Genomic DNA, 112,805 nt, shown 5'->3' with positions numbered 1-112,805 from the left:
CACGTTCATCAAAGTGCTCACCGCCCGCGAGCCATCGGTAATCATCGAACCGCGTGCCTTCCTCACCACACTCGCCAAGCGCGTTCTGTTCAATCACTACCGCCGTCAGGATCTGGAGCGCGCCTATCTCGACACCCTCGCGCAGATACCGGAAATGGTCGCGCCGTCGGAAGAAGACAAAGCGATCATCCTGCAAACCCTGATGGAGCTGGACGAGTTGCTCGACGGTTTGCCGCGTCAGGTCAAACGCGCCTTTTTGCTGGCGCAGGTCGATGGCCTGACTTATCCACAGATTGCCGCCGAACTGGGCATTTCCGTGGCCACGGTTAAACGGCATTTGAACAAAGCAGCGATGCGCTGCTACTTCGCCCTATGAACCGAGCGCCGGATTTTTCCTCCCAGGTTGCCGAGCAGGCGGTGCACTGGCTGATGGAAATGCAGCAGGGCGCACTGTCGCCACGCCAGCAATTGGCAATGCAACAGTGGCTGGACGCGCACAGCGAGCACCGGCGGGCGTGGGAGCATATTCAGCGGGTCAACCAGCGCTTGCGCGGTGTGTCTTCGCCGCTGGTACACGCGGCGTTGAACGGACCGAAGTCCGGCAGTCGTCGTCAGGCACTCAAGCTGCTGCTGATTCTCGGCGCCGGCTCGGCTGTCACTTGGGGCATGCGCGAGCACAATCCGCTACCGTCGCTGCTTGCCGACTACCGCAGCCCGATCGGGCAACGGCGCAAGGTCGCGCTTGGTGCCGGCGATCAGTTGCAGCTCAACACAGCCAGTGCCGCCGATGTGGATGTCTCGGCGCGTCTGATCCGTTTGCTCGAAGGCGAAATCCTCCTGACTGCCGCGCAATCTTTCGAAGTGCGCACGGCCCAAGGCACTCTGAAAACTCACAGCGCACGTCTCAATGTGCGCCAATTTGCCGATCGCACGCAGGTTGCGCTGTTTGAAGGCCGCGTCGAACTGAGCAGCAATGGACGCGCGCCGATGCTGCTGCCGCGTGCACGGCAACTGAGTTTCACCTCGACCTCCGTCAGCGAAGCCAAACCGCTGGATGCCAACAGCGGCGCTTGGGCTGACGGCATGCTGGTGGCCGCGCATATGTGCCTGAGCGACTTCCTCGATGAACTCGGCCGCTATCGTCGCGGCCAACTCAATTGCGCCAAGAACGTCGCCGACCTGCTGATCTCCGGGACTTACCCGCTGGACGACAGCGAGCGGATTCTCGATCTGCTGGAAATCAGTTTGCCGGTGAAGGTGAAGCGCTTTACCCGTTACTGGGTGAGCGTCGAAGCGCGGGTTTAAGGAGCAAGATCAGAAGATCGCAGCCTTCGGCAGCTCCTACAGAAGATATGCATTCCAAATGTAGGAGCTGCCGAAGGCTGCGATCTTTTGATTTTGAAAAATAAATGAGCCGTTTTTCAGATCTGGCGTGACAGAGAAGGAAAGCCCCCTTGATTCAACCTTCTCAGGATCATCCGACATGCACTCCACCCGCCTCACGCCACTGGCTCGTACCCTGCGCAATCTTGTCCTCGGCGCCAGCCTGAGTTTCAGTGCCCTGCCCGCCGCGCTGGCCGCTGATGCCAAGGCTTATCACATCGCGCCGTCGTCGCTGGAGAACGCCCTCAACCAGTTTGGTCGTGAAGCAGGCGTGCTGATTTCGTTTGGTTCGCAACTCACCAGCGGCGTGCAAAGCCGTGGCCTGGAAGGCAGCTACACGCCCGAGCAAGGTTTGAATGCGCTTCTTGAAGGCTCCGGTCTGCAAGCGCGCGCCGAGGGCAACAATGCGTTCAGCCTGCAACCGGTGGCGGATGCCGCGCTGGAACTGGATACCTCGACAGTCGTCGGCGACTGGCTCGGCGATGCTGCGCAAATCAATGTCTTCGAACATCCAGGTGCCCGTGATGTGATCCGTCGCGAAGAGTTCGAACGCCAGGGCGCCACTCAGGCGCGGGATGTACTCAATCGCATCCCCGGCGTCAACGCTCCGGAAAACAACGGCACCGGTAGCCACGACATGGCGTTGAATTTCGGAATCCGTGGCTTGAACCCGCGACTGGCCGCGCGCTCGACCGTGTTGATGGACGGCATTCCGGTGCCGTTCGCGCCCTATGGCCAGCCGCAGTTATCGTTCGCGCCGATCAGCATGGGCAACATGGATGCCGTGGACGTGGTGCGTGGCGGTGGCGCAGTGCGGTATGGCCCGCAGAACGTCGGTGGCGTGGTCAACTTCGTGACCCGGGCGATCCCCGACGAGCCAACGGTCAAGGGCGGCTTCCAGACTGAAACCAGCCCATCGTCGAGCCACGACGGCTTCAAGACCAGCGCCAACCTGCTGGCCGGCGGCACGAACGAAAATGGTCTGGGCGGCGCGTTGCTCTACTCCGGGACGCGCGGCGGCGACTGGCGTGAGCACAGCGACACCGAGATCGACGACCTGATCCTCAAGGGCAAATACCAGCTCGACGAAGCCAACAGCTTCAACGCCATGGCCCAGTATTACGAAGGCAAAGCCGACATGCCCGGCGGTTTGAACGTCGCGGATTACGACGCCGATCCTTATCAATCGACCCGCCCGAAAGACCAGTTCTGGGGCCGGCGCACGATGTTCAATTTCGGCTATCGCTATCAGGAAGATCGCCGCGAATTCACCGCCAACACCTTCTTCACCAAGACCCTGCGCAGCGGTTATCTCGATCAGGGCACGTTCCTTTCGCTGTCGCCGCGCGAGTATTGGGTGCGCGGTCTGGAAACCCGTTTCGCTCAAGGCTTCGACCTCGGCCCGACCAGCCATGAAGTCGGCGTCGGCTACCGCTACATCAACGAGGCTGGTCACGAACTGCGCTATCGCACGCCGATCAGCAGCAACGAATACCCGACCACCAGCAGCCGCAATGACCGCGACACCCGTGGCGGCACCGAGGCCAATGCGTTCTTCGTCGACGACCGCATCGACATCGGTAAATGGACGATCACCCCGGGCGTGCGCTACGAGATGATCGAATCGCAGCAGACCAACAACCTGACCAACGTCAAATACAAAGGCGACTACAACACCGCACTGCCGGCGTTGAACGTGCTTTATCACCTGACTGACAGCTGGAACCTCTACGCCAACACCGAAGGCTCGTTCGGCAGCGTGCAATACAGCCAGATGCCCAACCGCGTAACCAGCGGCGAAGTGAAACCGGAAAAGGCGCGCACCTGGGAACTCGGCACGCGCTATGACAACGGTGCGTTGCGTGCAGAGATCGGCGCATTCCTGATCAACTTCGATAACCAGTACGAAAGTAATCAGACCAACGATTCGGTGATCGCCCGTGGCGAAACCCGCCATCAAGGGATCGAGACTAGCGTCAACTACGCGCTGGATGACTTGAGCCCGGCGCTCGCCGGTTTCGATATCTACGCCACTTACGCTTATGTCGACGCGACCATCCGCGAAGACGGACCGAACAAGGGTAATCGCGTACCGTTCTCGTCGAAACACAAAGGCACGATTGGCGTCGGCTACACCGAAGGCCCGTGGAAGTTGAATCTGGACAGCAGCTTCCAGAGCGACCAGTTCGCCGATAACGCCAACACTTCGAAGGAAAGCGCCGATGGCAGCACCGGCAAGATCCCCGGCTACATGCTGTTCAGCAGTCGTGCGGGGTATGACTTTGGGCCACAGTTATCGGATCTGAATGTGGCGGTGGGCGTAAAGAACATTTTCAACACGCAGTACTTCACGCGTTCGTTTGATGACAACAACAAGGGCAAGTATGTCGGGGAACCGCGCACGGTTTATGTGCAGACTTCTGTAGCGTTCTGAGGATTGAGAAGCCCCTCACCCTAGCCCTCTCCCAAAGGGAGAGGGGACTGATTGCGGGATGCTTGCGAGGTATGCCGACTTGGTTCTGCTTTGCCGAATCCATAATCGACTCGGTATTTCAGGTCGATGTATCACGTATCACAACTCGGTCGGCCCCCTCTCCCTCTGGGAGAGGGCTGGGGTGAGGGTCCGCGGGTCATGGTCTAAAGTAAAACTTCAAACCAACTTCACAAGGATCGTGAAGCATGCAAACCCGCCCCACCATCGCCCAATTCGCCCGCCAGCTCCGCGTCAATCAAACCGACTGCGAACACCTGCTCTGGCAAAAACTCCGCTCACGCCAAGTCGCCAATCTGAAATTTCGTCGGCAGTTTCCCTGTCCGCCTTACGTGCTGGATTTTTACTGTGCGGAGCTGAAATTGGCGATTGAGCTGGACGGTGGGCAGCATTTTGAAACAGCGGGATTGATTCATGACCAGCGCCGGACACGCTATCTCCATCAAAAAGGCATTGAAGTCGTGCGTTTCACTAATCTGGAGGTGATGCAGCAGATGGACGATGTGCTAGAGCAGATCATAAGAATTGCGGCGAATCGAAAAATGCCCTCACCCTAACCCTCCCGAAACGTCGGACCGCCCAGAGGGAGAGGGGACTGATTGGGGGATGCTTCAGAAATACATCGACCTGAAATTATTGGGCTGAATCCATAACCGACTCGGTCTCTCAGGTTGATGTACCTCGCAAGACACCTCGGTCGGCTCCCTCTCCCTCCAGGAGAGGGCTGGGGTGAGGGGCTTTTCTGCTACAAACAAAAACGGGCCTGCATTCGCAGGCCCGTTTTCATTGGGTGGCTTATAAAATCAGCGCATCAACTGTTGATCGCTGCCTGTTCGTTCTCAAGAAATTCTTCCTCCAGCAGAGCGTCATTCGCCTTGCTAAATGGAACCACCGCGGCACGGGGTTTACCTCGCAGTTTGCCGAAAAGGTGCTCCAGTGCATGCTCGAGTTTTTCGGCAGCGCCGTCGATCGCTAGCTCCAGCGAATCGGCCTTATGAGTCACGGAAATCGGTTGATGGCCTTTTGGCCGCGCTTCCAGTTGGCAGCGCATGTCATGGGGACCTGGTTTGTCACCGTTCTCATCGGCCAGATGGACTTCGACACGGGTCAGGTCTTCTTCATAACGTTCGAGCGTGCTCTCAATGGTTGTACGTACCCACTCCTCCAGTCGTTGACTACTTTGAATATGGTTATCGCTGTTGACTTGGATTTGCATAGTTCATCCCTTATTTCAGCTAGCTCGTGAGAGGTCTTGAGTTGAATTTCCTGACCTCCTGGTTACAACAATCGGCCCGACCGGCGAACATTTCAACCCCTGAAAAAAGATAAATATTCATTCGCAAAAAAAGCCGGACAACCGAGCAAAGCACTGGTAAGGTCGGGAGTTGGGTCGCCTCGCAACCCTGCAAAATTTGCTCACAACTGCCCGTCGTTCAACGGGTGCAAGCTACGAAATATCCCCGCCTCCTCGACCAGCCAATCATGTACAGCCCGTACGCCCGGATGGCTCAAGGCCCCCGGCGCATACAGCAACACGTAGCGCTTGTGATTGGGCACCGACAGGCCAAATGGCACAATCAACGTCCCCCGCTCCAGCTCATCGTTAAGCAAGGTGCGGCGGGCAATCGCCACACCCATGCCGGCAATCGCCGCTTCGATGGTCAGGTGATTGCGGTTGAAGGTATGTCCACGCCGTACGTCGGCGCCTTCAAAGCCGATCGCGTTTAAATAGAACTCCCACTCCGCGTATTCATAACTGCCACGCCAGGCGGTGATGTCGTGCAGCAACGGAAAATGCACCAGATCCGCCGGGCCATGCAGTGGCGGCCGCCCACGCAACAGGCTCGGCGCACACACCGGGAAAATCTGCTCGTCGAGCAAGGCTGTGGATAACAATCCCGGGTAACTGCCGTCGTTCAGATCGATTGCCAGATCAAAGTCGCCTTCGTGCAAAGGCACGCTGCTGTCCTCGGCGACCAATCGTAACTGAATGTCCGGATAGCGCTGCTGCAGGCGTGGCAAGCGCGGCGTCAGCCACTTGCTGAGGAACGACGGAATCGAGCGCACGCGCAAAATCCCGCTTATCATTCCGGCATCGAGTCGACGCAATTCCGCATCGATGCTGCCATACGCCTCATTGACGGTAATGGCCAGCCGCTGCCCTTCTGCACTCAATTCCACACCGCGCGCGCGCCGATGAAACAGGCGAAACCCGAGGCGTTCCTCCAACTGGCGGATCTGCTGGCTAACAGCTCCCGGGGTGATGTGCAGTTCCTCGGCACAACGGGTGAACGACAGGTGCCGCGCGGCACAGGAAAACACCTGCAGCCAGACATAGGTCTGAGCATGCAATTGACGACTCATCGTTTAGTCCTGCTAAAGGCTTACTTAGGAAGTTTCGTTAGTCACGTAGGACCGAGGTAGGCAGTATCGCCGACATTGCGCTTGTCCTACAAAAAATGGCAGCGATTCCTACTCCATTGCCTGTAAGGGTTTAGCATGGCTATCAGTGTTTTCGATCTATTCAAAGTCGGCATCGGCCCGTCCAGTTCCCACACCGTCGGCCCGATGCGTGCGGCGGCAACCTTCGCTCAGGCGCTGATCGATGAGCATCTGTTGAACGATGTGCGCCGTGTGGAAATCCATTTATACGGTTCGCTGTCCGCGACGGGCGTCGGTCATGCCACTGACCGCGCCACCGTCATGGGCCTGATGGGTGAATGGCCGGACAGCATTGATCCGTCGACCATCGATCCACGCATCCAGCAACTGCGCGAGACAGGCCAACTGTGCCTCGCCGGGCAAAGAGAAATTGCCTTCGACTGGCAGCGTGATCTCCTGCTGCTGGACGAGAGCCTGCCCTACCATCCCAACGCCATGTCGCTGACAGCCTTTGGCGAAAATGCCGAGCTGTTCATGCAGACGTACTACTCGGTGGGCGGCGGTTTCATCATCGAAGCGGCGGAAGCCGAGTCCGGTGTGGCGCCGGCCGGTGATGTGGTGTTGCCATATGATTTCTCCAGCGCAGCCGAACTGTTGTCGCTGTGCAAACAGCACAACCTGCGCGTGTCCGAACTGATGATGGCCAACGAGCGCGCCTGGCGCACTGACGCCGAAATCCGTCAGGGCCTGCTGCACATCTGGTCGGTGATGCGTGAATGCGTCGAACAAGGCCTGCGCCACGAAGGCATTCTGCCCGGTGGTCTGAATGTGCCACGTCGTGCAGCGAAACTGCATCGCAGCCTGTTGGAAATCGGCAAGCCGAACGTGATCAGTTCGACGCTGTCGGCAATGGAGTGGGTCAACCTGTTCGCCCTCGCCGTCAATGAAGAAAACGCCGCTGGCGGGCGCATGGTCACCGCGCCGACCAACGGTGCTGCGGGGATCATCCCGGCCGTTCTGCACTACTACATGAAATTCAACCCGGACGCGTCTGACGATGATGTCGTCGCTTTCTTCCTCGGTGCGGCCGCCGTCGGCATTCTGTGTAAGAAAAATGCCTCGATCTCCGGCGCTGAAGTTGGCTGCCAAGGTGAAGTCGGTTCGGCCTGCGCGATGGCCGCTGCCGGCCTGGCCGACGTACTCGGCGCCACTCCGGAGCAACTGGAGAACGCTGCCGAGATCGGCCTGGAACACAACCTCGGCCTGACCTGTGACCCGGTCGGCGGCCTCGTACAGGTGCCGTGCATCGAGCGCAATGCCATCGCCGCCGTGAAAGCGATCAACGCCACGCAAATGGCCCTGCGCGGCGACGGCAAACACTTCATTTCCCTCGACCGGGTGATCCGCACCATGCGCGATACCGGCGCCGACATGCACGACAAATACAAAGAGACTTCACGGGGTGGCCTGGCTGTGAGCTGGGTGGAGTGCTGACGCGCATTCCCTGACCGCCCCGGCAGACCGCACCCGATGGTCTGCCAACCGTGAGCCCGAGCAAAAATAATAACGAGGCGATACCGATGACCGATGTACGTACACCTGCTGCCGAAAATCCCGCTGTAGATCGCACATGCAATGCAGAAACGGCCCACAAGGGCTGGAGTAAATTCGACACCACCTGGATGCTCGGCCTGTACGGCACCGCTATTGGTGCCGGCACGTTATTTTTGCCGATCAACGCCGGCGTGGGCGGTTTCTGGCCGTTGTTGATTCTCGCCGTGCTGGCGTTTCCGATGACCTTCTTCGCCCACCGAGGCCTGACCCGCTTCGTACTGTCTGGTCGCTCCGGGGACATCACCGAAGTGGTCGAAGAACACTTCGGCATCGGCGCCGGCAAGCTGATCACGCTGCTGTATTTCTTTGCGATCTTCCCGATCCTGCTGGTGTACAGCGTGGCGCTGACCAACACCCTGAGCAGCTTTCTCGAGCACCAATTGCACATCGCCCCGCCACCACGGGCGATTCTCTCGCTGGTGCTGATCCTCGGTTTGATGGCGATTGTGCGCTGTGGGCAGAGCGTGATCGTCAAAGCCATGAGCGTGTTGGTGTATCCATTCGTCGCCGCGTTGCTGCTGCTGGCGCTCAGCCTGATTCCGAACTGGAACGGCGCGTTTTTCGCCAGCGCTCAAGAAGCGATGCCGATGTCAGTGTTCCTCAAGACATTGTGGCTGGCGATCCCGGTGATGGTGTTCTCGTTCAACCATTCGCCGATCATCTCCGCGTTTGCGGTTGATCAAAAACAACGCTACGGCGAGCAGGCCGAACGCAAAAGCAGCGGCATCCTCGCCATGGCCCACGGCATGATGGTCGTCACGGTAATGTTCTTCTGCTTCAGCTGCGTGTTGGCATTGTCGCCGGCGGATCTGGCAGCGGCGAAGGCGCAGAACATTTCGATCCTGTCGTACCTGGCCAACCACTTCCAGACGCCGGTCATCGCTTACGCCGCGCCGCTGATTGCACTGGTGGCGATCACCAAATCCTTCCTCGGCCACTACATCGGCGCTAGCGAAGGCTTTCAGGGCATGATCGTGAAAAGCCTGCGCAGCCGTGGCCGGGTGATGTCGGCGAGCTGGCTGAACCGCACAACCGCCGTGTTCATGATTCTCAGCTGCTGGGCCGTGGCAACATTCAACCCGAGCATCCTCGGGATGATCGAGGCTTTCGGTGGGCCAGTGATTGCCTGTCTGCTGTTCTTGATGCCGATGTACGCCATCCGCCGCGTGCCAGCCTTGCGCCAGTATTCGGGCCAGGTGTCCAACGTGTTTGTGGTGCTGATCGGCCTGATTGCACTGTCAGCGATCATCTACTCGGTTCTGCCCTGAAAACGCGCCATTAAAAAAGGCGAGCCGAGCGGCTCGCCTTTTTTATGCCCGTGTTCATTGTTCGACAATTTTCCCGGCACAGCCCTTGCTATATACCTGCAGGAGCTGCTGCAGGCTGCGATCTTTTGATCTTCGTGACCGAAATCAAAACATTGAAGAGCAAAAGATCGCAGCCTGCGGCAGCTCCTACACGAAGCAACAACACAGACCACGGAATGGCCAGTGATCAGGTTTGGCGAACCAACCCGATCACAGCCGGTCAACAACTGCACGTTCAATCAGGCGGTGACGCATCATGGACAATCCTTTTCAGATCATTACCGATGCCTTCGCGCCGGACTACCAGATCAATCTGAGCATTCAGGGCCTGGACGGCAGCATCATGCTGACCCTGTCCAACAGCGGCCGGATCGTGGCCAAACGCATGATCAGCGCCGAGCAGCGCAACGACCCCGCGCGTCTCAAGCGACTGGTGCAAAGCATCCAGTTCGGCATCGCCATCGAACAGGGCCACAGCGCCATGGCGATTCTCGAAGCCATGACCAGCGGCAGCGGGCTGACCCCGCCACCGCCACGCGTCATCGGTCAGCCACGACCAGCGGCCGGGCTTTAAAGCTCACCCTTCTCGACTTCAGGATGTTCGCTGGAACCGGTGCCCAGTGTGCGCTGCGGTTTCTCGATCTTCACCGAGGGAAATTGTGACGAGGCGTAACGCACCACCAGAATCGCCAGCGCCAGCAACAGAATCCCGCCGCACAGATAGATGATGCCCATGTCCGGCGGGTTGTGGTGCGAGACATTGGAGATCAGCAGACGGGTCAGCGCAGTGATCGCCACGTAGATCAGGAAGCGCACCGGCATGTGGTTGGTCTTGAAATAAATCCCGACCATCGCTCCCAGTTCGAGATAGATGAACAGCAGCAGAATGTCATCGATCTTGATGTGGCCTTCCTCGAGCATCCCGAGAAACTCCATCACCGCCGCGTATGCCGTCACCGCACCGATGGCAAACAGCGCCAGATAGTGGAAGGTCTCGACAAACAGGTTGCCCAGGGACTCGGCCAGTTGATGCACGTTTTGCCGCAGTTTCTCGGCCCAGTTGATTTTCACGATGATGTTCCTTAGCCCGATTCGAGCGGATGATGCGTGTTGGACGTGACGGTTTTCTGCACGTAACGGTTTTCATGCAGAAAAGAGGCCACGCCATCATGGCGAGCCGCCGCCAAAGCCGCGCCGTGGCGTTTGGTCGCACCGCTGTGCTTTTGTGGGAGCGAGCCTGCTCGCGAATGCAGCGACACGGTCTTCCTGACAAACCCGAAATCCGGTCTACATTGAAAAGCCACTACCCATGGCGCAGGGATTCGCTTATCCTTTTCGCTGTATATGGATACAGTAGTCGTCAAGACAACTTAATGTGAAGGCATGTGAGGTGGTGAATGGCCGTCGAAGTGGTATACCGCAGCAGCCGAGATCTGGAGCGCTTGTTCATGGATAAAGCCGAAGCTGACCGTCATGACAAAATGCTCGAACTGGCCGAATATCTGGCCGATGTGCTGCAAAAAGCCGTTCCGTCCCTGACTGAACAGCAAGTGGAAGAAGCCGGGATCTACATGGCGAAGAATCGCGATGTGTTCGCCCGGGCGTTCAAGAGCCAGCCGGATGCACTGTCCGAACTGCTCAATGCACCGGCAGAACCAGTTGAACAAGCTGAGGCGGCGGAACCTGCTGAAGCACCGGCCAAGCCAACCAAAGCGGCGAAGGCTGCGAAGTAATCCAGCCCGAATTGAATAGGCCCTGAGTCGAATGGCTCAGGGCCTTTTTCATGCCTGTGAAACTCAGCGATACAAAACTTTCTCCGCCAACTCATCCGCCACCCGCGCCGGCGAACGCTTCTCCGCCTGCGCATGGGCGAACACCTCGGTCAGCCGAGAACTGATTTTCGACAAATGCGCAGTAATCGTCGGCAATTCCTCGCCACGATGTTTCAGCGAGACGTAAATCAGCCCACCCGCATTGATCACATAATCCGGCGCATACAGAATTCCGCGTCGCTCCAGTTGATCGGCGACATCCAGGTGCGTCAGTTGATTGTTTGCCGAACCGGCCACGGCCGAACACCGCAGTTGGGTGACCGTGTGACTGTTCAGCACACCACCCAGACCGCACGGCGCGAGGATGTCGCACGGCGTGCTGAGCAATGCATCGTTGGCGATCGGATGGGCGTTGAGTTGCTCCATCGCCAGTTGCACCTTACCGTGGTCGATATCGCTGACCAGCAACTCAGCCCCGGCGGCGTGCAGTTGCTCGGCCAAGGCAAAACCGACATTGCCCAGGCCCTGAATCGCAATGCGCAAGCCTTCGAGATTATCGCTGCCCAGCCGGGCCATCGCCGTTGCGCGAATGCCGGTGAACACACCCATTGCTGCGTGTGGCGCCGGGTCGCCGGCCGAGGTGGTGCTAGTGACATGCTGGGTCTGTTGAGCGATGCAATCCATGTCCGCCACCGACGTACCGCTGTCGATCGCGGTGATGTAGCGGCCGTCGAGCTGATTGATGCAGCGGCCAAACGCTTCAAACAGTGCGCCGCGGTTTTCCACATGCACCGGACGCACGATCACCGCAACCCCGCCGCCCTGCTGCAGACCCGCCAGCGCGGCTTTGTAGCTCATGCCCTGAGCGAGGCGAATGGCATCCTCAACGGCAGATTCGTCATTGGGATAGGCAAGATAACGACATCCGCCCAAGGCTGGCCCGAGGCGACTGTTATGGATGGCAATGACCGCCTTCAACCCGGAGACCGGGTCAACGCTAAGGTGCAGCGATTCCAGGCGAGTGCTTTGCATGAGCGCAAACATCGTTGGGCTCCCGAATCACTTCTTGTAGAACGCCAGTATAGGCCTGCGCCTGAAAATTGCTGGAGCGCACCGGAATAAGCGCCTGCGCAGACCACGGCTTTGCGGCATAACCGTAAACCTGCGCAGCGGGGGTACTGGACGAATGGCACGGACCGGGCTAAAACGAGGCATTCCCCGGAGATTTCGATGAGTGCGCGTCAACGTTTTTTCGAATGCCTGCACCGTTCACCGCCCGCGCTGTTCGAAGCCGCGCTGTGGATGGCGGCCGAGCACGAAAAAGCGGTGGATCCCGACGCGCTGCTGCACGAATTCAAAGAACTGCAACAGCGGATCAGTTACGGTTTGCCAATGCTGCCGGTAAGCGAGCTGGCGCAACCGTTGTTACGCCGCATGACCGATCTGGGTTTTGCACAGGACGACTTTCTGCCGTTGCGCCCACAGGCTGCGTTGCTGCACAAAGTGTTGCACACCCGTCGCGGACAACCGCTGGCATTGGCGCTGATTGCTCTGGAGTTGGCGCGAGGGCTGGAGATCCCGCTGGTCGGGGTCAATTTCCCCGGGCACTTCCTGTTGCGGGTGCCCGGTGCCGATCACTTGCTCGATCCGTGTGGCGGCCGGCGTCTGTACCCCAATGATTGTCGGGAGCTGTTGCAGCGCCAGTACGGACCGAACATGAAGCTCAACGCCGAGCATCTGCTGACCGCCACACCGCAGCAGATGCTCCAGCGCCTGTCGCGCAACCTGCGCCAGTTGCACCTGACCCATGATGACTTTATTGCTGCGCTGATCGACGCCGAGCGCGTTCTCGAACTGGGTGACGCTGGCGCCGCCGATTATCTGGCCCGTGCCAGTCTGTATCAGCGGCTCGACTGCCCGAATGCCGAGCGCTTCGATCTGGAGCACGCCTTGCTGCTCAGCGACGATCCGATCCAGCGACTGCGCCTGACCGAACGACTCGGCCACCTGCCGCCCAATTCCGTCGTCCACTGAAAAACGCTCGCGATAGCGGTGTGTCAGGTAACGAATGTACTGACAGAAACACCGCCTTCGCGAGCAAGCTCGCTCCCACAGGTTTGGTGTGGACCTAAATTATCGGCTCGGCACACATCACTGTGGGAGCGAGCTTGCTCGCGAAGCAGACGGCGCGATCTTTCAATTAAACCGCGTTATCGTTCTTCGCGAGCAGGCTCGCTCCCACATTGGATAGGCGTGTGTCATTGGGTGAACGCACCTGAATGATCAGCAGCGCAGCGATCACCGCCGGAATCGCGCAAAAAAAGAAAATCTGCGCCACCGGAATGTGCATCGCCAGCAGCAGGCTGCCGAACAGCGGCCCGAGAATCGAACCGAACCGCCCCACACCCAATGCCCATCCGGTGCCGGTCGCACGTACATGCGCCGGGTAGAAATTACTGGCGAACGCATTTAACGTCAGTTGCCCGCCGATGATGCAGAAGCCGGCGGCGAAAACGCAGGCCACCAGATAGCGTGGGTTGTCGTGATTGAGCCCGAGCAAAATCGTGCACAGCGCTGCGCCCGCCAGCACTGCTGACAACAGACGCACCTTGCGCTTCAAGCGGTCGGCAAACCAGGCCATGCAAATCGCGCCCAAAGTACCGGCGAAGAGGAACATCGACGTCACCAGATTGGCTTCGTTGAGTTTCAGGCCGCTTTCCAGCAGCAGCGTCGGCAGCCAGCTGATCATGAAATACAGCAGAATCAGGCTGACGAAGAACGTCGCCCAGATCAGCAAGGTCGGCCGTGCGTAACCGTTGCGGAACAACTCGACCACGGTCAGTTTGCTGCCCTGCTCACGTTCGTTCTGCTCGACAGTCGCCACCGGCGGTTGCCAGTCAGGCAGCATGCGCGCGGTGACTTTGCGCAGTCGTGCATACGGCGGCGCATCACGCAGCAGGCGTGGCAGCGATTCAGGCAGCATCCACCACAGAAACGGAAACAACAGCAACGGTGTAACGCCACCCGCAAGGAACACCGCTTGCCAGCCGAATTGGTCGATGAACCCGGCGGCGACGAAACCACCCGCTGCCCCGCCGAACGAGAAGCCACAGGCCGCCAGCGTCACCATCAAGGTGCGCAAACGCGGTGGCGAGTATTCCGACATCAACGCCATGGCGCTGGGCATCGCCCCGCCCATGCCGATGCCGCAGATGAAGCGCGCGATCATCAGCGTATTGAGCGAGTCGGCGAAGACCATCAGCACGGTCAGCGTGGCGTAGATCAGTACGCAAGCGAGCAAAATCCGTCGCACGCCAAAGCGGTCAGCCAGCGGCGTGACCGCCAGTGAACCAAGGGTAAGACCGAGCAGATTGGCGCTGAAAACAGGTCCGAACGCAGCCTTTTCCAGCCCCCAATCCTGCGCCAAAGCAGGCACCACGTAACCGAGCACCTGGGCGTCGTAGCCGTCGGTGACCAGCAACAGCGCGAGCAGGATCAACAGTAACCACTGATATCGGGACACAGGACGGGCGTCGAGTGCCGCCCGGAAGCTGGCAATCTGGTTGTGCATCGCAAGGTACCTGTTTTGTTTTTATGATTTTTAGGGGGCTCAACGCAGAACCTTGTGGGAGCGAGCCTGCTCGCGAATGCGCTGTGTCAGCTAAATGAACGGTGGCTGACACTCAGCCTTCGCGAGCAGGCTCGCTCCCACAGGGGGTATTACGGTGTGTCTGGCTGGTTGGCGGGATGAGCCTTGATGAACGCTGGATGTTCGGCCGCCAACGCGGCGACCCGACGAATTTTCGGATACGCCTCAAGGCTGACGCTGAACCGCTCTGCCGCATACAACTGCGGAATCAGATACACATCAGCCACGCACGGCCATTCGCCGAAACAAAAACCCTCGTCGCCAATCAACTGCTCCACTGTCGCCAGCCCCTGGCTGATCCAGTGGCTGATCCACTCGACCACCTGCGGCTCGTCGTGCCCTAGCTGGCGCAGGCGATTGAGCACGCTGACGTTGTGCAGCGGATGCACATCGCAACCAATCACTGCCGCCACACCGCGCACATGGGTACGGGCGACAAGGTCCTCCGGCAACAGTGGCCGCTGTGGATAACGTTCCTCCAGGTACTCGATGATCGCTGGCGACTGAATCAACAACTCACCTTCGTCAGTGCGCAAGGCCGGCACCCGACCTTGCGGATTGATCGCCAGATACGCCGCTTGCCGATGCTCGCCACCCGGCGGTGCAATCAGGTTGACCGGCAACGCCTGATAGTCGAGGCCTTTCAACGCCAGTGCGATCCGTACTCGATACGATGAGGTCGAACGGTAATAGGTATAAAGATCCATAACCCGCTCCTGTCAGCGCGCCGCCAGCACTTTGCCGCGGCACTCGCCGAAGCCGATCGAAGCAAAACCATCACGGGCGCAGCGAGCGCGCAGGATGATTTCATCGCCATCCTCAAGGAATTTACGCACCTCGCCAGAGGCCAGTTCGATCGGTTTTTTACCGCCCTCGGTGATTTCCAGCAGGCTGCCGAACTGACCGTTTTCCGGGCCGGACAAGGTGCCCGAACCGAACAGGTCACCGGCCTGCAACTGGCAACCGTTGACGCTGTGGTGCGCGACCATTTGCGCGACGGTCCAGTACATGTAACGGGTGTTGCTCAGTGTCAGGCGATGGGCCGGCAGGTTCTGCTCGCGCATGGTTTCGGTGAGCAGCAGCACTTCCAGTTCGATGTCGAAAGCCCCGCCGTCCTGATCACGCTTGTCGAACAGATACGGCAACGGTTGCGGATCACCTTCAGGACGCTTCGGCTGCGCGGTACGGAATGGCTCCAGCGCCTCTGCGGTAACCACCCACGGGGAGACGCTGGTGATAAAACTTTTCGACAGGAACGGCCCCAGCGGCTGGTATTCCCAAGCCTGGATATCACGCGCCGACCAATCGTTGAGCAGGCAGAAACCGGCGATGTGATCCGCGGCGTCACCGATGGCGATTGAATCGCCCATCTCATTGCCCTGACCGATCCAGATGCCCAGTTCCAGCTCATAGTCCAGGCGTGCGCACGGACCAAAAGTGGGTTCGGTCTGACCGGCCGGCAAGGTCTGGCCTTTCGGCCGACGCACGTCGGTGCCGGAGGCGCGCACGGTGGAGGCGCGACCGTGATAACCGATCGGCACGTGCTTGTAGTTCGGCAGCAGCGGGTTATCCGGACGGAACAGTTTGCCGACGTTTTGCGCGTGTTCAATGCCGACATAGAAGTCGGTGTAATCGCTGATGCGAGCCGGCAGATGCAACTGGCAATCGGCGGCCAGTGGCAGCAGTTTCGCGCCTTGGGCTTCGATGTTGCCGCGATGCGTGCTGCCTTCGCTGAACAGTTCCAGCAGACGCTCTCGCAAAGCGACACGTGCCTCGCGGCCCAGTTCGAAGAACGCGTTCAACTGGCCGCCATGCATGGCTTCCACTGCACTGCGCGCGACGCCGTCAAACAGCCCGGCCTCCAACGCTACTTGCAGATCGAAGATGTGTTCACCAATCGCCACGCCAGCGCGCGGCGCCGAACCGTTGCTGCTGAACACACCCAGCGGCAGGTTCTGCAGCGGGAAATCAGCGTGGCCGTTGGCCGAAGCGACCCAACTGCGGGTGATGGAATTCTGCGTCATGGGTTATCTCCGGGTCGGGTCGAACGTGGCGGGCAACGTGGCCCAGCAAGCGTCGTAAGTGGATTGCAGTTGCGGGCAGTCGAGGGCGAAGCGGCTTGGGCGCAGCACTTGGCTGGTCTCGAACATGAAGGCCATGGTGTTGTCGATTTTCGCTGGTTTGAGCTCGGCGTTGATCGCTCTGGTGCAGGTCTCGCCATCCGGGCCGTGAGCGCTCATGCAGCTGTGCAGCGAAGCACCGCCGGGCACGAAGCCTTCGGCCTTGGCGTCGTATTCGCCCTGGACCAGGCCCATGAATTCGTTCATCAGGTTGCGATGAAACCACGGCGGACGGAAGGTGTTTTCGGCGACCATCCAGCGCGGCGGGAAGATCACGAAATCGAGATTGGCCAGACCGTGCACGCTGGTCGGCGAGGTCAGCACGGTGAAGATCGACGGATCCGGATGATCGAAACTCACCGTGCCGATGGTGTTGAAACGGCGCAGATCGTATTTGTACGGCACGTTGTTGCCGTGCCAGGCGACCACGTTGAGCGGCGAGTGATTGAGTTCGGTAGCCCACAACTGGCCGAGGAATTTCTGCACCAGCGTGGTCGGCTGTTGCAGGTTTTCGTAGGCGGCGACCGGGGTCAGGAAGTCGCGCGGATTGGCCAGACCGTTACTGCCGATCGGCCCCAGATCCGGCAGTCGTAATGGCGCGCCGTGGTTCTCGGCAACATAGCCGCGCGCTTGCGGGTCGAGCAATTCGACACGGAATTTCAGGCCGCGCGGCAGCACGGCGATTTCCAGCGGCGCCACTTCCAGCACACCCAATTCAGTGGCGATGCGCAGACGGCCGAGTTGCGGCACCAGCAGCAATTCGCCGTCGGCGTTGAAGAATACGCGCTCCATCGAGCGATTGGCGACGTAGTTGTAGATGCTGATGCCGGACGGCTTTTCCGCGCCAGCGTTGGCGACCATGCTCACCAGACCGTCGATGAAATCGGTCGGTTCGGCGGGAATCTCCAGCGGGTTCCAGCGCAGGCGATTGGGCGTCACTTCACCCAACGGTCCACCGGCCAGTTGTCGTTCCAGTTTGACGAAGGCCGGGTGATTGGCCGACGGCTGAATCCGATACATCCAGGTGCGCCGCGCTTCACTGCGGGACATGGTGAACGCAGTGCCGGAAAACAATTCGGTGTAGAGACCGTACGGCGCTTTTTGCGGGGAGTTCTGGCCGACGGGCAGCGCGCCGGGCAACGCTTCAGTGCTGAATTCGTTGCCGAAACCGGACTGATACGCCAGCGCCTGAGCGGTTGAATCGAGGTTCATGGAGCCTCCTGAACAGGGAGTCGGCAGTGGCCCATCGCTCTGGCTCAGAGGTTTCGGCACGCCGGGGTTGTTATTATCGTAATTCAATTACGCATAACGTAATTTGCTCGCTATCCAGCGTCAAGCTATAAAGACGCCCATTCGTTTCGGAACCCGGCCGCACCATGGAAAAAACCAGCGACAGCAACGGCAAACAGAAAGTCCGCTCCGCCGAAGTCGGCACCGACATCCTCAAGGCCTTGGCCGAGTTGTCGCCGTCCACTTCGTTGTCGCGACTGGCCGAACATGTGCAAATGCCGGCGAGCAAGGTTCACCGCTATCTGCAGGCGTTGATCGCCTCGGGTTTCGCCGAGCAGAACACCGCGACCAACCATTACGGCCTCGGCCGGGAAGCACTGCGCGTGGGCCTGGCCGCACTCAACAGTATGGACGTGCTGAAAGTCGCCGCCTTGCCCTTGGCCGAACTGCGCGACGAACTCAACGAAACCTGCTTTTTGGCGGTGTGGGGCAATCAGGGCGCGACCGTGGTGCACATCGAACCGGCGGTGCGTGCGGTGACGGTGGTGACGCAACTGGGTTCAGTGTTGCCGCTGCTCAGTTCATCGACGGGTCTGGTGTTCAGTGCCTACTTGCCGCATCGGGAAACCGGTGAGTTGCGCGAGCAGGAAATTGCCGCTGTGGATCATCCGCTGAAGGATGAAAAGACTTACGCAACGCTGTGCGAACAGATCCGCGAACGCGGTCTGCATCATGTGCATGGTTTGCTGATGCCGGGTGTGGATGCGTTGTCCGCCCCGGTGTTCAACGCCGTTGGCCAGGTCGCCGCCGTGTTGACCATTGTGGGCCCGACCTCGCTGTTCCACGCCGACGAAAACGGCCCGGCGGCGCAGCGGTTGCTGGCGGCGACGCAGGCCGTGAGTTGGCGAATGGGTTATGAACGATAAATCTGCGGACTAAGAGCGCTCGAAACGGCTCAACGAACCGTGGTCTTGCTCAATGCAGAGTCAGCATCTTCCATCAGTGAATTGAAGAAACCAATCAGTTCATCTTTGGGGTCTTCATGGCCGGTGTAATACGTAACGAGTTCGGCGACTGTCCGAGCGTCTTCAAACAAACTGAGGAACGAGCGTTGCGCGCGAGTCAGTTCTTTAGCCGGTGCGTGCGCCGCAGCAGCCTGCCCCAATGTCAGCAGCCCGGTCAATACATCCCGAACATGTCCCAGCGCGGCGGAATAATCACCCCGTCGGTCCGACTGCGACGCATCGTAGATGCTTTTCATCATCTGCACAGCCACCACGACAGTGCCCACGGGAGGCACCAGCAGACTTACGATGTTCGCCGCCTTCAACAGGTTGTCGTAAACAAGACCGGCGATTATTTCATTGAGACTGGTGGTGCGTTCGTCGATATCACTCAATACACGGCGCACTCGCTCGTCATGGAAAGTGAACAGATCAGACAGTAGCGAACGCTGCTGCGTGCGAATGGCCGGTTTGACATCGACGGTTGCGACCAGATTGTCGAAATAGTCGTTGATCGCCTTTTGGTCGACCAGCAGTATCCGCTCGCTGTAGTAGCTTCTGAACGGGCCGAATCGGAAACGAATAGAAGGGATGAACTCAGCGATCGGCCGGAAGCTCACCAGGTCCGGTGCATCAGGCGTATAGAGCAAATCGACGAACCCTGAAGACAACTTCAGTCGGAAAATATAAACACCACCCACCGAGCGGTCCCGATCAGCCGTCAATAACAACTTGCCGATATTGAATTTATACAGCCCAACGTCACCTTCGGTGACGCTATCCACAACTGACTGATAGCCGCCGCTTTCTTTCAGATTATCGATAATTCGCTGGATAGCAGTGAAAGACTCTGTCGTTAATCTGCCATTGGTATAGTCGGCAAAGGCACTGCAGTACATTTCACAGCGAATTCTTCGGGCGTGTACTGCGCGCTTGAATGCGTAATCAGGATGAGCCTTGTTCTGATATTGCGCTTTCAGCATCGCGGCATATCTGTCGCCGGGACGGAAAGTTTTCGACAGCGAGGACAGGTCTCGGATATCCAGTTTTTCAACACTGCGATGGCCATTCACCAAATAATATTTTGGGCTGAATTTGGTTTCGTAAGCCGGATGCACCGCTTCAAAGGCGAGCCCCTCGAGCAAAACATCAGTAACGCTCTTACGAAAATCTTCGGTTTGCACAATGATATGGTCGGGGTTGACCGATACGTTGCTGCCACGCTGACGCAAAATGTCTTCTATCTGAACTTTCACAGCATCATAAGTGAACTGCTCGAATGTCGGAAAACCATTGTCTCGTCCATCAACCGTACACAGTGCCTTGAGTTCGGTTGTCAGACGCGAGTAGCGCTTGCGGCCTTCGACGCCAAGCGCCCGATAACCTACCGGAGCAATCGCCTTGTGCAGAGCAACTTCGGCTCGGTAAGCGATATTTACATAGTCCGCCAACGGTACCGCGGGATTCAGGCCAAGATTGACCGGCCGGCTGTCGAGTTCGTAGCGGTACTCCAGCTGTGTGCGAACACTGCCGAGCAACTTGCCTGATTCGTACAGGTAGTCTGGATGAATCATCCGTGCAGCGTATTCACGATCTGATGACAATGCCGTCGCCAGCCAGCGTAGCGCCGCCCGAACATCGGAAAACTTTATCAGTTCAAATTGCCCGACAGGCGTTTTGACCAACATCAGCGTCGGAACATATTCTCTGGCCGAAATCATCAGAACATCTTTCAATGCGGGTAATTGATAACTGATTTTCAATCCCTGAAAAGTCACCGTAGGGTCATTGGCCATGGCTCGCGCAATGATATTCGCATCGGTGGAGTCCAGCTTTCCGGAGTGGCGAGCAACAAAAACTGCAAACTCTATCTGGCTGAATAGATAGTTGCGGTAAGCCTCTTGGTAATCAACCGAGGGCGAGGATGCAAGGCCGCCGGTAAATGCCAGTCGCAGGTTACGATTTTCCAGCCACTGCTCAAGCGCCATACTCGTCAGCCGACTTCCCTCGGGAGCGCCAATGATAGTCAGGGTGGCTTTATAACCATTGTCATGCAGTCCAAAAACGAGAAATTCCGTCAGCGTTCGGGTGTCTTCCTGTTCGACAGTACGTCCGGCAATTTGCAGGGTGTACGAGCTATGGACACTTATTGTTTCTGGATCAAGGTGTTCCCCGAGCGTCCTGTCCGCCCATTCGGCGAACGTACGCACCACATAATCCTTAAACGAAAAGTACGCATCGAAGACGGTTGAATAAGCAGCCTGGTATTCATCCCTGGATTCCTCAAGCTCCTTGTATCGCTGTTGAATATCGCTACCGGCGGCATGGAGCCAAAGCGGCCAGTCGGTGCGTTTCAATGCAGCCCAAAGCAGATAGAAGCGAGTGTTGATACCGTAGCGCAGCACGTGCAAGCCTTGATTCTCCTGCAGCACGGAGGTGAGCGGACTTTCCAGTTGTTCCCGGCCACCGAGCAAGGATGACACGCTTTCCAGCTGGCCCTTGAGGTGCGTCTCTACGCAGAAGGCGTGAGAACTTTGTGTGGCTTTCAGGTATCGGATCTGGTGGCTACCCAAAGACAGCCGCTGCTGTAGTTTGCTGTGCAGCTCGGTATTCTTTTCAAAAAACTCAAAGCCGCATTCCGGCGTGTGCATCAGATAGGAAGTCGACTCGTTGACCAGCGGCATTTCTGCATTCTGACGCTCAGCGTTGTCCAGAACGAAACAGGGCTGACGCGACAGAAGGTAATCCTGCGACGGTTGCAGGTTGACTTCAAACGCTGCGCGACCGGTGTCTGCGTCGAGCAAACGAGCGAATCTCTCACCCAACACGGCATCAAAATTGTTAGCCATGACCGACAGAGACAGTTCTGCACTTGTGACCTCGGCGTACGCTTCGATGAAAGCCTGCTTGTTCGACAGCGGTGCAGTGTTCGGGCGAATGAGTTTCGCGGGTGCCGCCCAGAACTTTGCGATCTCGGTTCGCAGCGTTTTTCCCAGTCCGGCAGCTACAGCAGCGATCAGATCTTCGACAATATGGGTATTCAGAACATTGACTTTGAATTGTTCACTGAACGTGCCTGGCAAGAAAAAAATACCATCGCCACCCGCTATATAAGTGGGACTGACATTGTTATTCAGACAATGAACAGTCACGTCCCAAAGAGTGCCCGAAGGCCGATTTTCGTTGGCCGGAAAAGCAGGATCCGTATTGATATAGACTTTGTCGATATCGACTGTTTTACCCAAACGCTTTAATTCACTTTCAAGCATGTTGCGAAGAATATCCAGCACGCTCGGCATGGCGCCGATGATCTTGAAAAGACCTACTTTGGCCTGATCTGCCTTTCCCCACTCTTCAGCCCAGGAAACTTGCTCACCCACAGAACCACGCATCAAACTTTTAAATAACTTGACCATCATACTTCCTTACTTGACCATCCAGAGCTGCGAGTGCAGCCCTATAGATAGTCGCAAGGTAATTTCTTTTTCAATCAACCTGAAGTCCGAACAATTTACAAAACATGCCGATAACCAACCAGAATCATTTGCACTCGCAAAAAATCACAACACTAAACCAATATCCCCATAAACTTTGCTTTCGCCACAGCCTGAGTTCTGCGCTCCACACCCAACTTTCCGTTAATCCGTCTCGCATGTGTTTTTACTGTATGCAACGAAATAAAAAGTTGTTCTGCAACTTGCTGATTCGAAGCACCTTGAGCAATCAACATCAGCACTTCACGCTCACGCCGACTGAGGCCCGACGTCAGATCACGGTTATCGCATTGCCTGGCAGGAAACTGCTTGGAAGACACCGTTCCGAGACTGCCTCGGCGTAATTCCCACTCCCGCATGGCGTGCTGCAATTGGCAGCGTTCCACCAGCATTCCGGCACGCTGGAAAGCTTGCTGCGCCGCCTCCGTGTCACCGTTCGACTCGGCCAACTGGGCGAAGGCCAGCAGCAACTCTGTTTCCGCCGTCAACATGCCTCTGGCCTGGGCCTGATTCAGCAATCGTTCAATGGTTGGCAGGCAGTTTTCATCAGGATTCAATTGCGCCTGCGCGCAGGCCAGCAGGTATTCAATGCGGATAATCAGCTCGAACGTCGCGGGCGGCGCCTGGAGTGCAGAGGGGCCACGGTAATGCCGTAACAGCCGGCCCAACGCCTCTTGCACCAATTGCGGTCGCCCCTGCTGCAACCAGAACTGGCTGCTGACCTGAAGCACGACACCGCGATAGACCGTATCGGGAATCTGCCGCTGCTGCATGACCCTTTCGGCCTCGCGCAGGCGCTCGAAAGCGCAGGCATAATCGCCTCGATTGCCGGCCAGTTGAGCCTGCCCGAGGTAGCCATACAAGACCCGCTTGTCTGCACTGCGCAAGCAATCTTCAAGGCCTCGGCTGAACAGATCCGCAGCCTGCTCTTCAAGCCCCATGCACAGCGCCAGCCGTCCTCGTCGCAGGGCAATTCGGCCCAGCAGCGGCGTGGGCACCAGGGTGCGCTGGCGCAGCAAATGCTCAATGTCCACCAGCAGACTTTCGGCACGCACGGGCGCTCCTCGCTGCTCGAGCCATTGCGCATGATCAAGCTCGAGCAACCCTTCGAACAACAAGGAGCCATGCGCGCGCGCCAGGCACAGCGCCTCGCGGTTGAGGGCATGGGCCTGATCGAGTTCACCGCACAGTAACGCCTGCTGCGTCAGTCCCGACAGACACATCAGACGGGCCTGCCAGGCATCGTCGGTCAGGGCTGACAATGCCTCCTGAAAACAGACGCGCGCCGGCTCCATTTGCCCCTGCAAGTGGCAGAGCCAACCTTGTTGCGCCTGCCAACGTGCCAGCAGTTGCTGCTCCAGATGCCCCGTCGGCTGTGGCATGAAGCGGACGAGATGGGCCATGCATTGCGCGGCCTGTTCGAATCGGCCGGCGAACAGTAATGCCCCCGTGACCAGCCCGATCAATTGCGGTGTCATCAAGGTCAACTCGCGGCTTTGCTGCTCATGCAAGCGCAACAGCAGGACGACCGTCTGGTCCTCCAGTAAATCCTCGAAGCTCAAATGCTGCAACAGGCTTACGGCCGTTTCGTACTCTTCGGCCAACAACGCTTGCTCGAACGCAGCTCGCCAATCCTGCACCGCAGTGAACCACTGACAGGCACGTCGGTGCCACGAACGCGCACACGGCCAATGCGACTCCTGCATGATTCGCGACAGCGGGCGAAAGACCTGCAGCCAATCGGCGGACTCCTGCCAAGGCTCGATAAAGCAGCCCAGCACTTGCAGATCATGCAACAGCTGTGCGCCTTCGCCGGGGCCAAACAAATGCTCGCATAATGGCGCGTTGAACCGTGGCAGGTGAGCCAGAACACGCCATGCCTCATTCTGCTCTGGGGTCAGGTTGCTGAAGAGTTCGTGATGCAGATAATCGAGCAGGGTGTCGACACGCTGTTGTGGCTGCAGGTTTTGCGACCAGTCGCATTTTTGCAGGAGCGCCATGCGCACACCCGCGCACCAGCCGCCGGTACGCTGGATGATACGGGCAGCGACGCGGTCCGCCTGGTCTGGCGGCAAATGGCGCAACACCGGTACAACCTCATCGTGGGTCAGTGCCAGGCTGACGCGCTCGGATTCGTAGAGTTCGTCATCGAGCAACAGGCGCGGCCAGTTGCACTGCGGCCGGCGACGAGTGCTGATCCACCAGGTGAGCGCCGGGCTGCTGACCGCCAACAAACGATCCAGTAAAGCATCCAGAGCCGGATCCGGCAGACGACTGTAATCGTCGATAAACAGCGAAGTCGTCCTGGACCAACGTGCCAGCTGCGCCATCAGTTGCGTAACGTCAAGGTCTTCGACCAGCCCGAGCGCCCGAGTCAGACGCAGGCAAAACTCCTCGCGGCTGAGCGCTGCTCCCGCCAGCGGCAGCCAAATCGTCTCGCAGTCTGCACGCACCTGCAGAAAACATTCGCTGAGCAGTGCGGTTTTGCCACTGCCAGCGGGTGCGCACAACAGCCTGACCCGTGCGTTCGAAGCCAGAAGAGGCGCACTCAAGCGACTGCGAGGCTGATGATGTGAAGAAAGTCTGGGTAAAAATCCGGGTCGATCCAGGCACGGGGTCATGGCAGTCATCGAGTGAGCCTTCTTATCGTTGTGCGCTCACCCTAGCCCTCTCCCGCGCGCTTGTTGACGAGTATTCAGCGCGCTGATTGGCGCCCATAAAAAAGGCGACCGAGCGGTCGCCTTTTGCGCAACTGATGTATCAGAACCGTTACCGCACACCCTCTGCACGCAATGCCGCTGGCGTGTAGTCGGCAGCCTTGGCTTCAAAGCCGAATTCGTAACTGTGCTTCTCTTCGTTCTTCATTCCCAAGGCAATGTAGCGTCCGGCAATGATGTCGTAGAGCGCTTCGAGCGTGTAAGCCTGCGCCTGATGCTCGTAGTGATATTCGGAGTGTCCTTCGGCTACGCGCCAGAGTTGACCGCGACCGTCGTAGTGGTCGGCCAGTGCAACCTGCCAACTGTCCTCGTCGATATACATGTGGCGTTTGGCGTAGATATGCCGCTCATTCGGTTTGACGGTGCCGATCACTTCCCAGACCCGGTGCAACTCATAGCGTGTCAGATCCTGATTGATGTGCCCGGCCTTGACGATGTCGTCGTACTTGAGCTTCGGCGAATCGAGTTTGTAGCTGTTGTACGGGATGTACATTTCCTTCTTGCCGACCAGTTTCCAGTCGTAGCGATCCGGTGCACCGGAGAACATGTCGAAGTTGTCCGAAGTGCGCAGGCCATCGGCAGCGGTGCCCGGACCGTCATAGGCTACTTGCGGCGCACGACGCACGCGGCGCTGACCGGCGTTGTAGATCCACGCCAGGCGCGGTTCCTTCACCTGGTCGAGTGTCTCGTGTACCAGCAACACGTTACCGGCCAGACGCGCTGGCGCGGTCACCGACTGCTTGAAAAATGTCAGCACGTTGGCGGCTTTTTCCGGGTCGATATCCTTGATCAGTTGCGGCACGGCGATCTCTTCTTCGAAGCGGATCGGCGTGTAGCTGCCATTGGTCTGCGGGGTCACCTGAGTGATGATGCGTTTGACGTTGCCGCCGTGATAACGGGTGATGTGGTTCCACAACACCTCGACGCCATTCTTCGGAATCGGAAACGCGTAGTAGCGATTGCCGGTGAAATTGGCCAGGCCGTTACCATCGTTGATGGTGGTCACGTTGAGCGCACTGCGCTTGGCCGATTCGTAGATTTCCGACGGTGCGGCGACGGTGCGGTGAGTTGGATAGACCGGGATCTTGTAGGTTTCCGGATAGCGCTTGAACATCGCTACCTGGCCATCGGAGAGCTTGTCCTTGTACTTGTCGACGTTGGCCGCGGTGATGGTGAACAACGGTTTTTCATTGGCGAACGGGTCAGCGAGGAAGCCTTTGCTGTCCACCGCTGCAGCATTTTTCGGGATGCCGCCGGTCCATGCCGGGATAGAGCCATCGGCGTTACCGGCTTTTTCGGCGCCGAGCGGCGTCAGGCTGGTGCCGAGCTTGCTGGCCTCATCCGGCGACACCGCCGCCATCACGTTGGCCGCCAGCAGACTCACGGCCAGCACGCCACATTGCAGAATCATTTTGCGCATTGCAGTCATCCTTCTCGGGCAGATCAGAAGTTCACGCCAAAGCTCAGTGCGACGAAGTCACGATCTTCGAGGACGTTGTAGTCGCCACCGAAAAAGTCGGTGTAACTGAGGCTCGCGGTGTAGGTATTGCGGTAGTCGGCATCGACGCCGACGCTGATCGCTTTCGCGCCTTCGTTGAACAGGCCGTTGGGGCCGTAACCAGCGACGTCATGCGACCACGACAGGTTGGGTTTGAGGTTGATTCCGCCGATCACGTTGGCGTAATCGAGAATCGCCCGGGCGCGGTAGCCCCACGAAGTCGAGGTGACGAAACCGTCGGTGTCGCCGCCAAAACCATATTGGCCATACACCGAGTCGCGGCCATAACGCAGCTCGCTGCGTGACTCCAGGCCACCGACATGCACAACTGCAGCTTCGCCGACCACGGTCAGGCGTTCCGCGCCTAACACCTGATCGAAAAAGTGCGTGAGGGTGCTCTGAATCTGTGTGACTTCTTTGCGCCGATAGCCTTTGTTGTCCGCACCCGGCGACGTCGAAAGTGGCGAAGCCGTGCCACCGGCAATCGGGTTGAGCAGTGCCAGCGTCAGGTCGTTGGTATTGACCTGAACCGGAGCGTTGGGCCGGTAGCTGATCTCGCCGGTCCATGCAGTGCCGGTGGGCAGCGTGGTGGAGAAACTGGCGCCGTACAGACGAATGTCTTCAGGGTATTCGAGGTAGTACTGACCGCGTCCGAGCATCACACTCTGGGCCAGACCGGAACCGCTGCCGGGGGCCAGGCCATTGGCGATGCCGACCATGCCCGGCAATGCTACCAACGTCGAAAGACCGGCCGTGGTAGTGCCGACCGTCGGCGTGCGGCTGTGGTAATTCATGAAGTAGAGACCGTATTCGGTGTCGTCCCCGAGCCAGCGCAATGCCGTGCCCCACTGCCCGGAATCCCGCGCATCGCGGTCGCCGCCACGGGGGATCACCACACCTTCGCGAGTCACCTGAATGCCTTGCCCGAACGCGGTGGTCAACGGCACCAGCGGCGCGATCGCCGGGTTACCGACGGTGTAGCCGTTATTGCAACCGTCCGCCGCGACGTCGACTCCGAAAAAGGTGCCGCAGTTGTCGAGAACGGTCTGGTCCCACTCCAACTGGTAGAAACCTTCAACGGTCAGTTGATCGGTCAAGCCTTGCGAGCCAAACAGCATGTTGACCGGAATCAGGCCTTCCTTGATCTCCGCTCCGGGGCGACGAAACGCCGAAACGTCGATCGGGTTGATGCTGTTGATCGAGTTACCGATGAAGGTACTTTCGCCCCAGCTCACGACCTGCTTGCCCGCGCGCACGGTGCCCGGCAGGTCGGCGATGGAATAGTTGTGATAGACGAAGGCATCAAGGATTTGTGCGCCGGAAGACTTCGCGCCTTCCTTGCGGCCGCTGTCGCTGATCGGCTTGAACTCGCGATCTTCGTCCTTCAGCTCGAAGTCATACCAGTACTTGCCGCGTACGAAGACGCCGGTGTCGCCGTATTTGAGTTCGAGGTCGTGAATACCTTTGAAGATTTTCGAGAAGGTCTCACCCTTCTTGAAATTCAAACGCCCGTCATCACCGGTCGAGGATTGCCCCGTCCCCCCATTGACCGTGCCGACCAGCGACTTGTCGGCATCGCGCATGCCCCAGCTCGCACCGATCGACAGCGACGAGTCGAAAGTGCCCTCGATTTCGCCAATGTTGAACGCAACCGCTTGCGCCTGGGCGCAGCAACCCAGAGCCACCGCGGCTGCCAGCGCCTGCGGTGTGAAGATGGCGCGCATTGTTGTTTTTGTCATGCGTCTTCCCCGGTGAGTGACAGAAGGCCCCACCCTACTGCCGGGCAACCGCGTCGATAAGCGCACCAAGGAGGTATTCGCGTTGTCGCTCGAAAGGATGAATGGCCTTGCGGGACGGGGCTTTGCGCCGCTCATGGATCGGCTGGATGAACGATCATCAGTGCCACGCATGGTGCGCATGGGTTCGTGGGACTGTTGCATGCCCCGCAACAGTGCATGTCCGGAATCGGTATTTTTCCTACGCGCTCAAGACCTTATTCTGAACGCGCTTTCACGGGACACGCCGTAAAGCATGAAGCACTGGCCTTCGAGCAACTCAGGCCATTGCTGACAGATTTCAGATAAATCGAAAATTTCGGTTTTTCGCCCCGGTGTTCACTGACGTTGATTTGTAGCTCCTTGATCCAACGTCTTACCTTGGCCGCTGCGTTTGCAGCGGCCTTTTTTATGGGCAATGAATTTTGTGCAGAAGAGGTTTTCAGAGGGATGACAGGACCCAGATGAATCCTGTCTATTGATGCGCAGGGATCAAAGCGAATACTTCTGCAAATTCGCCATCATTTCCTTCAACGCCTCAATATTGTCTTTCGGATGCGCCGCACCTTCGAAATCGCAAATCTGCTGCCAGTGCGCCGCAACATCCTCTGGCGAGAAGCCTACGCGCGGATCAAACCCGGCACCGAGGCTGCGCTCCCAACGCACCTTGCCCATCCATCCACCACCCACTTCGAACAACCCGGACGTTTCCTGGCATTGCTCGCTCGCCAGATACACCACCAACGGGCTGACCAGTTCCGGTTTGAGTTGCTCGAATACTTGCGGCGGAATCAGGCCCTCGGTCATGCGGGTGCCGCCGGTAGGTGCGATGGCGTTGACGAGGATGTTGTTCTTGCGACCTTCGATGGCCAGGGTGCGGGTCAGACCGTAAAGGCCAAGTTTGGCCATGCCGTAGTTGGACTGGCCGAAGTTGCCGTAAATGCCCGAGGTCGAGGCAGTGAAGATTACCCGGCCGTAATTTTGCTCACGCAGGTGTGGCCAGGCGGCGCGGGTGACTTTATAGGCGCCTTCGACGTGGACGCGGTAAACCAGATCCCAGTCGGCGTCATCCATTTTGTGGAAGGTCTTGTCGCGCAGGATGCCGGCGTTGTTGACGACGACGTCGACGCGACCGAAGACGTCGAGGGCGTTCTGCACCAGTTTGTCGCCGTCGGTGACCGAGTCGTGGTTGGCTTCGGCAATCCCGCCAGATTCGCGGATTTCTGCGACGACGCGGTCGGCAGCGGAAGCATTGGCGCCCTCGCCCTGGGTCGAGCCGCCGAGGTCGTTGACCAGCACTTTGGCGCCCTGTCTGGCGAATAACAATGCGTGGGCGCGTCCGAGGCCGCCACCGGCTCCGGTGACGATGACGACTTTATCTTCGAAACGCACAGACTCATTCATCGCAGCAACTCCAGCAGGCCAGTATTGATCCTGAGTGTCAGGCACAGGGCTTTGGGTCACAACGAACACAGCTGAGGCTGAATGGTGTGCGATAAGGTTGGGGGATGATGAGGGCGTCAAAGAAACAAAAGATCAAAAGATCGCAGGCTGCGATCTTTTGATCTGTCAGGAGCAGGCCACCTTGCGCGGCGGCAGCACAAAACGTTCACGAAACTCCAGGTAGTGCTTGAGCACCTGCACCGGCGCCTCGGTCTGTGGATAGTGACCGATGCCCGGCAACAACACCGTGTCCGCGTCGGGGATCAATTCGCGGTAGCGCTCGACCATGTGCGCCCCGGAAATCGGATCGACTTCACCATCGATCACCCGCAACGGAATCTCGCCGCGCTGCATCGCCGTCACCCAGCGATCACGCTGCACTCGGCGTTCGGGAATGTAGCTGATCAACTTGTGCATGATCCGTGGCCCGCGATTGCTGTCGACCAGGCTCCAGAAATCGTCCAGCTCACTTTCAGTCGGGCGGGTCTGCGGGCCGAAGATCTGCCGGAAGCTTTTCACCAGCGCATCGCGCGTGAACGCACGGCCGATCATCCAGCCCAGCGGACTGAGCAGCAGTTTTTGCATCAGCACCGGACGATGTGTTTCCGGGAACAATCCACCGTTGAGAAACACGCAACTGGCGACCTCGATCTGGTCTTCGTAATGGCGGGCGAGCAGTTCCTGCGCAACGCTGTCACCGTAATCGTGCGCCAGCACATGCACCGGTTGCTCGACCTGCAAATGCGCGAGCAAGGCCTGCTGCAGGTCAGCCTGTTCCAGCAGACTGTAGGTGTGATTGAGCGGTTTGGCCGAATCACCAAAGCCGAGCATGTCGCAGGCGATCACCCGATAACGCTGGGCCAGTGGCTGCCACAGGTAATGCCAGTCCCAACTGGCGGTCGGGAAACCGTGGATCAGCAACAGCGGCTCACCCTGCCCCGCCGTCCAGTAGCGAATCGACTGGCCACGAAAGACAAACGTCTGGCTGCGTTTGCGCCAGACACACAGAGGAATCTCGGCAAGAGGCATTAGAGTTTATATCCGGGGTCTTGTTTATCGAGTTTGCGCAGCAACGCCGGCCAGGCCAGCGCGCCACCCATGCCTTGAGCACTTTTGGTGACGCCGGCGATCATCGCTTTGGCGCCTGCCAGAATTTGCGGTTCGATGGCGATCAGTTCAGCCCCGCCGGTTTGCGCCATGACCTGAATGTCGCAGGCGCGCTGGAAGGTGAACATCATCAAAAAGGTGTCGGCGATGGTGCCGCCACAGGTCAGCAAACCGTGGTTGTGCAGCATCAGGAAATTGTTTTCGCCCAGATCGGCCTGCAAGCGCGCCTTCTCTTCGTGGTTCAGCGCCACCCCTTCATAGGCGTGATAAGCCAGACTCGAGAGCACGAACAGCGACTGCTGACTGATCGGCAACACACCCTGCTTTTGCGCCGACACCGCGACACCGGACGCGGTGTGCGTATGCAGTACGCAAACTACGTCGTGCCGCACTTCGTGCACGGCGCTGTGGATGGTGTAGCCGGCGGGGTTGATCTCGTACGGGCTGTCCATGAGTTTGTTGCCAGCCTGATCGACTTTCACCAGGCTCGACGCGGTGATCTCATGGAACATCAGACCGAACGGATTGATCAGGAAATCTTCGGTGCCCGGCACCTTGGCGGAAATATGGGTGAAGATCAGATCGTCCCAGCCATGGGCGGCGACCAGACGATAACAAGCGGCGAGATCGACTCGGGTCTGCCATTCCGCAGCGCTGACCTGGTCTTTGACATTAAGGGACGATTGGACGGGGGCTACGCTCACTGTATGCACCTCTGCGTTCTTATTGTTCTGCACGTGTGAGCAGTCTAGTCAGGCGCAGAGGATCGCGTAGTTGCATTGGCAGCCAGCTTGATGACTGAGCGGGTCAGTCATGCAAACAGCTTGGATCCATGTCAAAGCAACGACGCCAACAAAGGTGCGGCAAACAGATTGAGCAAGCCGGTCAATACCATCACCAGCCCGGCGACAGAGCCCTCTTCGCCACCCACTTCATGGGCGCGACTGACGCCGGCACCGTGCGCGCCAACCCCGAACAGCGCCCCGCGCGCCAAGGCACTGCGCAACGGCAACCACTTCAACAGCACGCCGCCGAGCATCGCACCGAACACGCCGGTGAACATTACGAAAACCGCCGTCAACTCCGGTACGCCACCCAGATTCTGCGCCAGCGGCATGGCGAACGGTGTGGTGATCGAGCGTGGCACCAGTGACATTGTCACCGAACTGTCCAACGCCAATGCTTTGGCCAGACCGAACGACGTACCAATCGATGCCGCACTGCCGGCAACCATGCCCAGCATCAGCGCCGACCAGTGCCGCATCAACAATCGGCGTTGCTGCCAGATCGGTACGGCGAAGGCGACGGTCACCGGCCCCAGCACCAACAGCAACCAGTGGGTGTTGCTCGAATACTCGGCATACGCGGTGTGCAGCGGCACGGCGAGCGCCAGCAACAGCGCCGGGACCAGAATTAGCGGTGACAACACGTAGCGGCCGGTACGCCGATAAATCCAGCGGCTGAACAAATACGCCAACAAGGTGAAGGCGAGCCAGAACATCGGCATCCATTCAAGCTTCATGGGAACGCCTCGCACGCACGGCCAGTTCCACGGTGAACGCAGTCACCAGCATCACCATCAAAGTGCTGGCCGCGATCACCAGCAAAATTCGCCAGCCGTCATTGCGCAGCAACGCGCCGTAGTCGAGCAAGCTCATCAAAGCCGGAATGAAAAACAGCAGCATCTCGGCCATCAGTAAACCCGCGCCCAATTGCAGCGCCGCCGGTTTGACCCAGCCGAAAGCGAAGGCCAACAGCAACAGCGCCATGCCGATCACGCCGCCGGGAATCGGCCAGGCGAGCCATGCGGCGAGTTGGCAGCCGAGCAGGTAGAGACCGAGTAACACGGCGAGTTCGACAAAGAGACGGAAAAAGTGTTTGAGACGGGCGGCGTTCATGATTGTGCTCCTGACAGGGGCCTATTTTACGAAGCGGCCTGCCATCGCCGAAGCGAATTGTTAGACTCAACACCATTCCAAAATGGAATCAGGCAATGGAATTCAAACAGCTGCGCAGTTTTGTCGAAGTCATGCACCAGGGCGGTTTCACTCAAGCCGCAAAAACCCTGCACATCAGCCAGTCCGCGGTCAGTAAACAAATCGCACAACTGGAGCAGAGCCTCGGCACGCCGTTGCTCGAACGGCTCGGTTCGCAGTTGCGCCTGACCGCCGCTGGCAGCGTGGTACTGCAACGCGCTGAAGCGATGCTGCGTTTATGCAACGAGCTGTTGGTTGAACTGGACGACCTCAGTCATCTGGCGCGTGGAGAGTTACGTCTCGGCCTGCCACTGCTGGGCAGTGACGCGCTGTTCGCCGGACTTTTTGCCGAATACCGGCGGCGCTATCCGAATATCAGCATTCAGTTGCTTGAGGGCGGCAGCCGCAATGTCGAGCAAGCCGTGCTGAGCGGTGAACTGGAATTGGGCGGCAGTCTGTTGCCCAAGGATCCACAATTCGACTGGCAGCCGTTTTGCGATGAACAACTCGACGCCCTACTGCCGGTGGATCATCCTCTGGCCGATCGGGGCGAGATTGGATTGGAGGAATTGGCCGAGACGCCCTTTCTGCTCTATCAACGCAGTTTCGTGCTCAATGACCGCTTGCTGCAGGCATGTCAGCAACTGGGTTTCACGCCGAAGGAAGGCGGACGCAGCGGTCAGGCAGATTTTCTTGCGGCGCTGGTCGCCGCCGGGCAAGGCGTGGTGCTGTTGCCCAGCGTGGTCGCACGCGGGCTGGTGCGGCCAGGCGTGGTACGCCTGGCCTTGCGTGCGCCGGATTATCTGCGCTGGGACATCGCGTTCATCTGGCGCCGGGGCGCATACTTGTCGAAAGCGGCGCAGGCGTGGCTGGACTTGCTGCGCGAACGGCCGATCAGCCCTTGAGCGCGTCGATCAACTGCGCCAGCCAAGGCTCGGCATCGGTTTCCGGAGTGACGCTTTCGCTGGCGTCGATGCGCAGCATGTCTAGTACTTCGCGTACACCCAGTTCGCCGAAAAGCTCACGCATTTGCTCACCGCCACCGCAGAAGGTGTCGCCATAACTGGCGTCGCCCAAGGCAATCACTGCGCCCGGCAAACCGAGCAATGCCGCTGGCAACTGGTCGCGAATCGCCGAATACAGCGGTTGCAGGTTGTCGGGCAATTCGCCCATGCCGGTGGTCGAGGTCACTGCGAGCAATGCTTCGGGGCCGAACGCCTGAATGTCGGCGAGGCTCGCGCGCGAGTTGTAGAAGGTTTCAAAGCCCGCGGCTTTCAACAGGTTCTGGGCGTGACGGGCGACTTCTTCGGCGGTGCCGTAGACCGAACCGGAGAGGATGGCGACTTTCATCAATCTGATCCTGAAACTGAAAAAAAGAGCGGCGATAGTAACAGCCTCCAACGCAGAGCTGCGATTGAATCTCAACTGGCGATAATGGCCAGTAGACAGCGCCTACGGTTCTTCTAGAATGCGAGCCACTGACAACTCTTGAAAGGATTCAAAGATGATCAACGCCAGTCTGCTGCAAATGGTGATCAACGCGTCGAACGACGGCATCGTGGTCGCCGAAAAAGAAGGTGAGCAGGACAACATCCTGATTTATGTAAATCCGGCCTTTGAACGTCTGACCGGCTACACCAGCGAAGAAATCCTCTATCAGGACTGCCGTTTCCTGCAGTCCGGGGACCGCGACCAGGAGAGTCTGGAACTGATTCGGGACACGTTGCGCGACGGCGGATCGTGCCGGGAAATCCTGCGTAACTATCGCAAGGATGGCACGCCGTTCTGGAATGAGCTGTCGCTTTCAACGGTGAAAAACGCCGACGACGGTCAGACTTATTTCGTCGGCGTACAAAAAGACGTGACTGTTCAGGTCAAGGCTCAGCAGCGTGTGGCACAGCTGGAAGCCCAGGTCGCGGCCCTCGAAGCTGAACTGGCTGCGGTGAAAACGACAAACGGTCAAAACAAAATCGCGAACTAATTGTCATTAACTACAATCACCAATAACTTTGTAACTATATCTTTTGAGTTAGCCATGCAGCGCGACGCCCTCCTCACTCAGGATGAGCTGGATTTCATCCAGACCATGCAGCACAACCCGCAACTGAACGTGCGGGATGCGACGTCGAGTCTGCTGGTTAACGGCGGTTCGCAGATCCGCGATTTGCTCACGCGCCTGGCCGCTCACGAGCAAGTGACCATTCAGGCCAACTTCGAAAACCAGCAGATGACCTTCCCGTTGCATCTGGTGGAAGACGAGTTTCACGCGTTGCATCTGCGCCTCGGCGTGCCGAGCATTTATGAAGACGGCCCGATGGTGCGGCCATGGCGGTTGACTCTCGAAGAGCCAGTAGCCCTGGAAAACGCCAAAGGCCAGCCGGGCATGTTGTGGGTGCACGAGGTTTCGCACAAAGGTGTACTGCTGGAAGTGCGCAACAAGACCAAACCACCCAAGCATTTCGCGCTGTGGTTCAGCCCTTCGGGTTACGAGCGGATTTCATTGCGCGGTAATTTCGAACGTGAAACCGAAAGCGGGTTCTACGCCTACGAGTTGAGCCAGACCGACACCGACGAAACCGAACGCCTGCGTCAGTTCATCCTGCAGCAACATCGCCTGACGCATCCTGCCCTTCACACCTGAGTTTCAGGTATCAAGATTCCCTGCAAGAAACTGCAGCATGCGCTGACGCATGCTCGCCCCTTCGTTTCCAAGACATGCAACAGAGGAGCCGGCCAGACTGTCCTGCGCCAGATCTGAAGCATCGCCGGCCAGCATCAACTGACAATCGAGGCTCAACGCCAACCGGTTCAGACGTCGTGGCAGTTCGGCGCTAGGCGCGTGATTGGAAAACAGCACGAGTGCATCAGGTTTGATCTTTTCGCAGACCAGCGTCAACTCATCGAACGGCTGCCCCGTGGTCAACACCCTGACACCGGCATTGCTATCGCTGAGAAACAGCGCAGCCACCAGCAATTCCAGCTCCCGACATTGCCCGGCCAGCGCACTGACGATCACTCGACGCGGTTGCGTGCCGCGGAGCATGACAATCCGCTGCAACACCCGCGCCCGCAGAAATCCATCGAAGAACAGCCACTCGCTGGTTTGCCCGAAAGCCTCCTGGCGCTGCAACAATTGCAGCCACAGCGGCATGAGGATGTCCTGAAATACCACGGGCAGTGCGTAAGAAGAGAAAATCTGCCCATAGACGCGGTCCAGTTGCTGATCATCAAATGCACTGACCGCCTGTTGAATCTGCTCCTGCCACTGCAGGTAATCGGCCTGCACCAGATCATCGGGGATAATGTGCGCCAGCACTTTCATCGGCTCGGTCTTGGCGAGGATCTTGCCGACCTTGCTCACGGCGACACCGCGATCAATCCAGTCGACGATGCTGCGCACGCGCTCGATATCGGTCATCGAATAGAGCCGGTGCCCGCTTTCGGTGCGCGTTGGCTGAATCAAACCATAGCGCCGCTCCCAGGCACGCAAGGTCACCGGGTTGACACCGGTCAGGCGTGCGACCTCACGAATAGGGAACAGATCGGCGCGCTCGAGCGCGACAGATGCCTGCGATGCGGGGCTTGCGTCCGTGATGACAGGCATATGGCGTTCAACTTCCATGTCGGTTCAATTGGATCCCATTCTAACGCTTATGCCCCAATGGGATTCAAGTGATGAAATGCGACGAAAGTCGCTGGTTTAATCGTGAAAAACCGGAATAATCCTTGCTTGTAGAAAAACGCAGGCCTCTACCCCGGCTTTGCGTCAGGCGAAATTCCTACCCGGAGTGACGCACTCGAAATACGGAGATACAAAATGTCTACTTCCCCCGTCACGCTGATGGTTGCCCGTCGCGTCGCCGACGGCCGTTATCAGGATTTGATCGCCTGGCTGCGCGAAGGCGAACAACTGGCCACTGACTTTCCCGGTTATCTCGGCTCTGGCGTACTCGCTCCGCCCCCCGGTGATAACGAGTTTCAAATCATTTTCCGTTTCGTCGATGAACAGACGCTGCATGCGTGGGAGCATTCGGCTTCGCGCACGGCGTGGCTGGATCGTGGCAGCGACCTGTTCGCCCACCCGAAAGAGCACCGGGTCAGCGGCATCGAAGGCTGGTTCGGCGCAGCCGGTCAGCGTCCACCGCGGTGGAAGCAGGCTGTGGCAATCTGGCTGGCGTTCTTTCCGGTGTCGTTGCTGTTCAACTTTCTCCTCGGGCCGTTGCTCGCTGACATGAGTTTGTTGCCGCGTGTGTTGATCAGCACGGCGTGCCTGACGCCGCTGATGGTTTACTTCTTTATTCCGCTATCAACGCGGTTGCTGGCGAACTGGCTGAACAGCACGCCGGTGCGCCCGGTGCCAGTGACGTCTTCTGCACAGAATCGATGATCTCTGTGTGGGAGCGAGCCTGCTCGCGAATACGGACTGAACTTCAACATTGATGTCGACTGAGACACCGCTTTCGCGAGCAGGCTCGCTCCCACAGTAATGGGGACAGCCGACGATAGGTGGGCAAGCCATGTCGCTGTTATAGTTTTTGCTCCCACCGCAATGCGAGCCGTTCATGCCTGATTCCTCCGCCCCGATCCTCATCACCGGTGCTGGCCAGCGTGTCGGCCTGCATTGCGCGCAGCGGTTACTCGAGGACGGCTATCGCGTCATCTTCACCTACCGCAGCGAACGCCCCGGCGTACAGACGCTACGAGATCTGGGCGCCGTCGGCCTGTTCGCAGACTTCTCCAGCGAAGCCGGGATTCTCGCCTTCATCAACGAACTGAAAACCCACACCGACCGCCTGCGCGCTATCGTGCACAACGCCTCCGAGTGGCTGGCCGAAACCCCGGACAACGAAGCCGAAGCGTTCACGCGTATGTTCAACCTGCACATGCTCGCGCCGTATCTGATCAATCTGCACTGTGGCGAATTGCTGCAGCGCTCGACGCCCGCCGACATCATCCATGTCAGCGACGATGTCACGCGCAAAGGCAGCAGCAAGCACATCGGTTATTGCGCCAGCAAGGCCGGGCTCGACAGCCTGACCCTGTCCTTTGCCGCTCGCTATGCGCCGGCGATCAAGGTCAACGGCATCGCACCAGCCCTGCTATTGTTCAATCCCGACGACGACGCGGCGTACCGCGCCAAGGCCCTGGCCAAATCCGCGCTGGGCATCGAACCCGGCAGTGAAGTGATCTATCAGAGCCTGCGCTACCTGCTCGACAACCCTTATGTCACCGGTACGACCCTGACCGTCAACGGCGGACGGCACATCAAATAATGCCTGTCTGCGAGGATTTCCATGGCCCGCTCACTGCCCGAGAATTACCGCGAAATCCTCATCGGCCTTGGTGAAGATCCCGATCGTGAAGGATTGCTCGACACCCCGCTGCGCGCGGCCAAGGCCATGCAATACCTGTGTCACGGTTACGAACAGAGCGTCGACGAGATCGTCAATGGCGCGCTGTTTGCCTCCGACAGCGACGAAATGATCATCGTCGCCGACATCGAGTTGTACTCGTTGTGCGAACATCACCTGTTGCCCTTCATCGGCAAGGCCCATGTGGCTTATATTCCGACGGGCAAAGTACTGGGTCTGTCGAAGATCGCGCGACTGGTGGACATGTTCGCCCGGCGCCTGCAGATTCAGGAAAACCTCACCCGGCAAATCGCCGATGCGGTGCAACAGGTCACCGAAGCCGCCGGCGTCGCCGTGGTTATCGAGGCGAGGCACATGTGCATGATGATGCGCGGTGTCGAGAAACAGAATTCGACCATGAACACCTCGGTCATGCTCGGCGCGTTCCGCGAGTCGAGCAACACCCGTCAGGAGTTCCTGCAATTGATTGGACGGAGCAAGTAAATGCCACAACTACAACCGGGAATGGCGCGCATCCGGGTCAAGGATCTGCGCTTGCGCACCTTTATCGGGATCAACGAGGACGAGATCCTCAACAAACAGGATGTGCTGATCAACCTGACCATTCTGTACGCCGCGCAGGAAGCGGTGCGTGACAACGACATCGACCACGCGCTGAACTACCGCACGATCACCAAAGCGATCATCGCCCACGTCGAGGGCAACCGCTTTGCACTGCTCGAACGCCTGACTCAGGAGCTGCTCGATCTGGTAATGAGCAACGGCTCGGTGCTGTACGCCGAAGTCGAAGTCGACAAGCCGCACGCACTGCGTTTTGCCGAATCGGTGTCGATCACGCTCGCGGCGAGCCGCTGAGCTTCAAGCATCGAGCTGCAAGCGGTAAGCTTACGGCCGACCCGATCCAATCTTGCAGCTTGAAGCTTGCCGCTCAAAGCTGTCTTGCAGAGACTCCCATGACTGATCAACAACGCCTCGAACTCGAAGCCGCCGCCTTCCGCCGGCTGGTCGCCCACCTGGACAACCGCAAGGACGTACAGAACATCGACCTGATGAACCTTGCCGGGTTCTGCCGCAACTGCCTGTCGAAGTGGTACAAGGCCGAAGCTGACGAGCGCCAGATCGAGGTCAGCCTCGACGACGCCCGTGAAGTGGTTTACGGCATGCCGTACGCCGAGTGGAAAGCTCAATTTCAGCAAGAAGCCAACGCTGAACAGCAAGCAGCGTTCGCCAAAGGAAAACCCCATGAGTGACCTCAACACCCTGCGCGCCAGCCTCAACAGCGGCGAACACGCTTTCGCCGGCACCCTGGCCTTCATCGCCGCTGGCTACGATTATCAACCGCAGGCGTTCAACAACGGTGGCGTGGAAAGTGCCGCCGGGCAGAACGAAGGTTCGTGCAAGACCTTGGGTCTGGCGCTGCTGGAAGGTCTGAGCGATGAGGAAGCTCTGTTGGCGTTCGGCGAACATTATCGTTCGGTGGTCGCGACCCCTGAGGGCAGTGATCACGGCAATATCCGTGCGTTGATCCAGCACGGTCTGGCCGGCGTGAAGTTCACTGCCCAGCCACTGACTCGCCGCTGATTCCTCTATCCAAACACAATCCCTGCTCGCGAATACGGACTGACATTCAACATTGTTGTCGACTGGTAAGCCGCTTTCGCGAGCAAGCTCGCTCCCACAGGGGCATCCGGCGTAGCTGAAACTGCGGGCACAAAAAAACCGGCCAATCTGGCCGGTTTTTTTATGTCTGCGATTTAGAACGAAGCGTTCTGCAAACCATCCAGGTAACGCTCGGTGTCGAGTGCCGCCATGCAACCGGCGCCGGCCGAGGTGATGGCCTGGCGGTAAACGTGGTCAGCCACGTCACCGGCAGCGAAGATGCCTTCGACGCTGGTTGCAGTCGCGTTGCCTTCACGGCCGCCGTGCACCACCAGATAACCGTCTTTCAAAGTCAGCTGACCTTCGAACAGCGAAGTGTTCGGGGTGTGGCCGATGGCGATGAACACGCCGTCGACGGTAATTTCGTCGAAGCTGCCGTCGTTGTTCTTCAGACGCGCACCGGTCACGCCCATGTTGTCGCCCAGGACTTCGTCGAGGTTGGCGTTCAACTTGAGGATGATCTTGCCTTCGGCCACGCGAGCGTTGAGTTTGTCGATCAGGATCTTCTCGGCGCGGAAGGTTTCGCGACGGTGGATCAGGGTCACGGTGCTGGCGATGTTGGCCAGATACAGCGCTTCTTCAACTGCAGTGTTGCCGCCGCCGACCACTGCAACAGGTTTGTTGCGGTAGAAGAAACCGTCGCAGGTCGCACAGGCCGAAACGCCTTTGCCCATGAACGCTTCTTCCGACGGCAGACCCAGGTAACGAGCGCTGGCGCCGGTGGCGATGATCAGGGCGTCGCAGGTGTAGGTCGCGCTGTCGCCGGTCAGGGTGTAAGGCTTGGCAGCGAAATCCACAGCGTTGATGTGATCGAATACGATCTCGGTTTCAAAACGCTCGGCGTGCTCGCGCATGCGCTCCATCAATGCCGGACCGGTCAGACCGTGGACATCGCCCGGCCAGTTGTCGACTTCAGTGGTGGTGGTCAGTTGACCGCCAGCCTGCATGCCGGTGATCAGCAGTGGCTTGAGGTTGGCGCGGGCCGCGTATACCGCAGCGCTGTAACCGGCAGGGCCGGAACCGAGAATAATCACTCGCGAATGACGGACTTCAGACATGACCTGCTCCTGTTGACCGGGCGATAAACAGGCCCGGATCGCCGCAATGCCGGCGGGAATAAAAAAGGACCGTGGAAAACCTTGGGGAAGGCTTGAGCTCGACAGTCCTGTAAAAAGTTGGGTGCAGCGTATCGAGGGGGGCAAGATTAAGGAAATACGGTTTAACAATCCAGCTCATAGGTGGTCTCTATGCCGACACACTGACGAGATGGACGTCTTTGTTACAGTGAATGTCGATCGCTCTGCCGCGCTTTCGCCCCCGGTGCAAAGTCGGTAAGGTCGGCGCGTTTTCCCTTGCTCGGAGCACCTTATGCCCGCCCCTGTTCTGTCCGGCCCGCAATACCTGCGCGAAGGCCTCAAACTGGTCTTGAGCCCAGGCTTGCGCCTGTTCGTGTTATTGCCGCTGGCGATCAATCTGGTGCTGTTCGTCGGATTGATCTATCTGGCCGGCCACCAGTTCAGCCTGTGGGTCGATACGCTGATGCCGTCGTTGCCCGAATGGCTGAGTTTCCTCAGCTACGTACTCTGGCCGCTGTTTGTGGTGCTGGTGGCATTGATGGTGTTTTTCACCTTCACCATGCTCGCCAACGTGATCGCCGCACCGTTCAACGGCTTCCTCGCTGAAAAGGTCGAAGTGGTGGTGCGCGGCACTGATGATTTCCCGGCGTTCAGCTGGGGCGAGCTGATCGCAATGGTCCCGCGCACCCTGGCACGGGAAATGCGCAAACTGGGCTACTTCCTGCCGCGCGCCATCGGCCTGTTCATCCTCTCGTTCATCCCGGTGGTGAACATCATTGCCGCACCGCTGTGGTTGTTGTTCGGCGTGTGGATGATGGCGATCCAGTACATCGACTACCCGGCGGACAACCACAAACTGGGCTGGAACGAAATGCTCGCCTGGCTGCGGCAGAAGCGCTGGCAGAGCATGAGTTTTGGCGGAATCGTCTATCTGGTGTTGCTGATTCCGGTGGTCAACATCCTGATGATGCCGGCGGCTGTGGCCGGGGCAACGTTGTTCTGGGTGCGTGAGCGTGGTGCTGAGAACCTCGTCACGCAGCGATGACTGGGACGAACTACAAACCGAACATCACCGCGAAACAGCCATCATTTTGATATCATCCCTTCTACCCCGTCGCAGCAGCATTAAACTCATTTTGACCGGGGTAAAAGGGAGCACGCACAGCGATGGAAAATAAGCAGAACACTGATCAACCTGAACCTGCACAGACGGTAGAAAAGAAAGGATTTCCTACGAAACTCCTTGCCGAACCTCAAAACAAGCTGGATCTGAATAGCTTGATTCTTCATTTGGTGCACCTTGAAACCAAGGACGTAACCCTCAAATGGATTTTTGACCACATTCGAAACTATGTAATTTGTGGTGTCGTTCTCTGGGCGGGCGTGAAAGCATTCAAACTTCCCAACGTCACTTTCTTCGACACGTTTACACATTACGCCGGCGGCGGTGTTTTACTTATCACAGCACTTACGCTGTTTTCTCTGAACATGCTGCACGGAGTCGTTGGGTTCGCCAAAATTAGGGACTTGAAAACCACAAGTACGGTTTTCTACATTATTGGAACATTGCTCGCGTTCTTTGCTGGAAACATTCTTTTTATCACGGCCAAATAACGCAGAAATACTCGACGATGGATGCAGTCACAAATCCATCATCCGAACGTCACAAGCACGACATGGCCTCAGCCGACACTGAGGTCATGACGACAGCTCTACACATCACCCTGATCAGCGAAACCTTCCCACCGGAAATCAACGGGGTGGCCAATACCCTTGGCCGCTTGTGCGATGGGCTGCGCGCGCGCGGCCACCAAGTGGAACTGGTGCGCCCGCGTCAGGCGGGCGATCCGCAACACAGTGAAGACGATGCGCTGCTGCTGTGCCGGGGCTGGCCGCTACCGGGCTATCCGGGGTTGCAATGGGGTCAGTCGTCGATGCACAAACTGCTGCGGCGCTGGAAACGTCAGCGCCCGGATGTGCTGTACATCGCCACGGAAGGCCCGCTCGGGTTGTCGGCGCTGCGGGCGGCGCGGCGCTTGGGGATTTCGGTGGTCAGCGGGTTTCACACCAACTTTCAGCAATACACCAGTCAATACGGGCTCGGTCTGCTGACCCGAATGCTCACACATTATCTGCGTTGGTTTCACAATCGCTCGGCCATGACCCTAGTGCCGAGTGTCAGCCAACGCCTGGAACTGGAGCGGCGCCACTTCGAGCGTTTGGCGCTGTTGTCGCGCGGTGTCGACAGCCAGCTGTTTCATCCGAGCAAACGGCTGAATGCCTTGCGTGAGCAATGGGGACTGAGCGAGCGCGACGTTGCCGTGATTCACGTAGGACGTTTGGCTCCGGAGAAAAACCTGGGCCTGCTCAAGCGCAGCTTTGCAACCCTGCGCGAGACTTATCCACAGCGTAATCTGAAACTGATCGTGGTCGGTGACGGGCCGCAACGGCTCGCGCTGGAAAAGGAATTGCCCGAGGCAATCTTCTGCGGTGCACAGCGCGGTGAGGCGTTGGCGGCGCACTACGCGTCAGGCGATGTATTTCTGTTTCCGAGCCTGACGGAAACCTTCGGCAACGTGGTGCTCGAAGCATTGGCTTCGGGATTGGGTGTGGTGGCTTACGATCAGGCAGCGGCGGCGCAACATATTCGCCATGGCTACAACGGCGTGTTGGCGATGCCGGGTGATGAGCAGGCCTTTTGCGAGGCGGCGGCGTGGTTACTGGAAGAGGATGAGCGGCTGCGTTGTGTGCGCCTGAATGCGCGGCAGCATGCGAGTCGCCAGGGCTGGCCGGCGGTTATCGAGCAGTTTGAAAAGCATTTGCGCGGGGCTTGTGTGGGGGAGTTGGTTGTCCCGAATGCGCAAACATTGCCTTGAATCTTTGCTGACCTTAGAACCGCTTTCGCGAGCACGCTCGCTCCCACAGGGGATCTTCAGTGAACACACATTTTGTGAACAGCAGAGAAACCTGTGGGAGCGAGCCTGCTCGCGAAGGGGCCAGTGAACGCGCTGCTTAAACCAGCGTCATCAACGCCTCACGGCTGAACGGCAGAATATCCTGCTCACGCCCTTCGCGGACTTTCTGCGCCCAGTCCGGATCAACCAGCAGCGCACGCCCCACCGCCACCAGATCGAACTCCTCTTTGTTCAAGCGCTCCAGCAGGTTCTCCAGACTGGCCGGTTGCGCGACCTTGTCGGTGTTGACCATGAACTGTAAGAACTCACCATCCAGCCCGACGCTGCCGACAGTGATGGTCGGCTTGCCGGTGAGCTTGCGCGTCCAGCCCGCCAGGTTCAGCTCGGAACCGTCGAACTCCGGTTCCCAGAAACGTCGCGTCGAGCAGTGGAAAATATCCACGCCGGCGTCAGACAGCGGCTTGAGGAATTCGCCCAGCGCTTGCGGGGTTTGCACCAGACGCGCGGTGTAATCCTGCTGCTTCCATTGCGAAAAACGGAAGATGATCGGGAAGCCTTCGCCTACGGCCGCACGGACGGCTTGAATCAGTTCGATGGCGAAACGCGAACGGTTGGCCAGGCTGCCGCCGTATTCGTCGGTACGCTGGTTGCTGCCTTCCCAGAAGAACTGGTCGATCAGGTAACCGTGGGCGCCGTGGATTTCCACGCCGTCCATGCCGATACTTTGTGCATCTTTGGCCGCTTGAGCGAATGCGGCGATCACGTCCTGAATGTCTTGTTTGGTCATGCCGTGCACCACGACCTGACCGTCCTTGAGTTTTTCCGACGGGCCGTAACCCGGCACGCTGGCGTCCGGTTCGGTGCCAATGCGGCGTACGCTGCCCACGTGCCAGAGCTGCGGAACGATCTTGCCGCCTTCAGCGTGAACAGCGTCGACAACTTTTTTCCAGCCAGCCAATGGCGCGTCACCAAAGAACTGCGGCACGTTCGGGTAGCCGTTGGAGGCGATGTGGCCGACGGTGGTGCCTTCGGTGATGATCAGGCCGACACCGGCCGCCGCGCGACGACGGTAGTACTCAATGACTTTCGAATTCGGTACGCCGCCCGGGGAGAACGAGCGAGTCATCGGTGCCATGACCACGCGGGTCGGCAGTTCGAGGGCACCGAGGTGGAACGGTTTGAACAAGGCTTGAACGGGCATCGAAGGGCTCCACAGAGAAGGCTTTATGACGGCGATAATATGGAGGTGCGAACCCTTTGAACAGCACTATTGATTTGGGTGATTAAGGATTAAAAGACGCAAAGCAAAAGATCGCAGCTTCCGGCAGCTCCTACACGGGATTTGAGGTCACCTGTAGGAGTTGCCGAAGGCTGCGATCTTTTGATCTTGCTGTTTCAGCTCAGCGCTTTTTCAATCGCATGAACAATGCTCGGATCATCCGGCGCCGTGCGCGGCGAGAACCGGGCCAGCACCCGACCATCCTTGCCGAGCAGGAATTTCTCGAAATTCCAGGTGATGTCACCGGGGAACTCTGCGCCCTCGCCCGCCAGCAGACGGTAAAGCTGATGCCGCTCGTGACCGTTGACTTCGAGCTTGCTCGACAACGGAAACGTCACGCCATAGTTGAGACTGCAGAAATCCTGAATTTCCTTTTCAGTACCAGGCTCCTGGCCGGCAAACTGGTTGCACGGCAGGCCCAGCACGCTGAAGCCTTTGCCTTTGAATTGCTGATGGAGGTTTTCCAGCGCCGCGTACTGTGGGGTCAAGCCGCATTTGGAGGCGACGTTGACCACCAGCACGACTTGGCCCTTGAACGGCGCCAGCGGTAGCTCCTGACCATCCAGGGCTGTCAACTTAAGGTCGTGAAAAGCACTCATGACGAACTCCAAGATTCCCGTGTTCTACTCGAAACAGCCACTTGGCGAGGTCACCAAGGACAGCCGCGGACTAAAAAGGCGCCCGCAGGCGCCTCTCCAGTACTCGAAGCTTAGCGCAGAAAATCAGTGGTGATGGCCACCTTCGCCATGGACGTGGCCATGAGCGATTTCTTCCTGGCTGGCGTCACGGATGTCAACGATCTTCACTTTGAAGTTCAGGCGCTGACCGGCCAGTGGGTGGTTGCCGTCGACAGTCACGTCGTCGCCGTCGAGGTCACGGATGGTGACGATTTGCATCTGGCCGTCCGGCGCCGAAGCGTGGAACTGCATGCCGACTTCCAGCTCGTCAACGCCTTCGAACATGCTGCGGCTCAGGGTGCTGACCAGCTCAGCAGCGTATTCGCCGTAAGCGTCTTCCGGTTCAACGGAAACTTCCAGCTCATCACCAACAGCTTTGCCTTCCAGAGCTTTTTCCAGGCCCGGGATGATGTTGCCTGCGCCTTGCAGGTAGACCAGCGGAGCGCCGCCGGCGGAGCTGTCGATGACCTCACCAGCGTCGTTGGTCAGGGTATAGTCGATGGAGACAGCCTTATTGGCGGCGATCAGCATGGGGCGAGACCTTTTGCATAAGAATATAGAAAGGCCAAGTTTAGCGAAGCAATCGCGCGAAAGCGAACACAACCCGGACAAACGGGTTTCGACGATCGCAGGCTTCCATCAGGACGAGGACAGTCATTGGGTGGTCGAGCTTTCCTGTGGCCATACCCAACATCTGCGTCACCAGCCGCCGTGGCAATCGCGCGCCTGGGTGCTGGACCCGGCGCAACGTATTGAAAAAATAGGCCAACCCTTTGCCTGCGGTTGGTGCGCACAAGGCTCGGTTAGCGATAACCTTGGCGACTGAATTTCGGTAGGCGGTCACGTATAGATCGCCGCCATTGCCATGCAACTTTAGAGAATTCGCATGCAAACTTTTTTTATCGCACCCACCGATTTTGGCGTGGGTCTGACCTCCATCAGCCTCGGGCTGGTGCGCACGCTTGAACGCGCCGGGCTGAAAGTCGGTTTCTTCAAACCGATCGCGCAGCCGCACCCGGGCGACACCGGCCCTGAGCGTTCCACCGAACTGGTGGCGCGCACCCACGGTCTGAAACCGCCGCAACCATTGGGCCTGGCCCACGTCGAGCGGATGCTCGGCGATGGTCAGCTCGATGAGCTGCTCGAAGAAATCATCGCCCTCTATCAGCAAGCGGCCATCGGCAAAGACGTGCTGGTCGTCGAAGGCATGGTGCCGACCCGCAGCGCCAGCTACGCCGCGCGGGTCAACCTGCACTTGGCCAAGAGTCTCGATGCCGAAGTGATTCTGGTCTCCGCGCCGGAAAACGAAGTGCTCGCCGAACTCTCCGGCCGCGTCGAATTGCAGGCGCAATTATTCGGTGGCCCGAAAGACCCGAAGGTCCTCGGCGTCATCCTCAACAAGGTCAAAACCGACGAAAGCATGGACGCCTTCGCCACGCGTCTGAAGGAGCATTCGCCATTGCTGCGCAGCGGGGATTTCCGCCTCCTCGGCTGCATCCCTTTTCAACCGGAACTGAATGCGCCGCGCACCCGCGACGTCGCCGACCTGATGGGCGCGCAAGTGCTCAACGCCGGTGATTACGAAACCCGGCGCATGACCAAAATCATTATCTGCGCGCGAACCATGCGCAACACCGTCGAGCTGCTCAAGCCCGGCGTGTTGGTGGTGACGCCGGGTGATCGCGACGACATCATCCTCGCCGTCAGCCTCGCGGCGATCAACGGCGTGCCGCTGGCCGGCCTGCTGCTGACCAGCGACACCCTGCCCGACCCGCGCATCATGGATCTGTGTCGTGGCGCGTTACAGGCCGGTTTGCCGGTGCTGTCGGTGAGCACCGGCTCGTATGACACGGCCAACCTGCTCAACGGCTTGAACAAGGAAATTCCGATCGACGATCGCGAACGTGCGGAGATCATCACTGACTTCGTCGCCAGCCATCTCGATGCCAAGTGGCTGCACCAGCGCTGCGGCACGCCTCGGGAAATGCGCCTGTCGCCGGCGGTGTTCCGCTATCAGTTGATCCAGCGTGCGCAAGCGGCGAACAAGCGCATCGTCCTGCCCGAAGGCAGCGAGCCGTTCACTGTGCAAGCGGCGGCGATCTGTCAGGAGCGCGGGATTGCCCGTTGTGTGTTGCTGGCCAAACCGGAGGACGTCGAAGCCGTGGCCCGCGCACAAGGCATCACGTTGCCGCCGGGCCTGGAGATTCTTGATCCCGACCTGATCCGCGAGCGCTACGTCGAGCCGATGGTCGCCCTGCGCAAAACCAAAAGCCTCAATGCACCGATGGCCGAGCAGCAACTGGAAGACACCGTGGTGATCGGCACCATGATGCTGGCGCTGGATGAAGTCGACGGCCTGGTCTCCGGCGTGATCAACACCACCGCCAATACCATCCGCCCGGCTCTGCAACTGATCAAGACCGCGCCGGGCTGCACGCTGGTGTCGTCGGTGTTTTTTATGCTGTTCCCGGAGGAAGTGCTGGTCTACGGCGACTGCGTGATGAACCCGCACCCAAGCGCCACCGAACTGGCCGAGATTGCCCTGCAAAGCGCCGACTCGGCCGCAGCGTTCGGCATCACCCCGCGCGTGGCGATGATCAGTTACTCCAGCGGCGAATCGGCGACCGGCGAAGAAGTCGAGAAAGTCCGCGAGGCCACCCTCCTCGCCCACGAGCAACAGCATTCGCTACTGATCGACGGTCCGCTGCAATACGACGCCGCGGCCAACGCCGAAGTCGCCCGGCAACTGGCGCCGAACAGTCAGGTGGCTGGTCGCGCCACGGTGTTCGTCTTCCCCGATCTGAACACCGGCAACACCACGCACAAAGCAGTGCAACGCAGCGCCGACTGCGTCAGCCTCGGGCCGATGCTGCAAGGCCTGCGTAAACCGGTGAATGACTTGCCGCGCGGCGCGCAAGTCGATGACATCGTCTACACCATCGCCCTCACCGCGATTCAAGCCGCCAACCGACCTATGGATGTGTAAATGCTGGATTTTCTCCCTGCACCGTTGCGCGGCGTGATTGCCTCGCTGCTGTTGGCACTCAACACGATTCTGCTCTGCTCGTTTCTGTTTTGTGTGGCGTTGGTCAAGGCCCTGCCGTTTGCCTTTACCCAGCGCATTGCCGGTTGGCTGATGAGCCACACCCATGAAGCGTGGATCAGCAACAACAAAGGCTGGATGAACCTGGTGCGCCGCACGCGCTGGCACATCAGCGGCCTGCAAGGCCTCGACTATCAGCACTCGTATCTGATCACCAGTAACCACCAAAGCTGGGTCGATATTCTGGTCCTGCAATACGTGCTCAACCGCCGGATTCAGCCTCTGAAATTCTTCCTCAAGCAGGAGCTGATCTGGGTGCCAGTGATCGGGCTGGCGTGGTGGGCGCTGGGCTTCCCGTTCATGAAGCGTTACTCAAAGGCGTACCTGGCCAAGCACCCGGAGAAGAAAGGCAAAGACCTGGAAACCACGCGCAAAACCTGCGCGAAGTTTCGCAATAACCCGGTGGGGATTTTCAACTTCGTCGAGGGCACGCGCTTCACCGAAGGCAAGCATTCGCAGCAGCAGTCACCGTTCAAATACCTGCTCAAGCCCAAAGCGGGTGGCATTGCCTTTGTGCTGGATGCGATGGGTGAGCAGCTAGAATCGATCGTCAACGTGACCATCCACTACCCGGCCGGGCGTCCGGGGTTCTGGGATTTGCTCTGCGGCAATGTGCGCGACGTGGTGGTGCACTTTGAAGAGCTGAAGATTCCGCAGCAGTTCATTGGCAAGAATTACGATCAGGACGGCGAGTATCGCCTGCAGTTTCAGGGCTGGATCAACCAGCTATGGCTGGACAAGGATGCGCTGCTGGAACAGATGCACCGCGAGTATCCCGATCACCAATAACCCCTGTGGGAGCGAGCCTGCTCGCGAAAGCGGTGGATCAGCTTGCAAAGATGTTGAATGAGATAACGCTTTCGCGAGCAGGCTCGCTCCCACAGTTTTGATCGCCTTATGCCCGAATAAAAAAGCCCGCCGATAATCACTCATCGGCGGGCTTTTTTTGCAGCTTGAAACTGGAAGCTTGTCGCTGCTTCAGTGCTTAGATCGCGCCACGCTGACGCAGCAGATCCAGCACTTGCTTGACGCTTTCTTCCAGACTCAGCGTCTGTGTGTCGATCACCAGATCGGCATTCAGCGGCACGTCGTACGGGAAGGATTCGCCCGGGATGTTGTCGCCAGCGGCGGCATACAGACCTTGCGGATCACGCTCGGCGCACACGGCCGGCGAGGCCTGCACGTAGACCGTCAGCAGACGATCCTTGCCGATCAGTTCCTTGGCCTGCTCGCGTCCTTCAGCACTCGGTGCAACGAACGCCGCCAGGGTCAGCAGGCCGGCTTCGTTGAACTGACGCGCGACGTGCGCGGCACGACGCCAGTTTTCGGTACGCCCGGCGCGATCCTGTGGCAGACCTTTGTTGAGGTCGTGACGCAGGTTCTGGCCATCCAGCACAAACACCGCACGGCCCAGGTCGAACAGCTTGCGCTCGACCGCATAAGCCAGCGTGCTTTTGCCTGCGCCGGACAGACCGCTGAACAACACGGTGGCCGGTTGCTGACCGAAGCGCTGAGCGCGTTCTTCCGTGGCCACGTGCGCCAGTTTGCCGTGGTGCGTGGCGGTGCCATGCGACACAGGCTGCGCGACGATCATGCCGGCGCCAACAGTGCCGTTGGTCAAACGGTCGATGATGATGAAAGCGCCGGTTGTGCGGTTGCTTTCGTAACCGTCGAGGGCGATCGGCGCATCGAGCGCGATCTTCACCTTGCCGATTTCGTTGAGCTGCAACGCGCTCGCCGGGCCTTCTTCAAGGGTGTTGACGTCGACCTTATTGACGATGCTGGCAATCGAGCCCGGCACGTAACTGGTGGCACGTTTGATATCGTATTTCTTGCCCGGCAGCATCGGCTCTTCAGCCATCCACACCAGCATCGCCTCGAAGCTGTCGGTGACCGGTGGGACGTTGTCGGCATGCACCAACAGGTCGCCACGAGAGATGTCGATTTCGTCTTCCATGGTCAGCGTGACTGCCTGACCTGGACCGGCGTGTTCCAGCTCACCTTCGAAAGTGACGATGGATTTCACCCGGCTGCTTTTGCCCGACGGCAGCACCACCACTTCGTCGCCTTTATGCACGATGCCGCTGGCCAGCGTGCCGGCGAAACCACGGAAGTTCAGGTTCGGACGGTTGACGTACTGCACCGGGAAACGCAGATCGGTGAAGTTGCGATCGCCCGCGACTTCCACAGTCTCGAGGATTTCCATCAGCGACTGGCCTTTGTACCAAGGCGAGCGCTCGGACTTGTTGACCACGTTGTCGCCTTTGAGGGCAGACATCGGCACGAAGTGCATGCTGGTCGGCTTCATCTTCAAGCCTTCGGCGAACTTCAGGTAGTCGGCCTTGATCGACTCGAACACGCCTTCATCGAAGCCCTTCAAGTCCATCTTGTTGATGGCGACAACGATGTGTTTGATCCCCAGCAGCGAGGCGATAAAGCTGTGGCGACGGGTCTGGGTCTGCACGCCGTAACGTGCGTCGACCAGAATGATCGCCAGATCACAGGTGGACGCACCGGTGGCCATGTTGCGGGTGTACTGCTCATGGCCGGGGGTGTCGGCGATGATGAACTTGCGTTTGGCGGTGGAGAAATAGCGGTAGGCGACATCGATGGTGATGCCCTGCTCACGCTCGGCCTGGAGGCCGTCGACCAGCAATGCCAGGTCGATATCGTCACCGGTGGTGCCAACTTTCTTTGAGTCGCGAGTGATCGCTTCGAGGTGATCTTCGTAGATCATTTTCGAGTCGTGCAGCAGGCGCCCGATCAGGGTGCTCTTGCCGTCATCGACGTTACCGCAGGTCAAAAAGCGCAGCAGTTCTTTACGTTCGTGCTGGCCCAAGTAGGCGAGGATGTCCTCGCTGATCAAATCAGAAACATGCGACATGACAGCCCCTTAGAAATAGCCTTGACGTTTTTTGTCTTCCATCGAGCCGGCGCCATCGTGGTCGATGACACGGCCCTGGCGCTCGGAAGTTCGCGTCAGGAGCATTTCCTGAATGATGTCCGTGAGGCTTTCGGCCTCGGACTCCACCGCGCCCGTCAACGGGTAGCAGCCAAGGGTACGGAAACGCACTTTCTTTTTGACGATGCGTGCCTTGTCCTCATCGGACAGGTGCTCGAGGATGCGCTCGTCGTCGATCATGATCAGCGTGCCGTTCTTCTCGATCACTTCGCGTTCAGCGGCGAAGTACAGCGGCACAATCGGGATGCCTTCGAGGTAGATGTACTGCCAGATGTCCAGTTCGGTCCAGTTCGACAGAGGGAATACGCGGATGGATTCGCCCTTGTTGACCTTGCCGTTGTAGACGTTCCACAGCTCCGGGCGCTGGTTTTTCGGGTCCCAACGGTGCTTGCTGTCGCGGAACGAGTACACGCGCTCTTTGGCGCGAGATTTCTCTTCATCGCGACGGGCGCCGCCGAATGCAGCGTCGAAACCATGCTTGTCGAGTGCCTGTTTCAGGCCTTCGGTTTTCATGATGTCGGTGTGCTTGGCGCTGCCGTGGGTGAACGGGTTGATGTTCTGCGCCACGCCATCGGGGTTGATATGGGTGATCAGGTTCAGGCCCAGTTCTTCGACCATCTTGTCGCGGAACTTGTACATCTCCTGGAATTTCCAGCGGGTGTCGACGTGCATCACCGGAAACGGCAGTTTGCCCGGGAAGAACGCCTTGCGTGCCAGGTGCAGCATCACGGCGGAGTCTTTACCGATGGAGTACAGCATCACCGGGTTATCGAACTCGGCGGCCACCTCGCGGATGATGTGGATGCTTTCCGCCTCCAGCTGTTTCAGATGCGTCAGTTTGTCGACCATGGCTACTCACGAAAACTTTCTTATGAACGGCCAGCGGGCCGTGTTCGAGCGAGAAATCCTAGCACAGCGGCCTCTTCTAATCAGGACGCCAACTAGATCGAAAGGGTATATGAATATGCCTGCCAGTTCGGCCGATGGGGACCAATGTGGGAGCGAGCTTGCTCGCGAAAGCGGTGTGCCATTCAACAATGATGGCGACTGATACGGCCTCTTCGCGAGCAAGCTCGCTCCCACAGGGATTTGCGGTAGTTTTCAGATCGGATTCGGGCAATCGATGAAGATGTGTTCGACGGCGAAGCGTTTCGCGAGGTAGTCGCCCAGCGCCTGTACGCCGTAGCGCTCGGTCGCGTGGTGGCCGGCGGCGATGAAGCTGATGTCGTTCTCGCGGGCGCTGTGGAAGGTCTGCTCGGACGCTTCACCGCTCAGGTACAGATCGACACCCGCCGCGACGGCCTGATCGATATAACCCTGACCGCCGCCGGTGCACCAGCCGACCCGACGAATCATCGGATTACCTTCGATCAGCAACGGTTCGCGCCCCATGACTTCCTGCACCTTGCGGGCGAAATCGCGTGCGGTCATCGGCTCTTTCAAAGAACCGACCAGACCGACGATTTTCAGATTGTCCGAATCCAGCGGGCCTTCGACGGTGATGTCCAATTGGCGAGCAAGCTGCACGTTATTACCGACATCCGGGTGCAGATCCAACGGCAAGTGATAGGCAAGCAGACTGATATCGTGCTTGAGCAAGGTCTTCAATCGGCGCTGCTTCATGCCGGTAACGCACGGGTTCTCACCCTTCCAGAAGTAGCCGTGATGCACCAGCACCAGATCGGCCCCGGCCTCAACGGCAGCGTCCAGCAACGCCTGGCTGGCCGTGACGCCGCTGACAATGCGCATCACCTGCGGACGCCCCTCGACCTGCAAGCCATTGGGGCAATAATCGGCAATTTTCGCACTGCCAAGGTAACGGTCGGCTTCTTCGACGAGGGTGCTGAGGGCAACGGCCATGAAAGACTCCTAAATATCCCGTTCAGAGGCACGCGCGGCCTCGTATAATGCGCGACATTATGGGCGGTCTGACCCCGCCTGCAACTTTTCCAGGACGTGCTTAATGCTCAAGGCGCTGCGTTTTTTCGGCTGGCCGTTATTGGCCGGTGTGCTTATCGCTCTGTTGATTATTCAGCGTTACCCGCAGTGGGTCGGGCTGCCGAGCCTCGACGTCAACCTGCAACAGGCCCCGCAAACCACCAGCGTGCAGCAGGGCCCGGTGTCCTATGCCGATGCGGTGACCATCGCCGCACCTTCGGTGGTCAACCTGTACACCACCAAAGTCATCAACAAACCGGCGCATCCGTTGTTTGAGGATCCGCAGTTCCGCCGCTTCTTTGGTGATAACTCGCCGAAGCAGAAACGCATGGAATCGAGCCTCGGTTCCGGCGTGATCATGAGCCCGGAAGGCTACATTCTGACCAACAACCACGTAACCAGCGGCGCGGATCAGATTGTGGTCGCCCTGAAGGATGGCCGCGAAACCCTCGCCCGCGTCATCGGCAGCGATCCGGAAACCGACCTCGCGGTGTTGAAGATCGATCTGAAAACCCTGCCGGCGATCACCGTCGGGCGCTCCGACAACATCCGCATCGGCGACGTCGCACTGGCCATCGGCAACCCGTTTGGCGTCGGCCAGACCGTGACCATGGGCATCATCAGCGCCACCGGGCGTAATCAGTTGGGCCTGAACAACTACGAAGACTTCATCCAGACCGACGCGGCGATCAACCCGGGCAACTCCGGTGGCGCGCTGGTCGATGCCAACGGCAACCTGACCGGCATCAACACGGCAATCTTCTCCAAGTCCGGCGGTTCGCAGGGCATCGGTTTTGCCATTCCGGTGAAACTGGCGATGGAAGTGATGAAGTCGATCATCGAACACGGTCAGGTGATTCGTGGCTGGCTGGGCATTGAAGTGCAGCCGCTGACCCAGGAATTGGCTGAGTCGTTTGGTCTGTCCGGGCGTCCGGGGATTGTCGTGGCGGGGATCTTCCGCGATGGCCCGGCGCAGAAGGCCGGCCTGCAATTGGGCGACGTGATTCTGAGCATCGATGGCGAGCCGGCCGGCGATGGCCGTCGTTCGATGAACCAGGTCGCGCGGATCAAACCGACTGACAAAGTGACGATCCAGGTGATGCGCAACGGCAAAGAGCTGAAGCTCACCGCTGAAATCGGCCTGCGTCCGCCACCGGCGCCGGTGAAAGAAAAAGAAGAATAAAACTTTCTTCGCGCTTACTGCGCGAATAAAAGACATTCTCAACAGGCATGTTATATTGTTTCAATTCTAATAATTGGAACAACATAACATGTCGTCTCGAACAAAGGCCTCCCTGCTCGGCCTGAGCCTGGGTTTGCTGGTCGATCCTGCCTTCGCCGAAGAACCCAAACCCCTCGAACTCGACGCCATTAGCGTCATATCCGACTACGAATCGCCAACCGGGCCGATCAAAGGCTATCGCGCCACACGTTCGTCCAGCGCGACCAAAACCGACACCGCGATCCGTGATATCCCGCAAGCGATCAGCGTGGTGCCCGCCAGCGTGCTCAAGGATCTGGGCAGCAGCAGTGTCGAGCGCGCGCTGGATTTCGCCGGTGGCGTGTCGAAGCAGAACAACTTCGGCGGCCTGACGCTTTACGAATACAGCGTGCGCGGCTTCACCACGTCCGAGTTCTACAAGGACGGTTTCAGCGCCAATCGCGGCTATCCGAGCACGCCGGATGCAGCCAATATCGAACGCATCGAAGTGCTTAAAGGCCCCGCCGCCAGTCTGTACGGCCGTGGCGACCCCGGCGGCACAGTGAACATCGTCACCAAGAAACCGCAGCCCGAAGCCTTCACCACGTTGCAAACCAGCGCCGGCAGTTGGGATCGCTATCGCACCGCACTGGACGTCAACACACCGCTCGACGAACAGGGCGATGTGCTCTCGCGGATCAACCTTGCGGTCGAAGACAACAACAGCTTCCGCGATCACGTCGATAGCAAGCGTGTGTTCGTCGCGCCTTCGATCAGTTGGCAATTGAACCCGGACACGTCGCTGTTGGTGGAAAGCGAGATCGTCCGTCACAACTCCACGTTTGATCGCGGTATCGTCGCGCCAAACAACAAGTGGAGCGGCGTTTCGCGCTCGACGTTTCTCGGTGAACCCAACGACGGCAACATCGACAACCACAACAATCTGCTTCAGGCGACGCTCGAACATCATCTCAACGATAACTGGAAGCTGCGTCTGGCCAGCCACTACAAGGAAGGAAAACTCTGGGGTGACGCCTCCGAATCCCGCCCGTTGAACGCCGATGGCCACACCGTCAACCGCCGCTATCGCGAGCGCGACACAACCTGGCACGACAGCATTACCCAGCTTGAGCTGCGCGGCCTGTTCGATCTCGGCCCGTGGCAGCACGAACTGCTGATCGGCACCGAGTACGAAAACTTTCGCAAGAATGAGCGAGTCACCACCATTGCCGGTGGCCCCTACGCCATCGACATCTACAAGCCAATCTACGGCCAGCCGAAACCCAACGGCGCACGCTCGGGTACCGACACTTTCGAATACGTCGAAAGCCATGCACTGAACCTGCAGGATCAGATCATCTTCACCGACAAACTGCGCGGGATGATCGGTGCGCGCTTCGAGCATTTCGATCAGCACATCGATGATCACAGTCGCAACGCCACGAGCAAGCAACGCCACGACGCCCTCACCCAGCGCGCCGGCCTGCTCTATCAACTGACACCGGATACCGGCCTGTTCGCCAACGCCTCAACCTCGTTCAAACCGAATAACGGCCTCGACGCCTCAGGCAAATCCTTCGACCCGGAAGAAGGCGTCGGTTACGAAGTCGGCATCAAGAACGAGTTGTTCGACGAACGCCTGAGCAGCACCCTCGCCTTCTTCCACATCGACAAGGAAAACGTCCTCGCCCTCGATCCGGCCACCGACACCAGCCGCGCGATGGGCAAGGCGCGCAGTCGTGGTTTCGATCTGCAAGTGACGGGGCAAGTGACCGATGCCGTGCGCGTCATCGGTGCCTTCGCTTACATCGACGCAGAAGTCACCAAAGGCGACGCAGTGATTCCCACCGGCAGCCGCATCCTCGGCGTGGCCAAACGCAGCGGCAGCCTGCTCGGGGTTTATGAGTTTCAGGATGGTCATTTGCGCGGCTCGGACGTCGGCGCAGCGTTCACTTATGTCGGCGACCGCTCAGGGGAATCCGGCAGCGACTTCGAATTACCGGCCTACCAGACCGTCGACCTGCTCGCGCATTACAAGGCCAGCGACAACGTCACCGTCGGCCTGAACCTGAACAACCTCTTCGACGAGAAGTACTACGAGCGCTCCTACAGCAACTACTGGGTCAACCCCGGCGAGCCGCGCAATTTCACCGTCAGCCTGACACTCAACCTGTAAAAGGACGTCACCATGCTATACGGCAAAACCTTTGTACTCATCGCTGCGCTGTTCGCAGGCGAAGTCTCGGCTCATGGCCTGTGGACCGAGCAACGGCGCGGCAATATCGAAGTGGTCTACGGCCATGGCGCTGAAGACAACGCGTTCAAGGCGCAGAAGGTCAGCGGCGCGTGGGCTTATGACGCGGGCGGCAAGATGATTCCGGTCAGCGTTGAGCGTCTGGCGGATCATGCTCGCCTGAAACCGTTGAAGTCGCCGGCGGTCATGGCCGTCGCATTGAATAACGGCATGTGGTCGCAAACCGCCGACAAGAAGTGGATCAACGAAGGCCGCAGCAAAGTGCCAGGCGCCATTGAGGCAACCGAGACGTTCAAGTACAGCCTGGCGATTTATCAGCCGGGGGCGAAGTTGCCCAAGCTTGATCAGATCAAGTTGTTGATTTTGCCTGAGGTCGATCCGTTGACCGTGGGACCGGGCAAGTCTTTGCCAGTGCGGGTACTGCTCGATGGCAAACCGGCGGCGGGGGTGAAGTTGGTTGGTGACTATCGCAGCGCGCCTGACACGTTGAGCACCGAGACTGACAAGGATGGTCGCGCGCAGGTGCTGGTGAGGAATGAAGGGTTGAATGTGATTGCGGCGCAGATTGAGGTGCCGGTGAAGGGCAGCCCTGATGTGGATAGTCGTGGGCTGTTTACCTCACTGACTTTCCTTGGCGAGCCGCATCACGAATAAGTGGTGTACTCGAGATATTTGTTGAATCCGAAAATTACCCCCTCACCCCAACCCTCCCGAAACGTCGGACCGCCCCCAGGGGGGCGAGGGGGAAAGGGGGCAGATTTGTTTGCTCTTCAAACCAGAGTTCGACTCGATATCTCAAGTCGGTGTATCTCTAAAGTACGCCTCGGTCAGTCCCCTCTCCCTTTGGGAGAGGGTTAGGGTGAGGGGCTCTTGCTTTTAGAGGTCGCCAAGCCCCATCGATCAGTGCCTGATTCTGCTCCGGCGTGCCAATCGAAATCCGCAGGAATTGTGCGACATCCAGAGGTTTAAAGTGACGCCATCCTCTCTGGTAAAAATGGATCAATGGACCGGCCTGCATGACATGCAAGAGCGGCCATAACTACCACTTCCGCTATATATCCAATAACAAAAAAACATAAAAAACTGTCAACTCTGACAGTTGTTCATTATCACTGAACACTTCACCTTATAACTCACCCGCAAAAACCCAGGGAGAGAACCATGACAACCACCAAAACTAACGAAAGCAACAAAATCAATAAAGTCGCTGAATCGAGGGGCTATATTAAAGTCAAGTTTGGTCAAGTCTCACCGATTAGCCTGAACTACGTCCACCTGGGCCCTATTCCCCAGGATGGCGGCATAATGCGAGGGTCAGAACTCGGGAACGATGAATCCAAAGATTTTATTCAACTCACTTACCCACTTAAAACAGTGGAAGGTGGCCCGCAAGTCTATAACTACCCCAATGATTTTGAGGGCATGCATGCAGAGTGGACATACTACAAGGACGAAAAATACAATGTTGCGCGATCAGGAAAACTGACAATCACCATCGAAACTCTGGGCAAAACTGCCAAAGGTGAATATTCATTTATAACCGAGGATGGCATAAACATATCGGGAGACTTCGATTTGAGTCCACGCATTCCTGATTGAATCATGCCAAAAAGAATAAACTCCTGCTCTTGCGCAATACTCGCAAGAGCAGGAATTCCGAAATCAAAGGAAGGCGTTCGAAGTATTACACCCCTCGCAGACCATCAATCAACGCCTGATTCTGCTCCGGCGTGCCAATCGAAATCCGCAGGAATTGTGCGACATCCAGAGGTTTAAAGTGACGCCATCCTCTCTGGTAAAAATGGATCAATGGACCGGCCTGCATGACATGCAAGAGCGGCCATAACTACCACTTCCGCTATATATCCAATAACAAAAAAACATAAAAAACTGTCAACTCTGACAGTTGTTCATTATCACTGAACACTTCACCTTATAACTCACCCGCAAAAACCCAGGGAGAGAACCATGACAACCACCAAAACTAACGAAAGCAACAAAATCAATAAAGTCGCTGAATCGAGGGGCTATATTAAAGTCAAGTTTGGTCAAGTCTCACCGATTAGCCTGAACTACGTCCACCTGGGCCCTATTCCCCAGGATGGCGGCATAATGCGAGGGTCAGAACTCGGGAACGATGAATCCAAAGATTTTATTCAACTCACTTACCCACTTAAAACAGTGGAAGGTGGCCCGCAAGTCTATAACTACCCCAATGATTTTGAGGGCATGCATGCAGAGTGGACATACTACAAGGACGAAAAATACAATGTTGCGCGATCAGGAAAACTGACAATCACCATCGAAACTCTGGGCAAAACTGCCAAAGGTGAATATTCATTTATAACCGAGGATGGCATAAACATATCGGGAGACTTCGATTTGAGTCCACGCATTCCTGATTGAATCATGCCAAAAAGAATAAACTCCTGCTCTTGCGCAATACTCGCAAGAGCAGGAATTCCGAAATCAAAGGAAGGCGTTCGAAGTATTACACCCCTCGCAGACCATCAATCAACGCCTGATTCTGCTCCGGCGTGCCAATCGAAATCCGCAGGAATTGCGCAATCCGCTCCTGCTTGAAGTGCCGCACAATCACGCCCTGCTCGCGCAACTTCGCCGCCAGCCCTGCCGCATCATGTTGCGGATGCCGGGCGAAAATGAAGTTCGCCGCCGACGGCAGCACTTCAAAACCCTTGGCCTGCAACTGTGCAATCACCCACTCACGACTCTCGATCACCAGACGGCAAGTCTTGTCGAAGTACTCACGATCCTCGAACGCCGCCGCTGCGCCGACAATCGCCAGACGATCCAGCGGATAAGAGTTAAAGCTGTTCTTGATCCGCTCCAGCGCCTCGATCAGATCAGGATGCCCGACCGCCAGACCCACGCGCAGGCCAGCCAGCGACCGCGACTTGGACAGGGTTTGCGTCACCAGCAGGTTCGGATAACGGTCCACCAGACTGATCGCGGTTTCGCCGCCGAAGTCGATATAAGCCTCGTCCACCACGACCACCGAATCCGGGCTGGCCTTGAGGATCTGTTCGACCGCCTCCAGTGCCAGCAGGCAACCGGTTGGCGCATTAGGGTTAGGAAAAATGATCCCGCCATTCGGCTTGGCGTAGTCCGCCGGGTTGATCTGGAACTGAGCGTCCAGCGGCACCGCATCGAACTGGATGCCGTACAAACCGCAATAAACCGGATAGAAGCTGTAGCTGATGTCCGGGAACAGCAGCGGCTGATCGTGTTGCAACAAACCGTGGAAGATGTGCGCGAGCACTTCGTCCGAGCCGTTGCCGAGGAACACCTGATTGCTCTGCACGCCGTAGTATTTGGCGACCGCAGTTTTCAGCAGATCGCTGTTCGGATCCGGGTACAGACGCAGGTTATCGTTGAGTTCAACCTGCATCGCGGCCAAGGCTTTTGGCGACGGGCCGTATGGGTTTTCGTTGGTATTGAGCTTGACCAGTCTGGTCAGCTTCGGTTGTTCGCCCGGCACGTACGGCACCAGATCTTTAACGAACGGGCTCCAGAATTTGCTCATGTTCAGTTCCCCTTCGATTCGTCTTTGATGCGGTATTCGGCGCTGCGCGCGTGAGCGCTCAGGGATTCGCCACGGGCCAGCACCGATGCAGTCTTGCCCAGCTCGGAAGCGCCGGCCTCGGAGCAGAAGATGATCGACGAGCGCTTCTGGAAGTCATACACGCCCAGCGGCGAAGAAAAGCGCGCGGTGCCCGAAGTTGGCAATACGTGGTTCGGACCTGCGCAGTAATCGCCCAGCGCTTCGGAAGTATGACGGCCCATGAAGATCGCGCCGGCGTGGCGGATCTGCGGTAGCCAGGCTTGCGGGTCAGCGACCGACAACTCCAGGTGTTCCGGGGCGATGCGGTTGGCGACTTCGATAGCCTGCGCCATGTCCTTCACGTGAATCAGCGCACCGCGACCATTGATCGACGTTTCGATGATGGTCGCGCGATCCATGGTCGGCAGCAGTTTGTCGATGCTCGCCGCGACCTTGTCGAGGAACTCGGCGTCCGGGCTGACCAGAATCGCCTGCGCATCTTCGTCGTGCTCGGCTTGCGAGAACAGATCCATGGCGATCCAGTCCGGATCGGTCTGGCCGTCGCAGACCACGAGGATTTCCGAAGGACCGGCGATCATGTCGATGCCGACCTGACCGAAGACGTGGCGCTTGGCGGTGGCGACATAGATGTTGCCTGGGCCAACGACTTTGTCGACTTTCGGCACGCTTTCGGTGCCGTAAGCCAAGGCAGCGACAGCTTGTGCGCCACCGATGGTGAACACCCGGTCGACGCCAGCGATGCACGCCGCCGCCAGCACCAGTTCATTGATTTCACCGCGTGGCGTTGGCACGACCATGACCACTTCGGTCACGCCCGCGACCTTGGCCGGGATCGCATTCATCAACACCGACGACGGGTACGACGCCTTGCCGCCCGGTACGTACAGACCGGCGCGATCCAGCGGCGTGACCTTCTGGCCCAGCACCGTGCCGTCGGCTTCGGTGTAGCTCCAGGAATCCTGTTTCTGTTTTTCGTGGTAGCTGCGCACGCGGGCCGCGGCTTTTTCCAGTGCTTCGCGCTGTGGCACGGTGATGCGCGTCAGCGCCAGTTCCAGACGCTCGCGCGGCAGGATCAGGTCGGCCATCGAAGCGACTTCGAGGCCGTCGAATTTCTGGGTGAACTCGACCAGCGCCGCGTCACCACGTTCGCGCACGGCCTTGATGATGTCCAGCACGCGCTGATTGACCGAGTCGTCAGACACACTTTCCCAGCTCAGCAGATGATCCAGATGATGCGCGAAATCCGGGTCAGCAGCGTTGAGTCGGCGAATTGCAGTCGGTGCGGTCATAGCGAGAGCCTCATAGGAATGGCAAAAAACTCAGGCACCCGAAACTATCATTCGATCCGCTTAGGCACCTGAGAATTCTGGCTATGAGGCGGATAGACGGCGCGACCTGGGGCCGCGCAGGTAAATCAGCCGCGGTGTCGCGATTCCACTGCGTTGCGCAGGGTATCGATCAACGCCTGGATTCGGGCGTGTTGCATTTTCATCGAAGCCTTGTTGACCACCAGGCGCGAGCTGATCGTGGCGATCAGTTCCTGAGGTTCCAGGCCATTGGCGCGCAGGGTGTTGCCGGTGTCGACCACGTCGATGATCTTGTCGGCCAGTCCGATCAGCGGTGCCAGCTCCATCGAGCCGTACAGCTTGATGATGTCGACCTGACGGCCCTGCTCGGCGTAGTAGCGCTTGGCGACGTTGACGAATTTGGTCGCTACGCGCAGACGGCCCTTGGGCTCAGGCGCGCCGATCTTGCCGGCGGTCATCAGCTTGCACTGGGCGATCTGCAGATCCAGTGGCTCGTACAGGCCCTGACCGGTGTATTCCATCAGCACGTCTTTACCGGCAACGCCGAGGTCAGCCGCGCCATGCTCGACGTAAGTCGGCACATCGGTAGCACGCACGATCAGCAGACGAACGTCGTCTTGCGTCGTGGGAATGATCAGCTTGCGGCTCTTGTCCGGATTCTCGGTCGGCACGATGCCCGCTTCGGCGAGAAGCGGCAGGGTGTCGTCAAGGATGCGGCCCTTGGACAGTGCGATGGTCAACATGGGAAACGTCAGTCCTTATCAAGGTACTCATGTCCGGTCGCAATCGGCGCCGGACACACATCGAGCCGGAAACCGGCTCGACTCAAAACGAATTCAGTGGACACGTCCCTGTGTCCCAATGCAGCAATCAGCCCGGAACGCGACGGATCTTGGCGCCCAGCATCTGCAGTTTTTCTTCGATGCACTCGTAACCACGGTCGATGTGGTAGATGCGGTCGATCAGCGTATCGCCCTCGGCAACCAGTGCCGAGATCACCAGGCTGGCCGAAGCCCGCAGGTCGGTGGCCATGACTGGCGCGCCTTTGAGGACTTCGGTACCGGTGACGATGGCAGTGTTGCCTTCGACCTGGATCTTGGCGCCCATGCGGTGCAGTTCGTACACGTGCATGAAACGGTTTTCGAAGATCGTCTCGATCACCGCACCGGTGCCTTCGGCAATGGCGTTGAGCGAGATGAACTGCGCTTGCATGTCGGTCGGGAATGCAGGGTACGGCGCCGTGCGCACGTTGACTGCTTTCGGACGCTTGCCGTGCATGTTCAGCTCGATCCAGTCTTCACCGCAGGTGATTTCTGCGCCGGCTTCACGGAGTTTTTCCAGAACGGCTTCAAGGATGGTCGGATCAGTGTCCTTGACCTTGACGCGGCCGCCGGTCACGGCAGCGGCAACCAGGTAGGTGCCGGTTTCGATACGGTCAGGCATGACCTTATAGAAAGCCGAACCCAGACGCTCGACGCCATCGATGGTGATGGTGTCGGTGCCAGCACCGGAAACCTTGGCGCCCATGGCGTTGAGGAAGTTCGCCAGGTCAACCACTTCAGGCTCGCGGGCGGCGTTCTGCAACACGCTGCGGCCTTTGGCCAGAGCAGCGGCCATCATGATGTTCTCGGTACCGGTCACACTGACGGTATCGAAGAAGAAGTGCGCACCGCGAAGGCCGCCCTCAGGCGCCTTGGCCTTGATGTAGCCGCCTTCGACGTCGATGACCGCGCCCATGGCTTCGAGACCACGGATGTGCAGGTCGACCGGACGCGAACCGATGGCGCAACCGCCAGGCAGTGCAACTTCGGCTTCACCGAAACGGGCAACCATCGGGCCCAGTACCAGGATCGACGCACGCATGGTTTTCACCAGTTCGTACGGCGCAATCAGGGTCTTGATGGTGCGCGGGTCGATTTCGACGCTGAGCTTCTCGTCGATCACCGGCTCAATGCCCATGCGACCGAACAGCTCGATCATGGTGGTGATGTCGTGCAGGTGCGGCAGGTTGCCAACGGTCACCGGGCCATCGCACAGCAGGGTGGCGGCCAGGATCGGCAGGGCAGAGTTCTTTGCCCCGGAAATGCGGATCTCGCCATCAAGACGAGCGCCACCGGTAATAATCAATTTATCCATAAGAATCTCGACGCCCTAGGGCTCAGGTGCGCTCGGCCCAGGCCGCGCTGCTGAAAAATTTCATAGTGACCGCGTGGATGCTGCCATCGACGATCCATGGGTTCAAATGGGCATAGACCTGCTGCTGACGCTTCACCGGGCTCAACGCCGCCAGTTCATCGCTAATCACGTTCAGCTGGAAATTGCAGCCTTCGCCCTCAACTTCTACCAACGTTCCGGGCAGCTTTCCTTCAAGGAAGCTCTTCACTTCTACGGCCTGCATGCTCAACCTCAATCGGCGCCCTGTGCGCACGGGTCGGACATCATACAAAAAAGCCCCGCGCCTGCGAACCCCGCATGGCAGGACTCTGACGGGGGGCTTCTTTATTGATGCGGGTTCAGGGGTGCGCCAACAGTTCGGTCAGTTCACTGACCTGAGCAATTTCGCGCATGTCTTCGGGCATCGCACGAATGCTGACAGCCTTTCCGGCCGCATTCGCATCGCGCATGAAGCACAGCAGCAACGACAAACCGACGCTGCTGGACTTCTTCACCGCCGAGCAATCGATCACCAGCGAAGAGGCCTTGCTGGACTTGATCAACGCCTGACCTTGCTTGCGCAGGTCAGCGCCGGTGCGATAGTCCAGCACTCCGCTAAGCAGAAGCTCGTCGACATCACTCATACGAACTGCGGCCTCATTCATTGCGCGGGGTTCTTTTCAGTGGCTTCTTTGGCCTTGGCCACTTCCCCGGCCCAACCATTGATGGTCTTGTCCAGGTCGTTGCCATTGCGCTGCATCGCATCGGCGAACTGATCACGGAACAGTTTGCCAATGTTGATGCCGTTGATGATCACGTTGCGCAATTTCCACTCGCCGTTGATCTTCTCCAGCGTGTACTGCACAGGATAGATTGCGCCGCTGCTGCCCTTGACGGTCATGTTGACGCTGGTGCGGTCGCCCGATTCGTCCTTGGCAGGATCAACGGTAATGCCTTGATTGTTGTACTCGAGCAAGGCGTTGCCGTAGAACTGGAACAGGCCTTTCTTGAAGTTTTCCTGGAAAGTCTGCATCTGCGCAGGCGTAGCCTTGCGCGAGTACTTGACCGTCATGATGCTCTTGGAAATGCCTTCGGCGTCCACCACAGGCCCGACGATGCTATTGAGCGCCGCGTAGAAATCAGTCGGATCCTGCTTGTATTTCTCTTTGTTGGCAGCCAGATCGGCCAGCAACCGGTTGGTTGTGTCCTGCACCAGATCATGTGCCGAAGTTGCAGCAGCCACGGCGTTACCCATCAACGGCAGGGCCGCCAGTAACACCAACAGGCTACGTCGCAAGATAGAGATCATTCAAAAGCTCCTCATTTGGCGTCTTTGCTAACGGTATTGAGCAGGAATTTACCGATAAGGTCTTCCAGTACCAGTGACGACTGCGTGTCGTGAATGGTTCCACCATCCTTCAGCGGCTTGTCTTCACCGCCTACGCTGATACCAATGTACTTCTCGCCCAGCAGGCCAGCGGTCAGGATAGACGCTGTGGAGTCGGTCGGCAGGTTGTCGACCTTTTTATCCACTTGCAGGGTTACCCGACCGGTGAAGCTGTCGCGATCCAGATCGATTGCCGTGACCTTGCCGATGGTCACACCGGCCATGGTCACTTTGGCTCTGACCGTCAAACCGGCGATATTGTCGAAATACGCATAAAGTTTATAGGTATCGGTGGTCGACGTCGGAGACAGACCACTGACCCGCAAAGCAAGCAGCAACAAAGCCAGGATCCCTGCCAGCAGGAACAGGCCGACACCGATTTCCAGGGTGCGGTTTTGCATCAGAAATCTCCAAACATCAAAGCGGTCAGAATAAAGTCCAGGCCGAGCACTGCCAGCGAGGCAAACACTACAGTCTTGGTGGTGGCGCGACTGATGCCCTCGGAAGTGGGCTCACAGTCATAGCCTTGGAATACGGCGATCCAGGTCACGACAAAGGCGAAAACGATACTTTTGATTACGCCATTGAGCACGTCACTGGTGAAATTCACGCTGTTCTGCATGTTCGCCCAATAAGAGCCCTCATACACGCCCAGCCAGTCGACAGCCACCCACGAACCGCCCCAAATCCCGACCACGCTGAAAATCATTGCCAGCACCGGCAGGGAAATGAAACCGGCCCACAGGCGCGGGGCAATGATGTACTTGAGCGGATCGACGCCGATCATTTCCAGACTGGAAAGCTGTTCGGTGGATTTCATGTTGCCGATCTCGGCAGTCAGTGCCGAACCGGCACGACCGGCGAACAACAGCGCAGTCACCACCGGACCCAGCTCACGCAACAGGGTCAGCGCAACCATCTGCCCCACTGCCTGCTCCGAACCGTAGCTCGACAGGATGCTGAAGCCCTGCAGCGCCAGCACCATGCCGATGAAAATCCCCGAAACGACGATGATCACCAGCGACATCACGCCGACCGAATGCAGTTGCTTGACCAACAGACCAAAACCGCCGCTGATACCACCACGCCCCAGCAAGGCATGAAACAGGAACAGCGTCGCACGACCGAACACCGCGACGGCGTCGATCGCCGCCTCGCCGAACCGGCGCACGCGTTCTATTAATGAAATTCTGCGCATCAGCGCTTCCCCAGAAGATCTGCGCGGTAATCCGTCGCTGGAAAATGGTACGGCACCGGGCCATCGGGATCGCCAGTCATGAACTGACGGATACGCGGCTCGTCCGAGTTCATCAACTCGTCCGGCGTACCCTGCCCCAGCACCTGACCATCACCGACAACGTAGATGTAGTCGGCGATGCTCGCGGTTTCCGCCAGATCGTGGGACACCACGATACTGGTGATCCCCAGCGCATCGTTGAGCAGACGGATCAGACGGACCAGCACGCCCATGGCGATCGGGTCCTGCCCGACGAACGGTTCGTCGTACATGAGGATCTGCGGATCGAGCGCAATCGCCCGCGCCAGTGCGACGCGGCGTTTCATGCCACCGGACAACTCGTCCGGCATCAGCTCGATGGCACCGCGCAGACCGACCGCCTGCAGTTTCAGCAGGACGATGTCGCGGATCATTTCTTCCGGCAAATCGGTATGAACACGCAGGGGGAAAGCCACGTTCTCGAATACATCGAGATCGGTGAACAGCGCGCCGCTTTGAAACAGCACACCCATGTGCTTTCGCGCATCGAACAGATCGCTGCGCGAAAGCGCGGGCAAGTTCTGGCCGTTGACCCAGACTTCACCGCTGGCAGGGCGCAATTGTGCCCCCATCAATCGCAGCAGCGTGGTCTTGCCACACCCGGAAGGCCCCATGATGCCGGTGACCTTGCCGCGCGGGATGCGAATATCGACGTTATTGAAAATGCTGCGCGCACCGCGCTTGAAGGAGACTCCCTTCAGCTCGACCGCGTAGGCGTTATCGGCACTCATCTAAACTCCTTGCGATGCAGCCTCTCACTCGGACGCCTGTCTTTACTTAAAAAGTACGTACATCCCGGGCAGGCCGAACTGGCGGCGAACTATATCACTGCAAAGGCGAAGCGCCCAAGGCTTGTACCAGCCTGTGTTCGGCGATATGACAGGTGCGCAGGCTCTTTTACCGGGTTTTGGTAACGAGTAATGACAAAGCACGACGAACTTGCGTGAGGCTTTGCCACATAACCGCTATAATCGCCGCCTTTTCATCGGGCTATACGATTTCTGACATGAGCCAATCCAGCGACCTGATTCAATCGGCACAACGCACCATCCAACTCGAAGTGGAAGCCGTACAAGGCTTGTTGCCCCATATCGACGCCGATTTCGTACGCGCTTGCGAGATGATTCTGGCCAGCAAGGGCCGTGTAGTTGTGGTCGGCATGGGCAAATCCGGGCACATCGGCAACAAGATTGCCGCGACCCTGGCCAGCACCGGCACCCCGGCTTTTTTCGTGCACCCGGCCGAGGCCAGCCATGGCGACATGGGCATGATCACTCGTGATGACGTGATTCTAGCCCTGTCGAACTCCGGCTCGACCAACGAAATCGTCACCCTGCTGCCGTTGATCAAACGTCTGGGTATCCAGCTGATCAGCGTCACCGGCAACCCGCTATCGCCGCTGGCCAAGGCGGCCGAGGTCAATCTCAACGTTCACGTCGAACATGAGGCCTGCCCGCTGAACCTGGCGCCGACCTCCTCGACCACCGCAGCGCTGGTCATGGGTGATGCGCTGGCCGTAGCGTTGCTGGAAGCGCGCGGTTTCACTGCCGAAGACTTCGCCTTTTCTCATCCGGGCGGTGCCCTTGGCCGTCGCCTGTTGCTGAAAGTGGAAAACGTCATGCACGCCGGGCAGGAATTGCCGCAAGTACAACGCGGCACGTTGCTCAAAGACGCATTGATGGAAATGACTCGTAAAGGTCTGGGCATGACCGTCATCCTTGAAACTGACGGCAAACTCGCCGGGATCTTCACGGACGGCGATCTGCGCCGCACGCTGGATCGCAGCATCGACATTCGCAGCGCCACTATCGATCAGGTAATGACCGCTCACGGCAAGACCGCCCGGCCGGAAATGCTCGCCGCCGAAGCCCTGAAAATCATGGAAGACCACCGAATCAACGCATTGGTAGTCGTAGACGAGGAAGATCGCCCGGTCGGCGCCTTCAACCTCTCCGATCTGCTGCGCGCAGGAGTCATGTAATGAGTAACGATCTGCTGCAACGCGGCAAAGCGATCAAACTGGCGGTTTTCGACGTCGACGGCGTCCTCACCGACGGGCGCCTGTACTTCCTCGAAGACGGCAGTGAATTCAAGACTTTCAATACCCTCGACGGCCAGGGCATCAAGATGCTGATGAATGCCGGCGTGCAGACCGCTATCATCAGCGGTCGCAAGACGCCGGTGGTCGAGCGTCGCGCGAAAAATCTCGGCATCCCCCACCTGTTTCAGGGGCGCGAAGACAAATTGGTCGTTCTCGACGGTCTTCTCGAGCAACTGGGCCTAAGCTATGAAGAGGTCGCCTATCTCGGTGACGACCTGCCCGATCTGCCGGTGATTCGCCGCGTAGGTTTAGGCATGGCCGTGGCCAACGCTGCCGACTTCGTCCGCGAACACGCCCATGGCGTGACCCGCGCTCGCGGTGGCGAAGGTGCCGCCCGCGAGTTCTGCGAATTGATCCTGCGCGCCCAGGGCCGCCTCGATGCGGCCAACGCCGCGTACCTGTGAGCCAAACCATGTTCAGCAAAAAATTTCGTAACTTCCTGCTGTTCGGCTGCATCGCTGCGATTTTCGCAGCAGTCGGCTACTGGAATATCAGCCCGGAACGCTTTCTCGACAAACCACCGGTCACCTCGGTGGAAACGCCTATCGACTGGTATGCGACCAACACGCATACCCTGCAATACCTGCCGGATGGCAAGGTGCAGTATGAAATGACGTCCGAAAAAGCCGAGCACGTAAAGGCAACCGACGTCACGCTGGTGACCAAACCCGATCTGAACATGTACCGCGGAACGGACTTCCCGTGGCACGTGACCAGTGAGCGCGGTGAAGTGAACTCAGGCGGCACCGAAGTCGAGCTGATCGATTCGGTACGCGTTGCGCGCACCGACGAAAAGAAGCGTGACATCCTGATCACTTCCACTCGCATGACCGTGTTCCCGCAGCAGGAATATGCGCAGACCGAGCAACCCGTTAGAATCGACGGCGCTGGCGGTGTATCGACTGGCGTTGGAATGAAAGCGTACCTGAAGGAAAGCAGGATACACCTGCTATCGAACGTAAGAGGACAGTATGAGGCTCGTTAAAACCCTCCCTATTTTGCTCAGTCTGGGCGCAGCACTGGGAAGCGTGAGCGCCTGGGCTCTGCCGAACGATCAGCAGCAACCTATCCGCATTCAGGCCGACGACGCCCAACTGGATGACAAGAACGGCATCGCTACCTATAAGGGTGATGTGATCATCACCCAGGGCTCGATGATCGTTAAAGGCAACACGGTCACCATGACTCGCGCGCCGAATGGAGATATCGACGTAGTGACCTCCGTGGGCAACCTGGCTTACTTCGAGCAGTTGCAAACCCAGGGCGACACCAAACCGGTTCAAGGCTACGGCGTGACGATTCAATACCACGCCCAGCAAAACCGCGTCGTACTGATCGATAAGGCCAAGGTCGTCGACAAAGACGGCAACGTCACTCAGGGCGAAAAAATCGTCTATGACACCGTGAAGAAACTGGCCAGCGCCGGTCGCGCTACCGGCAGCAAAGTCACCGAGGCGCGTCCGCGCATCGACATGGTGATCCAGCCGAAGAAGAAAACCGACGAGAAACCCCAGTAATGGCAACTCTGAAAGCTCAGCACCTGGCCAAGGCCTATAAAAGCCGCCAGGTCGTGCGTGACGTCAGCCTGTCGATCGACAGCGGCCAGATCGTCGGCCTGCTCGGCCCGAACGGTGCCGGCAAGACCACGTGTTTCTACATGATCGTCGGCCTGGTACAGGCCGATCAGGGCCGCGTACTGATCGACGATCTGGACGTCAGCCATCAGCCAATGCACGGTCGCGCCAAGGCCGGTATCGGCTATCTGCCGCAAGAAGCGTCGATCTTCCGCAAACTGTCGGTGGCCGATAACATCATGGCCATCCTCGAGACCCGTCAGGAACTCGACAAGGCCGGCCGTCGCAAGGAGCTGGAAAGCCTGCTGCAGGAATTCCACATCAGCCACATCCGCGACAACCTCGGCATGAGCCTTTCCGGTGGTGAACGCCGCCGGGTGGAAATCGCTCGCGCACTGGCGACTGCACCGAAATTCATCCTGCTCGACGAACCGTTCGCCGGTGTCGACCCGATTTCGGTCGGCGACATCAAGCAGATCATCCATCACCTCAAAGCCAAGGGTATCGGTGTGTTGATCACCGACCACAACGTCCGTGAGACGCTGGACATCTGCGAAACCGCTTACATCGTCAACGATGGTCAACTGATCGCTGAAGGCGACGCAGAAACCATCCTGGCCAACGATCTGGTCAAGGAAGTGTATCTGGGTCACGAGTTCCGCCTGTAAGCGCGACAGTGCCCGGTGCGCCGCCGGGGCGCTGTATCGATTCAAGCAGGATTTAATACGCTTTAATTGTTACAGCGCTCTAGGCAAACACTTCAGTTTCAGGCATATAATTTGCTTAAGTTTGGCGCCTCGGCGCCCTGTAGTGGATGGCGCATAGCGCCGGCGAATAAGGTGTTAAGCCCCTGCCATGAAACCATCGCTAGTCTTGAGAATGGGCCAGCAGCTGACGATGACACCGCAGCTGCAACAGGCCATCCGCCTGCTCCAATTGTCGACCCTGGATCTGCAACAGGAAATCCAGGAGGCGCTGGAATCCAATCCGATGCTCGAACGCCAGGAAGAAGGCGAAGACTTCGATAATTCCGACCCCATGGCCGACAACGCCGAACAAAAGCCCAATACCGAAATCCAGGAACCCTCCTATCAGGAAACCGCCCCGACGGTCGACAACCTCGAGGACGGCGAATGGAACGAACGCATCCCCAACGAGCTTCCGGTCGATACCGCCTGGGAAGACGTCTACCAGACCAGCGCCAGCAGCCTGCCCAGCAGCGACGATGACGAATGGGACTTCACCACTCGCACCTCCGCCGGCGAGAGTCTGCAAAGCCACCTGCTGTGGCAACTGAACCTCGCACCGATGTCCGACACCGATCGCCTGATCGCCGTGACCCTGATCGATTGCATCAACAATCAGGGCTACCTGGACGAAACCCTCGAAGAGATCCTTGAGGCGTTCGATCCGGAACTGGACATCGAGCTGGACGAAATCGAAGCCGTTCTGCATCGCATCCAGCAGTTTGAACCGGCCGGTATCGGCGCGCGCAACCTCGGCGAGTGCCTGCTGCTGCAATTGCGCCAGCTGCCAGTCAAGACGCCTTGGCTGGCTGAAGCGAAACGCCTGGTCACTGATTACATCGACCTGCTCGGCAGCCGCGACTACAGCCAGTTGATGCGGCGCATGAAGCTCAAGGAAGACGAACTGCGCCAGGTCATCGAGCTGGTGCAGAGCCTTAATCCGCGTCCAGGTTCGCAGATCGAATCCACCGAAGCCGAATACGTTGTGCCTGACGTCATCGTGCGCAAGGACAATGAGCGCTGGCTGGTCGAGTTGAACCAGGAATCGGTGCCACGCCTGCGCGTCAACGCGCAGTACGCCGGTTTCGTCCGTCGCGCCGACACCAGCGCCGACAACACCTTCATGCGCAACCAGTTGCAGGAAGCCCGCTGGTTCATCAAGAGCCTGCAAAGCCGCAACGAAACGCTGATGAAAGTTGCCACCCAGATCGTCGAGCATCAGCGCGGTTTTCTGGAGTACGGCGACGAAGCCATGAAGCCGCTGGTCCTGCATGACATCGCCGAAGCGGTCGGCATGCACGAATCGACGATTTCGCGGGTGACCACCCAGAAATTCATGCATACCCCGCGTGGTATTTATGAACTGAAATACTTTTTCTCCAGCCACGTCAGCACCTCCGAAGGCGGCGAATGCTCGTCCACGGCGATCCGCGCGATCATCAAAAAACTGGTTGCCGCGGAAAATCAGAAAAAGCCGTTGAGTGACAGCAAGATCGCTGGTTTACTGGAGGCACAAGGCATTCAGGTGGCTCGCCGCACCGTCGCCAAGTACCGCGAATCCTTAGGGATCGCGCCTTCGAGCGAACGCAAGCGGTTGATGTAAGCCACGTTACAGCGTTCCAGTGGCAGGCTATCCAGCCTGCCGCTTTATGCACTGGCAACGAAGGAGAAGCTGTATGCAAGTCAACATCAGTGGACACCAACTGGAAGTGACCGAACCTCTGCGCGACTACATCAATGAGAAACTTCAACGATTGGAGCGCCATTTCGACAAGATCACCAACGTGCAAGTCACGATGTGCGTCGAAAAGCTGAAGCAGAAAATCGAAGCCACCTTGCATATACCCGGCAGCGAAGTGGTCGCCAACGCGGAACATACCGATATGTACGCGGCGATCGACGCCTTGACCGACAAGCTGGATAAACAACTCAAAAAGCATAAGGAAAAGACCCAGAGCCTGCTCCAGGGCGCTACCGGTCGATAACCCCCCACCCCATGATCCGACTTGAAAGTATCCTGACCCCCGGCCGTTCCCTCGTGAACGTGCCGGGTGGCAGTAAAAAGAAAGCCCTCGAACAAATTGCCAACCTGATCGCCCGCGAAGTGCCGGATCTGGCCATGCAGGATGTCTTCGAGGCGTTGATTGCCCGTGAAAAACTCGGTTCCACCGGTTTTGGTAACGGCATCGCCATCCCCCATTGCCGCCTCAAGGGTTGCCAAGCGCCGATCAGCGCGCTGATGCACCTTGACGCACCGATCGATTTCGACGCCATTGACGGCGCTCCGGTTGACCTGCTGTTTGTTTTGCTGGTCCCGGAAGCCGCCACCGATGCGCATCTGGAGTTGCTACGTCAGATCGCCAGCATGCTGGATCGTAAGGAAGTGCGCGAAAAGCTGCGTAGCGCACCGAGTAGCGAAGCCTTGTATCAGGTCGTCCTGAGCGAGCAGAACGGGCATTAATCATGCGTTTGATCATCGTCAGCGGCCGTTCCGGCTCGGGTAAAAGCACGGCTCTGGATGTCCTTGAGGACAACGGCTATTACTGCATCGACAACCTGCCCGCAGGCTTGCTGCCGGAACTGGCCGAACGCGCGCTGATTCACACTGAGCTGGCGCAACCGCTGGTGGCCGTGTCGATCGATGCGCGTAACTTGCCGAGCCATCTGACGCGCTTTCCCGAGTTGCTTGAAGATGTCCGGGCCAAGCACATCCAGTGCGATGTCCTGTATCTGGACGCCGACGAAGAGACCCTGCTCAAGCGTTTTTCCGAGACTCGCCGTCGCCATCCGCTGAGCAACGCCAACCGCTCGCTGGCCGAGGCGATTCAGGATGAAACCGCCCTGCTCGGCCCGATCGCCGACCTCGCCGACCTGAAAATCAACACCACCAACCTGAACCTGTACCAGTTGCGCGACAGCATCAAGCTGCGCTTGCTGAATCAGCCGGAGCCGGGCACGGCGTTTCTGGTCGAGTCATTTGGTTTCAAGCGCGGCATGCCGGTCGACGCGGATCTGGTGTTCGATGTGCGCTGCCTGCCCAATCCGTACTGGAAGCCGGAACTGCGCGCGCAATCGGGTCTCGATGCGCCGGTGGCCGAGTATCTCGCGGCGCAGCCGGAGGTCGAAGAAATGTTCCAGGACATTTTCGCCTACCTGCACAAGTGGCTGCCGCGCTTCGCTGCAAGCAACCGCGCCTACGTCACCATTGCCATTGGCTGCACCGGCGGACATCACCGCTCCGTCTACCTGACCGAACGTCTGGGTCAGGCCCTGCAGAAAACCCTGAAGAACGTCCAGGTTCGCCACCGCGACCTCACTTAAAGGATTCACACCGCGATGCCTGCTCTGGAAATCGAAATCATCAACAAGCTGGGCCTGCATGCCCGCGCATCGGCCAAGTTTGTCGGGGTGGCCGGGCAGTATCCGGATTGCACGATCAGAGTGGGCCGCACGCCAGAGACCACGGTTGACGGCAAAAGCATTATGGCAATGATGATGCTGGCGGCTGGCAAAGGCACCAAGATCTATCTGAGTACTGAAGGGCATCAGGAACAGGAAGCGCTGGATGCGCTGGTGGCGCTGATCAACAACTACTTCGATGAAGGTGGCTGACAGCCAAAGTCAAAAAATCGCAGCCCATGTCGCACAAATCCCCAGTGTAGGAGCTGCCACAGGCTGCGATCTTTTGATCCGCTCAACCCAACGCCGTATCCATCACCATCATCAGACAAAACCCGATCAACAAGCCAAGACTGGCCAGTTTGTCATGACCATGGCGTCGTGATTCCGGGATGACCTCGTGGGTCACCACCAGCAACATCGCCCCCGCCGCCAGTGCCAGACCTAACGGCAACAATACCTGCGCCAGACCGACCAGCCACGCACACAGCAGCGCAAACACCGGCTCGACCAGACCTGACGCCGCGCCGATCAGAAACGCCTTGACCCGCGACATCCCCGCCCCGGCCAATACCAGCGCAATCACCAGGCCCTCCGGCACATCCTGCAAAGCGATGCCCATGGCCAGACTGTCTGCATCCGGCATGCCGCCACCGGCAGACACGCCGACGGCCATGCCTTCAGGGATGTTATGGGCAATGATGGCAAACACGAACAACCAGATCCGCGGCGGAATGACCGGATGCTCGACCGTGCCGACGAGCATTTCCGGTGAAGCGCCGGAAACTTTGCGATCGACCAGATACAGCCCGAAAGCGCCGAGCATGATGCCGAAGCAGATCAGGCCGCTGGCGCCCCACGGAGTCAGACCCAGGCTTTCGGCGGCGGCGATACCCGGCACGATCAACGAAAACGCCGTCGCCGCCAACATCACGCCGGCGCCAAACCCCAGCAAAGTATCGCTGAGCGCCTGCGGCATACGCCGAATCACCAGCACCGGCACAGCGCCAAGCGCCGTGCCAAGGGCGCAGATCGCACCGCCCTGCAACGCCCGCGATAGCCTCGGTTCGAGATTCAGCCATTCCAGCCCGTGGGCAACCAGCAAGGTCATGCCCGCCAACAGCAACAGCGATCCCACTGCGTAACGAAACATACGCCCACTTCCGATCGCCAGTGTTTCAGTGCCCATAGTCAGCCTTGGATTGTTTTTATAGAAGACTCAAACCAGTGCGGCCTGATAGCGCGCAGCCACTTCAGGCCAATTGATTACGTTGTAGAACGCATTGATGTATTCCGGGCGGCGGTTCTGATAGCGCAAGTAGTAGGCGTGCTCCCAGACGTCGAGACCGAGAATCGGCGTGTTGCCATTCATCAACGGGCTGTCCTGGTTGCCGCTGCTCTCCACGATCAGTTTTTTCTCCGGGTTCACGCTGAGCCAGGCCCAGCCGCTGCCGAATCGGGTCAGTGCGGCTTTGGTGAAGGCTTCTTTGAAGCTGTCGAGGCCGCCCAGTTGCTCATCGATGGCTTTGGCCAACGCGCCTTCCGGCTTACCGCCACCGCTCGGCACCATCACTTCCCAGAACAGCGAGTGGTTGGCGTGACCGCCGCCCTGATTGATCACCGCCGCACGCAGTTTTTCCGGCAGTTGCTGAACACTGGCGACGAGTTTTTCTACCGGCCATTCAGCGTACTCAGTGCCTTCTACAGCGGCGTTGAGGTTGTTGATGTAAGTCTGGTGATGCTTGGTGTAATGAATCTCCATGGTCTGTGCATCGATATGCGGCTCAAGAGCGTCGTAGGCGTAAGGCAAGGCAGGCAAGGTAAAAGCCATTTCAATGGACTCCATGGTGATGTGGGGCAGGCGCGCGGCGCGCATTGCCGGTATCCGGGTGCAGCAGACGCTGGGTACGCGGGTATTCGCCGTGTTCGCTGATGAAATTCAGCAGCTCGACGTAGGTCTTGCTGCTCTGGCGCAGCGCCGCCTCACGCAAGGCCAGGCGCTGGCGTTCGTCCTGCATGGTCTGCAGCAGCCGTTGGTGGATGGCGCAGAGGTATTCGGCGCTCTCCTCCGGCTGATTCAGACGCAAGTGCAAATCCGCGAGGTTGTGGTGCGAGATCACGCAAGCCGCCACCGCTTCGTCAGCATCCGCCCAGCGTTCGAACAACACTTGCGCCAGGGCCAGGGCTTGCAGGTAAGCCTCACGGGCGTCGATCAATTCGCCGAGCATGAAGCAGCGATTGGCCCGTTCGATCGTGCGTTTCCAGTGCTCCATGGTGAGCCTCCAAAGCGGTTGCGGGGTTTACACGCCGCCGGCGGTGAGTTTCTCGGGATTGAGCAACTCTTCCAGTTGGCTGCGCGACAGGTCGGTGTGTTCCAGGGCAACGTCGATCACCGCGCGGCCTTCCTTGTAGGCCTGCTTGGCGATTTCGGCGGCTTTCTGGTAACCGATGATCGGGTTGAGCGCAGTGACCAGAATCGGGTTGCGCGACAACGCTTCCTTCAGGCGCGATTCGTTGACCTTGAAGCTGGCAATGGCTTTGTCGCCGAGCAGGCGACTGGAGTTGGCCAGCAATTCGATACTGCTCAGCAGGTTCTGCGCAATGATCGGCAGCATCACGTTGAGTTCGAAGTTGCCCGACTGGCCGGCGATGGTGATCACCGAATCGTTGCCGATGACTTGTGCGGCGACCATGGCGGTGGCTTCCGGAATCACCGGATTGACCTTGCCTGGCATGATCGACGAGCCCGGTTGCAGGGCTTGCAGCTCGATTTCACCAAGGCCGGCGAGCGGGCCGGAGTTCATCCAGCGCAGGTCGTTGGCGATTTTCATCAGCGACACGGCGGTGGCTTTAAGCTGGCCAGAGACGGCGACGGCGGTGTCTTGCGAGCCGATCAGCGCGAACAGATCCTTGCCCGGGGTGAATTGCACATCGGTCAACTGGCTCAACTGGCGGCTGAAACGTGCGGCGAATTCAGGATGCGCGTTGATCCCGGTGCCGACCGCCGTGCCGCCCTGCGCCAGCGCTTGCAGGCTCGGCAGCAAATCCTGCACGTGGCCGATGTTGGCCTTGAGTTGCTGCGCCCAGCCATTGAGTACCTGGCTCATGCGCACCGGCATCGCGTCCATCAAATGCGTGCGACCGGTTTTGACGTGGTGATGCACTTGCCCGGCCTTTTGCTCGATCACTTGCACCAGGTGCAACAGCGCCGGGAGCAGTTGTTCGTGCAGGGCCAACGCAGCGCTGACGTGAATAGTGGTCGGGATGATGTCGTTGCTGCTCTGGCCGCAGTTGACGTGATCGTTGGCGTTCACCGACTCACCCAGCAGACGGCTGGCGAGGGTGGCGATCACTTCATTGGCGTTCATGTTGGAACTGGTGCCGGAACCGGTCTGGAAGATATCCACCGGGAAATGCTGCATGAAATCGCCTTCGAGCAAGCCTTGCGCAGCGTCGCTGATGGCTTTGCCCTGTGCGGCGCTGATCTGGTTGAGTTCAACGTTGGCGCGAGCGGCAGCTGCTTTGGCGAGGATCAGTGCGCGGATGAATTGCGTCGGCATCGGCTTGCCGCTGATCGGGAAGTTATCCACTGCGCGCTGGGTTTGCGCGCCGTAGAGAGCGTCCACCGGCACCTGCAGTTCGCCCATGCTGTCGCGCTCAATACGTGTCTTGGTCATCGGTAAATCCTTGGACTAATTCAATGAGAGGAATCGAGGGAAGCAATTCGCAAGTGGCGAGCTGCCAGGTGTAGCGCTGCCAGCGTTTAAGCCGGCATTTGCACAGAGAAAGGCGCTCCATTTCACGCAACGGACGCCAGGCTTGATCGAGACAGAGGCTGCGCCAGTGCCACGGCAGCGCGATGTCGGTGGCCGTGTCGAGCAGCAGACGGAAGGAGGTTTCAGCGATGGTCCAGGGAGAAGTTGCCGTACAACAGGCCAGATACCGGCCTTCGGCCAGATAGTGTTCGATCAGGCGCGGTTCGTCGGGATCCATCGCGCAACGGATCTGGCGACTCATCCAGCGCCAGCTTTCGAGGTACGGCTGCTCGTGCAAGGCAGAACTCATGATCCGGGGCTCATCCGATAATGAGATTTATTATTAGATGATAATGAGAACCAAAACAAGGGAGCCCGGTTACACAGACTCCAATGTGGGAGCGAGCCTGCTCGCGAAGGCGTCGTGTCAGTCGCCGCTGCGGTCGACTGTTAAATCGCTTTCGCGAGCAGGCTCGCTCCCACATTGGTTTTGTGTGGAGCCAATAAAAAAGGCGCGCCATCCGCTGGGATGGCGCGCCTTTTGTGTATGACGGCTGCGGTTTAGCTGCCCGCGACGGTCATGCGTTCGATCAACACCGAGCCGGTGCGAATGTTGCTGCGCAACTCCAGATCATTACCCACGGCAACGATCTGCTTGAACATGTCGCGCATGTTGCCGGCGATGGTGACTTCCTGCACCGCGAACTGGATTTCGCCGTTTTCGACCCAGAAGCCTGCCGCCCCGCGCGAATAGTCGCCAGTGACCATGTTCAAGCCATGGCCCATCAACTCAGTGACCAGCAAGCCACGCCCCATACGCTTCAACAGCGCAGCCTGGTCTTCATCGCCGTGGGTCACGAACAGGTTGTGCACGCCGCCAGCGTTGGCGGTGCTCGGCATACCGAGTTTGCGTCCAGAGTAAGTGCCGAGAATGTACGAGACCAACTCACCTTTTTCGACGAACGGTTTGGCATACGTTGCCAGACCATCACCGTCATAAGAAGCACTGCCCATCGCCCGCATCAGGTGCGGACGCTCATCAATGGTCAGCCATTCCGGGAACAGCTTCTGCCCCAAAGTGCCTTCAAGGAACGACGATTTGCGATACAGGCTGCCGCCGGACACTGCAGAAAGGAAGCTGCCGAACAAGCCGCCAGCCAGCTCTGCGGAAAACAGCACCGGCACCTCGCAAGTCGGCACCGGACGCGCGCCCAGGCGGCTCGCTGCGCGTTGCGCCGCACGCTGACCAATGCTCACCGGATCCGCCAGCAAATTGCCCTGGCGGCTCACGTCGTACCAGTAATCGCGCTGCATCTGGCCGTCGGCCTCGGCAATCATCACGCAACTCAGGCTGTGTCGGGTCGATGCGTAGCCGCCAATGAAACCGTGGCTGTTGCCGTAAACCCGGCAGCCCTGATGGGTGCTCAGCGTCGTACCGTCGGCGTTCTTGATCCGCGCATCGGCGTCGAATGCCGCTGCTTCACAGAGCAAGGCCTTCTCGATGGCCTGCTCCGGCGTGATGTCCCATTCGTGGAACAGGTCAAAATCGTGCTGTTCCTTGGCCATCAACGCCGCATCGGCCAAACCCGAGGATTCGTCTTCGGAAGTGTGTTTGGCAATGGCCAATGCCGCCGCGACGGTTTCGCGAATCGCATCCGGACCGGTCGCCGAGGTGCTGGCCGAGCCTTTGCGCTGACCTACATACAGCGTGATGCCAAAGCCCTGATCACGATTGAACTCGACCGTTTCGACCTCGCGCTGGCGCACCGAAGTCGACAGCCCCTGCTCAAGCGACACTGCGACTTCGCAGGCACTGGCGCCCTGACGCTTGGCTTCGGCGATGATCTGCTCGACCTGTTCCTGCAGTGCCGGCAATGCCTGCGGGCCGACGCTTTGAACTGCACTCATGCTCATCTCCACTCAAATTCTGCTTTCGGCTGGGGTCATCGAGCGACCGGGCCGGACAAGCGGCCCCCGACTGGTTATCATGGCGGCGTTTCTTTGCGGACTGCCACCATGGTTGATTCTTACGACGACTCCCTCGATACGGGAGAAAAAAGCAAATCTCAGGTCAAACGCGAGCTGCATGCTCTGGTTGACCTCGGCGAGCGCCTGACAACACTCAAGCCAGACTTGATCGCAAAACTGCCGCTGACCGACGCCATGCGCCGGGCTCTGGCCGATGCGCCCAAGCACACCGCGAACATCGCGCGTAAACGGCACTTGCAGTTCATCGGCAAACTGATGCGCGATCAGGACACTGACGCGATTCTCACGCTGCTCGATCAACTCGATGCCTCGACTCGTCAGTACAACGAGCGTTTCCATAACCTGGAGCGCTGGCGTGATCGCCTGATCGCAGGCGACGATGCCGTGCTGGAGAAGTTCGTCGTCGAGTACCCGGACGCCGATCGCCAACAACTGCGTTCCCTGATCCGTCAGGCTCAGCACGAGGTTGCGCAAAACAAACCTCCTGCTTCCAGCCGCAAGATCTTCAAGTACATCCGTGAGCTGGACGAAACTCAACGCGGTCTGCGTTGATATCTCGCCCCTGTAGGAGCTGCCGCAGGCTGCGATCCTTTGATCTTAAGAGCAAAGATCGCAGCCTGCGGCAGCTCCTACACACGTTTATTTATGCGCCCGTGCCACCCACGGTGATCGCATCGATTTTCAACGTCGGCTGACCGACGCCAACCGGCACCGATTGCCCATCCTTGCCGCACGTGCCGACACCGCTGTCCAGCGCCAGATCGTTACCAACCATCGACACCCGGCTCATCGCCTCGGGGCCGTTGCCGATCAACGTCGCGCCTTTGACCGGCGCAGTGATCTTGCCGTCTTCGATCAGGTACGCCTCGCTGGTGGAGAACACGAACTTGCCGCTGGTGATATCGACCTGACCGCCGCCAAGGTTGGCGCAGTAGATGCCTTTCTTCACCGAAGCAATGATTTCCGCCGGATCGCTTTCGCCGCCGAGCATGTAAGTGTTGGTCATCCGTGGCATCGGCAGGTGCGCATAGGATTCACGACGACCGTTACCGGTACGAGCTACACCCATTAAACGCGCGTTGAGCTTGTCCTGCATGTAGCCTTTCAGTACGCCGTTTTCGATCAGCGTGGTGCACTCGGTCGGCGTGCCTTCGTCATCGACGCTCAGCGAACCGCGACGGCCGCTCAAGGTGCCGTCATCAACGATCGTGCACAGCTTGGAAGCAACCATTTCGCCCATGCGCCCGCTGTACGCCGAGCTGCCCTTGCGGTTGAAATCGCCTTCCAGACCGTGACCGACGGCTTCGTGCAGCAGCACGCCAGACCAGCCCGAGCCCAACACAACCGGCAAGGTGCCGGCCGGTGCCGGGATCGCTTCCAGATTCACCAGCGCCTGACGCAGCGCTTCACGGGCATAGCCCATGGCGCGGTCTTCGGCGAGGAAATAACGGTAGTCGGTACGCCCGCCGCCGCCATGCCCGCCGCGCTCGCGACGACCATTCTGCTCAACAATCACGCTGACGTTGAAACGCACCAGTGGCCGCACATCCGCCGCGAGGCCGCCGTCGGTAGATGCCACCAGAATGCGTTCCCAGACACCGGCCATGCTGACGCTGACTTGCTGGATACGCGGGTCGAGCGCACGGGTAGCCACATCGATGCGCTTGAGCAGCTCGACTTTCTCTGCACGAGTCAGCACTTCCAATGGGTTATCCGGCGCGTATAACTGTGCGACATCCTGCGTGGTGAACGCCTGCACCGTGCCGTTCTGCCCGGCGCGGGAGATCGAACGCGCGGCACGGGCCGCTGCGCCGAGCGCTTCGAGGGTGATCGCGTTGCTGTAGGCAAAACCGGTTTTTTCACCGGACTGCGCACGGACGCCGACACCCTGGTCGAGGTTGAAGCTGCCTTCCTTGACGATGCCGTCTTCCAGTGCCCACGACTCGGAGATCTGGCCCTGGAAATACAAATCGGCGGCATCGATACCGGGGCCGGCCAGATCGCCGAGCACGCCTTGCAGGCTCTCGATCGTCACGCCGCCGGGCGCCAACAGGTGATCACTGACTGAGGACAACAACTCGCTCATAGGTTTACGCCTTAAATTCGTGTTCTGAAGCAGGCCGCTGGGCGCCCTGCGAGAAAAACCGCCGATGACTCGTCACCGGCATTCGCGCCCTGATGGACGCTTGTTCATCGCTATCGCGTTCGGCCAACAACACCGCTTCGCCTTGATCCTGACTCGCCAATACGCGACCCCATGGGTCGATGATCGCCGCGTGGCCGAAGGTTTCCCGCGGCCCCGGGTGGGTCCCGCCCTGCGCTGCGGCCAGCACATAACACTGTGTCTCGATGGCCCGCGCGCGAATCAGTACATCCCAATGCGCCGCGCCGGTCACCGCAGTAAAGGCTGACGGTGCGGTAATCAACTCGGCACCGGCAGCACGCAATTCGCTGTACAACTCGGGAAAGCGCAAGTCATAACACACGGTCAGACCGAGCTTGCCCACCGGCGTGTCGGCGACCACGACGCCACTGCCATAAGCATAGTCATCGGATTCGCGGTAACGGCCGCGATTGTCCGCCACATCGACATCGAACAGATGCAACTTGTCATAGCGGGCGACGATTTCGCCCTGCTCATCGACCAACAGCGAGCAGGCATTGGCCTTGGCCGTCGGTTGATTGACCGGCGGCAACGGCAAGGTGCCGGCTACTATCCATAACTTGAGGTCGCGGGCGGTCTGTTTCAACCACGGCAGGATCGGTCCTTCGCCGAGCGCCTCGGCGCGGCCGATGTCAGCCACGTCACGACGGCCCATGGCGGCGAAGTTTTCCGGTAGCACCGCCAGCTTCGCACCGCCGGCTGCAGCCTGTTCGAGCAGGCGCCGGGCCTGAGCCAGATTAGCCGGCACGTCGCTCTGACTGACCATTTGAATCACCGCTAAAGACATGGCGAACTCCGCAAGAGGTATGCGGCCATGCTACTCCATCGGTTCAGAGGCTGGCTGTTCAAAAAGGCTTGTCGAAGGTGATTTTCGGCTCTTTCCATGGGCCTTTGACGGTGTATTTCACACTGGCAAAGCGCGCCACACGGTCACCGATCAACTTGTCGATCAGGAACAACGCGCCACCAACCGCCGGTGCGCCGACGATCAGCGCGGCGATCGGCAGGTTGTTGGTCACCGGCAACGTCACCAGCAACTTGGCATCGACCTTGTCGCCGACCAGATCCAGCGTACCGTCCAGCTCAAGGTTGCTCGAAGGGCCGGTCAGGCGAATCGGCTCGCGGGTGACATACACACCATTGTTCGCCACCAGCAGACCTTTGACCCGGTCGTAGCTCAAGCCTTTGCCGAACAGATCGGAGAAGTCCAGACGCAAACGCCGGCCGATAGAATTGAAGTTGAGCAGGCCAAACACTCGCAACGCCTGTGCGCCACCCTCCACTTCAACGAACTGGCCTTTGTTCAACGACGCATCGAGGGTGCCGGAGAAGCGCTTGGTCGCCAGCCATGCCGGCGAGCCCGGCCAACGGCCATCGACGTCCATGTGGAATTCTTCACTGGTCACGCTTGGAGCAAAGCCCCAGCCCTTGAGTACGTCAGCGAGGTTCTTGCCGCCAATGCGTCCCTTATACCAACTGGTGGTCGCGCCCGGCGGCCCTTCCCAGCCACCGTTACCCTGCAACAGGATGCCTTTGAGCCCCATGTCGAGGTTGTTCAGAGCGATGCCTTTGGCGGTCGGGCGCACCTTCAGCGACCAGCCGCCGACCAGATCCGGGCCGAGGAACAGTTGATTGATGGTGATATCCAGCGCGGGAATTTTCGTCGGATCGACCGATACCAACGGATCCGGCGAGTTCTCGTCAGCCTGAACTGTCGGGTCCGGCGCTGGCAGTTTCACGTACTGCAAATTGACCGCAATCGGCACGCCCTTGGCGTCCGGCAGGCTCGCCGAGCCTTTGGCCTGCTGGCTATCGAGGGACAGATTCCAGGTGCCTGGCTTGCGATTGACCTGCACCGACGCCTGATCCAGTGTCGTCCCGAAAGCCGTGAGTTTGCCGACCTTGAAATCAGCACTGCTGAGCAATTGCTTGGCACTGCCGCCCGGATCCTGCCCGGCGTATTTGTTGACCAGATCCTGCCACGGCGCGACATCCAGCTCCGAAAGCACTCCGCGAATCCGCAAGCCTTTGGCGCCCGGCAGCACCGCTTCGCCGGCACCGAGGAACAACTCGCCACGGCCCTCGGCAAAATTGGTAGGCGGTGCCGCAAAGGTGAAGTTGGCCAATTGGTCGTAATTGACCCAATAACGCCGCTCCTGCCCCTGCAAGGTCATGCGGAACACCGTGTCGCGACCGACATCCGCCGCCATGCCAAACGGCGCCGGCAGATCCACCGCCACGCCTTTCATACTTGAGCTGACCATCAATTGACTGTCAGCGCCGTCCAGATTCAACTGCAGCTGATACGGAATCGTTCCGGACACCGGCAATGGCTGCGTCACGCCCAACCAGTCGGTGAGTTTCTTCACCTCGACCTGCCCGGACGCCGCAACCCGGGTCTTGAGCTTGCCGGGACTACCGTCAGCAAAAATCTGCGCAGTGACCGGTTTGTCGAAGGCGCGCGCGGCGATGTTCTGCCCGCTGAGTCCTTTGGCGCTGTCAAAGCGGAAATCGCCCTTGAGTTGGGTCAACTCAAGCTTCGGCTCGGCAAGTTTCAGCCGCGCATTGGCGGTTTTGAAGTCGACGAGGATTTTCGGCTGGTCGCCGCCCTTGTCCAGCGGGATATCGAGCTTGAGCTTGCCTTGCAGATCGCCCGCGCCTTCCCAACCGGCAAAGGTCTCACCGGTGCCGATCGGCGCGTCCTGAAGGATTTTCAGGCCATCACCGAGGCCACCGGCAAACGCGCCATCGAGATACATGTGCGTGTGTTGCCCGGCCGGTACGTGGGGAATGTTGACGAATACATCGCTGACCTGGGTGTCGAGCAACTGACCTTTATTGGCCCAGATCCGTACGCCACTGTCTTCGATGAACACGTCACCACTGACCTTGCTCACGTGCGGCCAGCCCGGCTGGAACGCGAGTTCGGCATCGTGCACCTTGAAGAACAGGCTGATGCTGCGGTCGGCCTCCCCGGCGTTCTTGTTCAGCGAGCCTTGATACTGGAAGAAGCCCTGATCGACTGCGCCTTTGAGGATGGCCGTACGCAGCCACTCGTCGAGCGCCGGACTCAGGACTTCGGGCAGGTATTTGGCAGTGTAGCGACCGTCGCCCTCGACCAGACCGACCCGCAGGTCCATGTAGTCTTCCTGGCTATGGTCGAAATGCAGACGAATCAGGAAATCACCGGCAATCTTGCCCTCCTCGCCGAGCACCTTCAGGTACGGCGCGATCAGGGTGAAGCCGTCTTTGTCGAGTTTCCAGGTCAGCCGGGCGTTGGCCTGAATGTACTGCCATGGCTTGGCGAAGATCGGGTCGAGGTGCAGGACAAAATCCTTGCTGTCCATGCGCAACTCGCCACCGTCGAGGTTGCCACTGAGGCTGCCGCTGACGTTTCGTGCTGCCGGAGCGCCGTGATAGGCGTCGAAACCGACATTGTCCAGATTGGTCGCGAAACTGAATTTATTGCCATCGGTGGCGTTGGGGCGAAAATCCAGCAGCACGTTGCGCAGACCACCGGTGACTTTCAAATGATCAACGGCCGTGGCGAAACCTTGCGGCAACGGCCCCAACGCATTCAGCAGTGGAGTGATCGGGGTCAGATCGAGACGATCCGCCTGCAAGTGCCAGAGCTCGTCCACTTTGTCGGTCGCGCGCGTCTGCTTGAGCTGTACATGCGACTCCCAACGGTTCTCGCCGAAATTCATCGCCAGTGAGTCGAGGCTGAGGGTGGCACCCTCGGCACCGTTCTCGTAGTAGGCGTTAAGCGCCAGATTATTGATCTGGATCGGCTTGCGATCGGCATAGGCGCCGGTCAGTTGCGGCGCATTCAAACGAAATGCCGCACTTTGCAGTGTGCCCTTGGCCCAGTTGACCCAGAGTTCACCGCCGGCCTTGATCTCGGAAAAATTCCATTGTTGGGTAAGACGCTCCGGCAGCCACTTCGACCAGTCGCTTTGCGGCAGGCTGGCGTAACCGTCTACCACACTGTCCTTCAATTGCTCGGGGCGAATCCGCGTGCGCAGGCTCAGTGCGACGGGCTGACCATCCGGCAAGGTCAAACGGGCATCGAGCCGCTGACGGCTAGCGCCGGTTTTCAGATTGAGGCCGACATAGGTGAGCGTCAGCGGCGCGTGATCCTGCGGCTGCAAAGTCACCTGACTGTCGAGCACCGACAGCTGCTGAATCATCTGCGAGCGTTTGAACAATTGCTGCGGATCCAGCGGCTGATCGTTCTGCACTGGCAAACCTTCCAGCGCCCAACTGCCGTCTTCTGACTCTTTAAGGCTGATTTTCAGACCGTTGAGTTCGAGGTGGGCAACACGCACTTCGCGAGCCAACAGGCTGGCCCACAAATCCGGTACGGCGCGCACCCGATCCAGACGCAAGGCATTGGCGCCGTCGCCGACCATCACATCATGGGCCAGCAGAATCGGCGCGAAACCGCTCCAGTTGCCTTCCAGCTCGCCGATCTGCAACGGCATGCCGAGGGCGGCACTGGCCTTGTCTTCGATGTCGGCGCGATATTCGGCCACCAACGGCGTCAGTTCGCGGCCGAGACTGACGTACAACGCCATCAATACCAAAACCAACGCGCACAGGCCCAGCCCCCAGCGGGTGATTGCGGCCAAAATGCGTGTCAGACGCTCCATGTCAGTTGGCTCCCATGGCAAAAATACTGCGAAAAGCTGAGGCCAGCCGCGGTGGAATAAAAGTGACGCAGGGGATCAGAGCAACACCACGTCATATTGTTCCTGGGAATACATGGTTTCCACCTGGAAGCGTATGGTGCGGCCGATGAAGCCTTCAAGTTCGGCAACGTTACCGGATTCTTCGTCGAGCAAACGGTCGACCACTTTCTGGTTCGCCAGCACCCGGTAACCCTCGGCCTGATAGGCCCGCGCTTCACGGAGAATCTCGCGGAAGATCTCGTAACAGATGGTTTCCGCAGTTTTCAGTTTGCCGCGCCCCTGGCAACTGCTGCACGGTTCGCACAGCACTTGTTCGAGACTTTCGCGTGTGCGCTTGCGGGTCATCTGCACCAGGCCCAACTCGGTGATGCCGATGATGTTTGTCTTGGCGTGATCGCGCTCCAGCTGTTTTTCCAGAGTGCGCAGCACCTGGCGCTGGTGCTCTTCATCTTCCATGTCGATGAAGTCGATGATGATGATCCCGCCCAGGTTGCGCAGGCGCATTTGCCGGGCAATTGCGGTAGCCGCTTCGAGATTGGTCTTGAAGATGGTTTCTTCGAGGTTGCGATGGCCGACGAAAGCCCCGGTATTCACATCGATGGTGGTCATGGCTTCCGCCGGATCCACCACCAGATAGCCACCGGATTTCAGCGGCACCTTGCGTTCGAGGGCTTTCTGGATTTCGTCTTCGACGCCGTACAGGTCGAAAATCGGCCGCTCGCCCGGGTAGTGTTCCAGACGATCAGCGATTTCCGGCATCAGTTCGGCGACGAACTGCGTGGTTTTCTGGAACGTTTCCCGGGAATCGATGCGAATCTTCTCGATCTTCGGGTTGACCAGATCACGCAGCGTGCGCAGCGCCAGACCAAGGTCTTCGTAGATCACGCTCGGCGCGGAAATGGTCTTGATCTGTTCGTTGATCTGGTCCCACAAGCGACGCAGATAACGGATGTCCATGAGGATTTCATCGGCGCCAGCGCCTTCGGCGGCAGTGCGCAGAATGAAACCGCCCGCCTCCTTGATCCCTTCCTTGGCCACGCAATCGCTGACCACCTGCTTGAGGCGCTCGCGTTCGGCTTCGTCTTCGATTTTCAAAGAGATGCCGACGTGGGCGGTGCGCGGCATGTACACCAGATAGCGCGACGGAATCGACAGCTGCGTGGTCAACCGCGCGCCTTTGGAACCGATCGGATCCTTGGTGACTTGCACCACCAGGCTTTGGCCTTCGTGCACCAGCGCACTGATGCTTTCCACCGCCGGGCCTTCGCGCAGGGAGATTTCGGCGGCGTGAATGAATGCCGCGCGATCCAGGCCGATGTCGACGAAGGCCGCCTGCATACCCGGCAGCACGCGGACAATCTTGCCCTTATAGATGTTGCCGACGATCCCGCGCTTTTGCGTGCGCTCAACATGGACTTCTTGCAGCACACCGTTTTCGACCACCGCCACGCGCGACTCCATCGGCGTGATGTTGATCAGAATCTCTTCACTCATGGCAGGATCTCGTTCAGGCATGTTCACGATAATGGCCGCATCTGGATTCGTACGACGCTTATTGCGCGTTCAGGTTTTGCCAACAGGGTATGCCGAAATGGCCCAACAGTTCTGCGGTTTCGCAAACTGGCAGCCCGACCACCGCCGAATAACTGCCATTGAGCCCCGCGACAAACACCGCGCCGAGCCCCTGAATGCCATAACCGCCGGCCTTGTCCCGCGGCTCGCCACTGGCCCAATAGGCAGCAGCTTCTTCACTGCTGATCGGGCGGAAGCGCACCTGGCTACGCACCACCCGCGACTCGCAGCGCTCGCCTTCCAGCACAGCGATGGCGGTCAGCACTTCATGCTCCTTGCCGGATAACATCATCAGCATGGCGCATGCATCGGCTTCGTCCACCGGTTTGCCAAGAATTTTGCCGTCCAGCACCACGGCGGTGTCGGCACCCAGCACGCAGAATGGCTGAGCAGACACGACGGTACGGCGCCCGGCCGCGGCCTTGCCGCGTGCCAGACGCTCGACATAGGCCGACGGCGATTCTTCGGGTAATGGGGTTTCGTCGATATCCGCACTGATGGCGGAAAACGGAACGCCGATCTGCGTGAGCAATTCACGGCGACGCGGCGATCCGGAGGCGAGGTAAAGCGGCTTCATCAAAACATCTCCCTGTTCAGTGCCCTGCTTCACCGGCTCAATTGATTCTGTAGCGTCGGCGTAGTCCGCGTAGGGCAAAGCTGACCCAAGGCCAGAGCAAGGCACTGACCAGCGCCGGCAACACCAGTGCCAGCGTTGGCTGACGGTTGCCGGTCAAGGCGCTGAGCCACAATTGCACCAGTTGCGCGAGACCGAAGATCACTAGAATCACCAGGCATTGCTGCCACATCGGGAACATTCGCAGGCGTTGTTGCAACGACAGCACCAGAAAGGTGATCAAAGTCAGGATCAGCGCGTTCTGCCCGAACAAGTCGCCTTGCAGCACGTCTTCGGCCAGGCCCAGACAGAACGCCGTGACCATGCCGACCGTGTGCGGCATATACAACGCCCAGAATGTCAGGAGCAAGGCCAGCCATAACGGGCGCAGGATCTCCATGAAAATCGGCAACGGTGACACGCTGAGCAGCAGGCCAACGAGAAACGTCAGCCAGACAATCCAGCCGTTTCGCGATGCGGTAGCCCCGACCATTATTCTTGTCTCCCGGTTGTCGCCGGTGCGCTGACAGGCGGTTTGGCCGCAGGTCGTGCAGCGGGCTGGGCAGCTGGAGGTTTGCTTGCCGCCGGAGTCGCTGCCGGGGGTCTGGCAGCCGCTGGCGGTTTGCTTGCAGCGGGCTGGGTGGGAGCCGCATTGGCCGCAGGTGCTGCAGGCGTGGCGTTGGCTGGCGCCGCAGCAGGTGAGGTCACGGTCTTCGGTACAGTGGCCGGAATAATCGGGCCCCCGCCAAAGGCATCAAGATTCTCCTGGGCTTGCGCGGCATCGTTGGCGCGCTCTTCGGCGGTGCGACTGTCACTGAACACCAGCAACAGGTAGCGACTGCGATTGAGTGCGGCAGTCGGCACGGCGCGGACGATCGCGAACGGCTGGCCGGAATCGTGGATGACTTCCTTCACCGTGGCGACCGGATAACCGGCCGGGAAGCGCTGGCCGAGGCCGGAACTGACCAGCAGATCGCCTTCCTTGATATCGGCCGTGTCGGCGACGTGGCGCAATTCCAGGCGCTCCGGGTTGCCGGTGCCGCTGGCGATCGCCCGCAGACCGTTACGGTTAACCTGAACTGGAATGCTGTGGGTGGTATCGGTCAACAGCAATACACGGGAAGTGTAAGGCATCAACTCGACTACCTGGCCCATCAGACCGCGCGCATCGAGCACCGGCTGACCCAGCACCACGCCATCGCGCTCACCTTTATTGATGATGATGCGATGGGTGAAGGGATTGGGGTCCATGCCGATCAGCTCGGCCACTTCGACCTTTTCATTGACCAGCGCAGAGGAATTGAGCAACTCGCGCAGCCGAACGTTCTGCTCGGTAAGGGCGGCAAGCTTTTGCATGCGACCCTGATACAGCAGGTTTTCGGTCTTGAGTTTTTCGTTTTCGGCGACCAGTTCGGTGCGACTGCCAAACTGACTGGCAATCCCTTCCCACAGGCGTCCCGGCAGATCGGTAATCCAGTAGGCGTCCATCAACACCAGCGACGCTTGTTTGCGCGCGGGCTTGAGCAAGTCGAAGCGGGCATCGACCACCATCAGCGCGACCGACAGCACGGCCAGCACCAACAGGCGCACACCCAACGAAGGGCCTTTGGCGAAAAGCGGTTTAATAAGCCGCTCCTCCCAGGCAAATGTTCTGTTTATTCATACGGCATCAAACCGGCCTGGATGAAGACTGACAGAAGATAAACGCCAACAGGCAGCACTGCAAAGTGCTGCCTGCGCGTTCACCCACGTATTGCACCCGGCGACTTATTCGCTCGAGAGCAGGTCCATGGTGTGCTTATCCATCATTTCCAATGCACGGCCACCGCCGCGAGCAACACAGGTCAGCGGATCTTCGGCAACGATCACTGGCAGACCGGTTTCCTGGGCCAGCAACTTGTCGAGGTCACGCAGCAGCGCGCCACCACCGGTCAGCACCAGGCCACGCTCGGCGATGTCGGAAGCCAGTTCCGGCGGCGATTGCTCCAACGCACTTTTCACGGCCTGAACGATGGTCGCCAGAGACTCTTGCAGAGCTTCCAGCACTTCGTTGGAGTTCAGGGTGAATGCGCGTGGAACGCCTTCGGCCAGGTTGCGACCGCGAACGTCGACTTCGCGAACTTCGCCGCCCGGGTAGGCCGTGCCGATTTCCTGCTTGATGCGTTCAGCGGTGGACTCACCGATCAGGCTGCCGTAGTTACGACGCACGTAGGTGATGATCGCTTCGTCGAAACGGTCGCCGCCAACACGCACGGATTCGGCATAGACCACACCGTTCAGGGAGATCAGCGCGATTTCGGTAGTACCACCACCGATATCCACGACCATCGAACCGCGCGCTTCTTCGACCGGCAGACCTGCACCGATCGCAGCAGCCATTGGCTCTTCGATCAGGAACACTTCACGAGCACCGGCACCGAGGGCCGATTCACGGATGGCACGACGCTCAACCTGGGTGGACTTGCATGGAACGCAGATCAGCACACGAGGGCTAGGCTGCAGAAAGCTGTTTTCGTGAACCTTGTTAATAAAGTATTGCAGCATCTTTTCGCAGACGCTGAAGTCGGCGATCACGCCGTCTTTCATCGGACGAATGGCAGCAATGTTGCCCGGCGTACGGCCGAGCATGCGCTTGGCCTCGGTGCCGACAGCAACGACACTTTTCTGGTTACCGTGTGTCCGAATGGCCACAACCGATGGCTCATTCAGGACGATACCGCGCTCGCGCACGTAAATAAGGGTGTTGGCAGTGCCCAGGTCAATGGAAAGATCGCTGGAAAACATGCCACGCAGTTTCTTGAACATGGGAAAGGGACCCTAGGCAACGCGTGGGTAAAAAAGTGCGGCAAACTCTAACAACGACAGGGATTTTGGGCAAGGCGCCAATATGTTAAATTGGCCGCTTTTCTGTGCACCAAGCCCCACAATCGCGGCCTTATGACCGTAGAAGTGCGGTAGTGTTCCGACAATCTAACACACGGACGCCGTCCGTTCTGTTTTCCACTGGAGAATCCCGATGGCGCTAGAACGCTCCGACGTGGAAAAAATCGCTCATCTGGCCTGCCTTGGCCTCAATGATGCCGATCTTCCACACATTACTTCCGCCCTCAACAGCATTCTCGGTCTGGTCGACGAAATGCAGGCTGTTAACACCGACGGAATCGAGCCTCTGGCCCACCCGCTGGAAGCCAGTCAGCGCCTGCGCGCCGACGTTGTGACCGAGACCAATCACCGCGAGGCCTACCAGTCCATCGCACCAGCGGTCGAAAACGGCCTGTATCTGGTTCCGAAAGTCATCGACTAAAGGGAATGAGCCTGCAATGCATCAAATGACTCTGGCCGAGATCGCCCGCGGTCTCGCCGATAAAAAGTTTTCCTCCGAAGAGCTGACCAAAGTCCTGCTGGCGCGTATTACCCAGCTCGATCCACAGCTCAACAGTTTCATCAGCCTCACCGAAGAGCTGGCCCTTGAGCAGGCGAAAGCCGCCGACGCCCGCCGCGCCAACGGTGAGAGCGGCGCCCTGCTCGGTGCGCCGATCGCTCACAAAGACCTGTTCTGCACCCAGGGCATACGCACCAGCTGCGGCTCGAAGATGCTCGACAACTTCAAGGCCCCATACGACGCCACCGTGGTCGCGAAACTGGCCGCTGCCGGCGCCGTGACCCTGGGCAAGACCAACATGGACGAATTCGCCATGGGTTCGGCCAACGAGTCGAGCTGGTACGGCGCGGTGAAAAACCCGTGGAACCTGGAACACGTACCGGGCGGTTCCTCCGGTGGTTCGGCGGCGGCAGTTGCCGCTCGTCTGTTGCCTGCGGCGACGGCCACCGACACCGGCGGTTCGATCCGTCAGCCGGCGGCGTTCACCAACCTCACCGGCCTGAAACCGACCTACGGTCGCGTTTCGCGTTGGGGCATGATCGCTTACGCCTCGAGCCTCGATCAGGGCGGCCCGTTGGCGCGCACGGCCGAAGACTGCGCAATTTTGTTGCAAGGTATGGCTGGCTTCGATCAGAACGATTCGACCAGCATCGATGAGCCAGTGCCGGATTACTCCGCAAGCCTGGGCGATTCGCTGCAAGGCCTGCGCATTGGCGTGCCGAAGGAATACTTCAGCGCCGGTCTCGACCCGCGCATCGCCGAGCTGATCCAGAACAGCATCAAAGAGCTGCAGAAGCTCGGTGCGGTGATCAAGGAAATCAGCCTGCCAAACATGCAGCACGCGATTCCGGCGTACTACGTGATCGCCCCGGCAGAAGCTTCGTCGAACCTGTCGCGTTTCGACGGCGTGCGCTTCGGCCATCGCTGCGAGCAACCGAAAGACCTAATCGACCTGTACAAGCGCTCCCGTGGCGAAGGCTTCGGCCCGGAAGTGCAGCGCCGGATCATGGTCGGTGCCTACGCGCTGTCCGCCGGTTACTACGATGCCTATTACCTGAAAGCACAGAAGATCCGTCGTCTGGTGAAAAACGACTTCATGGCGGCTTTTAATGAAGTCGACATCATCCTCGGCCCAACCACGCCGAACCCGGCCTGGAAGCTTGGCGCCAAGAACAGCGACCCGGTCGCTGCCTATCTGGAAGACGTCTACACCATCACCGCCAACCTCGCGGGCCTGCCGGGCCTGTCGATGCCGGCCGGTTTTGTCGACGGTCTGCCGGTTGGCGTGCAGCTGCTCGCGCCGTATTTCCAGGAAGGTCGCCTGTTGAACGTTGCCCACCAGTATCAGTTACACACTGACTGGCACACCCGCACCCCGCAGGGGTTTTGAAACTGCTGCGCTCGGTAATGCTGCGTTGAAAACTGGCTCGTAATGCTCATTGACTAAAGTCAACTCCGCTTACTCGCCAGTTTTCGCCTTGCCTTACCTTCGCTCGCGACGTTTCAAAATCCCCAGCAAAAGGCTAGGAGACACACATGCAATGGGAAGTCGTGATCGGGCTGGAGATTCACACTCAGCTCACTACCCGGTCGAAAATCTTTTCCGGTAGTTCCACCACATTCGGTTCCGAGCCGAACACCCAGGCCAGCCTGATCGATCTGGGCATGCCTGGCGTGTTGCCGGTGCTGAACCAGGAAGCGGTGCGCATGGCGGTGATGTTCGGTCTGGCGATTGACGCCGAGATCGGTCAGCACAACGTGTTCGCGCGTAAAAACTATTTCTACCCGGATCTGCCGAAGGGCTATCAGATCAGCCAGATGGAATTGCCGATCGTTGGCAAAGGCCATCTGGACATCGCGCTGGAAGACGGCACTGTCAAACGTGTCGGCATTACTCGCGCGCACCTGGAAGAAGACGCCGGCAAGAGCCTGCACGAAGAATTCAACGGAGCCACCGGCATCGACCTGAACCGTGCCGGCACGCCGTTGCTGGAAATCGTTTCCGAGCCGGACATGCGCAGCGCCAAGGAAGCCGTGGCTTACGTCAAGGCGATCCACGCGCTGGTGCGTTATCTGGGCATCTGCGACGGCAACATGGCCGAAGGTTCGCTGCGTTGCGACTGCAACGTGTCGATCCGTCCGAAAGGCCAGGTTGAGTTCGGTACGCGCTGCGAGATCAAGAACGTCAACTCGTTCCGCTTCATCGAGAAGGCGATCAACTCCGAGATCCAGCGTCAGATCGAGCTGATCGAAGACGGCGGCAAAGTGATTCAGCAGACTCGTCTGTACGATCCGAACAAGGACGAAACCCGTCCGATGCGTTCGAAAGAAGAAGCCAACGACTACCGTTACTTCCCCGATCCGGATCTGCTGCCAGTGGTTATCGAGGAGTCGTTCCTCGGCGAGGTGCGCGCCACCCTGCCGGAACTGCCACCGCAGAAACGCGAGCGCTTCCAGAGCCAGTTCGGTCTGTCGGCGTATGACGCCAACGTGTTGGCCACCAGCCGTGAGCAAGCGGACTACTTCGAGAAAGTTGCAGCCATCGGCGGCGACGCCAAACTGGCGGCGAACTGGGTAATGGTCGAGTTGGGCAGCCTGCTCAACAAGCAAGGCCTGGACATCGACGAGTCGCCGGTGTCGGCGGAACTGTTGGGCGGCATGCTGCAGCGCATCAAGGACAACACCATCTCCGGCAAGATCGCCAAAGTGGTGTTTGAAGCGATGGCCAACGGCGAAGGCAGCGCGGACGAGATCATCGAAAAACGCGGCCTGAAGCAAGTGACCGACAGCGGCGCGATCTCGGCAGTCCTCGACGAAATGCTCGCGGCCAATGCCGAGCAGGTTGAACAATACCGTGCGGCGGATGAAGCCAAACGCGGCAAGATGTTCGGTTTCTTTGTCGGTCAGGCGATGAAAGCGTCGAAAGGCAAAGCCAACCCGCAGCAAGTGAACGAACTGCTGAAAAGCAAGCTCGAAGGCTGACCGCAATTGAGCCAGATCCAAAGCCTGGCTCTATTCCCTGTGGGAGCGAGCTTGCTCGCGAAGGCGTCATGACATTCAACATGAATGCTGAATGTGACGGCCTCTTCGCGAGCAAGCTCGCTCCCACATTGTTATCTGGGAGCTTTCGAATGAAACGTCTGCTCGGCGCCTGCGCCCTGCTTTTTTTACTGGCCGGTTGCGCCAGCACCGACACCATCGACCCGCACGGTTACGACCAGACCGGTGTCGCTTCCTATTACGGTGCAAAGCACCACGGTAAACGCACCGCCAGTGGCGAACCGTTCAACCAGAATTCCCTGACCGCCGCCCACCGCCAATTACCTTTTGGCACGCGAGTGAAGGTCACCAACCTGAAAAACGATGAATCCGTCGTGGTCCGCATCAACGACCGCGGCCCGCATACCCGTGGACGCCTGATCGACGTGTCCCGCGAGGCCGCCGAACAGCTCGGCATGCTGCGCAGCGGCACCGCGCGGGTTCGCGTGCAGGCCCTCGACTGATGGAGCGCTGACCATTTTCGGATTAGCCGACTTACCCCTGATCAGCGTGATCGAACTGCTCGCCGGCCTGTGCCTGCTGATCTTCGGCGCCGAATTGATGGTGCGCGCGGCGGTGCGTCTGGCCGCGCGCCTGCATGTACGGCCGCTGATCATCGGCCTGACCATCGTCGCCCTCGGCAGCAGTGCGCCGCAAATGGCCGTCAGTCTGCAAGCGGCGCTGGCGCACAACCCGGACATTGCCGTTGGCAGCGTGGTCGGCAGCAGCATCTTCAATATCCTCGTCACCCTCGGCCTGTCGGCGCTGATCATTCCTCTGCGCGTTTCGCGGCAACTGGTGCGGCTCGATATTCCGCTGATGATCGGCGCCAGCCTGCTGGTGTTCGTATTGGCGTGGAATGAAGAGATCGGGCGCTTCGACGGCATCCTGCTGTTAGGTGCACTGGCCTTGTATCTCGGCTTGCTGTTTCGCCAGTCACGGCACTCGGCACGACCACACACGGAACACGCCGAAACCGCGCAAACCTCCTGGTTCGGCAGTGCGCTGATGATCGTGGTCGGCCTGACCATGCTGGTGTTCGCCGGCCATCTGCTGCTGAACGCTGCCGTTGTAGTAGCGACCGATCTTGGCTTTTCCGAGCGGGTCATCGGCCTGACCGTTGTCGCTGTCGGGACCTCTCTGCCGGAACTGGCCATGTCGCTGATCGCCGCATTGCGCGGTCAACGCGACATCGCCGTAGGCAACGTGATCGGCGCCAACCTGTTCAACCTGCTCGGGGTGCTCGGCCTGACTGCATTGATCGCGCCGACGCCGCTGTCGGTATCGCCGAACGCGCTGGATTTCGACCTGCCGGTGATGCTCGGCGTCGCCGCACTGTGCCTGCCAGTGTTCTATTCCGGCTACCGCGTGACGCGCGCCGAAGGTTTGCTGTTGCTCGGTTTGTATCTGGCCTATGGGCTGCACGTGGTGTCGTTCACCACCGGCATGCCGCTGGCGGGCAAGCTCGAACGGCTGATGCTGTTTTATGTCCTGCCGACGCTGTTGACGTTTCTGCTGTTCACGTCGATCCGCGCCTGGCGCCGCCAACACCACAAGAGTGAAAAACCATGACCGAATCGAAGAAGTCCGGGGTTGAAGTCCGTCGCCAGGTAATGGGCGATGCGTTTGTTGATCGCGCCTTGGGCAACGCCACCGAGTTCACCCAGCCATTGCAGGACTTCGTCAATGAACATGCCTGGGGTGGCGTGTGGAACCGCGAAGGTCTGCCGCTGAAAACCCGCAGTTTGATCACCCTCGCTGCGCTGACGGCACTGAAGTGCCCGCAGGAGTTGAAAGGCCACGTGCGCGGTGCGCTGAACAATGGCTGCACGGTGGACGAGATTCGTGAGGCGCTGCTGCATTGCGCAGTGTATGCCGGCGTGCCGGCAGCGATCGATGCGTTTCGGGCGGCGCAGGAAGTGATTGATACCTACCAGAAACCTGAGTGATTGAACTGACGCCTTCGCGAGCAAGCTCGCTCCCACATTGGAATGCATTTCAAATGTGGGAGCGAGCTTGCTCGCGAAGAGGCCCGGGAGAGCAACCCAAGATCCAGGCTAGATCCACCCACCCCACTGCAAAACGAAAATCCCGACATTGGTGGTAATCGCCGCCATCAACGTGGTCATCACGATAATCGCCGCCGCCAGTTCATGATTGCCCTGCGCCGCCCGAGCCATGACAAAACTCGCCGCTGCCGTCGGGCTGCCGAAGTACAGAAACAGAATCCCCAGCTCCGCGCCACGAAAGCCCCACAACCAAGCCCCCAACGTCGCCAGCACCGGCAAACCGATCATCTTCACCAGGCTGGAGCTGAGCGCCATATTGCCGCTCTTGCGCAGCGCCGCCAGTGACAGCGTGCCGCCAATGCAGATCAGCGCCAGCGGCAACGTGGTCTGCGCCAGATACTGACCGGAAGTCTCCAGCCAGCCCGGCAGACCGATCTTGAAATAGGCAAACGGCGCCGCCGCAATCACGCTGATGATCAGCGGATTGCTGAACACGCTTTTGCAGATGCTCCACGGATCGGACTTGATCACCGGGCTGTACACCGCCAGCACGATGGTCGACAGCGTGTTGTAGAACAGGATCACCAGCGCCGCGAGAATCGCCCCGAGGGAAATCCCGTAATCGCCGTACATGCTCGCCGCCAGCGCCAGACCGATGACGCCGTTGTTGCCGCGAAACGCACCCTGGGTGTAGATGCCGCGATCTTCACGCGGGCATTTGAAAATCGCCCAGCCCCAAGCCACGGCGAAACTCACCAGGGTGGCCAAGGAGAAGTAGATCAGCAGGGACGGTTGCAACGCGGCGTGGAGGTCGGCGTGCAGAATGCCGAGGAACAGCAGCGCCGGCATGGTGACGTTGAACACCAGCGACGAGGCCGTGTGGATGAAGTTGTCGTTGATCCAGTCGATGCGCTTGAGCAGCACACCGAGAAACAGCATGGCAAATACCGGCGCGGTGATGTTCAGGGTTTCGAGGAAAATTGCCAGCATGCCGGGGAGCCTTGGGTGAGCGTCGTTAGTGGCCAATGATAAAGCAAAAGCCCCTCACCCTAGCCCTCTCCCGGAGGGAGAGGGGACCGATCGGGGGATATTGCATAAATCCATCGACCTGAAATGACTTCGTTGAATCCATAATCAACTCGGTATTTCAAGTCGATGTATAGCGCCAAACAACTCGATCAGCCCCTCACCCTAACCCTCTCCCCGAAGGAGAGGGGACCAATCGGGGGATATTGCATAAATCCATCGACCTGAAATGACATCGCTGAATCCATAATCAACTCGGTATTTCAGGTCGATGTATAGCGCAAGACAACTCGGTCGGCCCCCTCTCCCCCAGGGAGAGGGCTGGGGTGAGGGTAGCTCTTGACCCACCCCCAAACCATCAAGTAATCGGCGCCGGATTGAACAAAGTAATGTCGTTATGCAGTTTGTGCTTCTCCGCCCACGTCTGCTGTTTGCCGCTCGCGACATCCAGGTAATAGTGAAACAGCTCCCAACCCAATTCCTCGATGGTCGCGCGCCCGGTTGCGATCCGCCCGGCATCGATGTCGATCAGATCGGGCCAACGCTGCGCCAGCTCCGTACGCGTCGAGACCTTCACCACCGGCGCCATCGCCAAGCCATAGGGTGTGCCGCGCCCGGTGGTGAACACATGCAGGTTCATCCCCGCCGCCAGTTGCAACGTGCCGCAGACAAAATCGCTCGCCGGCGTCGCGCAGAAAATCAAACCCTTCTGCTTGAAACGCTCGCCCGGGCCGAGCACGCCATTGATCGCGCTGCTCCCGGATTTGACGATCGACCCCAGCGACTTCTCGACAATGTTCGACAGCCCGCCCTTCTTGTTGCCCGGCGTGGTGTTGGCGCTGCGATCCGCTTCACCCTTGGCCAGGTAACGGTCGTACCAGTCCATCTCGCGCACCAGTTCCTCGGCGACGGTTTTGCTTTCGGCGCGTGAAGTCAGCAGGTAAATCGCATCGCGCACTTCGGTGACTTCGGAAAACATCACCGTCGCCCCTGCACGCAACAGCAAGTCCGAGGCGTAACCCAGCGCCGGGTTGGCGGTGATCCCGGAGAACGCATCGCTGCCGCCACACTGCATGCCGAGGATCAGCTCGGATGCCGGCACGGTCTCGCGGCGACGCTGGTCGAGTTTCTTCAAACGGACCTCAGCCAGTTGCATGATCTGTTCGATCATCTCGGTGAAACCGTGACTGGAATCCTGCAGGCGATACAGCCATGGATCGCTGAGATCCACAGAAGCGTCGTCCTCGTGCATCACCTGTCCGGCCTGCAATTTCTCGCAGCCCAGACTGATCACCAATGCCTCACCACCGAGGTTCGGATTACGCGCCAGATTGCGCACGGTGCGAATCGGGATGTAGGCGTCGGTGGCGGTAATCGCCACGCCGCAGCCGTAACTGTGGGTCAGCGCCACCACGTCATCGACGTGCGGGTACTTCGGCAGCAGTTCTTCCTTGATGCGTTTCACCGCGTGATCGAGCACGCCGGTGACGCACTGCACGGTCGTAGTGATACCGAGAATATTGCGCGTGCCGACGGTGCCGTCGGCGTTGCGATAGCCCTCGAAGGTGAAACCTTCCAGCGGTGCCTGCGCGTCCGGCACCTCGGTGGACAGCGGCAAGCTGTCCAGCGGCGGCGCGGTCGGCATGCGCAGTTGATCTTCCTTGACCCAACTGCCACGGCGAATCGGCTGCAACGCGTAGCCGATCACCTGACCGTAGCGAATCACCTGGCCGCCCTCAGGAATATCTTCGAGGGTGACCTTGTGGCTCTGCGGCACAAATTCCAGCGTCACCAGGCCATCGGCAAACTCAGTGCCGGCCGGTGCGCCCTGGTCGTTGACCACGACCACCACATTGTCCCGCTCGTGCAGGCGGATGTGGCGCGGCGAGTCGGAATGTTCAATCAACTGCATGACGCCGCTCCTCAGGAATGCGCTTGGGACAATTTACCGCTGGCTTCAACACCGCCGTTGGTTGGCGGCTCTTTGAGTACCACGCGTTTGATCGGGCCAACGATGACCAGATAGCTGAACACCGCGACCAGTGCGTTGGCACCGACGAACACCAGCGCCCATTTGAACGAACCGGTGGAGCTGATGATGTAGCCAATCACGATCGGCGTGGTGATCGAAGCAATGTTGCCGAAAGTGTTGAACAGGCCACCGCTCAGACCGGCGATCTGTTTTGGCGAAGTGTCGGAAACCACCGCCCAACCCAGCGCGCCAACGCCTTTGCCGAAGAAGGCCAGGGCCATGAAGCCAACCACCATCCATTCCACTTCAACATAGTTGCAGGCAACGATGCTGCTGGAAACCAGCAGGCCGGCAATGATCGGCGCTTTGCGCGCGAAGGTCAGCGAGTGGCCCTTGCGCAACAGGTAGTCGGAAATCACCCCACCGAGCACGCCGCCGATAAAGCCGCAGATTGCCGGCAACGAGGCGATGAAACCGGCCTTGAGAATGGTCATGCCACGCTCTTGCACCAGATACACCGGGAACCAGGTCAGGAAGAAGTAAGTGATGCCGTTGATGCAGTACTGGCCCAGATACACGCCAAGCATCATCCGGTTGGTCAGCAACTGACGGATGTAATCCCACTTCGGACCGTCGGACTTTTTGCCCTTCTGATCCATGTCGACCATGCCGCCGTTTTCAGCGATATGTTTGAACTCAGCTTCGTTGATACGCGGGTGTTCACGCGGGCTGTAAATCACTTTCAGCCAGACCAGCGAGAAGATGATCCCGAGGATACCCATGACGATGAACACGTGCTCCCAACCGAAGGAGTACACGATCCAGCCCATCAGCGGTGCGAACAACACGGTGGCAAAGTATTGCGCCGAGTTGAAGATCGCCGAAGCGGTGCCGCGTTCAGCGGTCGGGAACCACGCCGCGACGATGCGCGCGTTGCCGGGGAACGAAGGCGCTTCAGCCAGACCGACGAGGAAGCGCAGCATGAACAGCGCAACAATCGCGGTGGACATGCCGAATTCACCGACAAAGCCTTGCAGCACGGTGAACAGCGACCAGGTGAAAATGCTCAGGGCATAGACTTTTTTCGAGCCGAAGCGATCGAGCAGCCAGCCACCGGGAATTTGCCCGGCCACGTAGGCCCAACCGAATGCGGAGAAGATGTAGCCGAGGGTGACTGCGTCGATGCCCAGATCTTTTTGCAGGCTGGAGCCGGCGATGGCGATCGTGGCACGGTCGGCGTAGTTGATCGTGGTCACCAGAAACAGCATGAGCAGGATCAAATAGCGGACGTGAGTCGGCTTGGACGATTGCATGTAGAGGTACTCCCACTGATTATTTTTATGCGCGGGTGAATCTTCTTTGGTATTCCCTGTAGGAGCTGCCGAAGGCTGCGATCTTTAAGATCGAGATCAAAAGATCGCAGCCTTCGGCAGCTCCTACAGGGGTATTGCGTGTATCAGGAACCGATGTAACTGGTCTTCACGACCGTGTAGAACTCTTGCGCATAGCGGCCTTGCTCACGTGATCCATAGGATGAACCTTTACGCCCACCGAACGGAACGTGGTAATCCACGCCAGCGGTCGGCAGGTTGACCATGACCATCCCGGCTTGCGAATGGCGTTTGAAGTGATTGGCGTACTTCAACGACGTCGTAGCGATACCTGCCGACAGACCGAACTCGGTGTCGTTGGCCATCGCCAGCGCCGCGTCGTAGTCAGCCACGCGAACGATGTTGGCCACCGGGCCGAAGATCTCTTCGCGGCTGATGCGCATCGACGCTTCGCTGTCGGCAAACAGCGTTGGCGCGAGGAAGTAGCCTTCGGTGTCGCAGGTCACCAGACCACCACCGCTGACCAGACGCGCACCTTCGGACTGGCCGATGTCGATGTACTTCATATCCTGTTCAAGCTGCGCTTGCGAAACTACCGGACCGATATCGGTGCCGGATTTCAGTGCGTGGCCGACCTTGATCGACTTCATACGCTCGGCCATGGCTTCGACGAACTTGTCGTGAATCCCAGCGGTTACGATCAAGCGGCTCGACGCAGTGCAACGCTGACCAGTGGAATAGAACGCGCTCTGCACCGACAGCTCGACCGCTTGCTTGAGGTCGGCGTCGTCGAGAATGATCTGCGGGTTCTTGCCGCCCATTTCCAGCTGGACTTTGGCCTGGCGGGATACGCAGTTGACGGCGATCTGCCGACCCACACCCACCGAACCGGTGAAGCTGATGCCATCGACTTTCGGGCTCTGCACCAGCGCATCGCCAACCACGCGACCGCTGCCCATCACCAGGTTGAACACGCCGGCCGGGAAGCCTGCGCGAGAGATGATTTCCGCCAGCGCCCAGGCGCAACCCGGCACCAGATCGGCCGGTTTCAATACCACGCAGTTGCCGTAGGCCAAGGCTGGCGCGATTTTCCACGCTGGAATGGCGATCGGGAAGTTCCACGGGGTGATCAGACCGACCACACCCAGTGCTTCGCGAGTCACTTCAACGTTGACGCCCGGGCGCACCGACGGCACGTAGTCGCCAGACAGGCGCAGGCATTCACCGGCGAAGAACTTGAAGATGTTGCCGGCGCGGGTCACTTCGCCGATGGCTTCGGGCAGGGTCTTGCCCTCTTCCCGCGCCAGCAGGGTGCCGAGTTCTTCGCGACGGGCGAGAATTTCCGTACCGACTTTATCCAGCGAATCGTGACGGGCCTGAATGCCCGAAGTCGAATACGCCGGAAATGCCGCGCGGGCAGCGTCGATGGCGGCGTGAACCTGAGTCAGATCAGCCTTGGCGTAGTCGCCGATGGTGTCGCTCAGTTCCGACGGGTTGATGTTGGCCGAGTAGTCGGCACCGGCAACCCATTCGCCGTTGATGTAGTTGTCGTAGCGTTTTGCATTTGTCACAGGGGCAGCCCTCAAAACTAAAAGCCTTTACGCAAAAAGCCGCTGATTACTCAGCGGCCGCGTTTTTGTCGGGTGTTACTGCGCACCTTGCTTGTCGATCAGCGCAGCGAGCATTTCGTACTCTTCGCCAGTCAGATCGGTCAGCGGCGCCCGCACCGGGCCTGCGTCATAGCCGGCGATTTTCGCGCCTGCCTTGACGATGCTCACGGCATAACCGGCCTTGCGGTTGCGGATGTCGAGGTACGGCAGGAAGAAGTCGTCGATGATCTTGCCGACGGTGGCGTGATCTTCACGGGCGATCGCGTGGTAGAAGTCCATCGCGGTTTTCGGGATGAAGTTGAACACCGCCGAGGAGTAAACCGGCACGCCCAAGGCCTTGTAGGCAGCAGCGTAGACTTCGGCGGTCGGCAGACCACCCAGGTAGCTGAAACGATCACCGAGGCGGCGACGGATCGACACCATCAACTCGATATCACCCAGACCGTCCTTGTAACCGATCAGGTTTGGGCAGCGCTCGGCCAGACGTTCCAGCAGCGACGCGGTCAAGCGGCAAACGTTGCGGTTGTAAACGACTACGCCGATGTTGACCGATTTACACACGGCTTCAACGTGGGCGGCAACGCCGTCCTGGCTCGCTTCGGTCAGGTAGTGCGGCAGCAGCAACAGACCTTTGGCGCCCAGACGCTCGGCTTCCTGAGCGTATTCGATGGCCTGACGGGTCGAACCGCCGACGCCGGCCAGAATCGGCACGCTGGTGGCGCAGGTGTCGACGGCAGTCTTGATGATTTCCGAGTATTCGCTGGCGGCCAGGGAGAAGAACTCACCGGTGCCGCCGGCGGCGAACAATGCTGAAGCGCCATACGGGGCCAGCCATTCCAGACGTTTGATGTAGCCGGCGCGGTTGAAATCGCCCTGCGCGTTGAAATCGGTCACCGGGAAAGACAGCAGGCCGGCAGAGAGGATGGACTTCAGTTCTTGTGGATTCATTATTCGAACACCCTGGTAGCAACGTTTTTTGTGATTGGTCCGTTCAGCCTTCGCTGAAGTTGTAGGTCATCGTACAACTTAAATAATAACCGTCAACAGCATTTCATCGTTGTGGGTGTTTTTTTGTCGGACAAAATTGTTTAAGGCTTGCCAGGACTCCTCGCAAAAGCCCGTATTTAAAGGGTTACAGCGCGGAAATGTCTGGTCAAGATTCGTTTACTGAGCGTTGGAGAAACGCCGGGTAAGGTGCGACGACTGCCACGAAGGATCGTGGCGGACCTTCGAAGGAAACCGAAATGTTCGTGAATTATGCTGCCCCGACCCTCGCGCAAATCGCCTCTTCTGCCTCTGACACCCTCACCCTTCAGCTGTCCGAGCTACCCGATGTATTGATCATGCAGGTCCCGGATTCCAGCGATTTTCCAGCGAACTGGAGCGTTTACCCGATTCTCGGTGATGACCCGGAAGAGCCGGAATGGGCAGGCGAAGAAGTGGACACTGGCACCTGGGACGATGCCGAGGACGAGATGGAAAAACTGACGGGGATCGAGTTGCAGATCCCCAAAGAGGTGCTGCGTCCGTACCTGAACAGGGAGGTCGAATTGCGCTACAAGTTTTGTGATGAGTCGAGTATGGAGCCGTTTTCGGAGGTGTTGAGGTTGCGGATCGAGGACTGAACTGGTCGTGCGGGAGCGGTGACCGTTCGTCGGAACTGGTATTTCTTACAGGTGCCAGGCAATCGCGATCCAAACATTAATCAGCTTGAGCTGCCATCGGCTCGTTTCGACAATTAAAAGGATTTTGAACATGACAGATAAACGTTTCGCTATCCAAATGCTGCCTGCACCTGTGCTTAAGGAAGCAATCGATGACGTCCTCTACATACATAACTTGATTGACCCTGCTCATGGGGTAGTGCCTGCCCTCCAAGAAGCGGCCGCAGGGGACAAAATCACACTGAAAGTGTATGACTCAGACGGTGCTGAGGAGTGGTCAGGCTCCGTCGAACTGACCTCAATCTCCGCTGGAAAACCCGTTGAGCTTGCAATCCCGAAAGCGCCATTTGAAAAAATGCTGAACGCCGGCAAGAGCGCGCGCTTGCAGTACTCCAACGACAGAGCAGGCAACGTCCGGCAATCATTACCATTGGAAATCACGCTTAAAGACTGACCCAACCTCACCCCTGCGCCTGTGCCTCTTCATGGGCCTGGCGCAGTCTTTCACGGCTGTTGGTCAGGTGCAGACGCATCGCCGCACGCGCTGCATCGGAATCCTGACGGGCAATCGCGTCGTAGATTTCTTCGTGTTCACGGCTCAGGCGGCTCATGTAGTGCTGCTGATCATCATGGGCCAGTCGCGCTGAGTTCAGCCGCGTGCGCGGAATGATGCTGGTGCCCAGGTGGGTCATGATGTCAGTGAAATAACGGTTGCCGGTGGACAGGGCGATTTCCAGATGAAACGCAAAGTCCGAAGCGACCGCATCACTGGCGTGGGCAGCGCTTTCGTTGAGTGCATCGAGGGCGGCACGCATGGTCGCCAGTTGCTCGGCGCTGCGACGTTGCGCGGCAAGGCCGGCAGACTCGACTTCGAGACTGATGCGCAATTCGAGAATCGCCAACACGTCACGCAGGGTGACGACGGTGGCCGGGTCGATGCGGAAGCCACTCGGGCTCGGCGTGTCGAGCACGAAGGTGCCGATGCCGTGGCGGGTTTCCACTTGCCCTGCAGCCTGCAAACGCGAAATCGCTTCGCGCACGACCGTGCGGCTGACGCCATGGGCTTCCATGATCGCCGACTCGGTGGGCAGTTTGTCACCGCGCTTGAGCAGGCCATCGCGGATCTGCTCGCTCAGCACCGTCACCAGTTCCTGGGCCAGGCTGCGGCGCTTGCGCGGGAGACGCGGGGTTTCGATCAGGTTTTCCATGGTGTGCATCTTGTCTCGAAAATTCGGCTTGGAGGCATGATAGCTCAAGCGGGTTGTACGATCACTGCCAACACGACGTTCCTGTAGGAGCTGCCGAAGGCTGCGATCTTTTTATTTTGATCTTTAAAATCAAAAGATCGCAGCCTTCGGCAGCTCCTACAAGGGATCCGTGGCGTCAGGCGGTTACGGTCTGTTCAACCAAATGACCGCTGTCGATCCGTACATGCCGTGGATGGAAGCGTTTCAAACTGCTGCGATGGCCGACGCTGACAATGCTCAGACCCGGCAACTGATCGATCAGTGCCTGATACAGCGTCGCTTCGTCTTCCTCGTCCATCGCCGAAGTGGCTTCGTCCATGTACAGCCATTGCGGCGCGTAAAGCATTGCGCGGGCGAAAGCCAAGCGTTGCTGTTCGCCCGGCGAGAGCATGCGTTGCCAATGATTAGCCTCGTCCAGCCGCGCGACCAGATGCGGTAGGCGGCAGGTTTCCAGCACTTGTGCATAACGTTCCGGCGCGTAAGTGTCACCCGGTTGTGGATAACTCAGCGCTTCGCGCAGGGTGCCGATCGGCAGATACGGTTTCTGCGGCAGGAACAGGTAACGCGCCGCCGGCAGACGAATGTTGCCGTGCCCCGCCGGCCACAAATGCCCCATCGCCCGCAACAGCGTCGACTTGCCGCTGCCCGAACGCCCGCTGAGCATCACTCGCTCACCCGCTTCGACGGTCATGTCGGCGCTGGTCAGCAAATGACGACCGTCGGCCAGATCCAGACCGAGGTTGTGTACCTTCAATTCGCTGCCCTGATTCTGCACATCGATGGCCGGGATGCGCTCTTCGTTATCGCTCATGGCCTGGCGGAAACTCAGTAGACGATCACACGTCGCGCGCCACGCGGCCAGATCCGAATACGCGCTGATGAACCAACTGAAGTTCTCCTGTACGTTGCCGAACGCCGAGTTGATCTGCATCAGTTCGCCCAGTTCGATCTTGCCCGCCAGATAACGCGGCGCAGCCACGATGAAAGGGAAAATAATGGCGATCTGGCCGTAGCCGGAAGTGAAGAACGTCAGGCGTTTGGACACACGCATGATGTCCCAGAAGTTGTGCCAGACCAGCCCGAAACGGCTGCTCAAACGACGATTTTCATTCGGCTCGCCGTTGTACAAGGCAATGCTTTCGGCGTTCTCGCGTACGCGCACCATGGAAAAGCGCAGGTCCGCTTCGAAACGTTGTTGTTGGTTGTTCAGGCCGATCAAGCGTCGACCGATCAGGTGCGTCAGCCAACTGCCGACAGCTGCATAAATCAGCGCACACCAGAACATGTAGCCGGGAATCTCGATGCCGAACACTTCAATGCTGCCCGACACGCCCCACAAAATGATCGAGAACGACACCAGACTGACCACAGTGCGGATCAGCCCGAGGCCCAGACTCAAGGTGTTGGCGGTAAAGGTATTGAGGTCTTCGGAAATCCGCTGGTCCGGGTTATCGGTGTAACCGCCCTGCTCCAGTTGATAGTAGTTCTTGTGGCCGAGCCAGCGCTTGAAGTGGTTTTCGGTCAGCCACGCCCGCCAGCGAATCGTCAGCATCTGCGTCAGATAGAGGCGATACACCGCCCCAAGGATCGCCACCGTGGCAATCCCGCAGAAATACAGGATCAATTGCCAGAACGCCGCGTCGTCCTTCTTCTGCAGCGCATTGTAGAAATCCTTGTACCAACTGTTGATCCACACCGAAATCGCCACGCTGAACAGCGACAGCGCGATCACGGCAATCAGCAATGTCCAGGCCTTGCCCTTCTCTTCGCTGCGCCAGTAAGGCGTGGTCATCGCCCACACCTTGCGAAAAAACTGTCCGCGCACAGCATCGTTGACCGCGGAATATTCAGCGTTCTGATTCATGGATAAGGCTCGATATAGAAAAGAACAGACACGCACCGATCATAGATGATCGGTGCGTTTTATCGCGAGGGCTGGCGATAGTCGTTCAGCGCAGGTTCAGCGACGAACCGGGCGCTTCTGCAGTTTGCGCTGCAGGGTACGGCGGTGCATGCCCAGGGCGCGGGCAGTGGCGGAGATATTGCCTTCGTGCTCGGTGAGCACGCGCTGGATGTGTTCCCACTGCAAGCGGTCAACCGACATCGGGTTTTCCGGCACCAGACTGTCGAGGTCGGCGTGCTCGGACAGCAACGCGGCCAGCACGTCGTCGGCATCGGCCGGTTTGCACAGGTAATTGCAGGCGCCGCGCTTGATCGCTTCGACCGCGGTGGCAATGCTCGAATAGCCCGTGAGAATCACCACGCGCATTTCCGGGTCCAGCTCCAGCAGCTTGGGCAGCAGCACCAGACCGGAATCGCCGTCCATTTTCAGATCGAGCGCGGCGTAATCAGGCAGATCGGCCTGGGCGATGGTCAGGCCTTCTTCGGCGGAACCTGCTGTGCTGACGCGGAAGCCACGGCGAGCCATGGCACGGGCCATCACTCGGGTGAACGTTGCGTCGTCATCGACCAGCAGCAAATGCGGCAGTTCTTCGCCTTCGACTTGGATTTCGTCACTCATGTTGGTCTCCTCGGGCGCCGTGGGGCAGGCGCAGCTCGGTGAGCGTGCCGCCTTCCTCATGACTATAGAGTTTCACTGAGCCGCCGGCGCGTGTCACGCTGGCCTTGCTCAAAAACAGGCCCAGGCCGAAACCTTTGCCCTTGGTGGTAAAAAACGGTTTGCCGATCTGTTCAGCGATGGCCAACGGCACACCAGCGCCGTGGTCACGAATGCTGATGGTCAGGTTCTCGACATCCCAGTCCAGGGTCACTTTGAGGTTTTCCGGGCAGGCATCGGCGGCGTTGTTGAGCAGATTCAACAGCGCCTGAGTCAGATCCGGCGGCGGCGCCATGCGCGGCACCGTACCCTGGCCGAGACGGTGGAAGCGATAACTGGCTTCCGGACGCATCAGGTGCCAGCGATTCAGCGCTTCGTCGAGCCAGTCGGTGACGTCCTGCATCTCGACGGCAAGACGTCGGTTGGCTTCGGCAGCGCGAACCAGTTGCTGCAAGGTCTCCTTGCAGAGTTTGACCTGATCTTGCAGCACCTTCAGATCATCCTGCAGCATCGGGTCAGGATGGTCCTGCTGCATTTCCTTGAGCAACACGCTCATGGTCGCCAGCGGTGTGCCGAGTTCATGGGCGGCACCAGCAGCTTGAGTGGCGACGGCCAGTAATTGCTGATCGCGCAGGCCTTCTTCACGACGGATCGCGCGCAATTCTTCCTGACGGCGCAGCTCTTCAGCCATGCGCGCAGCGAAGAAGGTGATCACCGCCGCTGCCAGTGCGAAGCTCAACCACATGCCGTAGATCTGCAGGTTCTCGCGGGCGACCGGCAGGGTTTCCAGCGGATAGAAGCGCGTCAGCATCACCGTGTACAACGCCAGCGCGATGCCGGACAAGATCACCGAATAGCGCCACGGCAACGTCACCGCAGCGATGGTCAGCGGCACCAGATAGTAGGAAACAAACGGATTGGTCGAACCGCCGGAGAAATACAGCAGCGCACTGTGGATCACCAGATCGCAGGCCAGTTGCAGCGCATATTCGAGTTCGGTCACTGGCCACGAGGTACGCAAACGCACCGCGGTAAACACGCATAGCAGCGTCGAGCAGCCAAGGGTCATCGCCAGTTGCACCCACGGCAACGGCAACAATTGCAGCCAGTAGGCCAGGCCAACGGAGCCGGCCTGCGCGGCGAGCACCAGCGTGCGGATGAAAGTCAGCCGCCAGAGGTTCTGGCGAGTGGCGGAAGTCAGTTGTACGGGGGCGAGCATGAGCTCTCCTGATGAGCGCTCCAGGCGGATCGCACGGAGTATAACCAACGCGCGGCCTTGAGAGGCGAAAGTGCGGCAAACGACCACATGGCGAAAACATCTTCGGCGGCTATAAGGGCCTCTTCGCGAGCAAGCTCGCTCCCACAGGGAGAATGCATTTCAAAGGTGGCAGTGAGCCTACTCGCGAAGGGCTGAGCAGCAGCCCCGGCGATGTGTATAGAAGTTGTAACTGGGCGAACCGGATCATAAAAGCTAGAGTCTGATGGTTTCACGCAGGCCCCCGAACCATCACCTGCGCCCTCATCAAGGAGCTTTCATGCACACATTTCGCCGCAGCGCCGCCCTTCTCGCCCTGACCGTCGGCAGCATCGCCAGCCTTCCGGCCCTGGCCGCCGATGAGCTGCACTACAACCAGATTTCCCTGCGCGCCGAAGTCAGCACGGAAGTCGCCCGCGACCTGATGATCGTCACCCTTTACACCGAAGAGCAAAACACCGACCCGGCGAAACTCGCCGCCGACGTCAGCACCACCATGAACAAGGCCCTGGCTCAGGCCAAGCAAGTCAAAGACATCACCCTGCGCCAAGGCAGCCGCAACAGCTACCCGATCTACGACACCAAAGGCCAGAAGATCACCGGCTGGCGTGAACGCGCCGAACTGCGCCTGGAAAGCTCTGACTTCGCCGCCCTGTCCAAACTCACTGGCGAACTGCTCGGCGACCTGAAAATGGGCGGCATGGACTTCGCCATCGCCGACCCGACCCGCAAATCCAGTGAAGACGCCCTGCTCAAAGAAGCCGTAATCGCCTTCAAGGCCCGCGCCCAACTGGCCACCGATGCACTGGGCGGCAAAGGCTACAAAATCGTCAACCTGAACCTCAACAGCAATGGTTATCCACAGCCGTACCTGCGCGCACCGATGATGATGAAAGCGGCGGCCATGGATTCGGCGCCGGTGACGCCGGAAGTTGAAGCGGGCACCAGCCAGGTGAGCATGACGGCTGATGGCTCGATTGAAGTGTTGATGCAGTGATTTGATCTGGGCTGAATGAAAAACCGCCGATCGGTGAATGATCGGCGGTTTTTTTGTGCCTGGGATTTGCTGTGGATGAACCACCGTCTTCGCGAGCAGGCTCGCTCCCACAGTTTGAAATGCATTCCACCTGTGGGAGCGAGCTTGCTCGCGAAGAACGATAACGCGGTTTCAGGTCTGCGGATCAACCCGATCCAGCGCCCGATTCACCGCCAGCTCGGCCAGCATGATGATCTGCTGAATCGCCAGCGCCGTATTCCGCTCGGGCCGGCCCAACTGATCGGCAAAGTTACCGGTTAACGTGTTCGCCGACGCCAGTGACTCACAGGCATGCGCCAGCAGGCTTTCGGTGTCGATGTTCGGCTGGATCAGGAACATCGTGCTGGGCTGCCGGGGCTTGACCGGGTCAGGGCTGAGGTAGAAATCCAGGGCGCGCTTGATGGCTTCGCGGGTTTTGATCTGGTCGTCGGCGCGGATGGCGTCTTCGAGTGGGGTATCGAGGGGTGGGTCAGGTATCAATTTATCCATGGAAAATTTCCTTATGAACTGACGCCATTCATTTCCGATCTCACTCGAGAAATGAGGTGGCAACTATGTACGGAGTGAGATTACCGGTAAGGAAACCAACCCGGCCGGACAAAAGTCCGCCCGTACATAGCCGCCATAAAAAACTGCTGACAGCATGAGCTGGCGGCGATTATGGAGGGGCTTGTGCAGGTTTCCAAATTCAATAACCGGGAATCTCACCTCCCGATCGCTGAGTCTTCAGCGACAACCAGAGCCTAGAGAGCGCACGTCCGACGGACAACCTGAAAACCTTGTGGGAAGGTTCTGGTTATCTGGCACAGATTTAAACAGCCAAAAGCCAACCCTCACCCTAGCCCTCTCCCAGAGGGAGAGGGGACTGACCGAGGTGATTGCGAGAGATACGCCGACGTGCAATACCGAGTTGGACTCAGATTCTGAAGTAGATCAAAAGCCCCTCACCCTAGCCCTCTCCCAAAGGG

General features: G+C 58.9%; 109 protein-coding genes and 3 pseudogenes (1 of these 112 running past the window's edge). 50 read left to right on the top strand and 62 right to left on the bottom strand.

Annotation, left to right across the window (positions count from 1 at the left end):
* From F8N44_RS09520 to F8N44_RS09505, 4 genes are all read left to right on the top strand, one after another.
* Positions 1-376: the 3' portion of a sigma-70 family RNA polymerase sigma factor gene (locus F8N44_RS09520; RefSeq protein ID WP_150650130.1), read on the top strand. It extends 113 nt beyond the left edge of the window; the window shows 376 of its 489 coding nt (coding positions 114-489); its start codon lies beyond the left edge, outside the window; its stop codon occupies positions 374-376.
* On the top strand, positions 373-1,305 hold the full coding sequence (locus F8N44_RS09515) for a DUF4880 domain-containing protein (RefSeq protein ID WP_150650129.1): 933 nt from the start codon (positions 373-375) through the stop codon (positions 1,303-1,305). Before F8N44_RS09520 ends, F8N44_RS09515 begins: the two co-directional genes overlap by 4 nt.
* Before the next feature lie 178 nt (positions 1,306-1,483).
* Positions 1,484-3,817, top strand: coding sequence for a TonB-dependent Fe(3+) dicitrate receptor FecA (gene fecA, locus F8N44_RS09510; protein ID WP_150650128.1), 2,334 nt, complete (start codon positions 1,484-1,486; stop codon positions 3,815-3,817).
* Between the two features lie 245 nt (positions 3,818-4,062).
* Positions 4,063-4,431, top strand: a complete 369-nt coding sequence (locus F8N44_RS09505) for an endonuclease domain-containing protein (protein WP_150650127.1) — start codon at positions 4,063-4,065, stop codon at positions 4,429-4,431.
* A 254-nt stretch (positions 4,432-4,685) separates the two neighbouring features.
* Here F8N44_RS09505 and F8N44_RS09500 read toward each other — a convergent pair whose 3' ends face one another.
* Positions 4,686-5,090 (bottom strand): HPF/RaiA family ribosome-associated protein, encoded by a 405-nt coding sequence (locus tag F8N44_RS09500; protein ID WP_150650126.1) that lies wholly within the window; start codon positions 5,088-5,090, stop codon positions 4,686-4,688.
* A 200-nt stretch (positions 5,091-5,290) separates the two neighbouring features.
* Entirely contained in the window at positions 5,291-6,238 is a 948-nt protein-coding gene (locus F8N44_RS09495; protein WP_007914183.1) for a LysR substrate-binding domain-containing protein, read from the bottom strand.
* A 135-nt stretch (positions 6,239-6,373) separates the two neighbouring features.
* Here F8N44_RS09495 and F8N44_RS09490 point away from each other — a divergent pair, with 135 nt between their 5' ends.
* The 3 genes from F8N44_RS09490 (at position 6,374) to F8N44_RS09480 (ending at position 9,751) form a co-directional block, all read left to right on the top strand.
* Positions 6,374-7,750, top strand: coding sequence for an L-serine ammonia-lyase (locus tag F8N44_RS09490; RefSeq protein ID WP_150650125.1), 1,377 nt, complete (start codon positions 6,374-6,376; stop codon positions 7,748-7,750).
* A gap of 86 nt (positions 7,751-7,836) precedes the next feature.
* Complete coding sequence (locus F8N44_RS09485) at positions 7,837-9,138, top strand: serine/threonine transporter (RefSeq protein WP_150650124.1); 1,302 nt, start codon at positions 7,837-7,839, stop codon at positions 9,136-9,138.
* 295 nt (positions 9,139-9,433) lie between these two features.
* Positions 9,434-9,751, top strand: a complete 318-nt coding sequence (locus F8N44_RS09480; RefSeq protein ID WP_095119421.1) for a DUF3509 domain-containing protein — start codon at positions 9,434-9,436, stop codon at positions 9,749-9,751.
* On the opposite strand, the gene F8N44_RS09475 is transcribed toward F8N44_RS09480, so the two are convergent.
* Positions 9,748-10,248 carry a phosphate-starvation-inducible protein PsiE gene (locus F8N44_RS09475; protein WP_053117232.1) on the bottom strand — a complete coding sequence of 167 codons (501 nt, stop codon included), beginning with the start codon at positions 10,246-10,248 and terminating at the stop codon, positions 9,748-9,750. The genes F8N44_RS09480 and F8N44_RS09475 overlap by 4 nt on opposite strands.
* A gap of 11 nt (positions 10,249-10,259) precedes the next feature.
* Complete coding sequence (locus tag F8N44_RS31300) at positions 10,260-10,436, bottom strand: hypothetical protein (protein ID WP_191630879.1); 177 nt, start codon at positions 10,434-10,436, stop codon at positions 10,260-10,262.
* Between the two features lie 138 nt (positions 10,437-10,574).
* Here F8N44_RS31300 and F8N44_RS09470 point away from each other — a divergent pair.
* Positions 10,575-10,829: pseudogene (locus F8N44_RS09470) on the top strand (YebG family protein); the annotation flags it as partial.
* 144 nt (positions 10,830-10,973) lie between these two features.
* Here the strand turns inward: F8N44_RS09470 and F8N44_RS09465 are convergent.
* Positions 10,974-11,993: a Glu/Leu/Phe/Val dehydrogenase family protein gene (locus F8N44_RS09465; RefSeq protein WP_105705534.1), complete on the bottom strand. Its 1,020-nt coding sequence runs from the start codon at positions 11,991-11,993 to the stop codon at positions 10,974-10,976.
* A gap of 186 nt (positions 11,994-12,179) precedes the next feature.
* On the opposite strand from F8N44_RS09465, the gene F8N44_RS09460 reads away from it, so the two are divergent.
* Complete coding sequence (locus tag F8N44_RS09460) at positions 12,180-12,983, top strand: SirB1 family protein (RefSeq protein WP_150650122.1); 804 nt, start codon at positions 12,180-12,182, stop codon at positions 12,981-12,983.
* 166 nt (positions 12,984-13,149) lie between these two features.
* Here the strand turns inward: F8N44_RS09460 and F8N44_RS09455 are convergent, their stop codons facing one another.
* The 4 genes from F8N44_RS09455 to hmgA all read right to left on the bottom strand — a co-directional run bounded on the left by F8N44_RS09455 (position 13,150) and on the right by hmgA (position 17,930).
* Entirely contained in the window at positions 13,150-14,520 is a 1,371-nt protein-coding gene (locus tag F8N44_RS09455) for an MFS transporter (RefSeq protein WP_150650121.1), read from the bottom strand.
* A gap of 149 nt (positions 14,521-14,669) precedes the next feature.
* Complete coding sequence (gene maiA / locus F8N44_RS09450) at positions 14,670-15,305, bottom strand: maleylacetoacetate isomerase (protein ID WP_150650120.1); 636 nt, start codon at positions 15,303-15,305, stop codon at positions 14,670-14,672.
* Between the two features lie 12 nt (positions 15,306-15,317).
* Positions 15,318-16,622 (bottom strand): fumarylacetoacetase, encoded by a 1,305-nt coding sequence (gene fahA, locus F8N44_RS09445; protein ID WP_150650119.1) that lies wholly within the window; start codon positions 16,620-16,622, stop codon positions 15,318-15,320.
* Positions 16,623-16,625: 3 nt separating this feature from the next.
* Positions 16,626-17,930 (bottom strand): homogentisate 1,2-dioxygenase, encoded by a 1,305-nt coding sequence (gene hmgA / locus F8N44_RS09440; RefSeq protein ID WP_150650118.1) that lies wholly within the window; start codon positions 17,928-17,930, stop codon positions 16,626-16,628.
* Between the two features lie 164 nt (positions 17,931-18,094).
* On the opposite strand from hmgA, the gene F8N44_RS09435 reads away from it, so the two are divergent.
* On the top strand, positions 18,095-18,874 hold the full coding sequence (locus F8N44_RS09435; protein WP_150650117.1) for an IclR family transcriptional regulator: 780 nt from the start codon (positions 18,095-18,097) through the stop codon (positions 18,872-18,874).
* A 29-nt stretch (positions 18,875-18,903) separates the two neighbouring features.
* Here the strand turns inward: F8N44_RS09435 and F8N44_RS09430 are convergent, their stop codons facing one another.
* The 9 genes from F8N44_RS09430 to F8N44_RS09390 form a co-directional block, all read right to left on the bottom strand.
* Positions 18,904-22,368, bottom strand: a complete 3,465-nt coding sequence (locus F8N44_RS09430) for a dermonecrotic toxin domain-containing protein (RefSeq protein ID WP_150650116.1) — start codon at positions 22,366-22,368, stop codon at positions 18,904-18,906.
* Positions 22,369-22,520: 152 nt separating this feature from the next.
* Positions 22,521-25,076: a LuxR C-terminal-related transcriptional regulator gene (locus F8N44_RS09425; RefSeq protein ID WP_150650115.1), complete on the bottom strand. Its 2,556-nt coding sequence runs from the start codon at positions 25,074-25,076 to the stop codon at positions 22,521-22,523.
* 139 nt (positions 25,077-25,215) lie between these two features.
* Positions 25,216-26,583: a DUF1329 domain-containing protein gene (locus F8N44_RS09420; protein WP_150650114.1), complete on the bottom strand. Its 1,368-nt coding sequence runs from the start codon at positions 26,581-26,583 to the stop codon at positions 25,216-25,218.
* A 23-nt stretch (positions 26,584-26,606) separates the two neighbouring features.
* Positions 26,607-28,400, bottom strand: a complete 1,794-nt coding sequence (locus tag F8N44_RS09415) for a DUF1302 domain-containing protein (protein WP_150650113.1) — start codon at positions 28,398-28,400, stop codon at positions 26,607-26,609.
* Positions 28,401-28,928: 528 nt separating this feature from the next.
* On the bottom strand, positions 28,929-29,840 hold the full coding sequence (locus F8N44_RS09410) for an SDR family oxidoreductase (protein WP_150650112.1): 912 nt from the start codon (positions 29,838-29,840) through the stop codon (positions 28,929-28,931).
* Positions 29,841-30,005: 165 nt separating this feature from the next.
* Positions 30,006-30,908 (bottom strand): alpha/beta fold hydrolase, encoded by a 903-nt coding sequence (locus tag F8N44_RS09405; protein ID WP_150650111.1) that lies wholly within the window; start codon positions 30,906-30,908, stop codon positions 30,006-30,008.
* Positions 30,908-31,690, bottom strand: coding sequence for a class II aldolase/adducin family protein (locus F8N44_RS09400; RefSeq protein WP_007950070.1), 783 nt, complete (start codon positions 31,688-31,690; stop codon positions 30,908-30,910). The genes F8N44_RS09405 and F8N44_RS09400 overlap by 1 nt, the downstream gene beginning before the upstream one ends.
* A gap of 131 nt (positions 31,691-31,821) precedes the next feature.
* A complete protein-coding gene (locus tag F8N44_RS09395; protein ID WP_150650110.1) occupies positions 31,822-32,508 on the bottom strand; it encodes an LrgB family protein in 687 nt (228 codons plus the stop codon).
* Entirely contained in the window at positions 32,498-32,884 is a 387-nt protein-coding gene (locus F8N44_RS09390; protein WP_137219275.1) for a CidA/LrgA family protein, read from the bottom strand. The genes F8N44_RS09395 and F8N44_RS09390 overlap by 11 nt, the downstream gene beginning before the upstream one ends.
* Before the next feature lie 95 nt (positions 32,885-32,979).
* Here F8N44_RS09390 and F8N44_RS09385 point away from each other — a divergent pair, with 95 nt between their 5' ends.
* Complete coding sequence (locus tag F8N44_RS09385; RefSeq protein ID WP_150650109.1) at positions 32,980-33,867, top strand: LysR family transcriptional regulator; 888 nt, start codon at positions 32,980-32,982, stop codon at positions 33,865-33,867.
* Here the strand turns inward: F8N44_RS09385 and F8N44_RS09380 are convergent.
* Positions 33,857-34,312, bottom strand: a complete 456-nt coding sequence (locus F8N44_RS09380) for a flavodoxin (protein ID WP_127925863.1) — start codon at positions 34,310-34,312, stop codon at positions 33,857-33,859. The genes F8N44_RS09385 and F8N44_RS09380 overlap by 11 nt on opposite strands.
* Before the next feature lie 154 nt (positions 34,313-34,466).
* Between F8N44_RS09380 and F8N44_RS09375 the strand changes: the two genes are divergently transcribed.
* Both F8N44_RS09375 and F8N44_RS09370 read left to right on the top strand, forming a co-directional pair.
* Complete coding sequence (locus tag F8N44_RS09375) at positions 34,467-34,943, top strand: PAS domain-containing protein (protein WP_150650108.1); 477 nt, start codon at positions 34,467-34,469, stop codon at positions 34,941-34,943.
* 54 nt (positions 34,944-34,997) lie between these two features.
* Positions 34,998-35,603, top strand: coding sequence for a hypothetical protein (locus F8N44_RS09370; RefSeq protein WP_007914250.1), 606 nt, complete (start codon positions 34,998-35,000; stop codon positions 35,601-35,603).
* Between the two features lie 3 nt (positions 35,604-35,606).
* On the opposite strand, the gene F8N44_RS09365 is transcribed toward F8N44_RS09370, so the two are convergent.
* Positions 35,607-36,566: a MerR family transcriptional regulator gene (locus F8N44_RS09365; protein ID WP_137219273.1), complete on the bottom strand. Its 960-nt coding sequence runs from the start codon at positions 36,564-36,566 to the stop codon at positions 35,607-35,609.
* A 213-nt stretch (positions 36,567-36,779) separates the two neighbouring features.
* Between F8N44_RS09365 and F8N44_RS09360 the strand changes: the two genes are divergently transcribed.
* The 6 genes from F8N44_RS09360 to F8N44_RS09335 all read left to right on the top strand — a co-directional run bounded on the left by F8N44_RS09360 (position 36,780) and on the right by F8N44_RS09335 (position 39,915).
* The gene (locus F8N44_RS09360) at positions 36,780-37,349 is read left to right on the top strand and encodes an antibiotic biosynthesis monooxygenase (RefSeq protein WP_150650107.1); all 570 of its coding nucleotides are present in this window, start codon (positions 36,780-36,782) and stop codon (positions 37,347-37,349) included.
* 175 nt (positions 37,350-37,524) lie between these two features.
* On the top strand, positions 37,525-38,235 hold the full coding sequence (gene folM, locus F8N44_RS09355) for a dihydromonapterin reductase (RefSeq protein WP_150650106.1): 711 nt from the start codon (positions 37,525-37,527) through the stop codon (positions 38,233-38,235).
* A gap of 21 nt (positions 38,236-38,256) precedes the next feature.
* Positions 38,257-38,817 carry a GTP cyclohydrolase I FolE gene (gene folE, locus F8N44_RS09350; RefSeq protein WP_127925857.1) on the top strand — a complete coding sequence of 187 codons (561 nt, stop codon included), beginning with the start codon at positions 38,257-38,259 and terminating at the stop codon, positions 38,815-38,817.
* Complete coding sequence (folX, locus tag F8N44_RS09345) at positions 38,818-39,189, top strand: dihydroneopterin triphosphate 2'-epimerase (protein WP_007914273.1); 372 nt, start codon at positions 38,818-38,820, stop codon at positions 39,187-39,189.
* Positions 39,190-39,287: 98 nt separating this feature from the next.
* Positions 39,288-39,584, top strand: a complete 297-nt coding sequence (locus F8N44_RS09340; protein ID WP_150650105.1) for a DUF1244 domain-containing protein — start codon at positions 39,288-39,290, stop codon at positions 39,582-39,584.
* Positions 39,577-39,915, top strand: a complete 339-nt coding sequence (locus F8N44_RS09335) for a HopJ type III effector protein (RefSeq protein WP_127925855.1) — start codon at positions 39,577-39,579, stop codon at positions 39,913-39,915. Before F8N44_RS09340 ends, F8N44_RS09335 begins: the two co-directional genes overlap by 8 nt.
* Before the next feature lie 173 nt (positions 39,916-40,088).
* On the opposite strand, the gene trxB is transcribed toward F8N44_RS09335, so the two are convergent.
* Complete coding sequence (gene trxB / locus F8N44_RS09330; RefSeq protein WP_007912350.1) at positions 40,089-41,051, bottom strand: thioredoxin-disulfide reductase; 963 nt, start codon at positions 41,049-41,051, stop codon at positions 40,089-40,091.
* 310 nt (positions 41,052-41,361) lie between these two features.
* Here trxB and cysZ point away from each other — a divergent pair, with 310 nt between their 5' ends.
* The 3 genes from cysZ (at position 41,362) to F8N44_RS09310 (ending at position 43,945) form a co-directional block, all read left to right on the top strand.
* Entirely contained in the window at positions 41,362-42,114 is a 753-nt protein-coding gene (gene cysZ, locus F8N44_RS09320; protein WP_038357552.1) for a sulfate transporter CysZ, read from the top strand.
* Between the two features lie 122 nt (positions 42,115-42,236).
* On the top strand, positions 42,237-42,683 hold the full coding sequence (locus F8N44_RS09315; RefSeq protein WP_150650104.1) for a hypothetical protein: 447 nt from the start codon (positions 42,237-42,239) through the stop codon (positions 42,681-42,683).
* 62 nt (positions 42,684-42,745) lie between these two features.
* Positions 42,746-43,945: a glycosyltransferase family 4 protein gene (locus tag F8N44_RS09310; RefSeq protein WP_150650103.1), complete on the top strand. Its 1,200-nt coding sequence runs from the start codon at positions 42,746-42,748 to the stop codon at positions 43,943-43,945.
* A gap of 136 nt (positions 43,946-44,081) precedes the next feature.
* Here the strand turns inward: F8N44_RS09310 and F8N44_RS09305 are convergent, their stop codons facing one another.
* From F8N44_RS09305 to F8N44_RS09295, 3 genes are all read right to left on the bottom strand, one after another.
* Positions 44,082-45,185 carry an NADH:flavin oxidoreductase gene (locus tag F8N44_RS09305; RefSeq protein WP_150650102.1) on the bottom strand — a complete coding sequence of 368 codons (1,104 nt, stop codon included), beginning with the start codon at positions 45,183-45,185 and terminating at the stop codon, positions 44,082-44,084.
* Positions 45,186-45,379: 194 nt separating this feature from the next.
* On the bottom strand, positions 45,380-45,862 hold the full coding sequence (locus tag F8N44_RS09300) for a glutathione peroxidase (RefSeq protein ID WP_150650101.1): 483 nt from the start codon (positions 45,860-45,862) through the stop codon (positions 45,380-45,382).
* Between the two features lie 123 nt (positions 45,863-45,985).
* The gene (locus tag F8N44_RS09295) at positions 45,986-46,471 is read right to left on the bottom strand and encodes an FKBP-type peptidyl-prolyl cis-trans isomerase (protein WP_007912368.1); all 486 of its coding nucleotides are present in this window, start codon (positions 46,469-46,471) and stop codon (positions 45,986-45,988) included.
* Here F8N44_RS09295 and F8N44_RS09290 point away from each other — a divergent pair.
* The 3 genes from F8N44_RS09290 to F8N44_RS09280 are packed head-to-tail and all read left to right on the top strand — an operon-like array spanning position 46,440 to position 49,832.
* Entirely contained in the window at positions 46,440-46,766 is a 327-nt protein-coding gene (locus F8N44_RS09290) for a DUF3565 domain-containing protein (protein ID WP_150650100.1), read from the top strand. The two genes, F8N44_RS09295 and F8N44_RS09290, sit on opposite strands and share 32 nt — an antisense overlap.
* A gap of 60 nt (positions 46,767-46,826) precedes the next feature.
* Complete coding sequence (gene pta / locus F8N44_RS09285) at positions 46,827-48,926, top strand: phosphate acetyltransferase (RefSeq protein WP_150650099.1); 2,100 nt, start codon at positions 46,827-46,829, stop codon at positions 48,924-48,926.
* Positions 48,927-49,832, top strand: a complete 906-nt coding sequence (locus tag F8N44_RS09280; RefSeq protein ID WP_150650098.1) for an acyltransferase — start codon at positions 48,927-48,929, stop codon at positions 49,830-49,832.
* Between the two features lie 196 nt (positions 49,833-50,028).
* Here the strand turns inward: F8N44_RS09280 and cysN are convergent, their stop codons facing one another.
* The 3 genes from cysN to F8N44_RS09260 all read right to left on the bottom strand — a co-directional run bounded on the left by cysN (position 50,029) and on the right by F8N44_RS09260 (position 53,865).
* Positions 50,029-51,927 carry a sulfate adenylyltransferase subunit CysN gene (cysN, locus tag F8N44_RS09275; RefSeq protein WP_150650097.1) on the bottom strand — a complete coding sequence of 633 codons (1,899 nt, stop codon included), beginning with the start codon at positions 51,925-51,927 and terminating at the stop codon, positions 50,029-50,031.
* A 9-nt stretch (positions 51,928-51,936) separates the two neighbouring features.
* Positions 51,937-52,854: a sulfate adenylyltransferase subunit CysD gene (cysD, locus tag F8N44_RS09270; protein ID WP_150650096.1), complete on the bottom strand. Its 918-nt coding sequence runs from the start codon at positions 52,852-52,854 to the stop codon at positions 51,937-51,939.
* Between the two features lie 252 nt (positions 52,855-53,106).
* A complete protein-coding gene (locus tag F8N44_RS09260) occupies positions 53,107-53,865 on the bottom strand; it encodes a Nif3-like dinuclear metal center hexameric protein (RefSeq protein ID WP_150650095.1) in 759 nt (252 codons plus the stop codon).
* Between the two features lie 103 nt (positions 53,866-53,968).
* Here F8N44_RS09260 and algW point away from each other — a divergent pair, with 103 nt between their 5' ends.
* The 4 genes from algW to F8N44_RS09235 all read left to right on the top strand — a co-directional run bounded on the left by algW (position 53,969) and on the right by F8N44_RS09235 (position 58,997).
* Positions 53,969-55,126, top strand: coding sequence for a Do family serine endopeptidase AlgW (algW, locus tag F8N44_RS09255; protein ID WP_038357545.1), 1,158 nt, complete (start codon positions 53,969-53,971; stop codon positions 55,124-55,126).
* An 88-nt stretch (positions 55,127-55,214) separates the two neighbouring features.
* The gene (locus F8N44_RS09250) at positions 55,215-57,320 is read left to right on the top strand and encodes a TonB-dependent siderophore receptor (protein WP_150650094.1); all 2,106 of its coding nucleotides are present in this window, start codon (positions 55,215-55,217) and stop codon (positions 57,318-57,320) included.
* Between the two features lie 12 nt (positions 57,321-57,332).
* Positions 57,333-58,052 (top strand): DUF4198 domain-containing protein, encoded by a 720-nt coding sequence (locus tag F8N44_RS09245; protein WP_150650093.1) that lies wholly within the window; start codon positions 57,333-57,335, stop codon positions 58,050-58,052.
* A 507-nt stretch (positions 58,053-58,559) separates the two neighbouring features.
* Complete coding sequence (locus F8N44_RS09235) at positions 58,560-58,997, top strand: hypothetical protein (RefSeq protein WP_150650091.1); 438 nt, start codon at positions 58,560-58,562, stop codon at positions 58,995-58,997.
* Between the two features lie 85 nt (positions 58,998-59,082).
* On the opposite strand, the pseudogene F8N44_RS32175 reads toward F8N44_RS09235, so the two are convergent.
* A pseudogene (locus F8N44_RS32175) lies at positions 59,083-59,181 on the bottom strand (hypothetical protein); the annotation flags it as partial.
* A gap of 185 nt (positions 59,182-59,366) precedes the next feature.
* Here F8N44_RS32175 and F8N44_RS09230 point away from each other — a divergent pair.
* Positions 59,367-59,804 carry a hypothetical protein gene (locus F8N44_RS09230; RefSeq protein WP_150650091.1) on the top strand — a complete coding sequence of 146 codons (438 nt, stop codon included), beginning with the start codon at positions 59,367-59,369 and terminating at the stop codon, positions 59,802-59,804.
* Between the two features lie 85 nt (positions 59,805-59,889).
* Here the strand turns inward: F8N44_RS09230 and hisC are convergent, their stop codons facing one another.
* The 10 genes from hisC to F8N44_RS09180 all read right to left on the bottom strand — a co-directional run bounded on the left by hisC (position 59,890) and on the right by F8N44_RS09180 (position 67,836).
* Positions 59,890-60,942, bottom strand: coding sequence for a histidinol-phosphate transaminase (gene hisC / locus F8N44_RS09225; protein WP_150650090.1), 1,053 nt, complete (start codon positions 60,940-60,942; stop codon positions 59,890-59,892).
* A 2-nt stretch (positions 60,943-60,944) separates the two neighbouring features.
* Entirely contained in the window at positions 60,945-62,270 is a 1,326-nt protein-coding gene (gene hisD, locus F8N44_RS09220) for a histidinol dehydrogenase (RefSeq protein WP_150650089.1), read from the bottom strand.
* 125 nt (positions 62,271-62,395) lie between these two features.
* A complete protein-coding gene (hisG, locus tag F8N44_RS09215; RefSeq protein WP_007912384.1) occupies positions 62,396-63,031 on the bottom strand; it encodes an ATP phosphoribosyltransferase in 636 nt (211 codons plus the stop codon).
* Positions 63,032-63,158: 127 nt separating this feature from the next.
* Positions 63,159-64,424, bottom strand: a complete 1,266-nt coding sequence (gene murA / locus F8N44_RS09210) for a UDP-N-acetylglucosamine 1-carboxyvinyltransferase (protein ID WP_007912385.1) — start codon at positions 64,422-64,424, stop codon at positions 63,159-63,161.
* Positions 64,425-64,446: 22 nt separating this feature from the next.
* Positions 64,447-64,686, bottom strand: a complete 240-nt coding sequence (locus tag F8N44_RS09205) for a BolA family protein (protein ID WP_042608750.1) — start codon at positions 64,684-64,686, stop codon at positions 64,447-64,449.
* 115 nt (positions 64,687-64,801) lie between these two features.
* Positions 64,802-65,107: a lipid asymmetry maintenance protein MlaB gene (locus F8N44_RS09200; protein WP_034154488.1), complete on the bottom strand. Its 306-nt coding sequence runs from the start codon at positions 65,105-65,107 to the stop codon at positions 64,802-64,804.
* Positions 65,104-65,751: a phospholipid-binding protein MlaC gene (locus F8N44_RS09195; protein WP_150650088.1), complete on the bottom strand. Its 648-nt coding sequence runs from the start codon at positions 65,749-65,751 to the stop codon at positions 65,104-65,106. Before F8N44_RS09195 ends, F8N44_RS09200 begins: the two co-directional genes overlap by 4 nt.
* Positions 65,752-65,762: 11 nt before the next feature.
* Positions 65,763-66,230: an outer membrane lipid asymmetry maintenance protein MlaD gene (gene mlaD, locus F8N44_RS09190; protein WP_007912400.1), complete on the bottom strand. Its 468-nt coding sequence runs from the start codon at positions 66,228-66,230 to the stop codon at positions 65,763-65,765.
* Positions 66,230-67,027, bottom strand: a complete 798-nt coding sequence (gene mlaE, locus F8N44_RS09185) for a lipid asymmetry maintenance ABC transporter permease subunit MlaE (RefSeq protein ID WP_003221704.1) — start codon at positions 67,025-67,027, stop codon at positions 66,230-66,232. Before mlaE ends, mlaD begins: the two co-directional genes overlap by 1 nt.
* Positions 67,027-67,836 carry an ATP-binding cassette domain-containing protein gene (locus F8N44_RS09180; protein WP_007912403.1) on the bottom strand — a complete coding sequence of 270 codons (810 nt, stop codon included), beginning with the start codon at positions 67,834-67,836 and terminating at the stop codon, positions 67,027-67,029. Before F8N44_RS09180 ends, mlaE begins: the two co-directional genes overlap by 1 nt.
* A gap of 275 nt (positions 67,837-68,111) precedes the next feature.
* On the opposite strand from F8N44_RS09180, the gene F8N44_RS09175 reads away from it, so the two are divergent.
* The 10 genes from F8N44_RS09175 to F8N44_RS09130 all read left to right on the top strand — a co-directional run bounded on the left by F8N44_RS09175 (position 68,112) and on the right by F8N44_RS09130 (position 75,138).
* Positions 68,112-69,086: a KpsF/GutQ family sugar-phosphate isomerase gene (locus F8N44_RS09175; RefSeq protein WP_127925839.1), complete on the top strand. Its 975-nt coding sequence runs from the start codon at positions 68,112-68,114 to the stop codon at positions 69,084-69,086.
* Positions 69,086-69,610 (top strand): KdsC family phosphatase, encoded by a 525-nt coding sequence (locus F8N44_RS09170; protein WP_007912407.1) that lies wholly within the window; start codon positions 69,086-69,088, stop codon positions 69,608-69,610. Before F8N44_RS09175 ends, F8N44_RS09170 begins: the two co-directional genes overlap by 1 nt.
* Before the next feature lie 8 nt (positions 69,611-69,618).
* Complete coding sequence (lptC, locus tag F8N44_RS09165) at positions 69,619-70,191, top strand: LPS export ABC transporter periplasmic protein LptC (RefSeq protein ID WP_127925838.1); 573 nt, start codon at positions 69,619-69,621, stop codon at positions 70,189-70,191.
* A complete protein-coding gene (lptA, locus tag F8N44_RS09160; RefSeq protein WP_150650087.1) occupies positions 70,178-70,723 on the top strand; it encodes a lipopolysaccharide transport periplasmic protein LptA in 546 nt (181 codons plus the stop codon). Before lptC ends, lptA begins: the two co-directional genes overlap by 14 nt.
* Positions 70,723-71,448, top strand: coding sequence for an LPS export ABC transporter ATP-binding protein (lptB, locus tag F8N44_RS09155; RefSeq protein ID WP_008085069.1), 726 nt, complete (start codon positions 70,723-70,725; stop codon positions 71,446-71,448). Before lptA ends, lptB begins: the two co-directional genes overlap by 1 nt.
* A gap of 187 nt (positions 71,449-71,635) precedes the next feature.
* On the top strand, positions 71,636-73,129 hold the full coding sequence (locus tag F8N44_RS09150) for an RNA polymerase factor sigma-54 (protein ID WP_150650086.1): 1,494 nt from the start codon (positions 71,636-71,638) through the stop codon (positions 73,127-73,129).
* Between the two features lie 73 nt (positions 73,130-73,202).
* Positions 73,203-73,511 (top strand): ribosome hibernation-promoting factor, HPF/YfiA family, encoded by a 309-nt coding sequence (gene hpf / locus F8N44_RS09145; RefSeq protein WP_047299778.1) that lies wholly within the window; start codon positions 73,203-73,205, stop codon positions 73,509-73,511.
* Positions 73,512-73,522: 11 nt separating this feature from the next.
* A complete protein-coding gene (gene ptsN, locus F8N44_RS09140; protein WP_077571129.1) occupies positions 73,523-73,987 on the top strand; it encodes a PTS IIA-like nitrogen regulatory protein PtsN in 465 nt (154 codons plus the stop codon).
* A gap of 2 nt (positions 73,988-73,989) precedes the next feature.
* Positions 73,990-74,847, top strand: coding sequence for an RNase adapter RapZ (gene rapZ, locus F8N44_RS09135; protein WP_122597937.1), 858 nt, complete (start codon positions 73,990-73,992; stop codon positions 74,845-74,847).
* A gap of 15 nt (positions 74,848-74,862) precedes the next feature.
* Positions 74,863-75,138, top strand: a complete 276-nt coding sequence (locus F8N44_RS09130; protein WP_008085079.1) for an HPr family phosphocarrier protein — start codon at positions 74,863-74,865, stop codon at positions 75,136-75,138.
* A gap of 82 nt (positions 75,139-75,220) precedes the next feature.
* On the opposite strand, the gene F8N44_RS09125 is transcribed toward F8N44_RS09130, so the two are convergent.
* From F8N44_RS09125 to pmbA, 6 genes are all read right to left on the bottom strand, one after another.
* The gene (locus F8N44_RS09125; RefSeq protein ID WP_150650085.1) at positions 75,221-76,114 is read right to left on the bottom strand and encodes a ZIP family metal transporter; all 894 of its coding nucleotides are present in this window, start codon (positions 76,112-76,114) and stop codon (positions 75,221-75,223) included.
* A gap of 30 nt (positions 76,115-76,144) precedes the next feature.
* Positions 76,145-76,756, bottom strand: a complete 612-nt coding sequence (locus F8N44_RS09120; RefSeq protein WP_150650281.1) for a superoxide dismutase — start codon at positions 76,754-76,756, stop codon at positions 76,145-76,147.
* Between the two features lies 1 nt (position 76,757).
* Positions 76,758-77,198 carry a hypothetical protein gene (locus F8N44_RS09115; protein ID WP_016984162.1) on the bottom strand — a complete coding sequence of 147 codons (441 nt, stop codon included), beginning with the start codon at positions 77,196-77,198 and terminating at the stop codon, positions 76,758-76,760.
* Between the two features lie 27 nt (positions 77,199-77,225).
* Positions 77,226-78,602, bottom strand: coding sequence for a class II fumarate hydratase (locus tag F8N44_RS09110; RefSeq protein ID WP_150650084.1), 1,377 nt, complete (start codon positions 78,600-78,602; stop codon positions 77,226-77,228).
* Complete coding sequence (locus tag F8N44_RS09105) at positions 78,583-78,990, bottom strand: FagA protein (protein WP_150650083.1); 408 nt, start codon at positions 78,988-78,990, stop codon at positions 78,583-78,585. Before F8N44_RS09105 ends, F8N44_RS09110 begins: the two co-directional genes overlap by 20 nt.
* Before the next feature lie 251 nt (positions 78,991-79,241).
* Positions 79,242-80,588 (bottom strand): metalloprotease PmbA, encoded by a 1,347-nt coding sequence (gene pmbA / locus F8N44_RS09100; RefSeq protein ID WP_150650082.1) that lies wholly within the window; start codon positions 80,586-80,588, stop codon positions 79,242-79,244.
* Positions 80,589-80,696: 108 nt separating this feature from the next.
* On the opposite strand from pmbA, the gene yjgA reads away from it, so the two are divergent.
* A complete protein-coding gene (yjgA, locus tag F8N44_RS09095) occupies positions 80,697-81,221 on the top strand; it encodes a ribosome biogenesis factor YjgA (protein ID WP_007915377.1) in 525 nt (174 codons plus the stop codon).
* Between the two features lie 91 nt (positions 81,222-81,312).
* Here yjgA and tldD read toward each other — a convergent pair whose 3' ends face one another.
* The 8 genes from tldD to mreB form a co-directional block, all read right to left on the bottom strand.
* Positions 81,313-82,755, bottom strand: coding sequence for a metalloprotease TldD (tldD, locus tag F8N44_RS09090; protein ID WP_007915374.1), 1,443 nt, complete (start codon positions 82,753-82,755; stop codon positions 81,313-81,315).
* A gap of 4 nt (positions 82,756-82,759) precedes the next feature.
* Complete coding sequence (locus F8N44_RS09085) at positions 82,760-83,620, bottom strand: carbon-nitrogen hydrolase family protein (RefSeq protein ID WP_150650081.1); 861 nt, start codon at positions 83,618-83,620, stop codon at positions 82,760-82,762.
* 58 nt (positions 83,621-83,678) lie between these two features.
* Positions 83,679-87,485 carry a YhdP family protein gene (locus F8N44_RS09080; RefSeq protein WP_150650080.1) on the bottom strand — a complete coding sequence of 1,269 codons (3,807 nt, stop codon included), beginning with the start codon at positions 87,483-87,485 and terminating at the stop codon, positions 83,679-83,681.
* 75 nt (positions 87,486-87,560) lie between these two features.
* The gene (gene rng / locus F8N44_RS09075) at positions 87,561-89,018 is read right to left on the bottom strand and encodes a ribonuclease G (protein WP_034154470.1); all 1,458 of its coding nucleotides are present in this window, start codon (positions 89,016-89,018) and stop codon (positions 87,561-87,563) included.
* A 58-nt stretch (positions 89,019-89,076) separates the two neighbouring features.
* Positions 89,077-89,673, bottom strand: a complete 597-nt coding sequence (locus tag F8N44_RS09070) for a Maf family protein (protein WP_150650079.1) — start codon at positions 89,671-89,673, stop codon at positions 89,077-89,079.
* A gap of 37 nt (positions 89,674-89,710) precedes the next feature.
* Complete coding sequence (gene mreD / locus F8N44_RS09065) at positions 89,711-90,202, bottom strand: rod shape-determining protein MreD (protein WP_122595161.1); 492 nt, start codon at positions 90,200-90,202, stop codon at positions 89,711-89,713.
* Positions 90,202-91,335, bottom strand: coding sequence for a rod shape-determining protein MreC (gene mreC, locus F8N44_RS09060; RefSeq protein ID WP_150650078.1), 1,134 nt, complete (start codon positions 91,333-91,335; stop codon positions 90,202-90,204). The genes mreD and mreC overlap by 1 nt, the downstream gene beginning before the upstream one ends.
* A gap of 141 nt (positions 91,336-91,476) precedes the next feature.
* Positions 91,477-92,514 (bottom strand): rod shape-determining protein MreB, encoded by a 1,038-nt coding sequence (mreB, locus tag F8N44_RS09055; RefSeq protein WP_002555108.1) that lies wholly within the window; start codon positions 92,512-92,514, stop codon positions 91,477-91,479.
* Positions 92,515-92,725: 211 nt separating this feature from the next.
* Here mreB and gatC point away from each other — a divergent pair, with 211 nt between their 5' ends.
* The 6 genes from gatC (at position 92,726) to F8N44_RS09020 (ending at position 98,079) form a co-directional block, all read left to right on the top strand.
* Positions 92,726-93,013: an Asp-tRNA(Asn)/Glu-tRNA(Gln) amidotransferase subunit GatC gene (gene gatC / locus F8N44_RS09050; RefSeq protein ID WP_007901429.1), complete on the top strand. Its 288-nt coding sequence runs from the start codon at positions 92,726-92,728 to the stop codon at positions 93,011-93,013.
* A gap of 16 nt (positions 93,014-93,029) precedes the next feature.
* Positions 93,030-94,481, top strand: a complete 1,452-nt coding sequence (gene gatA / locus F8N44_RS09045) for an Asp-tRNA(Asn)/Glu-tRNA(Gln) amidotransferase subunit GatA (protein ID WP_150650077.1) — start codon at positions 93,030-93,032, stop codon at positions 94,479-94,481.
* A 146-nt stretch (positions 94,482-94,627) separates the two neighbouring features.
* A complete protein-coding gene (gene gatB, locus F8N44_RS09040; RefSeq protein ID WP_007915352.1) occupies positions 94,628-96,073 on the top strand; it encodes an Asp-tRNA(Asn)/Glu-tRNA(Gln) amidotransferase subunit GatB in 1,446 nt (481 codons plus the stop codon).
* Positions 96,074-96,222: 149 nt separating this feature from the next.
* A complete protein-coding gene (locus F8N44_RS09030; protein ID WP_150650076.1) occupies positions 96,223-96,594 on the top strand; it encodes a septal ring lytic transglycosylase RlpA family protein in 372 nt (123 codons plus the stop codon).
* Between the two features lie 46 nt (positions 96,595-96,640).
* On the top strand, positions 96,641-97,702 hold the full coding sequence (locus tag F8N44_RS09025; RefSeq protein ID WP_150650075.1) for a calcium/sodium antiporter: 1,062 nt from the start codon (positions 96,641-96,643) through the stop codon (positions 97,700-97,702).
* Entirely contained in the window at positions 97,699-98,079 is a 381-nt protein-coding gene (locus tag F8N44_RS09020) for a carboxymuconolactone decarboxylase family protein (protein ID WP_016984177.1), read from the top strand. Before F8N44_RS09025 ends, F8N44_RS09020 begins: the two co-directional genes overlap by 4 nt.
* Before the next feature lie 108 nt (positions 98,080-98,187).
* Here the strand turns inward: F8N44_RS09020 and F8N44_RS09015 are convergent, their stop codons facing one another.
* From F8N44_RS09015 to kdgD, 5 genes and pseudogenes are all read right to left on the bottom strand, one after another.
* Positions 98,188-99,129: an AEC family transporter gene (locus F8N44_RS09015; RefSeq protein ID WP_134174578.1), complete on the bottom strand. Its 942-nt coding sequence runs from the start codon at positions 99,127-99,129 to the stop codon at positions 98,188-98,190.
* A gap of 394 nt (positions 99,130-99,523) precedes the next feature.
* The gene (gene garD / locus F8N44_RS09010; protein WP_150650074.1) at positions 99,524-101,077 is read right to left on the bottom strand and encodes a galactarate dehydratase; all 1,554 of its coding nucleotides are present in this window, start codon (positions 101,075-101,077) and stop codon (positions 99,524-99,526) included.
* Between the two features lie 11 nt (positions 101,078-101,088).
* Positions 101,089-102,480: pseudogene (locus F8N44_RS09005) on the bottom strand (MFS transporter); the annotation flags it as partial.
* 113 nt (positions 102,481-102,593) lie between these two features.
* Positions 102,594-104,039: an aldehyde dehydrogenase family protein gene (locus F8N44_RS09000; protein WP_034154458.1), complete on the bottom strand. Its 1,446-nt coding sequence runs from the start codon at positions 104,037-104,039 to the stop codon at positions 102,594-102,596.
* Positions 104,040-104,114: 75 nt separating this feature from the next.
* The gene (kdgD, locus tag F8N44_RS08995) at positions 104,115-105,026 is read right to left on the bottom strand and encodes a 5-dehydro-4-deoxyglucarate dehydratase (protein ID WP_150650073.1); all 912 of its coding nucleotides are present in this window, start codon (positions 105,024-105,026) and stop codon (positions 104,115-104,117) included.
* Between the two features lie 296 nt (positions 105,027-105,322).
* Between kdgD and F8N44_RS08990 the strand changes: the two genes are divergently transcribed.
* Positions 105,323-105,703 carry a hypothetical protein gene (locus F8N44_RS08990; RefSeq protein WP_150650072.1) on the top strand — a complete coding sequence of 127 codons (381 nt, stop codon included), beginning with the start codon at positions 105,323-105,325 and terminating at the stop codon, positions 105,701-105,703.
* Between the two features lie 130 nt (positions 105,704-105,833).
* Positions 105,834-106,196, top strand: coding sequence for a hypothetical protein (locus F8N44_RS08985; RefSeq protein ID WP_150650071.1), 363 nt, complete (start codon positions 105,834-105,836; stop codon positions 106,194-106,196).
* 7 nt (positions 106,197-106,203) lie between these two features.
* Here F8N44_RS08985 and F8N44_RS08980 read toward each other — a convergent pair whose 3' ends face one another.
* From F8N44_RS08980 to F8N44_RS08965, 4 genes are all read right to left on the bottom strand, one after another.
* Positions 106,204-106,950 (bottom strand): FadR/GntR family transcriptional regulator, encoded by a 747-nt coding sequence (locus tag F8N44_RS08980; protein ID WP_016984324.1) that lies wholly within the window; start codon positions 106,948-106,950, stop codon positions 106,204-106,206.
* Between the two features lie 175 nt (positions 106,951-107,125).
* Positions 107,126-108,853, bottom strand: a complete 1,728-nt coding sequence (locus F8N44_RS08975; RefSeq protein ID WP_150650070.1) for an ABC transporter ATP-binding protein/permease — start codon at positions 108,851-108,853, stop codon at positions 107,126-107,128.
* A 96-nt stretch (positions 108,854-108,949) separates the two neighbouring features.
* Positions 108,950-109,510 carry a response regulator transcription factor gene (locus F8N44_RS08970; RefSeq protein WP_003221630.1) on the bottom strand — a complete coding sequence of 187 codons (561 nt, stop codon included), beginning with the start codon at positions 109,508-109,510 and terminating at the stop codon, positions 108,950-108,952.
* Positions 109,503-110,765, bottom strand: a complete 1,263-nt coding sequence (locus F8N44_RS08965; protein ID WP_007915316.1) for an ATP-binding protein — start codon at positions 110,763-110,765, stop codon at positions 109,503-109,505. Before F8N44_RS08965 ends, F8N44_RS08970 begins: the two co-directional genes overlap by 8 nt.
* 316 nt (positions 110,766-111,081) lie before the next feature.
* On the opposite strand from F8N44_RS08965, the gene F8N44_RS08960 reads away from it, so the two are divergent.
* Entirely contained in the window at positions 111,082-111,798 is a 717-nt protein-coding gene (locus F8N44_RS08960; protein ID WP_150650069.1) for an SIMPL domain-containing protein, read from the top strand.
* A gap of 171 nt (positions 111,799-111,969) precedes the next feature.
* Here the strand turns inward: F8N44_RS08960 and F8N44_RS08955 are convergent, their stop codons facing one another.
* Complete coding sequence (locus F8N44_RS08955) at positions 111,970-112,326, bottom strand: DUF6124 family protein (RefSeq protein WP_150650068.1); 357 nt, start codon at positions 112,324-112,326, stop codon at positions 111,970-111,972.
* Positions 112,327-112,805: the final 479 nt, after the last annotated feature.

Source organism: Pseudomonas fluorescens, from assembly GCF_902497745.1.
GTDB classification, from domain to species: domain Bacteria; phylum Pseudomonadota; class Gammaproteobacteria; order Pseudomonadales; family Pseudomonadaceae; genus Aquipseudomonas; species Aquipseudomonas fluorescens_BM.
The sequence above is the reverse complement of the archived record's forward strand: the minus strand, read 5'-3'. Positions and strand labels throughout refer to the sequence as shown.

Excerpts from the sequence above, each read along its gene's own strand:
- F8N44_RS09490 (WP_150650125.1), top strand. The coding sequence starts at position 6,374 with ATGGCTATCAGTGTTTTCGATCTATTCAAAGTCGGCATCGGCCCGTCC.
- pmbA (WP_150650082.1), bottom strand. The coding sequence starts at position 80,588 with ATGAGTGCAGTTCAAAGCGTCGGCCCGCAGGCATTGCCGGCACTGCAG.
- F8N44_RS08975 (WP_150650070.1), bottom strand. The coding sequence starts at position 108,853 with ATGAATCAGAACGCTGAATATTCCGCGGTCAACGATGCTGTGCGCGGA.
- F8N44_RS08955 (WP_150650068.1), bottom strand. The coding sequence starts at position 112,326 with ATGGATAAATTGATACCTGACCCACCCCTCGATACCCCACTCGAAGAC.
- cysN (WP_150650097.1), bottom strand. The coding sequence starts at position 51,927 with ATGTCGCATGTTTCTGATTTGATCAGCGAGGACATCCTCGCCTACTTG.
- F8N44_RS09250 (WP_150650094.1), top strand. The coding sequence starts at position 55,215 with ATGTCGTCTCGAACAAAGGCCTCCCTGCTCGGCCTGAGCCTGGGTTTG.
- kdgD (WP_150650073.1), bottom strand. The coding sequence starts at position 105,026 with ATGAATCCACAAGAACTGAAGTCCATCCTCTCTGCCGGCCTGCTGTCT.
- maiA (WP_150650120.1), bottom strand. The coding sequence starts at position 15,305 with ATGGATCTTTATACCTATTACCGTTCGACCTCATCGTATCGAGTACGG.
- F8N44_RS09315 (WP_150650104.1), top strand. The coding sequence starts at position 42,237 with ATGGAAAATAAGCAGAACACTGATCAACCTGAACCTGCACAGACGGTA.
- F8N44_RS08980 (WP_016984324.1), bottom strand. The coding sequence starts at position 106,950 with ATGGAAAACCTGATCGAAACCCCGCGTCTCCCGCGCAAGCGCCGCAGC.
- ptsN (WP_077571129.1), top strand. The coding sequence starts at position 73,523 with ATGATCCGACTTGAAAGTATCCTGACCCCCGGCCGTTCCCTCGTGAAC.
- fecA (WP_150650128.1), top strand. The coding sequence starts at position 1,484 with ATGCACTCCACCCGCCTCACGCCACTGGCTCGTACCCTGCGCAATCTT.
- F8N44_RS09230 (WP_150650091.1), top strand. The coding sequence starts at position 59,367 with ATGACAACCACCAAAACTAACGAAAGCAACAAAATCAATAAAGTCGCT.
- F8N44_RS09170 (WP_007912407.1), top strand. The coding sequence starts at position 69,086 with ATGAGTAACGATCTGCTGCAACGCGGCAAAGCGATCAAACTGGCGGTT.
- F8N44_RS09410 (WP_150650112.1), bottom strand. The coding sequence starts at position 29,840 with ATGAATGAGTCTGTGCGTTTCGAAGATAAAGTCGTCATCGTCACCGGA.
- F8N44_RS09365 (WP_137219273.1), bottom strand. The coding sequence starts at position 36,566 with ATGCCTGTCATCACGGACGCAAGCCCCGCATCGCAGGCATCTGTCGCG.
- cysZ (WP_038357552.1), top strand. The coding sequence starts at position 41,362 with ATGCCCGCCCCTGTTCTGTCCGGCCCGCAATACCTGCGCGAAGGCCTC.
- mlaD (WP_007912400.1), bottom strand. The coding sequence starts at position 66,230 with ATGCAAAACCGCACCCTGGAAATCGGTGTCGGCCTGTTCCTGCTGGCA.
- F8N44_RS09300 (WP_150650101.1), bottom strand. The coding sequence starts at position 45,862 with ATGAGTGCTTTTCACGACCTTAAGTTGACAGCCCTGGATGGTCAGGAG.
- gatA (WP_150650077.1), top strand. The coding sequence starts at position 93,030 with ATGCATCAAATGACTCTGGCCGAGATCGCCCGCGGTCTCGCCGATAAA.
- F8N44_RS09205 (WP_042608750.1), bottom strand. The coding sequence starts at position 64,686 with ATGCAGGCCGTAGAAGTGAAGAGCTTCCTTGAAGGAAAGCTGCCCGGA.
- F8N44_RS09465 (WP_105705534.1), bottom strand. The coding sequence starts at position 11,993 with ATGTTTGCGCTCATGCAAAGCACTCGCCTGGAATCGCTGCACCTTAGC.
- F8N44_RS09020 (WP_016984177.1), top strand. The coding sequence starts at position 97,699 with ATGACCGAATCGAAGAAGTCCGGGGTTGAAGTCCGTCGCCAGGTAATG.
- F8N44_RS09500 (WP_150650126.1), bottom strand. The coding sequence starts at position 5,090 with ATGCAAATCCAAGTCAACAGCGATAACCATATTCAAAGTAGTCAACGA.
- F8N44_RS09495 (WP_007914183.1), bottom strand. The coding sequence starts at position 6,238 with ATGAGTCGTCAATTGCATGCTCAGACCTATGTCTGGCTGCAGGTGTTT.
- F8N44_RS09340 (WP_150650105.1), top strand. The coding sequence starts at position 39,288 with ATGACTGATCAACAACGCCTCGAACTCGAAGCCGCCGCCTTCCGCCGG.
- F8N44_RS09415 (WP_150650113.1), bottom strand. The coding sequence starts at position 28,400 with ATGACAAAAACAACAATGCGCGCCATCTTCACACCGCAGGCGCTGGCA.
- F8N44_RS09015 (WP_134174578.1), bottom strand. The coding sequence starts at position 99,129 with ATGCTGGCAATTTTCCTCGAAACCCTGAACATCACCGCGCCGGTATTT.
- lptB (WP_008085069.1), top strand. The coding sequence starts at position 70,723 with ATGGCAACTCTGAAAGCTCAGCACCTGGCCAAGGCCTATAAAAGCCGC.
- F8N44_RS09360 (WP_150650107.1), top strand. The coding sequence starts at position 36,780 with ATGTCTACTTCCCCCGTCACGCTGATGGTTGCCCGTCGCGTCGCCGAC.
- F8N44_RS09245 (WP_150650093.1), top strand. The coding sequence starts at position 57,333 with ATGCTATACGGCAAAACCTTTGTACTCATCGCTGCGCTGTTCGCAGGC.
- F8N44_RS09460 (WP_150650122.1), top strand. The coding sequence starts at position 12,180 with ATGAGTGCGCGTCAACGTTTTTTCGAATGCCTGCACCGTTCACCGCCC.
- hpf (WP_047299778.1), top strand. The coding sequence starts at position 73,203 with ATGCAAGTCAACATCAGTGGACACCAACTGGAAGTGACCGAACCTCTG.
- F8N44_RS09505 (WP_150650127.1), top strand. The coding sequence starts at position 4,063 with ATGCAAACCCGCCCCACCATCGCCCAATTCGCCCGCCAGCTCCGCGTC.
- F8N44_RS09150 (WP_150650086.1), top strand. The coding sequence starts at position 71,636 with ATGAAACCATCGCTAGTCTTGAGAATGGGCCAGCAGCTGACGATGACA.
- trxB (WP_007912350.1), bottom strand. The coding sequence starts at position 41,051 with ATGTCTGAAGTCCGTCATTCGCGAGTGATTATTCTCGGTTCCGGCCCT.
- F8N44_RS09435 (WP_150650117.1), top strand. The coding sequence starts at position 18,095 with ATGGAAAAAACCAGCGACAGCAACGGCAAACAGAAAGTCCGCTCCGCC.
- algW (WP_038357545.1), top strand. The coding sequence starts at position 53,969 with ATGCTCAAGGCGCTGCGTTTTTTCGGCTGGCCGTTATTGGCCGGTGTG.
- F8N44_RS08985 (WP_150650071.1), top strand. The coding sequence starts at position 105,834 with ATGACAGATAAACGTTTCGCTATCCAAATGCTGCCTGCACCTGTGCTT.
- F8N44_RS09200 (WP_034154488.1), bottom strand. The coding sequence starts at position 65,107 with ATGAATGAGGCCGCAGTTCGTATGAGTGATGTCGACGAGCTTCTGCTT.
- F8N44_RS09430 (WP_150650116.1), bottom strand. The coding sequence starts at position 22,368 with ATGGTCAAGTTATTTAAAAGTTTGATGCGTGGTTCTGTGGGTGAGCAA.
- F8N44_RS09305 (WP_150650102.1), bottom strand. The coding sequence starts at position 45,185 with ATGCCCGTTCAAGCCTTGTTCAAACCGTTCCACCTCGGTGCCCTCGAA.
- gatC (WP_007901429.1), top strand. The coding sequence starts at position 92,726 with ATGGCGCTAGAACGCTCCGACGTGGAAAAAATCGCTCATCTGGCCTGC.
- lptC (WP_127925838.1), top strand. The coding sequence starts at position 69,619 with ATGTTCAGCAAAAAATTTCGTAACTTCCTGCTGTTCGGCTGCATCGCT.
- hisG (WP_007912384.1), bottom strand. The coding sequence starts at position 63,031 with ATGTTGACCATCGCACTGTCCAAGGGCCGCATCCTTGACGACACCCTG.
- F8N44_RS09375 (WP_150650108.1), top strand. The coding sequence starts at position 34,467 with ATGATCAACGCCAGTCTGCTGCAAATGGTGATCAACGCGTCGAACGAC.
- F8N44_RS09385 (WP_150650109.1), top strand. The coding sequence starts at position 32,980 with ATGGAATTCAAACAGCTGCGCAGTTTTGTCGAAGTCATGCACCAGGGC.
- F8N44_RS09295 (WP_007912368.1), bottom strand. The coding sequence starts at position 46,471 with ATGCTGATCGCCGCCAATAAGGCTGTCTCCATCGACTATACCCTGACC.
- hmgA (WP_150650118.1), bottom strand. The coding sequence starts at position 17,930 with ATGAACCTCGATTCAACCGCTCAGGCGCTGGCGTATCAGTCCGGTTTC.
- F8N44_RS09235 (WP_150650091.1), top strand. The coding sequence starts at position 58,560 with ATGACAACCACCAAAACTAACGAAAGCAACAAAATCAATAAAGTCGCT.
- fahA (WP_150650119.1), bottom strand. The coding sequence starts at position 16,622 with ATGACGCAGAATTCCATCACCCGCAGTTGGGTCGCTTCGGCCAACGGC.
- F8N44_RS09425 (WP_150650115.1), bottom strand. The coding sequence starts at position 25,076 with ATGACTGCCATGACCCCGTGCCTGGATCGACCCGGATTTTTACCCAGA.
- rng (WP_034154470.1), bottom strand. The coding sequence starts at position 89,018 with ATGAGTGAAGAGATTCTGATCAACATCACGCCGATGGAGTCGCGCGTG.
- F8N44_RS09130 (WP_008085079.1), top strand. The coding sequence starts at position 74,863 with ATGCCTGCTCTGGAAATCGAAATCATCAACAAGCTGGGCCTGCATGCC.
- F8N44_RS09480 (WP_095119421.1), top strand. The coding sequence starts at position 9,434 with ATGGACAATCCTTTTCAGATCATTACCGATGCCTTCGCGCCGGACTAC.
- yjgA (WP_007915377.1), top strand. The coding sequence starts at position 80,697 with ATGGTTGATTCTTACGACGACTCCCTCGATACGGGAGAAAAAAGCAAA.
- F8N44_RS09085 (WP_150650081.1), bottom strand. The coding sequence starts at position 83,620 with ATGTCTTTAGCGGTGATTCAAATGGTCAGTCAGAGCGACGTGCCGGCT.
- gatB (WP_007915352.1), top strand. The coding sequence starts at position 94,628 with ATGCAATGGGAAGTCGTGATCGGGCTGGAGATTCACACTCAGCTCACT.
- mreB (WP_002555108.1), bottom strand. The coding sequence starts at position 92,514 with ATGTTCAAGAAACTGCGTGGCATGTTTTCCAGCGATCTTTCCATTGAC.
- mlaE (WP_003221704.1), bottom strand. The coding sequence starts at position 67,027 with ATGCGCAGAATTTCATTAATAGAACGCGTGCGCCGGTTCGGCGAGGCG.
- F8N44_RS08970 (WP_003221630.1), bottom strand. The coding sequence starts at position 109,510 with ATGAGTGACGAAATCCAAGTCGAAGGCGAAGAACTGCCGCATTTGCTG.
- folX (WP_007914273.1), top strand. The coding sequence starts at position 38,818 with ATGCCACAACTACAACCGGGAATGGCGCGCATCCGGGTCAAGGATCTG.
- F8N44_RS08960 (WP_150650069.1), top strand. The coding sequence starts at position 111,082 with ATGCACACATTTCGCCGCAGCGCCGCCCTTCTCGCCCTGACCGTCGGC.
- mreD (WP_122595161.1), bottom strand. The coding sequence starts at position 90,202 with ATGGTCGGGGCTACCGCATCGCGAAACGGCTGGATTGTCTGGCTGACG.
- folM (WP_150650106.1), top strand. The coding sequence starts at position 37,525 with ATGCCTGATTCCTCCGCCCCGATCCTCATCACCGGTGCTGGCCAGCGT.
- garD (WP_150650074.1), bottom strand. The coding sequence starts at position 101,077 with ATGCAGTTGATTGAACATTCCGACTCGCCGCGCCACATCCGCCTGCAC.
- F8N44_RS09115 (WP_016984162.1), bottom strand. The coding sequence starts at position 77,198 with ATGGAGCACTGGAAACGCACGATCGAACGGGCCAATCGCTGCTTCATG.
- hisD (WP_150650089.1), bottom strand. The coding sequence starts at position 62,270 with ATGACCGCACCGACTGCAATTCGCCGACTCAACGCTGCTGACCCGGAT.
- F8N44_RS09370 (WP_007914250.1), top strand. The coding sequence starts at position 34,998 with ATGCAGCGCGACGCCCTCCTCACTCAGGATGAGCTGGATTTCATCCAG.
- F8N44_RS09120 (WP_150650281.1), bottom strand. The coding sequence starts at position 76,756 with ATGGCTTTTACCTTGCCTGCCTTGCCTTACGCCTACGACGCTCTTGAG.
- cysD (WP_150650096.1), bottom strand. The coding sequence starts at position 52,854 with ATGGTCGACAAACTGACGCATCTGAAACAGCTGGAGGCGGAAAGCATC.
- F8N44_RS08990 (WP_150650072.1), top strand. The coding sequence starts at position 105,323 with ATGTTCGTGAATTATGCTGCCCCGACCCTCGCGCAAATCGCCTCTTCT.
- folE (WP_127925857.1), top strand. The coding sequence starts at position 38,257 with ATGGCCCGCTCACTGCCCGAGAATTACCGCGAAATCCTCATCGGCCTT.
- pta (WP_150650099.1), top strand. The coding sequence starts at position 46,827 with ATGCAAACTTTTTTTATCGCACCCACCGATTTTGGCGTGGGTCTGACC.
- F8N44_RS09195 (WP_150650088.1), bottom strand. The coding sequence starts at position 65,751 with ATGATCTCTATCTTGCGACGTAGCCTGTTGGTGTTACTGGCGGCCCTG.
- F8N44_RS09280 (WP_150650098.1), top strand. The coding sequence starts at position 48,927 with ATGCTGGATTTTCTCCCTGCACCGTTGCGCGGCGTGATTGCCTCGCTG.
- F8N44_RS09485 (WP_150650124.1), top strand. The coding sequence starts at position 7,837 with ATGACCGATGTACGTACACCTGCTGCCGAAAATCCCGCTGTAGATCGC.
- F8N44_RS09310 (WP_150650103.1), top strand. The coding sequence starts at position 42,746 with ATGGCCTCAGCCGACACTGAGGTCATGACGACAGCTCTACACATCACC.
- F8N44_RS09175 (WP_127925839.1), top strand. The coding sequence starts at position 68,112 with ATGAGCCAATCCAGCGACCTGATTCAATCGGCACAACGCACCATCCAA.
- F8N44_RS09380 (WP_127925863.1), bottom strand. The coding sequence starts at position 34,312 with ATGAAAGTCGCCATCCTCTCCGGTTCGGTCTACGGCACCGCCGAAGAA.
- F8N44_RS09030 (WP_150650076.1), top strand. The coding sequence starts at position 96,223 with ATGAAACGTCTGCTCGGCGCCTGCGCCCTGCTTTTTTTACTGGCCGGT.
- F8N44_RS09105 (WP_150650083.1), bottom strand. The coding sequence starts at position 78,990 with ATGAGTTCTGCCTTGCACGAGCAGCCGTACCTCGAAAGCTGGCGCTGG.
- tldD (WP_007915374.1), bottom strand. The coding sequence starts at position 82,755 with ATGAGCGAGTTGTTGTCCTCAGTCAGTGATCACCTGTTGGCGCCCGGC.
- F8N44_RS09070 (WP_150650079.1), bottom strand. The coding sequence starts at position 89,673 with ATGAAGCCGCTTTACCTCGCCTCCGGATCGCCGCGTCGCCGTGAATTG.
- F8N44_RS09080 (WP_150650080.1), bottom strand. The coding sequence starts at position 87,485 with ATGGAGCGTCTGACACGCATTTTGGCCGCAATCACCCGCTGGGGGCTG.
- F8N44_RS09515 (WP_150650129.1), top strand. The coding sequence starts at position 373 with ATGAACCGAGCGCCGGATTTTTCCTCCCAGGTTGCCGAGCAGGCGGTG.
- F8N44_RS08965 (WP_007915316.1), bottom strand. The coding sequence starts at position 110,765 with ATGCTCGCCCCCGTACAACTGACTTCCGCCACTCGCCAGAACCTCTGG.
- F8N44_RS09390 (WP_137219275.1), bottom strand. The coding sequence starts at position 32,884 with ATGAACGCCGCCCGTCTCAAACACTTTTTCCGTCTCTTTGTCGAACTC.
- F8N44_RS09110 (WP_150650084.1), bottom strand. The coding sequence starts at position 78,602 with ATGACCAAGACACGTATTGAGCGCGACAGCATGGGCGAACTGCAGGTG.
- murA (WP_007912385.1), bottom strand. The coding sequence starts at position 64,424 with ATGGATAAATTGATTATTACCGGTGGCGCTCGTCTTGATGGCGAGATC.
- F8N44_RS09290 (WP_150650100.1), top strand. The coding sequence starts at position 46,440 with ATGGAGACAGCCTTATTGGCGGCGATCAGCATGGGGCGAGACCTTTTG.
- rapZ (WP_122597937.1), top strand. The coding sequence starts at position 73,990 with ATGCGTTTGATCATCGTCAGCGGCCGTTCCGGCTCGGGTAAAAGCACG.
- F8N44_RS09395 (WP_150650110.1), bottom strand. The coding sequence starts at position 32,508 with ATGAAGCTTGAATGGATGCCGATGTTCTGGCTCGCCTTCACCTTGTTG.
- F8N44_RS09335 (WP_127925855.1), top strand. The coding sequence starts at position 39,577 with ATGAGTGACCTCAACACCCTGCGCGCCAGCCTCAACAGCGGCGAACAC.
- hisC (WP_150650090.1), bottom strand. The coding sequence starts at position 60,942 with ATGAGCAAATTCTGGAGCCCGTTCGTTAAAGATCTGGTGCCGTACGTG.
- F8N44_RS09405 (WP_150650111.1), bottom strand. The coding sequence starts at position 30,908 with ATGCCTCTTGCCGAGATTCCTCTGTGTGTCTGGCGCAAACGCAGCCAG.
- F8N44_RS09125 (WP_150650085.1), bottom strand. The coding sequence starts at position 76,114 with ATGGGCACTGAAACACTGGCGATCGGAAGTGGGCGTATGTTTCGTTAC.
- F8N44_RS09420 (WP_150650114.1), bottom strand. The coding sequence starts at position 26,583 with ATGCGCAAAATGATTCTGCAATGTGGCGTGCTGGCCGTGAGTCTGCTG.
- F8N44_RS09260 (WP_150650095.1), bottom strand. The coding sequence starts at position 53,865 with ATGGCCGTTGCCCTCAGCACCCTCGTCGAAGAAGCCGACCGTTACCTT.
- F8N44_RS09180 (WP_007912403.1), bottom strand. The coding sequence starts at position 67,836 with ATGAGTGCCGATAACGCCTACGCGGTCGAGCTGAAGGGAGTCTCCTTC.
- F8N44_RS09455 (WP_150650121.1), bottom strand. The coding sequence starts at position 14,520 with ATGCACAACCAGATTGCCAGCTTCCGGGCGGCACTCGACGCCCGTCCT.
- lptA (WP_150650087.1), top strand. The coding sequence starts at position 70,178 with ATGAGGCTCGTTAAAACCCTCCCTATTTTGCTCAGTCTGGGCGCAGCA.